Below are 109945 nucleotides of genomic sequence, written 5' to 3'. Positions count from 1 at the left end.
CGCCGGCGGCGCGATGCGCGCCGTGCTGGAAGCGGTCGGCGTCAAGAACGTGCTGGCCAAGGCCGTCGGTTCGCGCAACCCGATCAACCTGGTGCGCGCCACGCTGCGCGGCCTGGAAGACATGCAGTCGCCGTCGCGCATCGCGGCCAAGCGCGGCAAGAAGGTGGAGGAACTCAACCATGGCTAATGAGTCCAACAAGACGGTGAAGGTGCGCCTGGTGCGCGGCCTTCGTGGTACCCAGTCGCGTCACCGCCTGTCGGTGCGTGCGCTGGGCCTGAACAAGCTCAACGATGTGCGTGAACTGAAGGACAGCCCGCAGGTACGCGGCCTGATCAACAAGGTTCATTACCTCGTCCAGGTTGAGGAATAAGCGACCATGACTTTGCATCTGAATGATCTGAAGCCCGCCGAAGGCGCGCGTACCGAGCGCACCCGCGTCGGTCGCGGTATCGGTTCGGGCCTGGGCAAGACCTGCGGCCGCGGCCACAAGGGTTCGTTCGCGCGCAAGGGCGGCGGCAAGATCAAGGCCGGCTTCGAAGGCGGCCAGACCCCCATGCAGCGCCGTCTGCCGAAGATCGGCTTCCGTTCCAAGATGGCCAAGGACACCGCCGAAGTGCTGTCCTACCAGCTCGACAACCTGCCGGAAGGCGAGATCGATTTCGCCGCGCTGCGCGCTGCGAAGCTGGTCCCGAGCACCGCGAAGAAGGCCAAGGTCGTCCTCAAGGGCGAGCTGAGCAAGAAGTTCGTGCTCAAGGGCATCGCCGCGACCGCCGGTGCCAAGGCGGCAATCGAAGCTGCCGGCGGCAGCGTGCAGGAGTAACACGCAGATGGCGCAGGCTGGCATGGGTAACCTCGGCGGCGGGCTTGGCAAGTTCACGGAACTTCGCCAGCGCCTGTTGTTCGTTCTCGGCGCATTGATCGTCTACCGCATCGGCTGCTACGTGCCGGTGCCGGGCGTCAATCCCGAAGCCATGCTTGCGCTGATGCAGGCGCAGGGCGGCGGCATCGTGGACATGTTCAACATGTTCTCGGGCGGCGCCCTGCACCGTTTCAGCATTTTCGCGCTGAACGTGATGCCGTACATCTCGGCATCGATCGTGATCCAGTTGGCCACGCACATCTTCCCGTCGCTGAAGGCGATGCAGAAGGAAGGCGAATCCGGCCGACGCAAGATCACCCAGTATTCGCGCATCGGCGCGGTGCTTCTGGCGGTGGTGCAGGGCGGCAGTATCGCGCTGGCGCTGCAGAACCAGACTGCACCCGGCGGCGCACCGGTGGTGTACGCGCCGGGCATGGGCTTCGTGCTCACCGCGGTGATCGCGCTGACCGCCGGCACCATCTTCCTGATGTGGGTCGGCGAGCAGGTCACCGAGCGCGGCATCGGCAACGGCGTGTCGCTGATCATCTTCGCCGGCATCGTCGCCGGGCTGCCGGCCGCGTCGATCCAGACCGTGGAAGCCTACCGCGACGGCAACATGAGCTTCATATCGCTGTTGCTGATCGTGCTGACCATCCTCGCCTTCACCCTGTTCGTGGTGTTCGTCGAGCGCGGGCAACGGCGGATCACGGTGAACTACGCGCGGCGCCAAGGCGGCCGTAACGCGTACATGAACCAGACCTCGTTCCTGCCGCTGAAGCTGAACATGGCCGGCGTGATTCCGCCGATCTTCGCCTCGAGCATCCTCGCCTTCCCGGCGACGCTGTCGATGTGGTCGGGCCAGGCCGCCTCCAACAGCACCTTCGGCAGCTGGCTGCAGCGCATCGCCAATGCGCTTGGCCCGGGCGAGCCGGTGCACATGATCGTGTTCGCTGCGCTGATCATCGGCTTCGCCTTCTTCTATACCGCGCTGGTGTTCAACTCGCAGGAAACAGCGGACAACCTGAAGAAGTCCGGCGCGCTGATCCCGGGTATCCGTCCGGGCAAGGCCACCGCCGACTACGTCGACGGCGTGCTGACCCGGTTGACCGCTGCCGGCTCGCTGTATCTGGTGATCGTGTGTCTGTTGCCGGAAATCATGCGCGCGCAGCTCGGCACCTCGTTCCATTTCGGCGGCACCTCGCTGCTGATCGCGGTCGTGGTGGTGATGGACTTCATTGCGCAGATCCAGGCACACCTGATGTCGCACCAGTACGAAAGCCTGTTGAAAAAGGCCAACCTCAAGGGTGGCTCGCGCGGCGGCGGTTTCGCCCGCGGTTGATTGCTATAATTTGACTTCCTTCGGTGAAGGCGCCCCCGGTTCCCGGGCGCAGTCTTCCCACTTGAAGGGCGGCCCATGCAGCGGTCTCGTGCGTGGGTGCGACGTGGTGGTCCTGCGCTGGAGTAGCGCGGGCGGCCGAGGTGGATCCTCACCCTGGCCAACGACGTCCGGCGCCGGAGCATGGGCACACTCCCCATGCCGGGCTTGCGGAACCGAAAGGTTCCACGGGCTTCCATGTAACCCGAGACCTTGCTAGACTTACAAGTTCACTTTTTGATCCATCCTGCCGGATGGCGCCACAGTGCGCCGTCGGGCCATCACTCAGTTGGAGAACCGCGTCATGGCGCGTATTGCAGGCGTCAACCTGCCAGCCCAGAAGCACGTCTGGGTCGGGTTGCAAAGCATTTTCGGCATCGGCCGTACCCGTTCGAAGAAGGTCTGCGAAGCCGCAGGCGTGACCTCGACCACCAAGATCCGTGACCTGTCCGAACCGGAAATCGAGCGCCTGCGCCTCGAAGTCGGCAAGTACATCGTCGAAGGCGACCTGCGTCGCGAAGTGGGCATCGCCATCAAGCGTCTGATGGACCTGGGCTGCTACCGCGGCCTGCGTCATCGTCGTGGCCTGCCGCTGCGTGGTCAGCGCACCCGCACCAACGCCCGCACCCGCAAGGGCCCGCGCAAGGCGATCAGGAAGTAAGGGACAGACATGGCTAAGCCCGCAGCATCAAAAACCAAGAAGAAGATCAAGCGCGTCGTCACCGACGGCGTCGCCCACGTCCACGCTTCGTTCAACAACACCATCGTGACCATCACCGACCGTCAGGGCAATGCATTGTCCTGGGCGACCTCCGGTGGCGCTGGTTTCCGCGGTTCGCGCAAGTCCACGCCGTTCGCGGCGCAGGTTGCCGCCGAAAAGGCCGGGCGCGCTGCGCTCGACTACGGCGTGAAGTCGCTGGAAGTGCGCATCAAGGGCCCGGGTCCGGGTCGCGAGTCCGCCGTCCGTTCGTTGAACAACGTCGGATACAAGATCACCAACATCATCGACGTGACGCCCATCCCGCACAACGGGTGCCGTCCGCCGAAAAAGCGTCGCGTCTAAAGGAGCGATAAGAAATGGCTCGTTATATCGGTCCTACCTGTAAGCTCGCGCGCCGTGAAGGCGCCGATCTTTCCCTCAAGAGCCCGGCGCGTGCGCTGGACTCCAAGTGCAAGCTGGAGCAAAAGCCCGGCCAGCACGGCGCGACCGCCCGCAAGGGCAAGCTGTCCGACTACGCCACCCAGCTGCGCGAGAAGCAGAAGGTCAAGCGTATCTACGGTCTGCTGGAGCGTCAGTTCCGCAACTACTACAAGAAGGCCTCGACCAAGAAGGGCAACACCGGCGAGAACCTGCTGCAGCTGCTGGAAACCCGCCTGGACAACGTCGTCTACCGCATGGGCTTCGCCGTCACCCGCCCGGCCGCGCGCCAGCTGGTGTCGCACCGTGGCGTGCTGGTCAACGGCAAGTCGGTGAACCTGGCCTCGTACCAGGTCAAGGCCGGCGACGCGATCGCCCTGTCGGAAAAGGCGCAGAAGCAGCTTCGCGTGCAGGAAGCGCTGACCGTTGCCGAAACGCACGACCTGAACCCGTCCTGGGTCGAGGTCGATTCGAAGAAGTTCAGCGGCATCTTCAAGGCCGTGCCGGATCGTGCGGACCTGCCTGCTGACATCAACGAAGCGCTGATCGTCGAGTTGTATTCGAAGTAATCACATTGGAGAGCCTCCGGCAACGGAGGCTCGTCAGGAGAACCCGCAACATGACGGTTACCGCCAACCAGGTTCTGCGCCCCCGTGGGCCGCAGATCGAACGCCTTACCGACAACCGCGCCAAGGTCGTAATCGAGCCCTTGGAGCGCGGGTATGGGCACACGCTGGGCAATGCCCTGCGTCGCGTGCTGCTGTCCTCGATCCCCGGCTTCGCGATCACCGAAGTCGAGATCGACGGCGTGCTGCACGAGTACACCACGGTCGAAGGGCTGCAGGAGGACGTGTTGGATGTCCTGCTCAACCTCAAGGACGTGGCCATCCGCATACACACCGGCGACAGCGCCACGCTGTCGCTGTCCAAGCAGGGTCCGGGCACGGTCACTGCCGCCGACATCAAGACCGACCACAACGTCGAGATCCTCAACAACGACCACGTGATCTGCCACCTGACCAAGGATATGGCGATCAACATGCGTCTGAAGATCGAGCGTGGCTTCGGCTACCAGCCGGCCGCCGCGCGTCGCCGTCCGGACGAGGAGACCCGCACCATCGGTCGCCTGATCCTGGATGCGTCGTTCTCGCCCGTGCGTCGCGTCGCCTACGCGGTCGAATCCGCGCGCGTCGAGCAGCGCACCGACCTGGACAAGCTGGTCCTGGACATCGAGACCAATGGCACGATCGATGCCGAGGAAGCCGTGCGCACCGCCGCCGACATCCTCAGCGATCAGCTGTCGGTGTTCGGCGACTTCACCCATCGCGACCGTGGCGCGGCCAAGCCGGCCAGCAACGGCGTGGATCCGGTGCTGCTGCGTCCGATCGACGATCTGGAACTGACCGTGCGTTCGGCCAACTGCCTGAAGGCCGAGAGCATCTACTACATCGGCGATCTGATCCAGAAGACCGAAGTGGAGCTGCTCAAGACCCCGAACCTCGGCAAGAAGTCGCTGACCGAGATCAAGGAAGTGCTGGCCCAGCGCGGCCTGTCGCTCGGCATGAAGCTGGAGAACTGGCCGCCGGCCGGCGTCGCCCAGCACGGCATGCTCGGCTAAGCAGCCGCACCTGGCCGATGCCGCACCGGCATCGGCCACGGACGCTGCAGGTCCGGTCATGGATGGCCGGGCAGGACTCCTCGGAGTCCAGGTAAGACCGCCAGGGAGGGAAGCAGGGACGCCTTCGCGGCGCCTCGCGCCGCATCAGTTGCACAACTACGCCGACGGGTCTTCAAGCCCGCGGCGTTGTCCGGTCAGGGACGGCCGGCTCGGACCATCCGCAGTCCATTGTTCAACGCCAGGACGGCGACAGCGATCTCCAGCAGTTTCAACTTTCCATAGGAATCAAGACCATGCGTCACCAGAAATCCGGCCGCAAGTTCAACCGCACCAGCGCCCATCGCCAGGCGATGTTCTCCAACATGGCGGCCTCGCTGTTCAAGCACGAACTGATCAAGACCACCCTGCCGAAGGCCAAGGAACTGCGTCGCGTCGCCGAGCCGCTGATCACCATCGCCAAGGTCGATGGCGTCGCCAATCGCCGTCTGGCCTTCTCGCGCCTGCGCGACAAGGAAGCGGTGGGCAAGCTGTTCGTCGAGCTGGGCCCGCGTTACCAGTCGCGTCCGGGCGGCTACCTGCGCATCCTGAAGTGCGGCTTCCGCGCCGGCGACAATGCGCCGATGGCGTACGTCGAGCTGGTCGATCGTCCGACCGCGATCGCCGAGGAAGTGGCCGAGTAAATCCGGCCCGCACCGCGTCAGCAAGAAGCCCGGCATGTCCGGGCTTTTTTGCGTCTGGGGGGCGTCGGTTTGTGCCGCGCATGATTCGCCGCGTTCGCTGCACCCAGGGACGCACGGCACATGGTGGCGAGGCGGGCGATGGCGGATAATGCGCGCACCGTTCATGTGAGCCCGACCCGATGAACCCGTTACGCTGGAGTTTCCGCGCGCAGTTCCTGTTCGGCTTCCTGATCTGTGCCGGACTGCTGGGCTATGCGATCTACGTGCAGGTGCAACTCGGCATCGAGCCCTGTCCGCTGTGCATCTTCCAGCGCATCGCGTTCGCCGCGCTGGGCCTGCTGTTCCTGCTCGGTGCCTTGCACGGGCCGGCCCGCAGCGGCGGGCGCAAGGTGTATGGCGTGCTGGCGTTCCTGGCCGCGGCCATCGGCGCCGGCATCTCCACCAAGCACGTGTCGGTGCAGCTGTTTCCCGATCCGATGGCCTCCTGCGGGCCGCCGCTGAGCTTCCTGCGCGAGACGATGGGGCCGTTCGAAGTGCTGCGCCGGGTGCTGACCGGGACCGGCGACTGCGGCAATATCGACTGGCGCTTCCTCGGCCTGTCGATGCCGATGTGGTGCCTGATCTGTTTCGTAGCGCTGGCGCTGTACGCGCTGTATGCCGGGTTCAAGGCCCGGCGGCGTTCGCTGCACTGAGATTTTCGCGTGCTGCGCGCCTTGCCGTCGGCTGGGAGTGAGCGCCCTTGTAGGAGCGACTTCAGTCGCGACAGGCACTATCGGTATAAGACCCTGTCGCGGCTGAAGCCGCTCCTACACGGTGCTATAGGCGGTAAACGGATGGCGTGAATCCGCGGGCAGCGGCGGCGCAGCCCGCTGCGAACGTCGCTGCGCTACGCTCATCCATGGATGAATACATCCACGCATCCAGGCCGGCCCGACGCGGGCGCGGCCTGGCTGCGTGCCTGCCTCAGAAATCCTGCTGCAGGCTCAGGTAGACGCCGCGGCGCGGCGCCCATTGCGGGGCGAACACGCCGATGCCGCCGCCGTCGCGCAGTTGGTAGGCGCGATCGAGCACGTTGAGCACCGCCACTTGCGCGTGCAGCGGATGCGCGCTGAGCGCGAAGTCGTGGCCGGCGCTGAGGTTCAGCTGGAAGTACGACGGCAGCTCGCCGCCGTTGGGCACGGTGTCGGTATCGGTGCGCAGGCCGCTGCCGAACAGGTAGTTGGCACCGATCCGGCTGGCGTCGTCGATCGCGTAGCTGATGCCGCCGGACGAGGTGAACTTCTGGTCGTGGTCCAGGTGGATCCAGTTGTCGTAGGCGTAGGCCAGCGCGTCCGGATCGAAGTTGTACAGGCTGGTCATGACCCGCTTGCCCATCGCCTTGCTGTAGGCGACGTTGAAGTAGGCGGTGACCGGGCCGTTGCTGTAGTCGGCGCTGAACTCCGCGCCGCGGATGCGGCCGTAGCGGTAGTTGAACGTGGAATACACGTAGGCGGCGCCGAACTGGCCTTCGTCCTGCAGGCGGTCGGCCTTGCGATAGTAGGTGTCCAGGCCCAGGGTCAGGTGCTCGTTGACCACCTGCGAGATGCCCATGTCGTAGTAGTCGCTGCGCTCGCTCAGCGGCGTGGTCGCGCCGCCGGCGGTGGACTGCTGGTTGGTGGTGCCGTCGTACAGGGCGATGTCGCTGGTGGAGATCAGTTCGCTGGCCGGCGGGGTGAAGTAGCGCGCATAGCCGGCATGCACGGTGGTGTCGGCGCTGGCCTGCCAGACCACGCCCAGGCGCGGGCTGAGCTGGCCTTCGGTGGTACCGAACGCCTTGTAGCGGTCGCCGCGCACGCCATAATTCACGGTCCAGTCGTTGCCGATCTTCCATTCGTCCTGCAGGTAAACCGCGTAGGTGCTGGCGTGGAAGCGGCTGGCGTCGGGAATGAAGACCGGCGCGTTGCTGGTCTGGTTGCCGTCGGCATCGGCTGGGAACACATAGGAATTGTTGCTGGCGACGGCGTGCTCGAAGTTGCCGTACACGCCGTAGCGCAGCGTGTGCGCGTCGCCGAGCGGGGTGGAGAAGTCGGCCTGCACGGTGTTGGCGCGGTTGCTGCGGTCCACCTGCGAGGCGACGCCGTTGAAGATCAGGTCGCCGGCGACGTCGGGCGAGAACGCGACGCTGCTGTAGCGCTGACCGGCCGATAGCTGATAGCTGGTGGCGCCGAGCGAACCCTGCAGCACCAGGGTGCCGAAGCGGGTGTTCTCGCGCTGGTTCTCGTCGAGCTTGGACGAATCGAAGTCGGTGCTGCCCAGGTAATCGTAGGCAGGGGTCTGCCCGGGATTGTTCGGGATCTGGAAGCGGTTGTTGGCGTAGCCGACCAGCAGGCTGAGCCGGGTGTTCTCGTCGATCAGGTAGCTGAGGTCGGCGAAGCCTTTGCCCTGATGCGTCTTGTCGTGCTCGGGGTCGCGGCTGTTGACCGGATTCTCCAGGCCGAGCTTGTTCTGCTCGTAATCGCCGGTGACGAACCAGCTCCAGCGGCCGCTGCTGCCCCACCAGGAGGCGTTCGGGTTGAGCGTGCCGTAGGAGCCGCCGGTGATGCCGACGCTGCCGCCGTTGCCCAGTTCCACGCCGCTCTTGGTGGTGATGTCCACCACTGCCGCGGTGCGATCGCCGAACTGCGCCGGCAGCGCGCCGTCGAGCAGCTTGATGCTCTTGATCGTGCGCGGATCCAGGCTCTGGCCGAAGCCGGAGATGGACTCGGGGATCAGCACGCCATTGATGCGGTACTGCAGGTTGGCGTGGTCGCCGCGCACGTGGATGCCGCCGTAGGAATCCTGGACCACGCCCGGCGCCTGCAGCAGCACCTGGTTGAGCGGGGTGGAGGCGCCCAGCGGCAGCCGCTCGATGTCCTCGGCCGTGATCGAGTACTGGCTGCTGCCGATGTCCGGCGACAGCGCGTTGCGCGCCGCCTCCAGCTTGGCGGTGACGGTGACCGCATCCAGGTCGGTGGTGCGCTCGGGGCCGGTGTCGGCGCTGGTCGCATCGGTGGCGAGCGCGAAGCCGGGTGCGGCCAGCAGGACAAGGGCGATGGCGGTGGAGAGGGGGCGGGGCGTCATGGCGAGGGCGAGACCTGGAATGGAAGGGAAACGGGCTTGTTATGTAATAACATTCTACTTTCGTGACGGCGCTGGCGTAGGTCGGAAGTCATGGCTGGCGTGCGCGCTTTGCCTGGCGTTCATGTCCCGGCGCCGGTTGCGCCCACGGCTACGCAAGCGCGTCACGCAGTGCTTTGCGTCGCGGCCAGGCTCTGCGAACATCGCAGATTGCCAAGGAGTCCTTTCATGAACCTGTCCGTCCCCGCCGCCGCGCCCGAATCCGCTTCACCGTCGTGGGCGCCCGCAAGCTGGCGCGGCAAACCCGCGCTGCAGATGCCGGTGTATCCGGACGCGCAGGCGCTGGAAGCGACGCTGGGCGAATTGCGCCACCTGCCGCCGCTGGTCACCTCGTGGGAGATCTTCGCGCTGAAGAAGCAACTGGCCGAGGCGCAGGAAGGCAAGCGGTTCCTGCTGCAGGGCGGCGATTGCGCGGAGAACTTCAGCGATTGCGAGTCCGGCACGATCTCCAATCGGCTCAAGGTGCTGCTGCAGATGAGCCTGGTGCTGGTGCACGGCTTGCGCCTGCCGGTGGTGCGCGTAGGCCGCTACGCCGGCCAGTACGCCAAGCCGCGCTCGGCCGATACCGAAACCCGCGATGGCGTGACCCTGCCCAGCTACCGCGGCGACGTGGTCAACGGCCCGGAGTTCACCGCGCAGGCGCGCGTGCCCGATCCGCGGCGGATGATCACCGCGCACTCGCGTTCGGCGATGACGATGAACTTCGTGCGCGCGCTGATCGATGGCGGCTTCGCCGACCTGCACCATCCCGAGTACTGGAACCTGAGCTGGGTCGGCTATTCGCCGCTGGCCGAGGACTACCAGAAGATGGTGTCCTCGATCGGCGACGCGGTGCGTTTCATGGAGACGCTGTCCGGCGCGCAGCTGTACAACCTCAACCGGGTCGATTTCTACACCTCGCACGAAGCGCTGCTGCTGCCGTACGAGGAAGCGCTGACCCGCGAGGTGCCGCGGCAGTGGGGCTGGTTCAACCTCAGCACGCACTATCCGTGGATCGGCATGCGCACCGCCGCGCTGGACGGTGCGCACGTGGAGTATTTCCGCGGTATCCGCAACCCGATCGCGATCAAGGTCGGGCCGTCGGCGCAGCCGGACCAGTTGCTGCGCCTGATCGACGTGCTCAATCCCGAGGACGAACCGGGCCGGCTGACCTTCATCCACCGCATGGGCGCGGCGCAGATCGCGCAGAAGCTGCCGCCGCTGCTGGATGCGGTGAAGCGCGACGGCCGCCGCGTGCTGTGGGTGTGCGATGCGATGCACGGCAATACCGAGAGCACCAGCAACGGCTACAAGACGCGGCGCTACGACAACGTATTGGGCGAGGTGGAGCAGTCGTTCGACATCCACGCCGCGGCCGGCACGCGGCTGGGTGGCGTGCACTTGGAGCTGACCGGCGAAGACGTCACCGAATGCACCGGCGGCGCGCGCGAGCTGACCGAGCGCGACCTGGAGCGGGCCTATCGTTCCAGCGTGGATCCGCGCCTGAACTACGAGCAATCGCTGGAGATCGCGCTGGCCATCGTGCGCAAGCAGAACGGGCGCAGCGTACCGCTGACGACGGACTGACGGCGCGCTTCCGCGGTCACCGCGGCGCGCTTGCTGGTGCGCCGCGTGCGTCAGGCGCCGATGGTGTGGCGGTAGGTCTCGTTGATGCGCGTGAGTCGTCGATATCCGGCGCTACGCATGCAGCTGCCGTGCGCACGCATCGCGGCCTGCGATGCGGGACTGGTGGTGCTGGTTGGCGATGTCGGCGCATCGGGCCCTGGCAGGCGCAGTGTCTGCTGCATCCAGCTTCGTAACTGAAGACGCACCAATTGCGGCGACCGCTGCAGGCCGTTGGCGAGTTGCTTGTCACCGGGCAGGAACCCCGCACGATGCGACCGCGCATATCGGGCATGGACTGCGCCAGGAATGGGGCTCCACTCGCTCGCGATGAGCCTGTCGCGGATGCGCGCGATGCGCGCGCCTCGCGATGACGACGCGGTTCGTACCGGTCGCAGCGCTCGACACGATGCTTATCCTTGCTTTGTCACACTGTCGCGCCTCCTCCCCCCCCTTCAAGGAGCGCATCTTGAACCTGGATCTCGACTGGATCCCGTGGCGCGATTACACGTTGCCGATCGGCGCCGCGGTAGTGCTCGGCTTCCTCGCCTGGTGGCTGTTGCTGCGCATCGCGCAGCGCATGCGCGGGCGCGACTACCGGCGTGCGCGCATCGTGCGCGTGCTCAGCGTGCCGATGGCGTTCCTGCTGCCGATGCTGATGCTCAGCTTCGCGCTGGAATCCACGCCGCTGGACGAGCGCGCGCTGACCGACCTGCAGCACCTGCTGCATATCGGCATGATCGGCTGCGTGACCTGGCTGCTGGTGCGCGGCGCCGCCGCGCTGGAAAAGGCGATCCTGCGCAGCTACCCGATCGAAGTGGCCGACAATCTGACCGCGCGGCGCATCCAGACCCAGACCCGGGTGCTGGCCCGCGTGGCGATGGGCACGATCATCCTGCTCGGTACCTCGGTGGTGCTGCTGACCTTCCCGGCGGTGCGGCAGATCGGCACCACGCTGCTGGCCTCGGCCGGCATCATCGGCCTGGTCGCCGGTATCGCCGCCAAGCCGGTGTTCGGCAACCTGATCGCAGGCCTGCAGATCGCCTTGACCCAGCCGATCCGGCTCGACGACGTGGTCATCGTCGAAGGCGAGTGGGGCCGCATCGAGGAGATCGGCAGTTCCTACGTGGTGGTGCGGATCTGGGACGAGCGGCGCATGGTGGTGCCGTTGACCTGGTTCATCGAGAACCCGTTCCAGAACTGGACGCGCAGCAGCGCCGACCTGCTCGGCACCGCGTTCCTGTGGCTGGACTACCGCACGCCGATGCCGCAGCTGCGCGCCGAGCTGGAGCGGATCTGCAAGAGCGAGCCGCTGTGGGATGGCCGCGTCTGCGTGACCCAGGTGACCGAAACCAGCGAGAGCACGATTCAGGTGCGCCTGCTGGTCAGCGCGCGCAACTCCGGCGATGCGTTCGACCTGCGCTGCATCGTGCGCGAACGGATGATCGATTTCCTGACCCGCGAACATCCATATGCCTTGCCGAGGATGCGCGCGGAGATTTCCTCGGACACCGCGCGCGCGGCCCCGCGGCCGCCATCGACGACCAGCGACTCGGCGGCGATGCGCTCGCCCGGCGCCGAGGATGGCGCGCCGGCGGCGACAGTGGCGCAGGATCCGGACGCGCCGCGGCCGGATACGGCATAGCGTCGCGTTGCGTCGTGTCGTCGTTGCGGCAGGCGCCTGCAGTGTCCACGCGTTGTTGGTGACGCGTGGATTCTCAAACCTGTAGGAGCGGCTTCAGCCGCGACCGGCGCTTTCCTGGTAAGTCTCGGTCGCGGCTGAAGCCGCTCCTACAGGGGCGTTCTTCGCCAACCCCTGTCGATTGGGTGCGCCTTGGCGCCGTTGCGGCGCTATCCGCTTTACGGATGCTCCGTGGTCTGCGGCAGCATCGGCAAGAATGTCGGCGGCGTGCGTGCGCGGCTGCGCTGTTCGTAGGCGTAGCCCAGTTCGATCAGGCGCGGCTCGCTCCAGGCGCCGCCGATGAACACCAAGCCCAGCGGCAGGCCGTCGCTGGCGCCCATCGGCACCGTCAGGCTCGGATAGCCGGCCACTGCGGCCGCACCGTAGCTGGCGCCGGGAAAGTCGTCGCCGTGGAGCGGGTCGGTCTTCCAGGCGCGGCCGGTGGTCGGCGCGATCAGCGCATCCAGCCGCTGCGCGCGCAGCGCCGCATCGATGCCGTCCGCACCGGCCAGGCGCCTGGCTTTCGCCCGCGCTTCCAGGTAGGCCGGGTCGTCCACGCCGCGGGTGGCCTGCGCCTGTTCGAACAGGGCCTGGTCGAAGTGCGCCAACTCGCGCTCGGCATGCGCGCGGTTGAACGCGATCAGTTGCGCCAGGGTGCGCAGCGGCGCCTGGCGCGTGTCGAGGTAGCGTTCCAGCCCGGCCTTGAACTCGGTCAGCAACACGCTCAGTTCGGCGTCGTCCCATTGCCCGGCGGTGGGGATCCGCGCATCGACCACGGTGGCGCCGGCGGCGCGTAACGCGGCGACCGCGCGCGCCTGCGCCGCGGCGATGTCCGGGGTCTGGGTCAGCGGCGAGGGCAGCAGGCCGATACGCGCGCCGCGCAGCGCGTCGCGGCGCAGGTGCGCGGCGTAGTCGTAGCCGGAGGGGCGCGGTGCCGCGGCGGTGGCCGGGTCGGCAGCGTCGGGCGCGGCCAGCACGCTCAGCAGCGTCGCCGCATCGGCGACGCTGCGGGTCATCGGCCCGGCGGTGTCCTGGCTGGCGGAGATCGGGATGATGCCGTCGCGGCTGACCAGGCCCACGGTCGGTTTCAGTCCGACCAGGCCGTTCACCGCGGCCGGGCAGACGATGCTGCCGTCGGTCTCGGTGCCGATGCCGGCCGTGGCCAGATTGGCCGACACCGCCACGCCGGTGCCGGCGCTGGAGCCGCAGGGGTTGCGATCGAGCACGTACGGGTTGCGGGTCTGCCCGCCGCGCGCGCTCCAGCCCGAGCTGGATTTGCTGGAACGGAAGTTGGCCCACTCGCTGAGGTTGCTCTTGCCCAGGATCACCGCGCCCGCCTGGCGCAGGCGCTGCACCAGAAAGGCGTCGTGCGGCGGGTGGAAGTCGGCCAGGGCCAGCGAGCCGGCCGAGTTGGCCATCGGCCGCGCATCGATGTTGTCCTTCAACACCAGCGGGATGCCGTGCAGCGGGCCGCGCAGGTGCCCGGCGCGGCGTTCGGCGTCCAGTTGCCGGGCTTCGTCCAGGGCGTGCGGATTGAGCTCGATGAGCGCGTGCAGCGCCGGTCCTTGCCGGTCCAGCGCATCGATCCGCTGCAGGTAGGCCGCGGTCAGGCCGGCGCTGTCGAGCGTGCCGCGCGCCATCTGCGCCTGCAGCGTGGCGATGTCGGCTTCGGCATGGGCGAACGCGGCCGACGCGGGCGGCGGCGTGGCGACGGCGGTGTCGGGCAGGGCGGCGTGCCGGCAGCCGGCGAGGGCGCCGCACAGCAACAGGACGGGCAGCAGACGCATCGGCGCATTCCCCGGGAGTCGTTCTCCAGGAGGCTACGCAGCGTTATGGGGATTGGCAAACCGGTGCGGGCTGATGCCCGCCTGCGCTCAGTGCGCGGGACGCCGCCGGCGCCGGACCAGGTCGCGGGCCAGGATGCCGACCACGGCGAGGTTGATCGCCAGGACCGCCCACGCGGCCCAGCCGGGATGGCGCACGATCGCGTAGATGTCGAACGGCAGATAGATGGCGGCGGAGATGCAGCCCAGCATCGACGCCCAGGCCTTGGCGCGCCACAGGCCCCAGGCTTCGACGATGTGCAGCACGCCGTAGGCGAGCATGCCGGCGGCGGCAAGATGTACCGCGCCGGGATTGATCATGGTGAGCAGCGACGGCAGAGCGCCGTGCTCGGGGTCCAGGCTGAAGCGGACGATCAGCCGGCCCACCGCCGCGCGCAGCGGCAGCGGACCCATCAGTTCCAGACCCGTGGCCGCGAGCACCGCCAGCAGGCCTTTGCCGGCCTCCAGCAGTGCGATCAGGTGCAGGCCCGGATGCGCATGCGGATCCGGGTTGTACGCCTTCTTGCTGGCCACGGGAACTCGGCGATCAGCCGCCGCGACCGGCGCGCTTGCGATCGCTTTCGGTCAGGAACTTCTTGCGCAGGCGGATTTCCTTCGGGGTGACTTCGACCAGCTCGTCGTCCTCGATGAAGTCCAGCGCCTGCTCCAGCGTGTACTTGATCGCCGGGGTCAGCTTGATCGCATCGTCCTTGCCCGAGGCGCGCATGTTGGTCAGCGGCTTGGTCTTGATCGCGTTGACGGTCAGATCGTTGTCCTTGGAGTGGATACCGATCAGCTGGCCTTCGTACACGTTGTCGCCTTCGGCGGCGAACAGGCGGCCACGCTCTTCCAGCGGCCCCAGCGAGTAGGCGGGGGTGGCGCCGGCGGCGTTGGCGATCATCACGCCGTTCTGGCGCTTGGCGATGGCGCCCTGTTCCTTCGGGCCGTAATGGTCGAACACGTGGAACAGCAGGCCCGAACCCTGGGTCAGGGTGCGGAACTCGTTCTGGAAGCCGATCAGGCCACGCGCCGGGATCATGTAGTCCAGGCGCACGCGGCCCTTGCCGTCCGGCTCCATGTTCTTCAGCTGGCCCTTGCGCACGCCCAGCTTCTCCATCACGCCGCCCTGGTGCTGCTCTTCGATGTCCACCACCAGCTGCTCGACCGGCTCCATCAGCTTGCCGTCGATTTCCTTGACGATGACTTCCGGGCGCGACACCGCCAGCTCGAAGCCTTCGCGGCGCATGTTCTCGATCAGCACCGACAGGTGCAGCTCGCCGCGGCCGGAGACCAGGAACTTGTCCGGGTCCGAGCCTTCCTCGACCTTCAGCGCGACGTTGTGCAGCGTCTCGCGCTCCAGGCGCTCGCGGATCTGGCGGCTGGTGATGAACTTGCCGCCGCTGTGTTCCTTGCTGCCGGCGAACGGCGAGTTGTTGACCTGGAAGGTCATCGAGATGGTCGGTTCGTCCACGGTCAGCGCCGGCAGCGCTTCCGGGGTGTCCAGGGCGCAGATGGTGTCGGAGATGCTCATGTCGGCGACGCCGGAGATGGCGACGATGTCGCCGGCCTCGGCCTCTTCCACTTCCACCCGCTCCAGGCCCATGAAGCCCAGCACCTGCAGGATCTTGCCCTGGCGCTTCTTGCCTTCGCGGTCGACGATGCTGACCGGCATGTTCTTCTTGACCTTGCCGCGCTGGATGCGGCCGATGCCGATCAGGCCGACGAAGTTGTTGTAGTCCAGCTGGCTGATGCGCATCTGGAACGGACCGTCCGGGTCCACCTGCGGCGGCGCCACGTGCTTCATGATCGCTTCGTACAGCGGGGTCATGTCGCCTTCGCGGGCGCTGTCGTCCAGGCTCGCGTAGCCGTGCAGCGCCGAAGCGTAGACGATCGGGAAGTCGAGCTGCTCGTTGGTCGCGCCGAGCTTGTCGAACAGGTCGAACACCTGGTCGATCACCCAGTCAGGACGCGCGCCCGGACGGTCGATCTTGTTGACCACCACGATCGGCTTGAAGCCCATCGCGAAGGCCTTCTGGGTCACGAAGCGGGTCTGCGGCATCGGCCCGTCCATCGCGTCGACCAGGATCAGCACCGAGTCCACCATCGACAGCACACGTTCCACTTCGCCGCCGAAGTCGGCGTGTCCGGGGGTGTCGACGATGTTGATGCGGTTGCCCTGCCAGGTGATGGCCGTGTTCTTGGCCAGGATCGTGATGCCACGTTCCTTTTCCTGATCGTTGCTGTCCATCACGCGCTCGGCCAGCACCGTGCGCTCGGAGAGGGTGCCGGACTGCTTCAGCAGGCAGTCGACGAGAGTGGTCTTGCCATGATCGACGTGGGCGACGATGGCGATATTGCGAAGATTTTCGATGGACATGCGAAAGGGGGCCAACCGGCGCCAGAAAGGAAGGAGAGTAAGCCCGCTATTATACCTGTATCCGGACGCGCCTGCCGGTTCAGGATTCAGGCGGCGGCGATGGCGCTGCCGGCGGTGCCGGAAGCGGGCCAAACAGGCCGCCGTGTATCCTATGCGCCCCAAATGACGCCCCCGTTTCCAAGGAATCCCATGTCCCTGATCGCCCATTTCGACACCGCCCGCGGCCCGATCACGATCGAGCTGTACCCCGACAAGGCGCCGCTGACCGTGGCCAACTTCGTGAACCTGGCCAAGCGCGGCTTCTACGACGGGCTGAGCTTCCACCGCGTGATCGCCGATTTCATGATCCAGGGCGGCTGCCCGGAAGGCTCCGGCCGCGGCGGCCCGGGCTACCGGTTCGAGGACGAGACCGACAACGGCGTGCGCCACGAGCGCGGCGTGCTGTCGATGGCCAATGCCGGTCCCAGCACCAACGGCAGCCAGTTCTTCATCACCCACACCGCCACCCCGTGGCTGGACGGCAAGCACACCGTGTTCGGCAAGGTGACCCAGGGCCTGGACGTGGTCGACAGCGTCGCCCAGGGCGATGCGATCAACAAGATCACCATCGAAGGCGACACCGATGCGGTGCTGGCGGCCAAGGCCGACCGCGTCGCCGAGTGGAACCGCCTGCTCGACGCCTGAGTGCCGCCGCGACCGGCCCTGGCGGCCGGTCGCAGATGGCCTGCGTGCTAACATTTCCCGGTTGCTTGCCGCGCCCGACCCTCGATGACGATGCGTCCCCTTTTGCTGTGCATGGTGCTGCTTGCAATCGGTGGCGGCGTGCACGCGTGGTGGCGCAGTTCGGGGGCAACCCCGGCGCCGGCAGCGCTGGCGGCCGGCGATCCGCGGCGGCTCACCGGCGCGGACGGTATCGTCATGCTGGCCGCCGACTGGTGCGGCTACTGCCGCCGGCAACAGGCGGATTTCGAACGTGCCCAGGTCCGCTACCGCGTGCTCGACGTGGAGCAGGAGGAAGGCCGCCTGGCCGCCGCCGCCCTGGGCCGCGAAGGCGTGCCGATCACGGTGATCGGCCAGCACGTCATCGACGGCTACGACACCGCCGCCCTGGACGCGCACCTGCAGCCGCTCGGCTACCGCGTCTACTGATTCCCTTATCCCTTTTTTAGCAGAGGAACCCCCCATGAAGACACCCGTACGTGTTGCTGTGACCGGCGCTGCCGGCCAGATCGGCTATGCCCTGCTGTTCCGTATCGCCTCCGGCGAAATGCTGGGCAAGGACCAGCCGGTGATCCTGCAGCTGCTCGAGCTGCCGATGGAGAAGGCCCAGGCCGCGCTGAAGGGCGTGATGATGGAGCTGGAAGACTGCGCGTTCCCGCTGCTGGCCGGCATGGTCGGCACCGACGACGCCGAAGTGGCGTTCAAGGACGCCGACGTCGCCCTGCTGGTCGGTGCGCGTCCGCGCGGCCCGGGCATGGAGCGCAAGGACCTACTGCTGGAGAACGCCAAGATCTTCACCGCGCAGGGCGCGGCGCTGAACAAGGTCGCCAGCCGCAACGTCAAGGTGCTGGTGGTCGGCAACCCGGCCAACACCAACGCCTACATCGCGATGAAGTCGGCGCCGGACCTGAACCCGAAGAACTTCACCGCCATGCTGCGCCTGGACCACAACCGCGCGCTGAGCCAACTGGCCGGCAAGCTCGGCAAGCCGGTCGGCGGCATCGAGAAGCTGGTGGTGTGGGGCAACCACAGCCCGACCATGTACCCGGACTACCGCTTCGCCACCGTCGAGGGCGCGTCCATCGCCGATGCGATCAACGACCAGGAGTGGAACGCCGGCACCTTCATTCCGACCGTGGGCAAGCGCGGCGCGGCGATCATCGAGGCGCGCGGCTCGTCCTCGGCCGCCTCGGCCGCCAACGCCGCCATCGACCACGTGCGCGACTGGGTGCTGGGCAGCAACGGCAAGTGGGTGACCATGGGCGTGCCGTCCGACGGCTCCTACGGCATCCCGGAAGGCGTGATGTTCGGCTTCGCGGTGACCACCGAGAACGGCGAGTACACCCTGGTCAAGGATCTGCCGATCGACGACTTCAGCCAGAAGTACATCGACAAGACCCTGGCCGAGCTGGAAGAAGAGCGCAGCGGCGTGGCGCACCTGCTGGGCTGATCGCACCTGCGATCGCGGTACCGAAAACGCCGGGCTTGCCCGGCGTTTTTTTTGGTCGGCCGGTGGGCCGCCTCGCGGCGTGGGCGCATGCGCGATTGTTCCCAATGCGCAATCGGCAGCATTTAGAATGCGCGACTCGAAACGGGCATGGAAGGCACGAATGAACCAACGGATGTGGGGCTTGCTGCTGCTGCTGATGGCGGCGGGATTGGGATGGTCGGGATCGGCGAAGGCCTGGCAGTCCTGCCAGGACGTGGTGGTCGGCATGTACGCCAACAATCAGCCCGTGCTGCAAAGCCAGTGCGAGTGGTTGGCCGGCGCAGTCGCGCTGGATCCGGCGAGCCGGGCGATGGGGTCGGTGTGGAACTACAGCGACGCCGACCAAGCCAAGGCGGCTGCGCAACGCGACTGCGGACCGTCCTGCCTGGTGGTGAGTTTCTACGACGATTACTTCTACCTGGCCGCTTCCGACGACGACGCCATCGGCTACGCCGCGACGGCGGACGAGGCGTTGCGGCAATGCGTGCTGGCCAGGCCCGGTGCGCGCTGCGACGTCGTGGTCTCGGCCGGCAGCGGCGGCCGCGCGGTGTACTGGCCCTTCAGCGCGCTCGGCTACAACGGCAAGCAGCAGAAGGCCTACGCTGCGGCCGGCGGCACGCGCCGCCGCGATGCCCGGCAGGCCGTGCTGCAGCTGTGCGGTGGCGAGCCGGATTGCTTTGCCTATGTGCACCAGCTTGCCCATGCGGCGATGGCCCTCGGCGCAGACGGCGAGCTGTATGCCTCCGAAGGCAATAGCGCCGGACAGGCGCGTCGGGCCGCGAAAAAGTATTGCGCCGCCGAGCAGGGCGGCAAGGCCAAGTGCGAGATCGTGGCCGAGACCGGCAAAGCCGCGCACTAGGGCGCCGCGTCGGCGCTGCTCGCGGCGGTCCTGCGGCGCACCGTTGTGCTACGTTTCCTCGGTCATTCGCCAGGGGAACAACCTCATGCTCGTGCCGTATCGCTGGATCGGGGTGCTGGCCGTCGCCAGCCTGTTGCCGTTTGCCGCTGCGGCCGCCGACAGCGGTTACCGCCAGCCGCCCGAGCCGCTGTTGGGAGTCATGCGCGCGCCGCTGAATCCGTCGCCGCGCCTGGATCCCACCGGCAAGACCCTGCTGCTGGTGCAGCGCACCCAGTATCCGCCGATCGCGCGCGTCGCCGAGCCGTACCTGAAGCTGGCCGGCGTGCGCGTGGAGCCGCGCAGCCACAGCCGTCACGACATGTCCAACGGCTACGGCATCCGTGCCTGCCTGGAAGGCTTCAGCCTGGTCGATGTGGCCAGCGGCAAGCAGACCGCGGTGACCTTGCCGGCCGGTGCCTGTCCGGCGCTGCCGGTGTGGTCGCCGGACGGGCGCCGTTTCGCCTTCAACAACACCGCCGCCGACCGCGTCGAGCTGTGGCTGGGCGACGTCGCCACCGGCAACGTGCGCCGCATCGACGGCGTGCAGCTCAACCCGGTGCTGGGCGGCGAGATCCAGTGGCTGGGCGGCAGCGACACGCTGCTGCTGAAGACCGTGCCGCAGAACCTGGGCGCCGCGCCGCGCAAGGCCGCGGTGCCGCCGGGTCCGGAGGTCAAGGAAACCATCCAGGGCAAGGGCGAGAGCAGCACCTACGAGGCGCGCGATACGCTGTCCAGTCCCGAGGACGAGGCGCTGTTCGCGTACTACGCCATCTCGCAGTTGCTCACCGTCGATGCGGCCAGCGGCAAGCAGAGCAAGGTCGGCGCGCCGGCGGTCTATACCGCGGTCGATGGCGCGCCCGACGGCCGCCATGTGCGCGTGGAGCGGCTCAAGCGGCCGTATTCCTACGTCACCACCTATGCGCGTTTTGCCCACGATGTGGCGGTGCTGGATCTGTCCAATGGCGGCGAGCGTGTGCTGGCCGATCTGCCGGTCGCCGACCGGGTGCCGGTGCAGGGCGTGCCGACCGGCCCGCGTGCGTATTCCTGGCGGGCCAACCAGCCGGCCACGCTGGTCTGGGCCGAGGCGCTGGACGGCGGCGACTGGAAAGCCACCGTGCCCGCGCGCGACAAGCTGCTGACCCTGGCGGCGCCGTTCACCGCCAAGCCGCGCGAGCTGGCGCGGGTGACCCAGCGCTACGCCGGCCTGTCCTGGTTCGCCCAGGGCGGGCAGGCGCTGCTGGACGAATACGACGAAAACCGTCACTGGCGGCGCACCACGCTGCTCGACGCCGACCGCGCCGGCACGCCCGGGCGCGTGCTGTTCGACCTGTCCACCGACGATCTGTACGCCGATCCCGGCACCCCGGAACTGCGCGTGCTGGCCAACGGCGAAGCGGTGCTGCACGAGGATCGCGGCGCGCTGTTCCTGAGCGGGCAGGGCGCCACGCCGGCCGGCGACCGCGCGTTCCTGGACCGCTACGACCTGGCCAGCGGCAAGACCGAGCGCCTGTTCCGCAGCGATGCCAGCGTCGACGAGGTGTTCGCCGGGTTCGCCGGCGACGACACCACCCGGTTGCTGACCTGGCGCCAGTCGCCGACCGATCCGCCGAACGTGTACCTGCGCGCGCTGGGCCAGGCGCAGCCCGCTGCGGCGGCGGGCGAAGCGGTCTACGCATCGAGCGTCGCGCCGGTCACCCGTTTCCCCGATCCGACGCCGCTGGTGCGGCAGATCAAGAAGCGGCTGGTGACCTACAAGCGCAAGGACGGGGTGGAACTGTCGTTCACCCTGTACACGCCGCCGGGCTACAAGGAAGGCACGCGGGTGCCGGCGATCCTGTACGCCTATCCGCTGGACTACGCCGACCCGTCCAAGGCCGGCCAGGTCAGCGGCGCCAACGAGCGCGATTTCACCCGCCTGAGCTCCTACCAGCTGCTGTTGCTGGCCGGCTACGCGATCATCGACGACACCGCGTTCCCGATCGTCGGCGATCCCAAGACCGCCTACGACACCTATCTGCAGCAGCTGGTGGACAACGCCACCGCGGCGGTGGACAAGGCGGTGGAGCTGGGCGTGGTCGATCGCCAGCGGATCGGCGTCACCGGCCACAGCCACGGCGCGCTGATGGCGGCCAACCTGCTGGCGCATACCGACCTGTTCCGCGCCGGCGTGGCCACCAGCGGCAGCTACAACAAGACCCTGACCCCGTTCGGCTTCCAGAACGAGCGGCGTTCGTTCTGGGCGGCGCCGGAGGTGTACGCGCAGGCCTCGGCGTTCTTCCACGCCGACAAGATCGACGAGCCGCTGCTGATCGTGCACGGCATGGACGACGCCAATCCCGGCACCGAAACCACCCAGGCGCCGCGGCTGTTCCAGGCGATCCGCGGCAACGGCGGTACCGCGCGGCTGGTGCTGCTGCCGTTCGAGCCGCACTGGTATAGCGCGCGCGAGTCCAACGAGGACGTGGTGGCGGAGATGCTGGAGTGGTTCGACCGCTACGTGAAGCATGCGCCGCCGCGTGCGGAGGCGAAAGCGGCAGCGCAGAAGCGGTAGTCGGCCGTGCCATGGCTGTCCCTCGCTACCCCGGCACAGACATTCCCGTCCGCCGCGGCGACCTGGTCAAGTGGTTCGACGACGAAAGCCCATCCACAGTGCTCTTTGTGGTCAGCACCGGCGACTTTCCCCCGCAGGAAGACGCGGCCTCGAGGGAATGGTTTCGGTCGGAGTTCGGCCAAGGCGTCATGATCGACACTCCAAGCGCTGGTCGGGTGCTTGAGTCGGAAGACTGCGCGAACCTGACATTGGTGCGCTCGGTCGATGGGCACGCCTGACGATTGGTCCGGGCCGACGCCGCTTCGCAGCTCGGCTCGATTCAGGTATTCGGCCACCGGCGCCGTTCGACCAAGGTCGGACGACGCCACGCCGCGCAGGGACTATGCTCGGCGTGGGTGCATCGCCTTGGGAGGGGCCGCATGGACTACGCGACGCTGTACCGGCGCTCGATCGAGCAGCCGCAGGAGTTCTGGGCGGAGCAGGCCAAGGCGATCCACTGGCAGCGCCCGCCGCAGGCGATCCTCGAATACGACGACCCGCCGTTCCGGCGCTGGTTCGGCGGCGGCCTGACCAACCTGTGCTACAACGCGGTAGACCGTCACCTGCCCGAGCGCGCCGCGCAGCTGGCGCTGGTGGCGGTGTCCAGCGAGACCGGGCAGACCCGCGAATTCACCTATGCGCAGTTGCACGCCGAGGTCGTGGCCTTCGCCGCGGTGCTGCTGCGCCTGGACGTGCAACGCGGCGACCGCGTGGTCATCTACATGCCGAACATGGCCGAGGCGGTGTTCGCGATGCTGGCCTGCGCGCGCATCGGCGCGGTGCATTCGGTGGTGTTCGGCGGCTTCGCCGCGCACAACCTGGCGCTGCGCATCGACGATGCGGCGCCGAAGCTGCTGATCGCCGCCGATGCCGGCAGCCGCGGCGGCAAGATCATTCCATACAAGCCGCTGGTCGATGCCGCCTGCGCGGAAGCCAGCGCGCCGCCGCCGAAGGTGCTGATCGTCTCGCGCGGACTGGATCCGGCGCAGCCGCGCCGCGGCGGGCGCGACGTGGACTACGCCACTCTGCGCGCGCAGGTCGGCGATACGCAGGTGCCGGTGACCTGGCTGGAATCCAACGAAGCCAGCTACCTGCTGTATACCTCCGGCACCACCGGCAAGCCCAAGGGCGTGCAGCGCGACGTCGGCGGCTACGCGGTGGCGCTGGCGCTGTCGATGCGCACGGTGTTCGATTGCGCGCCCGGGCAGGCGATGTTCTCCACCTCCGATGTCGGCTGGGCGGTCGGCCATTCGTACAACGTGTACGGTCCGCTGATCGCCGGCTGCACCTCGCTGCTGTACGAAGGATTGCCGGTCAATCCGGATCCGGGCGTGTGGTGGGCGCTGTGCGAGAAATACCGGGTGCGCACCATGTTCTCCTCGCCGACCGCGATCCGCGTATTGAAGAAGCATCCGGTCAGCCACATCCGCGACCACGACCTGAGCGCGTTGCAGTACCTGTTCCTGGCCGGCGAGCCGCTGGACGAGCCGACCGCGCTGTGGATCGGCGAGGCGCTGGGCAAGCCGATCATCGACAACTACTGGCAGACCGAGACCGGCTGGCCGGCGCTGACCTTGCTGCCGGGATTGGAAATGAAGCCGGTCAAACCGGGTTCGCCGGGCTTTCCCAATCTCGGTTACAAGATGAAGATCGTCGACCCGCAAGGCATCGAGGTGCCGGCCGGGCGCAAGGGCGTGCTGGTGATCGAGCCGCCGCTGCCGCCGGGCTGCATGACCACGGTGTGGAACGACGACGCCCGTTTCCTGCGCAGCTATTTCAGCCATTTCGATGAACTGCTGTACAGCTCGCTGGACTGGGCGATCCGCGACGACGACGGCTATACCTTCATCCTTGGCCGCACCGACGACGTGATCAATGTCGCCGGCCATCGCCTGGGCACGCGCGAGATCGAAGAAGCCATCGCCGGCCATCCGCAGGTGGCCGAAGTGGCGGTGATCGGCATGCACGACGAACTGAAGGGCCAGGTGCCGGTGGTCTTCGCCACGCTGAAACAGCAGGCATCGGCCGATGCCGTCGCCTCCATCGCCGAACAGTTGCGGCAATGCGTGGTGGAGCGGCTCGGTGCGGTGGCGCGGCCGGCGCAGGTGTATCTGGTGCAGGCATTGCCGAAGACGCGCTCGGGCAAGCTGCTGCGGCGTTCGCTGCAGGCGCTGGCCGAGCAGCGCGATCCCGGTGACCTGTCGACGCTGGACGATCCGGGCGCGCTCGACGAGATCCGTCGGGTGCTGGCGCGCTGAGGCGCCACTGCATCGCGCGACAAGCGCGCCGGCTGCCGCTGACGCGCAACCACAGGGGAGGCGGTGAATGAGCGAGCGCTATGCCAAGACCGACGCCGGACGGCAGGAGATCGCGGACCGCGCGCGCCGGTTGCCGGCGCAACTGCGCTCGATCCTGCTGGTGGTGGATGGGCACAAGGACGACAGCGCGCTGCAGCAGATCGTCGCCGGCCTGCATGCGCCGCAAGACGCTCTGGCGCAGCTGCAGCAGATGGGCCTGATCGCCCGCGGCGGCGATGCGCCGGCCGCGCCTGCGCCTGCAACATCGCCATCGATATCGCCATCGGGCGCGCCGCCGGCCGCATCGGCGACGACGCTGGCCGACGCCATCCATTCGTCGGCCATTCCAGGCGACACGCCGGTATCGCACGAAGCGGCGCAGCGCTATTCGCATCTCTACGACGCGATGAGCGAAGCGGTGCGCAAGCATCTGGGGCTGAAGGGCTATTTCATGCAGTTGCGGATCGAGCGCTGCAGCGATGCCGCCGCGCTCGAAGCGCTGCTGCCGGAGTTCACCGCGGCACTGGGCAAGGCCAAGTCGCCAGCGCTGGCTGCGCGTTGGCTGCAGGATACGCTCGGCGGCGATCCGCAGTAGTCGAAGATCGAGCGCCGATGTCCATGTGCGATGGCGCAGAAGCGATGACCGCCGTTGTAGGAGCGGCTTCAGCCGCGACAGGTTCCATCGGATAAATCCTGTCGCGGCTGAAGCCGCTCCTACACGTTCGTTGCGTGCAAACCGAGCGATAGAACCGCGCTAACTGCGCCGCTTCAATTCAGGCCTTCGGCCTGCAGCGCCGCCTGTACTTGCGGATCGGCCGCCATGCGCGTGAAGAAGTCCTGCAGGTTGGCGCCCAGTTCGATCTTCAGCGCCTGCGCCCAGCGCAAGGTGACGAACAAATACGCATCTGCGATCGAACGCTGCGCGCCGGCGAGCCACGGCTGCGTCGCCAGTTGCGCGTCCACACGCGCGTACAGCGTGCGCAAGCGTTCGCGCGCATAGTCCTGCGTTCGCGCGATCACCGCCGCGTCCTCAAGGTAGCGCGTGCTGCCGAACAACGGATGGAAGGCGGGATGCAGGTCGGCGTTGAGGAAGGCGAGCCAGCGCTGCACTTCGGCGCGGCTGCGCGCGCTGCCATCGCCGGCCAGTTGTGCCGCCGGCGCGATATCGGCGATGTAGTTGAGGATCGCCGAGTTCTGGGTCAGCACCCAAGCGTCCACCTGCAGCGCGGGCACCGCGCCGGCGGGATTGATCGCCAGATAGGCCGGTGCCTTCATCGACGCGGCGTCGAGCACTTCCAGTTCGAACGGCAGTTGCGCCCAGCGCAGCGCGATATGGTCGGCCAGCGAGCAGGCACCGGGCTTGGCATACAGTTTCATTGCAGACTCCGCACGAACAAAGGGCCGGGAAGCGTACCCGGCCCTGCGTGCGCTTGGCGATAGCGCCGTGCAGCCGGTCAGGACGCGTTGCGCGGCCGCAGCTTCTGCACGCGGTAGAACGTGTGGTCGCCGATCGTCGCCACCTGGTAGGCGTTGCGCCAGCTCGGGCTGGCGATCGCATGCGCGGCGAAGTGGCTGGCGCCGGGCACGATCTCCTTGCGCTGGCCCTGCGGCAGCGCCCAGTTGCGCTCGGCGGCGAAGGCGACGTTGACCGCATCGGCCCAGGCGTCGTCGTTCTTCAGTTCGGTGCCGGGTTTCACCAGGCCCGGCGCGAACTGTTTGCGCGCGGTGACCACCTGGCACATCGAGTTGCCCCACAGGCCGCTGTCCAGACGCCGCAGCGCCACTTCGGCGACCGCCTGCTGGCCGCGCAGCGTCTGGTCGCGCGCTTCCAGATAGACGGTGGTGCTCAAACACAACGAATCGGCGGCGGGTTGCGGCAGCAGTTGCGACAGCCAGAGGATCCAGGCCAGTTTCATATAACTCCTTGCTCCGTATGGGCCGTCATCGGGGCTGCGCCGGGTGGCGCGGCAAGGCGATGCGGCTTGGCGTCATGGGGAGGCGGCCTGTCACGGGTCGCCCGGGTGCCGGCGCAATCTGGAGGCCGGCGGATCCACCAAGATGGGTGGATCGGAAGTGGCGCGCACAATAGGCGCCGCTTCCCCAATCGCAACTGAACCCCGATTGTTGACAGAGTTCACGATCCGTGTGGCGCGCGCGGCGCGTGGCGCCGCGCGCGGAGGTATCGAAGCGTGGTGGATCCGCTGCAACGAGACTCAGGGAAACTGACCGCGCTGCATCAGCATCGCGTAGACCTTCACCACCGGATCGCGATGTCCGGCCAATTGCGCGAGCCGTTGCGCGCGGTCGGGCCAGCGCTGCATCTGCGCGGCGACCACGTGCAGATCGCCGAACCAGGTGTCGTGGTCCTGCGCGTAGTAGGGACCGGACAGCAACGACGCCATCAGCGCGACGCCGCGATCGCGCGACGTACCGCTCGGCGCATATTCCAGATAGCGCAGCAGTTCGCGCAGCCGTGCACGCTGCACGCGGCCGCTGCCGTCGCCTGCCGCGGTTTGCTGCAGTACGCCATGGTCGAGCTGGTCGAGGAATTCGGCGGAGGCTTTTTCCAGCGCAGGGTCGTCCGCAGCGGCGTCGGGCAGCAGCAGTTGCGTGCGCATGTTGTAGCCAGCCTCGCGGATCAACGAGATCGCCTCGTCGTCGATCGATTCCTGCGCCACCGGCGGTGCCGGCGGGATGCGTTCGTCCGGCAGTTCGGCGACGAAACGCTGTTCGAGCAGCCAGTGGTTGCCGAGCAGGCTCGCCGGGCAACGCGCCTGCTCCAGATGCGCCGCGACATAAGTGCGATACGCCGCATGCAGCCGCTCGCGCAGCGCCGCGTCCTGCAGCCATTGCAGCAGCAGCGGCATGTCCGCGGCGACGCTCAGTTCGGTGGCGGTGAAGCCCGGATCGTTGCCGCGGATGCGCGCGAACATGCGCACCAGGCTGTCGGCGACCTGGGCCTGGCCGTTGCGCTCCAGCGTCGTGCTGGCGAGCACCATCTTCAGCGCCGGCGCCACGTCGGTTTCCCGTTGCGCCTTGTCCACGCGCTCGGCAAGCGACGCCGCCTGCGGCGCGGCCTGGGCGGGCTGCAGTGCGGTCGCCAGCGCGTAGGTGGGGCTGGGATCGTCGATCAGCTCGGCATCGCAGCCGGCGGCCTGCGGCGTCGGCAGCGCCGCGAACAACGCGGTCGCCTGTGCGGGAGACGTCGCGAGAATGCGCGCAGCGCGCGTTTGCAGCGACAGCCGGTCCAGGCCGGCGGTGTTGGTGTCGCGCAACTCGTTGTTGTGCTCTTCGCTGGCATAGCCGGCGCTGGCCAGGCCGGGCATGCGCCGCATCGCGCGTTCTGCCAGAACCGAGGCCTGTTGCGCCAGGCGCATCGCGGCGTCGCGGCGATCGCCGCCGGCCGTCGACGGCAGGTCCTTGGCGTCGGCGATGCGCAACAACGTATCGGCCTGGAAATCGGCCGGTAGCGCCTGCGCCGCGGCAATGACCTCGCGCGCCGATGGGCCGGGCACGGTGTCGGTGGAAGACGGTGATGCGGACGGCATGTCGGTCGCAGAGGCGGCGCGCTGCGCGGATGCCGGCGCGGCGGCTGGCGCCGTTGCGGCGCGGGCGCCTTCCGCGGTCGCTGCGCGTTGCAACAGGAGCCAGCTCACGCCGGCGACGAGCAGCAGGACAAACAGGTGACGGAGACGTAGACGGTGAACGGGACGCATAGCGGATGCTTCCTGGGTGGAGAGTGCAGCGGGAAGCCGGGGAGCGAACTCCCCGGCCGGATCATGCCGCGATCACTCGTAGCGCGAGGTGTTACGGAAAATGTGCGAACGGGTGATGCTGAGCGGGTCGTCGCTGATGATGCTGGTGAAGCCGGACAACGCCTGCAAGCCGAAGTCGGAGCGGTCGTCGGCGACTTCGTTGCCGAAGTACTTGGTGCGCGTCAGGTAGTCGCTCAACGCCGCGCAGCAGGTCCCGTTGCTGCGCACGTAGTGCTGGCCGTCGTGGCTGCCGAGGCGGTACTCGGGCACCGGCGAGAACGCACCGAGCGCGCGGTGATTGGCCTGCTCGCCGGCCAGCAGTTCGGCAGTCGGGTCGCTGCGGCGCGGTTGCTTGTTGCCGATTTCCAGCCAGGCGAAGCCTTTCTCGCCGCGGGCCTGGTCGATCCACGCATTGACGCGGCAGAACGGCGTGTTGGTGCTGGTCGTTCCGCATCGGCCGGTATAGCCGCCGTCGGCGAGCCTGTCCATGTCGCCAGCGTAGACGGTCGGTGCGAACGCCACGCCCTTGGTGTAACGGGTGATGTCGCTAGGCGTGCGCGGCAGCAGCGAGGCGCTGAACTTCAGTACCACCTGGTTCTGCATGCCCAAGTAGAGGGCCAGGTCTGCTGCACGCGACACCGCGTCCAGGGTCTTCAGGTCCAGCACCACGACCATGTGATTGGCGTAGTGGTGCACGGCATCCAATGCGTTGGCCAGCGGCAGCGGGCGGTAGTTGGTCTTGGCGAAGTCCTTGTCGCGCAGGAACGAATTGACCAACTCGTGGCTGGTCATGGTGCGGATGTCCGGATTCCAGCCGTTGCCCGGCTGGAAGATGTTGAAGGCAGGCGAATGCGCGATCACGCGGCCGGCGTTCTGGTCGTGGAACAACCACGGCTGCCCGTCGGAGGACTGCTTGACGTCCAGTTCGATCGCTTCGATGTTGTTGTTGTAGGTGTTGAGGATGGAGCAGGTGGAATTTTCCGGGCAGCCGTTGCCGACCAGGCCGCGATGCGCGATCACCGCGACGCTGGCGCGGCTGCCCTGGTAGGGGCTTTTCATGGTGTTGAGGATGTGGGCTGGATTCCAGTTCTCGGCCGCCGAGGCGAGGCCGGACAACACGGTCAGCGAGGCGCAGGCCAATACGAGCGATAAGGTCTTGAAGCGTTTCTTGGACGATTTCATGTGTTTCCCGTTGGGATTGGATGGATGTATGTGGAACAGGCGCAACGACGCCGACGGCGACCAACCGTGTGGGCTCGACCGTCGCGGCGAATCGCTCGGAACGACGGCTGCGCCGTCCATTGGCGCGATCCGGCTGCATGCCGACCGTCTGGGGCTTGGTTCCTCGCGACGCGTTGCGACTGTCGCTGCGCCGCGAGGATTGAGATCGACGACGGCTACCGGTGCATGTCCGATTCGCGCAAGTAGCGTTGCAATGCCAATGGCTCGTCGGTCTGGATCATGCTCACCCCATGCGCGCGCAGCGCGCCCCAGACGCTGGCCGGATCGCGCAGCGCGCGCTGGTCGGTGTAGTTCGCCGACAGCCGCATCGGCCGGCCGCTGGCGATGTCGTTGGTCATCGTGTTGACGAACAGGCGCGTGCTTGGCGCCAGTTCGCGTTGGGCGATATCCAGCACCGCCGGATCCTCGAACATCAACTGCACCACCGCCGGACGCAGCGCGGCGGCTTGGCGCAGCGCCTGTTGCGGCGACAGCGCGGTGTCGCGTTGCAGGTACAGCACCTGCAACGCGATGCCGGCCGCGTGCGCGCGTTGCAGCGCGGCCTGCGGCACGTCCAGCGGCACGTTCAACAGCACGTCGCGCTGCGCACCGGCCGCCTCGACCACGTCCATGACCTGGTCCAGCGCAGCGGCCTTGACGTCCAGGTTCACCAGTACCCGGCCGCGCGCCGCGGCCAGCGCCTGTGCCAGCGTCGGCGGGTGGCGCTCGGTCAGGGTGCTTCTGCGGCCGCCGCCGCGGCTGCGCACGCGCAACGCGGCGATCTGCGCCGCGTCCAGCTCGGCCACCGCGCCATGGCCGTCGGTGGTGCGATCCACGCGCTCGTCGTGCATCAGCACCAGCTTGCCGTCGCGGGTGGTGCGCACGTCGACCTCGACCATGTCCACGCCGTGTGCGATGCACGCGGCGATACCATCGAGGGTGTTCTCCGAGGCGAACTTCCAGCATGCGCGGTGCGACACCACCAGCGCATCGCCATGCGGATCGCGCAGGCGCTGCGGCAAATCCGTCGCCGTCGCGGTCATCAGCGGCAGCCAGATCGCCGCGCCCATCAGCAGTTTGCGGTAGCACATGCTCACCACCGCCAGGTCAGCGACGCGTTGTAGTTGCGGCCGAAGATCGGACGCGCATAGATCGCCTCGGCGGTGCCTTGCCCGGACAGCGTGTCCACCCGTGCGTTGCCTTCGGTCAGGCCGGCGCTGTTGTCGACGTTGGCCGCATGCAGCTGCAGTTCCAGGTTGTCGCTGAGGCGGGCGAACAGGCCCAGGTCGTAGGTGGTGTAGGCCGGCAGCGCGGTGGCGTTGGTGTAGTCGACGTAGCGCTGGCCCATGCGGTAGGCGGTAGCCGACAGTTCGAGCGGACGCCCGGCGATGTCGAAGTACAGGGTCGGGCTGAGCGAGGCCATGAACTTGGGGATGCGCGAGATCTGCTTGCCGTCCAGGTCGCCGTAGCTGGCGCCGGTGCTGGCGTTGCTCAGGCTGCGGGTTTGCGGATCCTGCAGCGTCACCGAGCCGGTCATGCCGAAGTAGGCAGACGGGCGCCAGGTGAACTCCGACTCCAGGCCGAAGGTCTGGGTCTGGCCGACCAGGGCCAGGGTCTGCACCGCCCCGGCGTCGTCGAGCACGATCGCGCTGATCGACAGATCGTTGAAGCGGCTCCAGAAACCGACGGTGGAGAACGAGAAGGTGTCGCCGAAGGCGCCGCGCAGGCCGGCCTCGGCCTGATCGATGTCGGTGACCGCCGCGTTCTGCGTCTGGTACACGTTCTGCAGCCGCGGCAGGCGCTGCGACTTGGTGTAGCGGGCGAAGGTCTGCAACTGCGTGGTCAGCGCGAACTCGGCGCCGAGCGTCCATTGCGTGGCATGGCGGCGGTCCTCGCGCGCGCTGAACGCGCCGCTGAGGCCGCCGGCGCTGTCGTCGGCCAGGGTGCCGGCATCGCCCAGGTTGCGTGTGGTGTTGGCGTACACGCCGCCGTCGGCGCTGTAGCGGGTGTAGCGCACGCCGGCGTCCACGCCGAAGCGGCCGAAGCGCACCGAATCCCACAGGTACGGCGACAGGTAGGTGCCATTGGCGAAGCCGCGGGTGACGCCGTTGCCGTAGCGCACGAAGCCGTTCTGGGTGACCGAGCCGACCACGTTGCCGGCCGCGTCGTAGGCCAGCACGTCCAGGCGCTGCGCATTGTTCTGCAACGTGGTCAGCACGGTGCTCTGCAGGCGGTCCTGGGCATATTCGAAGTGCTGCACGTTCACGCCGGCGGTGAGCGTGTGCTGGCCGAGCGCCGAGTCGCCGAACGCCTTGCTCAGGCGCAGATCGTCGGACAGCGTGCGCAGGTGGGTGCGCGCGTTCCACAGGCCGCTTTCCAGCACCAGCCCATCGGCGCCGGCCGGATCGTAGACGGCGCCGTCGCCGCTGCTGACGTAGCCGACGCGGGCCACGCGGTTGCCGAAGCCGGTGCGCGCGCGGCCGAGCTGGGTGGACAGGTAGGCGGCGGCATCGGCGGGCGCGGCGCCGGAGAACAGCGCGGTGTAGTCCACCTCGGCATCGACGAAGCGCATGCGATTGTTCAGGGTCAGGCCGTCGTCCAGGTTCCACTCCAGGTGGGTGCCGAGTTGCTTGACCTTGTTGTGGATGCCGTCGGCCAGATCCAGGTTGCGGGAAATGCGGCGGTTGCCGTCGAAGGTCGGCACCGTGGTCCGGCGCAGGTCGTTGGACAGCAGGGTGCCGTCCAGCGGGTCGAGCAGCGCCGACAGCGACTGCGACGGGTTGCGCGGGTCGTCCAGCGGGATCGGGTTGTAGAACGCGGTGCGGTCGTCGAGGTACTTGGCGTCCACGTCGAGGATCGCATCGCCCATCAGGAAGGTCAGGTTGCCGCGCACCTGGCCGCCCTTGTCGGCGGTGTAGCCGGTCTCGCGCAGGCCGTCGTCGCTGCGGTGGTAGCCGCCGATGCTGTACAGCACGTTCTCGCTCAGCGGGCCGGAGCTGTAGGCGTCCTCGCGGCGCAGGCCGTCGCTGCCGACGCTCATGCGTGCCGCGCCCTCGGGCGTGGCGGTGCCGTGGCGGGTGATGGCGTTGACCGTGCCGCCCGGCGCGTTGGTCGCGAACAGCGGCGAGGTGCCGCCGCGCACCACTTCCAGGCGCTCGGTCATCATGTCCAGGGAGAACAGCGTATCGACGTTGAAGAAGCTTTCCTGCGGCTCGTCGAACAGGGTCATGCCGTCTTCCTGGTACTGCACGTAGTACCAGCCGCCGGCGGGCAGGCCGCGCACGTACAGGTTCTGGCCGCCGCCCTGGCCGCCGGAGGGCTCGGCCGAGAAGCCGGGCACGGCGCGCAGCATGTCGACGCTGCTGCTCGGCGCCGCGCGATCCAGGCGTTGCTTCGACACCACGCTGATCGCGAACGGCGCGTCCTTCTGCGACTGGCCCTGCGGGGTGCCGGTGACGACGATCTGATCCAGCGTGGTGGTGGCGTCAGCGGCGGCGGGGGCCTGTGGCGGCTCCTGGGCCTTGGCTGCGCTGGCGGCAAGAACGGAAGACAGCGCCAGCGCGAGCAGGCTCTGGTGTGGATGGTTGGTACGCATGGAACTCCCCCAGTTAAAGTATGTGGGGGTAATACTATTTACCATGTATGAAACTTATGTGTCCACATGCTAGCGTTGCGGCACATCCACTTCTGGTCCGCGCCGTCCCATGCTCCATGCCGATTTCCCGCCGCGCGTCAGCGCCGGCGGCCGCCAGTTGCTCGACCGTGTGTTCAAGGCCGGGGTGCAGACCCAGGCGGTGCTGAGTCGCGAGCTGGGCCTGTCGCAGCCCACGGTCGCGCGCCTGCTGCAGGGCTTCGTGCAGGACAGGATGGTGCAGCTCAGCGCGCGCGCTGCCGGCGGGCGCGGCAACCCCAGCGTCGATGTGCGCCTGTCGCCGGACTACGCCTACGCGTTAGGCATCGGCCTGATGGGCGACGTGGTGGCGATGGCGCTGGTCGATTTCGCCGGCGCGGTGCGCGGCCAGCGCCGCGTCGGCCTGGCCGACATGCGGCGCGCCCCGGTGCTGGCGCAGTTGCTGCGGTTCCGCGAGGAACTGCTGGCCGAAACCGGCGTGGATCCGGCGCGGGTGGTCGGCGCGGGCATGGCGATCTCGGCCTTCTTCACCGGTCAGGGCCAGCAGATGGCCGGGCCGCCGGCGCTGGAAGACTGGACCCAGGTCGAGCTGGGGCCGATCCTGGAAGAGGCGCTGGGCTGCGCGGTCACGGTGGAGAACGACGGCGCGGCGGCGGCGGTGGCCGAGAGCCTGTACGGGGTCGGCCGCGACTGCCGCGACTTCGCCTATCTGCACCTGACCAACGGCTTCGGCGGCGGCATCATCGCCGACGGCAGGCTGTTCCGCGGCCATCGCGGCAACGCCGGCGAGTTCGGCGGCATCTGGACCGTCGCCGGCATGGCCTATCCGAACCTGGACGCCTTGCTGGCCCTGGTGCGCGCGGCCGGGCAGGGCTACGCCGGCGTCGAGCAGATGCTGGCCGACATCGGCCCGCACAGCCCGGGCGTGGACGCCTGGCTGGAGCTGGCCGCAGCGCCGTTCTCGCAGCTGTGCGCGTACCTGGCCTACACCCTGGATCCGCAGGCGATCGTCATCGGCGGACGCCTGCCGGCGCCGATCGGCGAACGCCTGATCGAACGCATCCGCATCCCGCGCGCACCCAACCGGCATGGGCTGGCGCCGCCGCTGCCGGAACTGCGCATCGCCGGTGCCGCCGGCGACGCGGTGACCCTGGGCGCGGCGCTCATGCCATTGCAGCGAGCTTTCTTCGTCTGAGCGGGCGGCGCCCGGCCAGCAGCGCCAACAGCAGGCACAGCGCGCCGCAGGCCAGTGGACCAGCCGCCATCGCCCAGCGCAGCAGCTGGCAATGGCTCTCGCGGTAATCCACCGCGCCCAGCAACAGACCGATCACGGCGATGCCGGCGGCCAGCGCCACCTGCGCGCTGGCCACCAGCGCGGCAAAGCACAGCGCGTGCTGGGCGACCCCGCGCTCGGCGGTCAGCTGCGCGTGCCAGGCCCAGACGAGCTGGCCGCTGCTGCCGCCGATCGCGCCGATCCATGCTGCCGCCAGCAGGCTCAGCTGCGGCCGTGCCGGCAGCGCCAGCGCGAACAGCGGCGCGCTCAGCAGCAGTGCCGTGCCGAGCCAGGCCAGCCGTTGTTGCGGCGAATGCCGCCGGCCCAACCGCGCCGCCAGCGGTTGCACCAGCACCGACCCCAGCGCATAGGCGATCAGCACCGCGCTGCCCCAGCCTGGCGACAGCAGGCCGTAGGCGGCCACGTACGGCGCCAGTTTGGTGAAGGCGGGCAGGGTCAACGAGATCGCGGCGATCAGCAGCAGCGGTTGCCAGGGAATCGCGCGCCAGTACGGCGCCGGCTCGGGGCACGTCGGCGCGCCGGGGGTGGCGCACGGAAGCGGCGCGCCACCTCGCGTTAGTACGCGTCGCAGCTGCCATGCGCACACCACAGCCACTGCGGCCAACAGGGCGCTGGCCTGCAGTGCGAAGGCCGCGCCGCCGGCGCCCCGCGCCAGCATCGCGCCAACCATCGCGCTGATCAGCAGCGCCGCGATGCCGCTGCCGGCCAGTCGCAACGCGCTGGCACCGTCGTGACCGCGCCATGGCCAACGCACCAGGCTCAGCAAGGTGTTCTGCGCTACGTCGCAGACGGCGTAGGCGATGCGGAACAGCAGGCTGAGCACCAGCACGTAGCCCAGCCGCAGCGGCGCCGGCAGCAGCGGCGCGGCGAACACCAGCAGCAGCGCCAGCGCCGCTGCGCTCAGGCCGAGCCATTGCAGGTGCCCGCTGCTGGTCACCTCGCGCAAGCGCCGGCGCAAGCTCCAGCCGGCGCCGAGACCGATCGCTGCGCTGACCAGCAGGCCCAGCGCCAGCACCAGTCCGGCGGCGGCCGCGCCCAGTCCGGTGTGTTCGGTCAACGAATAGATCAGCAGCAGTTCGCTGGCGTACCACAGCAGGCTCTTGCCGAAATGCGCGCAGGCATACGCCGCCAGCGCGGTGCGCGGCAGCGATGGCTGGGTCTGTAGCGGAGCGGGCGAGGTCCGTTGCATCCCCGGCGTTATAGCGTCGCGATGCGACAGCACCAAGTCGGCCGTGCCGAGCGCTGCCTGCCGGGATCGCTGCCGCCGCAGCGCGGCACGCTTGCCTACAACTGCGCCGCCAGGCGGCTGCCCTGGGCGATGGCGCGCTTGGCATCCAGTTCCGCGGCGATGTCGGCGCCGCCGATCAGGTGCGGCTTGCGGCCGGCCGCCTGCAGCGCAGCGTGCAGGTCGCGGCGCGGCTCCTGCCCGGCGCAGACCACCACGGTGCCGACCGGCAGCAACTGCTCGGCGCCGTCCACGCGGATGCGCAGGCCGGTATCGTCCATGCCCAGGTACTCGACACCGCCGAGCATGGTCACGCCCTTGGCCTTGAGCGTGGCGCGGTGGATCCAGCCGGTGGTCTTGCCCAGGCGCGCGCCGGGACGGCCGGCACTGCGCTGCAGCAACCACACCTTGCGTGCCGGCGCTTCCGGCTGCGGCTTGCGCAACGCGCCGCGCGCCTCGAACTGCGGATCCACGCCCCATTCGGCCATCCACCGCGCCGGGTCCAGCGCGGTCGAGACGCCGGCATGCACCAGGAACTCGCCGACGTCGAAACCGATGCCGCCGGCGCCGATGATCGCGACCGTGTCCGCCGCCTGCACCCGGCCCTGCAGCACATCGAGATAACTGACCACGTTGGGGTGATCGGCGCCGGGGAAATCCACCGCGCGCGGCACGATGCCGGTGGCCAGCACCACCTCGTCGAAATCGGCCAGCAGCGCCGCATCGGCCGTGATGTGCAGGCGCACCTCCACGCCGGTGGCCTCGAGCTGGTGGCGGAAATAGCGCAGCGTCTCGTGGAATTCTTCCTTGCCGGGAATGCGCTTGGCCACGTTGAACTGGCCCCCGATCTCCGCGGCGCTGTCGAACAGGGTGACGCGGTGGCCGCGTTCGGCGGCGACCGTGGCGCAGGCCAGTCCGGCCGGGCCGGCACCGACCACGGCGACGCGCTTGGGCGCCGTCGTGGGCAGGTAGTTCAGTTCGGTCTCGGCCGCGGCGCGCGGATTGACCAGGCAGCTGGCGGTCTTGTTCTCGAACACATGGTCCAGGCACGCCTGGTTGCAGGCGATGCAGGTGTTGATCGCCTGCGCCTGGCCGCGCCGCGCCTTGTTCGGCCATTGCGGATCGGCCAGCAGCGGACGCGCCAGCGACACCATGTCGGCGCCGCCGCCGGCGAGGATGCGCTCGGCCACGTCGGGCATGTTGATGCGGTTGGTGGCGATCAGCGGCACCCGCACGTACGGCTTGAGCTTGGCGGTGACGCCGGCGAACGCGGCGCGCGGCACCGAGGTGGCGATGGTCGGCACGCGCGCCTCGTGCCAGCCGATGCCGGAGTTGATCAGCGTCGCGCCGGCGGCTTCGATCGCCTGCGCCTGCGCCACGATCTCCTGCCAGTCGCTGCCGTCCTCGACCAAGTCCACCAGCGACAGCCGGTAGATGATGATGAAGTCCGGCCCGCAGGCCTCGCGGATCCGGCGCACGATCTCCACCGCGAAGCGCATGCGCTTGCTCGCGTCGCCGCCCCAGGCATCGTCGCGGCGATTGCTGCGCGGGGCCACGAATTCGTTGATCAGATAGCCTTCCGAGCCCATCACTTCGACGCCGTCGTAGCCGGCCTCACGCGCCAGCCGCGCGGCACGCGCATAGGCGCCAATCTGGCGCTCGACCCCGCGTGCGGACAGGGCGCGCGGCGTGAACGGGTTGATCGGCGCCTTCAGCTTCGACGGTGCCACCGACAGCGGGTGGTAGGCGTAGCGTCCGGCATGCAGCAGCTGCAGGCATATCTTGGCGCCGTGCGCATGCACCGCGGCGGTCACCTGCCGGTGCGGGCGCACTTCCCACGGCCAGGACAGCTTGCCGCCGAACGGCTTCAGCCAGCCGACCACGTTCGGGGCGAAGCCGCCGGTGACGATCAGTCCGGCGCCGCCTGCGGCGCGCTCGGCGAAGTACGCGGCCAGTTTGGGGAAGTCGCGCGCGCGATCCTCCAGGCCGGTGTGCATCGAGCCCATCAGTACCCGGTTGCGCAGCTGGGTGAAGCCCAGGTCGAGCGGGGCGAACAGGTGCGGGTAGGCGGGGGAGGACGGGTCGGGCTGGCCGGAGGCGGGCGACATGGTTTGGATACGCTGGCGTACGGAAGCGCGCAGGGTGACGTGAAACCTGGGCTACGGCAAGAGGGGCGTTGCCTTACCGTTACCTTTGTCGTTGTCGTTGTCGTTGTCTTGGTTCTGGCGCTGGGACTTTGAAGCTTTGAAGCAAGAACAAGAGCTTCCGCTGGCGCGGGTCACTTTTCTTTGCTTGTGCAAAGAAAAGTAACCAAAAGAAAGCACACCCCGCAGCGCGCCTTCCGCGCTGCGCGCTCCAGGTCCGCAGCCCCAACGGGCATTTTTCGATGGCACATCCATGTGCCAACGAAAAACGTCGCGCATCCTGCGCGCCGCCCTTCGGGTATTTGCCCGTCGGGGCTACCGCGCCGAGGGGGCCCGGTAGGTCAAAAGCAAAGCAAAGGCGAAAGCAACGGCAACAGCAGAAGCAACAGCGGAGCTGGCGCGCGTTCTATGGAGCGGCCAATACCGCCGCGCGCAAAGCAGGGCGGTCGCGCCCGTGCCCTGATCGAACTGCGGCTGCAGCTCAGCCCCAGCCGGCCAGCGCCAGCTTGCCGATGGTGCTGCCTGATTCCAGCCGCCGATGTGCCTCGCGCAGGTTGGCCGCGTCGATCGGTGCCAGGGTCTCGGTCAGGGTGGTGCGTAACGCGCCGGCGTCGATCAGGCTGGCGGTGCGCGCCAGGATGCGGTGCTGCTCGATCATGTCGGCGGTCTTGAAGCGCGCGCGCGCGAACATCATTTCCCAGTGGATACCGATGCACTTGGCCTTGTATGGATCGCCGATGCGCAGTGCGCCGGCCGGTTCCACGATCAGGCCGACGTGACCCTGCGGCGCGATCAGTTCGCCGAGCGCGTCCCAGTAGCGATCGGTGTCGGCCAGGTTCAGTGCCGCATCCACCTGTTCGATGCCCAGCGCCTGCAGCTGCGGCGCCAACGGCTGGCGATGGTCGATCACGTGCTGCGCGCCCAGTTGCAGGCACCAGTCGCGGGTCTGCTGGCGCGAGGCGGTGGCGATGACCTCGAAGCCGGCGTGCCGCGCCAGCTGGATCGCGATCGAGCCGACGCCGCCGGCGCCGCCGATCACCAACAGCCGGCGGCCGCGGTTGCGCTCGTCGTCGAAGTCGAACGGCATGCGCTGGAACAGCAGTTCCCAGGCGGTCAGCGTGGTCAGCGGCAGCGCCGCGGCCTGCGCGAAATCCAGCGTCGCCGGCTTGCGCGCGACGATGCGCGCGTCGACCAACTGGTACTGCGCATTGCTGCCGGAACGGGTGATGTCGCCGGCGTAATAGACTTCGTCGCCGGGTTCGAAGCCCTCGACATCGGCACCGACCGCCTCGACCACGCCGGCCGCGTCGTAGCCCAGCACCTTGGGCTGCGCTTCCACCTGCGGCTTGGGCGCGCGCACCTTGGTGTCGACCGGATTGACCGAAACGGCTTCCACCCGCACCAGCAGGTCGAAGCCGGTGGGGGTGGGCGGGGTGGGCAGGTCTGTATCGAACAGCGACTGCGGATCGTCGATCGGCAGGTAGCGGGTCAGGGCGACGGCTTTCATGGTGTCTCCAGGAGTGCGGAATCGATGGTCGGAGTGCGTGGCGGTTGCTGCGGCGTGCGGCGTGTTCGGCTCACACCGGCCGCGGATTGCGCTCGGCGAAGCCGCGCTGATGCCAGTACGGATACGGCGGCACCACCGCGCTGGCCGCGTCCAGCCGTTGCACCTGCGCGGCGTCGAGATTCCAGCCGACCGCGCCCAGGTTCTGCCGCAACTGTTCCTCGTTGCGCGCGCCGATGATGACGCTGCTCACCGTGGGCCGCTGCAGCAGCCAGTTCAGCGCGATCTGCGGCACGCTCTTGCCGGTCTCGGCGGCGATCGCGTCGAGTGCGTCGATCACCCGGTACAGGCGCTCGTCCTCCACCGGCGGGCCGGCCTCGGTGACCTTGCTGTTGTGCAGGCGGCTGCTGTCCGGCAGCGGCTGGCCGCGGCGGATCTTGCCGGTCAGCCGGCCCCAGCCCAACGGACTCCACACCACCGCGCCGACGCCCTGGTCCAGCCCCAGCGGCATCAGCTCTTCCTCGTAGTCGCGGCCGATCAGCGAGTAGTAGGTCTGATTGGCGACGTAGCGCGACCAGCCGTAGCGATCCGCCACCGCCAGCGACTTCATCAGGTGCCAGCCGGAGAAATTGGACACGCCCAGATAGCGGATCTTGCCGGCCCGGACCAGGTCGTCGAGCGTGGACAGGGTTTCTTCCACCGGTGTCTTCGCGTCGAAGCCGTGCAACTGGAACAGGTCGATGTAGTCGGTGTCCAGGCGCTTGAGCGCGGCGTCGACCGCGCGCAGCAGGTGGAAGCGCGAGGAGCCGGCGCTGTTCGGAGCGTCGGGGTCGAAGCGGAAGGTGGCCTTGGTCGAGATCAGCACCTGGTCGCGGCGGCCCTTGATCGCCGCGCCCAGCACCGATTCGGCGGCGCCGCCGGAATAGATGTCGGCGCTGTCGAACAGGTTGACCCCGGCCTCCAGGCAGATGTCGATCAGGCGCCGCGCCTGGTCCACGTCCGAATTGCCCCAGGCGGCGAAGAACTCGTTCGAGCCGGCGAAGGTGCCGGTGCCGAAGCTGAGCACGGGGACCTTGAAGCCGGAGGCGCCGAGATGACGGTATTCCATGGTGGAGATTCCTTTGCGGGGGAACGGAAGGGAGGGGCGGTCAGCGTGGCGAGGCGGCGGCGCGATGCGTGTCGGCCGTGTTGCCGAGCACGCGCGCGGCGGCCTCGGCCATGGCGGCATAACCGGCATCGCCGGGGTGCAGGTGATCGCCGGAATCGAACGCGGGCAGCATGCGGGTGGGGTGCGCGGGGTCGCGGAGCAGGGCGTCGAAATCGATGATCGCATCGAAACCGTTGCCATCGCGTATCCACGCGTTGACCTGCTGGCGCACACGCTCCTTGTCTACGCTGTAGTAGCCGCGGATCGGCGTGTCCGGCAATGCGCCCTCGAACGGGGTCAGCGTTGCGCCGATCACGCGCAGACCGCGCGCCTGCGCACGCTGCAGCAGTTGCCGGTAGCCGGCGATCAGCTCCTGCGCGGAGACCGGCGCATCGTCCGGCGCGAACGGCGTGGCGTACCAACTGATGTCGTTGATGCCGATCAGCAGCACCAGCGTGCGTACCCCGGGCTGCGCCAGCACGTCGCGATCCAGCCGCGCCAGCGCATTGCTGCCCATGCGGTCGCGCAGCACGCGGCCGCCGGAGATGCCGGCGTTGAGCACCGCCACCCGCTGCGCCGCCAGCCGCGTGGCCAACTGGTCCGGCCAGCGCCGGTCGCCGCCCGGGGTGGACGCGGCGCCGTCGGTGATCGAATCGCCGAGCGCCACCACCGCGCCGGCGGCATCGGCGCGGCGCACCTGGATGCCGCTGACGAACAGCCGCACCGGCAGTGCCGTGGCATCGTCCAGCGCCGCATCCGCGGTGCGCTCGCCTGCGGCCAGCCAGGCGCTCTGCAGGCCTTCCCAATGGAAGGTGGACGGCGCGGTCGGCTGCGGCAGGTACAGGCTGACGCTGAGCCGGGCCAGGTCCGGCACGCTCAGCGCGACCGGATCGCTGAGCACCGGCGCGCCCGGCGGGATGGTCACCGCGCGCTGTCCGCCGAAGCGCAGTTCACGGTCCGAGCCGGGCACGATCGCCGCGCCGTCGCCGGCCAGCGCCAGATGCGCGGCGCCGATCTGCAGCGGCTCGCGGCCGTAGGCGTTGGACAGTTCCACCCGCACCGTCTCGCCGCCCAGGCTGATCCGCGCCACCTGGCGCACGGTCTGCCGCCACAGGTTGAACGGGGTCTGGGTCGGGAACGGGAAGTCGGCGGCCCACAGCGGCTGCGGGCTCGCCTGCCAGGTCGCGATCCAGTCGCGCTCGGCGGCGCCGGCCGGCAACGCGAGCGCGCCCAACAAGGTCGTGGCCAGTGCGGCTTGCCGCAGATGCCGGCTCATGCCGCGCCGCCCGCGGCGCAGGCCGCCGCCGGCGCAGGTTCGGATGCGGGCGCCAGCCGCAGCGCCAGCAGCGCCACCGCCAGGCCGGCCGCGGTGACCAGCGCCGCCGCCCAGGGCAAGTGCGCCAGGCTGCCGCCGTGGCCGATCACCAGTCCTCCGAGCCAGGCGCCCAGCGCGTTGCCCAGGTTGAACGCGCCGATGTTCAGGCTCGACGCCAGATGCCGCCCGGCGTCGCCGGCCTTGCCCAGCACCCACAGTTGCAGCGGCGCCACCGTGGCGAACGCGGCCACCCCGAGCAGGCCGACCCCCAGCGTCATCGCCGGCGCCGAGCGCAGCGCGAAGGCCAGCGCCGCCAGCACCAGCGCCAACAGGCCCAGGGTGAGCGGCAAGGCCTGTCGCGGATGGCGATCGGCCAGGCGTCCGCCGAACACGTTGCCGACGATCATGCCCACCCCGAACACCAGCAGCAGCGGCGACACCGCGCTGTCGGCCAGGCCGGTGACCCGGGTCAGGAGCGGCTGGATGTAGGTGTAGACGGTGAACACGCCGGCATAGCCGAGCACGGTCGTCGCCAGCCCCAGCAGCACCGGCGCGCGGCCGACCGCGCGCAGTTCGTCGCGCAGCGGCAGGGTGGGAGCGGCGTCGTCGCTGGCCGGGACCAGCGCGGCGATCACCACGGTGGCCAGCAGGCCGATCGCCGCCACCGCCCAGAACGTCGCGCGCCAGCCGTACTGCAGGCCCAGCCAGGCGCCGGCCGGCACACCCAGCAGAGTGGCGACGGTGAGCCCGGTGAACATGGTGGCGATCGCCGAGGCCTTGCGCTGCGGCGCCACCAGGCCGGTGGCGACTACCGCGCCGACGCCGAAGAAGGTGCCGTGCGCCAGCGAGGTGACCACCCGCGCCGCCATCAGCGTGGCGTAGTCCGGCGCCAGCGCGCAGGCCAGGTTGCCGGCGGTGAACACCAGCATCAGCGCCACCAGCACCCGCTTGCGCGGCCAGCGCCGGCTGGCCACGGTCAGCAGCGGCGCGCCGACGAACACGCCCAGCGCATAGCCGGAGATCAGCAGCCCGGCGGCGGGGACGCTGACCTGCAGGTCGGCAGCGACCTGCAGCAGCAGGCCCATGATCACGAACTCGGTTGTGCCGATGCCGAATGCGCCGGCGGTCAGCGCGAACAGGGCGAGCGGTAGCCGCGGCGGCGCGGCGCCTGGCGGAGGTGCGGGAAGCGAGGCCATGACGGCTCCGGAAGACGGGACGGAGCACAGCCTAGATCCGCGATTTATCAGCACAAACTGGCAAGATATTGAGTGACTTTCAATGGAATCCATAAAATGGACCGGATCGGCGACATCGCGTTGTTCCTGCGCGTGCTCGACCTGGGCTCGATCAGCGCCGCGGCGCGCAGCCTTGACCTGTCGGTGGCGGTTGCCAGCCAGCGGCTGAAGCGGCTCGAGCGCGATCTCGGCGTGCGCCTGCTGCACCGGACCACGCGGCGCCTGCATCCCACGCCCGAAGGCCTGCAGCTGGCCGAACAGGGCCGCGCGCTGGTCGAGGACCTGGAGTCGCTGGCCGGCGGCCTGCGCGAAGCCGGCCGCAGCGCCGCCGGCACCTTGCGGGTGACCATGTCGGCCTCGTTCGGGCGCCAGTACGTGTCGCCGCTGCTGCCGCAGTTCATGGCCCTGTATCCGCAGATGCGGCTGAGCGTGCACCTGAGCGACAACGTGGTGGACCTGGTCAGCGAGGGCTTCGACCTGGCGATCCGGATCGGTGCGTTGCGCGATTCCACCCTGGTGGCGCGGCGCCTGGCCGGCAACCGCCGGGTGCTGTGCGCCGCTCCCGACTACCTGCGCCGCCACGGCGAACCGGCCACCCCGGCGGACCTGGCCGCGCACGCCTGCCTGCTGCTGACCGGCGCCGAAGGCCGCCAGGACACCTGGCACCTGCACGGCGCCGAGGGCGAGGTCGCGGTCAAGGTCGGCGGGCCGCTGGAATCCAACTTCGGCGAAGTGCTGCGCGATGCGGTACTCAATGGCCAGGGCATTTCCCTGCATTCGGTTTGGCATGTAGCCGAGGACCTGCGCCACGGGCGCCTGTGCCAGGTGCTGCCGCAGTACACGATCGCCGAGACCGGCATCTACGCGGTGATGCCGCAGCGCCGGCTGGTGCCGCCGCGGGTGCGCGCCTTCGTCGAGTTCATGCAGGTTCAGCTGGCGGATCCGCCGCCTTGGGAGCGCCTGGAGTGAGACGGCCGTACAAAACCGGCACGCTGTCTACACGCGCCGACAGGCCCCAAGCGCCGCATTGCATCATTTCATGAAGCTGTATACGGTGTATCCACGACCGCCGAGGGTCTGGTCGTGGGTTTCACATGTTACGTGCCTGTTAACGCGGTCTTCACCATGCCGAGCATAATGTGCGCGGCGATGGCGTGCGGAACGGCCGTCTGGATGTGACGAGACATCTGTACTGAACCATGCCCTATCGGTTTCTATATCCCCGAAACAAGGAGCTGTATTAATGAACAAGAAAATTCTCACCGCCGCGTTGCTGGGCGGTCTGGCCGTCGCCCAGGCAGCGTCCGCACAGGAATTCGACGACCGCTGGTACCTGACCGGTTCGGCCGGTTTCAACTTCCAGGACAACGACCGTCTGACCAACGACGCCCCGTTCGTCACCCTGGGTCTGGGCAAGTTCGTCAGCCCGAACTGGTCGATCGACGGTGAACTGAACTATCAGAACCCGAACTTCGACGCCAACCAGGACCTGAACTGGAGCCAGTACGGCATCTCGTTCGACCTGCGTCGCCACTTCATCCAGGAAGGCCGTGGCTGGAACCCGTACCTGCTGTTCGGTCTGGGCTACCAGCGTTCGGAAGAAGAGTTCGACACCGGCGGCGCCGTGTCCCCGGGCCAGCGCAAGGACGGCAACTTTGCCGCCAAGGCCGGCGTCGGTCTGCAGACCACCTTCGACAAGCGCGTTGCCGTGCGTGCCGAAGTGGCCTACCGCGCTGACTTCGACGACCAGAGCGTTGCCGCTCCGTCCGAGAACTGGTTCGGCGACGTGCTGGCTTCGGTCGGCGTCGTGATCCCGCTCGGCCCGCCGCCGTCGGCTCCGGTTGCCGCTCCTGCTCCGACCGCTGCCCCGAGCTGCGCGGACATGGACGACGACGGTGACGGCGTCAACAACTGCGACGACAAGTGCCCGGCTTCGCAGCCTGGCCAGACCATCGGTCCGGACGGTTGCCCGGTGCCTGTGTCGATCGACCTGAAGGGCGTCAACTTCGACTTCAACAAGTCGACCCTGCGTCCGGACGCGATCGCGATTCTGAGCGAAGCCACCGAGATCCTGAAGCGTTACCCCGACCTGAAGGTCGAGGTCGCCGGTCACACCGACTCGAAGGGTACCGACGCTTACAACCAGAAGCTGTCCGAGCGTCGTGCGACCACCGTGTATGACTACCTGACCAAGAACGGCGTGGACGCTTCGCGTCTGGTCGGTCCGATCGGTTACGGCGAGAGCCGCCCGATTGCGCCGAACACCAACCCGGATGGTTCGGACAACCCGGAAGGCCGTGCGAAGAACCGTCGTACCGAGCTGAACGTCCAGAACTAATCGGACGCTTCATGCTTCAAGCAAAGCCCGGCCTCGCGCCGGGCTTTGTTTTTGTGCGCCTGGAAAAACATCGCGCGCATCCGTTGTAGGAGCGGCTTCAGCCGCGACATGTCCTCTCCGGCAACGCAAATGTCGCGGCTGAAGCCGCTCCTACAGGGGGCAGCAAAAAGCCCTTCGCCAAGCTGAACTTTTTCAGCCTTCCCAATTATTTAGCGCATGCAGTGCCGGTATCGGTTGAAACTGCGCCTGGCCCTGCCTACACTCGCGGCGTCGTCTCGCCTGAATGGAAAAAAACCGATGCTGCGTATCGTTACGGCCGGCCTGCTTGGTCTTGCCTTGATTCCTGCCGCCCATGCCGCACCGGATTGCTCCGGCGACGTGCTGCCCAAGCCGTTGCCGCTGCCGGCCACGGTCGGTGCGCCGATCGCCTCGGAGCTGTACACGCGCAACCTGCAACTGGGCATGCCCAGCGGCGTGCTGGCGCAGTCCTACAGCAGCGACCAGTCGCTGGACCGGGTGCTGCTGCGGCTGCGCGCCGAAGGTTGCCAGAGCCTGGCCAACGCGATGCCGGCGGGCGCTGCGGTGAAGCCGAACGATCCGGCCGCCTACAAGCCGGCCACTGCGTTCGACAACACCCCATGGCGCTTCGACATGAGCCAGAACGGCAAGCGCATGACCGCCGAAGAGTTCGACGCGTGGATGAAGGCGCGCGGCGTGCGTGTGGTCAAGGCGCGTCCGGCACCGGCCGCCGTGCCCGCCGCCGCACCGGCGCCCGCCGCGGCCGCACCGGTCGACAAGCAGTAAGCGCTGCGCGCGGTCGCCGACCGCGCCTGCGTACGAAGCGCGAGCGGTGAAGCCTCCTTCGCGTTCCCGCCGCCCCGCGCCGCGCACCTCGGTGCCGGCGGCCAGCGCCCCGCGCTCGCCGCGCGCGGTTGCGGCCGGCGAGGCCCGCCACGGCCTGGCGCGCACGCTGTCCAAGCTCGGCCTGTGCTCGCGCACCGAAGCCGCGCGCTGGATCGCCGCCGGCCGCGTCGCGGTCGATGGCCACACCATCACCGATCCCGAATTCCCGATCCTGCGCGGCCGCCACCGGCTGGCGCTGGATGGCGCGCCGCTGGCCGCCACGCAGCGCCTGTACCTGATGCTCAACAAGCCGCGCGGCCTGGTCACCACCGCGCAGGACGAGCGCGGCCGCGACACCGTCTACCGCTGTTTCGACGGCGCCGGCTTGCCGTGGCTGGCGCCGGTCGGGCGCCTGGACAAGGCCAGCGAGGGCTTGCTGCTGTTCTGCAACGACCCGCAGTGGGCGGCGCGGGTCGCCGATCCGGCCAGCGGCCCGGACAAGACCTATCACGTGCAGGTCGATGCGCTGCCCGATGCGGCCCTATTGGCGCGCATGTGCGCCGGCGTCGTCGCCGACGGCGAGCCGCTGCGCGCCAAGCAGGCGCGGCTGTTGCGGCAAGGCGACAAGCACGCCTGGCTGGAAGTGGTGCTGGACGAGGGCCGCAACCGGCAGATCCGGCGCCTGCTGGCCGAACTCGATCTGGGCGTGCTGCGCCTGGTGCGGGTGGCGATCGGCGGGCTGGCGCTGGGCGAACTGGGCAAGGGCGCCTGGCGCGAACTCAGTGCCGCCGAGGTCAGTGCGCTGGCGCCGGCGGCGGCTGCCAGCGCGCCAGCCGCGCGCTGAGCAGGGCCGCGACCACTTCGTAGGCGCGCGCATCCTGCGGGCCTCGCGCATCGTGACGGCGGCCCTTGCCGTGGTTGCAGCCGGCACAGGCCAGCGCGAGATTGCGCGCATCGTTCGGATCGTCGCCGACCAAGGCGCACAGCGGCGCCGCCGCGCGGCGGCCGAACCAGGCCTGCGGCACCACGTGTTCCAGCGTGCTGTGCCCGAGCGGTTCGCCATCGCCGCGCAGGCGCAGACGCCGGCGGCAATGCAGGCAGCGCGTCTCCCAGCCGTCCTCCAGGGCTTGCGCGATTGCGTCGGTCCGCGCCGCCAGCAACAGCCGTTGGCGCAGCACCGTGCGCATGCTCAGGCGGGGATGACGTTCAACTCGCGGCCGATGCGGACGAAGGCGTCGATCGCCCGGTCCAGCTGTTCGCGGGTATGCGCGGCGCTGATCTGGGTGCGGATCCGCGCCTGGCCCTTGGGCACCACCGGGAAGAAGAAGCCGATCGCGTAGATGCCTTCCTCCAGCAGCCGTTCGGCGAAGCGCTGCGCCAGCGGCGCGTCGTACAGCATCACCGGGCAGATCGGATGGGTGCCGGGCTTGATGTCGAAGCCGGCCGCGGCCATGCGCTCGCGGAAGTGGCGGGTGTTCTCGACCAGCTGCGCGCGCAGGTCGGCGGCCGCGTCCAGCATCGCGAACGCCTTGATCCCGGCGGCGACCACGTGCGGCGGCAGCGAGTTGGAGAACAGGTAGGGACGCGAGCGCTGGCGCAGCAGTTCGATCACCTCGCGCCTGCCGGTGGTGAAGCCGCCGAGCGCGCCGCCCATGGCCTTGCCAAGGGTGCCGGTGAAGATGTCGATTCGATCCATCACGCCCTTGACCTCGGCCGAGCCGCGGCCCGTCGCGCCGAGGAAGCCGGTGGCGTGGCACTCGTCGATATGCACCAGCGCGCCGTACTTCTTCGCCAGCGCGGTGATCTCGTCGAGCGGGGCGATGAAGCCGTCCATCGAGAACACGCCGTCGCTGGTGATCAGCTTGGTCTTGCAGCCGGCGGCGTCGGCGGCCTGCAGTTGCGCTTCCAGGTCGGCCATGTCGCAGTTGGCGTAGCGGAAGCGCTTGGCCTTGCACAGGCGTACGCCATCGATGATCGAGGCATGGTTGAGCGCATCGGAAATGATCGCATCGGCTTCGCCGAGCAGCGGCTCGAACAGGCCGCCGTTGGCGTCGAAGCAGGCGGCGTAGAGGATGGTGTCCTCGGTGCCGAAGAACTCGGCGATGCGCGCTTCCAGTTGCTTGTGCAGGTCCTGGGTGCCGCAGATGAAGCGCACCGAGGCCATGCCGAAGCCGTGGGTGTCCAGCGCATCCTTGGCCGCGGCGATCAGCGCCGGGTGGTCGGCCAGGCCCAGGTAGTTGTTGGCGCAGAAGTTCAGCACGCGGCGGCCGTCGGCCAGTACGATCTCGGCCGCCTGCGGGCCGACGATGATGCGTTCGGACTTGAACAGGCCCTGCGCGCGGATCGCGTCCAGTTCGTCGGCGTAGTGCTGGGTGAGGCGGGAATCGGTCATGACGGGCACGCGCAGGCGGGAGAAGCGGAGATTTTAACGCGGCGTGTGCGAAGGTCGGCCGGCGTCATGCAAAAATGGCATAAGCATCGGCGGCGAAGTCATTTCACCGGACCAATGCGGCTGCGCAGCATGGCGCGCTGGCCGTGGTCGCATGGCCGGACCGCCAGTGCCCCCTGACCCTCTTCCGGAGTTCCGTCAATGCCCAGCTTCCTGCCGCGCCGATTCAGCCCGCTGCTCGCGCTCGCGCTGTGCGCGTTCGCCGGCACCGCCGCCGCGCGCGACGTGCAGTTGCTCAACGTGTCCTACGATCCCACGCGCGAGCTGTACCGCGACTACAACGCCGCCTTCGCCAAGCACTGGGAGCAGACCCACAGCGGCGACAAGGTCACCGTGGAGACCTCGCACGGCGGTTCCGGCAAGCAGGCGCGCTCGGTCATCGACGGGGTCGAGGCGGACGTGGTGACGCTGGCGCTGGCCTACGACGTGGACGCGATCGCCGACAAGGGCAAGCTGATCGATCCGGGCTGGGCCAAGCGCCTGCCCGACAACAGCGCGCCGTACACCTCCACCATCGTGTTCCTGGTGCGCAAGGGCAACCCGAAGAAGATCAAGGACTGGCCGGACCTGCTGCGCACCGGCGTATCGGTGATCACCCCGAACCCGAAGACCTCCGGCGGCGCGCGCTGGAACTACCTGGCCGCCTGGGCCTACGCCGACCATATCTTCAAGGGCGACCGCGAGCGCATCCTCGGCTACATGCGCGCGCTGTTCCGCAACGTGCCGGTGCTGGACACCGGCGCGCGCGGCGCCACCACCACCTTCGTCCAGCGCGGCATCGGCGACGTGCTGCTGGCCTGGGAGAACGAGGCGTTCCTGGCGCAGGAGGAACTGGGCAAGGACAAGTTCGAGATCGTGGTGCCGAAGCTTTCGATCCTGGCCGAGCCGTCGGTGGCGGTGGTCGACAAGAACGTGGACAAGCACGGCACCCGCGACGTCGCCGAGGAATACCTGAAATATCTGTATTCGCCGGAAGGGCAGAAGATCGCAGCCAAGCATTACTACCGCCCGCGCCATCCCGAGTACGCCGACCGCGCCGACATCGCGCGTCTGCCGAAGGTGCAACTGGTGACCATCGACCAGCAGTTCGGGTCCTGGGCCAAGGCCCAGGCCGAGCACTTCAACGACGGCGGCCTGTTCGACCAGATCCAGGCGAGCAAGTGACGCGATGGGAGTGAATGCCGTCGCCGCCACGCGCGCTCCGTCGCGGCGCAGGGTCATCCCCGGGCTCGGCCTGAGCCTGGGTATCACCCTGACCTGGCTGGGATTGGTGGTGCTGATCCCGCTGCTGGGCGTGGTGCTCAAGACCAGCGGCCTGGGCTGGCATGGCGTGTGGCAGGTGTGGAGCGAACCGCGGGTGCTGTCGGCGCTGCGGGTCAGCTTCGGCACCGCCTTCGTCGCCGCCGCGTTCAATGCGGTGATGGGCACCTGGGTGGCCTGGGTGTTCGTGCGCTACCGCTTCCCCGGCAAGCGCCTGTTCGACGCAATGATCGACCTGCCGTTCGCGCTGCCGACCGCGGTGGCCGGCATCGCGCTGACCGCGCTGTACGGCGGCAATGGCTGGGTCGGCCGCTGGTTGGAACCGCTGGGGCTGAAGATCGCCTACACCCAGCTCGGCATCGTGGTAGCGCTGGTGTTCGTCGGGCTGCCGTTCGTGGTGCGGATCGTGCAGCCGGTGCTGGCCGAGGCCGAGCGCGACGTGGAAGAGGCCGCCGCCACGCTCGGCGCCGGCCGCTGGCAGACCATCCGCCGGGTGGTGCTGCCGGCACTGTGGCCGGCGGTGCTGACCGGATTCGCGCTGGCCTTCGCGCGCGGCATCGGCGAATACGGCTCGGTGATCTTCATCGCCGGCAACCTGCCCAACGCGACCGAGATCGCGCCGCTGCTGATCACCATCCGCCTGGAGGAATTCGACTACGCCGGCGCGACCGCGATCGCCGCGGCGATGCTGCTGCTGTCGTTGCTGATGCTGCTGGTGGTCAACGGCGTGCAGGCGCGCTTCGCGCGGCGCGGCCTGGCGGCGCATTGAGATGAACGATACCGTGTCCAGCCTGACCCTCCCGTTTTCGGAGACTGCGTTGAGCGCATCGCCGCCTGTCGCCCGCCGCCGCGCCGCCGCGGTCACCACCGAGCCGTGGTGGGTGCAGGTGTTGCTGATCCTCGGCGCGCTGGGCTTCCTGCTGTCGTTCCTGTTGCTGCCGCTGCTGCTGGTGTTCGTCGAGGCGTTGCGCGGCGGGATCGGCGTGTTCTGGCGGGCGATCTCCGATCCCGATGCGCTCGCAGCGATCCGCCTGACCCTGCTGGTGACCGCGATCGTGGTGCCGTTGAACCTGGTGTTCGGCGTGGCCGCGGCGTGGGCGGTGAGCAAGCATCGCTTTCCCGGCAAGCGCCTGCTGGTAAGCCTGATCGACCTGCCGTTCTCGGTGTCGCCGGTGGTCGCCGGCCTGGTCTTCATCCTGATCTTCGGCCGCAGCGGCTGGGTGTGGCCGCTGATCGACGAAGGCTGGCGGCTGCACTTGCCGGTGTTCGGCGAGGTGCTGCTGCAACTGCCGCGGATCGTGTTCGCGCTGCCCGGCATCGTGCTGGCGACGACCTTCGTCACCTTCCCGTTCATCGCCCGCGAGCTGATGCCGCTGATGGAGCAGCAGGGCAGCGACGAGGAACTGGCTGCGTTGAGCCTGGGCGCCAACGGTTGGCAGATGTTCTGGCGGGTGACCATGCCCAACATCCGCTGGGGCCTGCTGTACGGCGTGCTGCTGTGCAGTGCGCGGGCGATGGGCGAGTTCGGCGCGGTGTCGGTGGTGTCCGGGCACATCCGCGGGCGCACCAACACGCTGCCGCTGCATGTGGAGATCCTCTACAACGAGTACGCCTACAGCGCCGCGTTCGCCTGCGCCAGCCTGCTGGCGCTGACCGCGCTGCTGACTCTGGCGCTGAAGTCCTATCTGGAATGGCGCCACGGCGAATCGCTGGCCGCCAATCACCGACACTGAGGTTGCGATGACCATCCGCGTACAGCACCTGGGCAAGCGTTTCGACGAATTCGTCGCGCTCGACGACGTCAGCCTGGATATCCGCCAGGGCGAGTTGCTGGCGCTGCTGGGGCCGTCCGGCTCCGGCAAGACCACGCTGCTGCGGGTGATCGCCGGGCTGGAGCATGCCGATGCCGGGCGCGTACTGATCGACGGCGAGGACGCGACCGGCCTGCCGGTGCAGTCGCGCCGGGTCGGCTTCGTGTTCCAGCACTACGCGCTGTTCCGGCACATGACCGTGCGCGACAACATCGCCTTCGGCCTGCGCGTGCGCCGCGGCGCCGAGCGCCTGGCCGAGGCGGCGATCCGTGCGCGGGTCAGCGAACTGCTCGCGCTGGTGCAACTGGACGGACTGGAGTCGCGCTACCCGACCCAGCTGTCCGGCGGCCAGCGCCAGCGCGTGGCCTTGGCGCGCGCGCTGGCGATCGAGCCGCGCGTGCTGCTGCTGGACGAACCATTCGGCGCGCTCGACGCGCAGGTGCGGCGCGACCTGCGGCGCTGGCTGCGCGAGCTGCACGACCGCACCGGGCTGACCACGGTGTTCGTCACCCACGACCAGGAAGAAGCGCTGGAACTGGCCGACCGCGTGGCGATCCTCAACCGCGGGCGCATCGAACAGCTCGGCAGTCCGGCCGACGTCTACGACCGCCCGGTGTCGCCGTTCGTGTACGGCTTCGTCGGTGCGGTCAACCGGCTGCCGGCGCAACTGCACGACGGCCAGTTGCAGGTCGCCGGACTGGCGCTGCCGGCGCCGGACACGCCGCTGTCCAGCGGCCCGGTCGATCTGTACGTGCGCCCGGAAGATCTGGCGCCCAGCGACAGCGGCTGGGCGGCGACGGTGCTGTCCTCGCAGCGCAGCGGCTCGCGCCTGCGCCTGCGCGCGCAGCTGGCGCATGGCCAGGACGAAGTGGAAGTGGAACTGCCGGCGGGCGAGGGCGCGACGCGCTATGCGCCCGGCCAGGTGCTGCAGCTGAGTGCGAGACGCTTCGGCTTGTTCGCGCAGCAGCGCGGCTAGCGGTATTCGGGGATACGACGCGCAGCGGCGATGCGGCGTTTCCGACCGCAATCTTCGCCGTCGGCGGCATTGCTATGGGAGCGACTTCAGTCGCGACGGGCGTTACCGGGAAGGCCCGTCGCGACTGAAGTCGCTCCCACAAGGTTTCTGCCGGTAGCAAATGAAAAGCCGCCATGCCCTGGACGCTGGGCTGGCCGCGGGCGCACCACGTAGACAAAGCCTGACCCGAAGCGCGCAGCCGCAAGGCCTGCGATGACTTGGTTTGTCTTGAAAGTGTTGCACTGCAAGAAAAAACCGGTTAAAAAAGTGTGAAGCCAGCATTGCAGCGCGCGCTGGAACCACCCCCCTCGTCAACTCGTAGGAGAATTACCGGTGAACAAGATCAAGCTTGGTGTCGCCCTGGCCGTGGCGCTGGCCGCCTCCCCGCTGAGTGCGTTGGCCCAGGACGAGGCCGCTGCCTCGCCGATTACCGGCTCCTATGGCGTGGTCAGCGACTACGTGTTCCGCGGCGTCTCGCAGACCAACGAAGGCCCTGCGTTCCAGGCCGGCGTCACCTACACCTCGCCGTTCGGCCTGTACGTCGGCACCTGGGGCTCCAACGTCGACTTCGGCGCCGGCGACCCGGATTGGGAAGTGGACGGCTTCATCGGCTACAACGTCGATTTCTCCCCGGACTGGAACTTCGACGTGATGGTCAACCGCTACGGCTATCCGGGCTCCGGCAAGTCGAACTACAACGAACTGATCACCAAGACCAAGTTCCTCAAGACCTACTCCTTGACCGTTGCGTATACCGACGACGTCTACAACCTGGACGAGGACAGCTTCTACTACGCGCTGGACGGGAACTGGAGCCTGCCGAACGACTTCAGCATCGGCGCGCACGTCGGCCGCACCACCTACGCCAGCGCGCTGACGCAGTACCAGGACTACACCGACTACAGCGTCAGCGTCGGCAAGATGCTCGGTCCGCTGGCGCTGAGCGTGGGCTACTACGACACCGACGACAAGGGCAACCAGAACTTCACCGAGAAGCTGGCCGACCACCGCTTCGCGGTCTCGGGCACGATCGCGTTCTGATCCGTGGCACCGTCGTGAACGAAGAAGGGCGCCTTGCGGCGCCCTTCTTTATTTGTGCGATCGCCAGGCCGATGACACCGGTCCTGGCCGCGCCGCGCGCGGCATCGCCGCCGCGCCGGACATCACCAGCTCAACACCACCTTGCCGGCCTTGCCTTCTTCCATCAGGTCGAAGCCCTTCTGGAATTCGTCGATGGTCAGCTGGTGGGTCAGCACCTTGCCGAGCGGGAAGCCGGACAGCACCAGCTGGGTCATCTTGTACCAGGTCTCGTACATCTTGCGGCCGTAGATGCCCTGCACGGTCAGGCCCTTGAAGATGATCTTGTCCCAGTCGCAGCCGGCGCCGCGCGGCATGATGCCGAGCATGGCGATCTTGCCGCCGTGGTACATGCAGTCGAGCATGTCGTTGAACGCGCGCGGGTTGCCGCTCATCTCCAGGCCCACGTCGAAGCCTTCCATGTGCAGGTCGGCCATCACCTCCTTCAGCGAGGTGTTGGCGACGTTGACCACGCGGGTGGCGCCCATGTCGGCGGCGAGCTTGAGGCGGAAGTCGTTGACGTCGGTGACCACCACGTTGCGCGCGCCGATGTGCTTGCAGATGCCGGCGGCGATGATGCCGATCGGGCCGGCGCCGGTGATCAGCACGTCCTCGCCGATCACGTCGAACTCCAGCGCGCAGTGCGCGGCGTTGCCGTACGGGTCGAAGAACGCGGCCAGCTCGGACGGGATCTGGTCCGGGATCGGCCACAGGTTGGAGGCCGGCATCACCATGTATTCGGCGAAGGCGCCGTTGACGTTGACGCCGATGCCGACCGTGTTCGGGCACAGGTGCGGACGCCCGCCGCGGCAGTTGCGGCAGTGCCCGCAGACGATGTGGCCTTCGGCCGAGACGCGCTGGCCGACCTGGTAGCCGCTGACCGCCGAGCCGAGCTCGGCGATGCGGCCGACGAACTCGTGGCCGATGGTCAGGCCCGGCTTGATCGTGCGCTGGCTCCACTCGTCCCACAGGTAGATATGCAGGTCGGTGCCGCAGATCGCGGTCTTCTCCAGCTTGATCAGCACCTCGTTGGGGCCGGGCACCGGCACCGGCACCTGTTCCAGCCAGATGCCCTTGGCTGCGTCGCGCTTGACCAGCGCCTTCATTGTTTGCGCCATGGCGGTGCAAGACTCGGGGTTGAGAGGGCGCGAAGTATAAGCCGCCCGCAGGCGCGGCCATGTTGCGGCGCGTGCGGGGTGCCGTTGGTCATGCTCGCCGCATCGGTTGCATTCGTTACAATCTAACGTCTATTTCATGCCTGTCGCGAAGGAATCCATTCGATGCGCTCGAATCTGCTGGCTGTCGCCGTCGTCGTCGCCCTGGCCTGTGCCCCGGCCGCCCATGCCGGCGAAGGCATGTGGGTCCCGCAGCAATTGCCGGATATCGCCGGCCAGCTGCAGCAGGCCGGGTTGAAGCTGTCGCCGCAGCAACTGGCCGACCTGACCGGCGATCCGATGGGCGCGGTGGTGTCACTGGGCGGCTGCACCGCCAGCTTCGTGTCGCCGCAGGGCCTGGTGGTAACCAATCACCATTGCGCCTACGGCGCGATCCAGCTCAATTCCACGCCGCAGAAGAACCTGATCCGCGACGGCTTCAGCGCGGCCAGCAACGGCGCCGAGCTCAGCGCCGGGCCGAACGCGCGCATCTACGTGCTCGACCGCATCAGCGATGTGACCGAGCAGGCCAAGACCGCGATGGCCGCAGCCGGCAGCGACGCGCTCAAGCGCACCCAGGCGCTGGAGGCGTTCGACAAGGCCCAGGTCGCGGCCTGCGAAGCCGAGGCCGGCTACCGCTGCGAGCTGTACAGCTTCGCCGGCGGCAATACCTACCGGCTGTTCCGCACCCTGGAAATCCGCGACGTGCGCCTGGCGTACGCGCCGCCGTCGGGCATCGGCAAGTTCGGCGGCGACGTCGACAACTGGATGTGGCCGCGCCACACCGGCGATTTCTCGTTCTACCGCGCCTATGTCGGCAAGGACGGCAAGCCGGCGGCCTACGCCAAGGACAATGTGCCGTACCAGCCCAAGCATTTCCTCAAGTTCGCCGACCAGCCGCTGGGCGCTGGCGACTTCGTGATGGTGGCCGGCTATCCGGGCCGCACCAACCGCTATGCGCTGGCCTCGGAATTCGACGCCACCGCCAGTTGGGCCTATCCCACCGCCGCGCGCCAGTACCGCGACCTGATCGCGCTGGTGGAGCAGGCCGGCAAGCAGGACCCGGACATCCAGGTGAAGTACGCGGCGACGATGGCCAGCTGGAACAACGTCGCCAAGAACTACGAAGGGCAGCTGGAAGGCTTCAAGCGCATCGACGCGGCCGCGCAGAAGCAGGCCGAGGAACGCGCGGTGCTGGCCTGGCTCAAGCGCCAGGGCCGCGACGGCCGCGCGGCGCTGCAGGCACATGCGCAGTTGCTGGCGCTGGACGAGCAGGCCAAAGCCACCCGCGACCGCGACCTGATCCTGCGCCAGCTGCGCCGCACCGGCGTGCTCGGCAGCGCGCTGTCGCTGTACCGCGTGTCGATCGAGCGGGCCAAGCCCGACGCCGAGCGCGAACCCGGCTACCAGGAACGCGACCTGCCGGAGATCGAGGGCGCGCAGAAGCAGATGGAACGTCGCTACGTCGCGTCGATGGACGGACAACTGCAGCGCTATTGGTTCGACCAGTACCTGAAGCTGCCGAAGGCGCAGCGCCTGCCGGCGCTGGACCAGTGGTTGGCCGGCGCCGATGCGCAGGCCGCCGCCGCGCGGCTGGCCGGCACCAAGCTGGGCAGCACCGAGGAGCGCCTGAAGTGGCTGCGCGCCGACCGCGCCGCGTTCGAATCCAGCGACGACCCGGCGCTGCGCTATGCGGTGGCGCTGATGCCGGCGCTGCTGCAGATCGAGCACGAGGAAAAGCGCCGCGAAGGCGAGGAACTGCTGGCCCGTCCGCGCTACCTGCAGGCCTTGGCCGACTACAAGAAGAGCCAGGGCGAGTCGGTCTATCCGGACGCCAACTCCTCGTTGCGCATCACCTTCGGCAACGTCAAGGGCTATGCGCCCAAGGACGGCGTGGCCTATACCCCGTTCACCACGCTGGAAGGCGTGCTGGCCAAGGACACCGGCGCCGATCCGTTCGATTCGCCCAAGGCCCTGCTCGACGCGGCCAAGGCCAAGCGCTACGGCGGGCTGGAGGACAAGCGGCTGGGTTCGGTGCCGGTCGATTTCCTGTCCGACCTGGACATCACCGGCGGCAACTCCGGCTCGCCGGTGCTCGACGCGCAGGGCAAGCTGGTCGGGCTGGCGTTCGACGGCAACTGGGAGTCGGTGAGTTCCAACTGGGTGTTCGACCCGGCCATGACCCGGATGATCGCGGTCGATTCGCGCTACCTGCACTGGATCATGCAGGAAGTGGCGCCGGCGCCGCGGCTGCTGAAGGAGTTGAATCTGAAGCAGTAACCTCGCCGGGCACGGTGGCGGCCTGCGCCGCCGCCGCGCAGCCTGCCCGGCGTTGAACGCGCGTCGCGGCGGCGGCGGAGCGGGATGCGGTTCGGGGGTTTCCGGCGACGGAGCAGGTATCATGCCGCTCCGTTTTCGTTCGCGAGACGGCAACCTCTCCCCAACGGAATTCCACCGCATGCGCATCCTGCTCGCTCGTCATGGCGAAACCCCGTGGAACGCCGAAGGCCGCTACCAGGGCCAGATCGACATCGCGTTGTCGCCGGTCGGCGAGGCGCAGGCACAGGCGCTCGGCGCGCGCCTGCGCGAGGTGCCGCTGACCCGCGCGGTGGCCTCGCCGCTGTCGCGCGCGCAGAGCACCGCCCGCTACGCGCTTGGCGCGGAGCGCGAGGCGATGCTGCTGACCGATCCCGACTTGCAGGAGATCGCCCACGGCGAATGGGAAGGGCTGCTAGCCAGCGAGATCAACGACAAGGATCCGGCGCGGCTGCGCGCCTGGCGCGAGGAGCCGGACACGGTGCTGATGCCGGGCGGCGAGTCGCTGCGCCAGGTGCTGGACCGTTCCTGGCGCGGTCTGACCCGCGCCGCCGAGGGCCTGGGCGAGTACGACACCTTGCTGGTGGTGGCGCACGATGCGGTCAACCGGGTGATCCTGTGCCGGGTGCTGGGCCTGCCGATCGCCAAGCTGTGGAGCTTCCGCCAGGCACCGACTACGCTGAACCTGCTGGAAGGCCCGGACGTGGAACATCTGGAAGTGGTGCGGCTGAACGATTGCGCGCACCACACGCCGTTCTTCGGCGAGGCCAAGCACCGGGCGTTGTAGGGCTCTGTTTCAAGTTTTCGCATCATGGCTCGTTGGCGCGACGCAAAAACATGAGCAAATGCTTTCGCGCTTGGCGCGAGTCACTTTTCTTTGCTTGTGCAAAGAAAAGTAACCAAAAGAAAGCACACCCGGGCGGCACGCCCTCCGCGCTGCGCGCTCCGGGTGCGCAAGCCGACCGGACATTTTTCGGCGGCACATCCATGTGCCGTCGAAAAACGGCGCGTGTCGTGCGCGCCGCCCCTTCGGGGTTTTCGTCCGATCGGCTTGCCGTGCCTCACGGGGCCGGGAACAGCCAAAGCAAATGCAAAGCACAACCCCGGCGATTCAAGCGCTGTCGGCGCATCAGTCGAGTCCAGTCGAACGTATGAAAACCCTCCCCGAATGGCTCGCCTACATCGAGCAGCAGCACCCGCAGGACATCGCGATGGGCCTGGAGCGCGTGCGCGCGGTGGCCGAGCGCATGCGCCTGGCGCGGCCGGCGAAGAAAGTCATCACCGTCGGCGGCACCAACGGCAAGGGCTCGACCGTGGCCTTCGTCGAGGCGATCGCGCGCGCCGGCGGCTGGACCGTCGGCAGCTACACCTCGCCGCACCTGCTGCGCTACAACGAGCGCGTCCGCATCGGCGGCGACGAGGCCAGCGACGCGCAGCTGGTGGCCGCCTTTGAGGCGGTGGAGGCCGCGCGCGGCGACACTCCGCTGACCTATTTCGAATACGGCACGCTGGCCGCGCTGTGGCTGTTCCAGCAGGCCGAGCTGGACCTGGCGGTGCTGGAAGTGGGCCTGGGCGGGCGCCTGGACGCGGTGAACCTGGTCGATGCCGACGTGGCGGTGATCACCACCGTCGACATCGACCACACCGACTGGCTGGGCGCGGACCGCGAGGCGATCGGCGCTGAGAAGGCCGGCATCGCGCGGCCGTGGAAACCGCTGGTGCTGGGCGAGATCGATCCGCCGTCGAGCGTGCTGCGCCGCGCCTATGCGATCGGCGCCAACGCGATCCGCGCCGGCAGCGATTTCTTCCATGAGCCGATCGATGCCGCGCAATGGCGCTGGCGCGACGTCGGCACCGAGCTGGAGTTGCCGTCGCCGCAGCTGCGCGCGCCGGTGCAGCGCGCCAATGCCGCCACCGCCATCGCCGCCTTGCGCGCGCTGCGCAAGGCCTTGCCGCGCACCGCCTATGCCGAGGGCATCGCCGCCGCGCAGTTGCGCGGTCGCCTGCAGCCGTTCGTGCGCGACGGCGTCGAGGTGCTGGTCGATGTCGGCCACAACCCGCAGGCCGCGCGCGAACTGGCCGCGGCGCTGCAGGCGCAGCCCTGCACCGGCGCCACCCGCGCGGTGTTCGCCGCCCTGGCCGACAAGGACGCGGCCGGCGTGGTGCAGGCGCTGGCCGGGCAGGTCGCTGTCTGGCATCTGGCCGGGCTGTCCGGCGCGCGCGGCCAGAGCGGCGCGCAGTTGCAGGCGCGCCTGGCCGGTACCGACGCCGCCGCTGCCAGCCTCGCCGACAGCGTGGCGCAGGCGCTGCAGCAGGCTCTGGCGCAGGCGCGGCCGGGCGATCGGGTGCTGGTATTCGGCTCGTTCCACACCGCGGCCGACGCCTTGCACTGGCTGCATTCAGCCGGCTAACCCCGCCGGCAGCCGGCCCGACCTTATAATCGCTGCGGCACTCCGCCATGCCGCCCCCTCAAGCTTTCCGTGGATACCGTCCTGAAACAGCGACTGATTGGCGCCCTTGTCCTGGTGGCGCTCGCCGTGATCTTCCTGCCGATGCTGGTCAAGGGCCCTGCGCCCGACAGCGGCGTCGCCAATGTTCCGCTGAAGGCTCCGGACGCTCCGGCCGACGGCCAGTTCCAGACCCGCGAATTGCCGCTGGTGACGCCGGGCGACGCGCCCAGCGGCGGCGCGGTGGGCATGGCCAGCGCGCCGGCCGCGACGCCGGCGCCGGTGCAGGACAACCCCGACGCCGCCGACCTGGCCACGCCGGCCGCGGCCAGCGGCGCCGCGCAGGCGTTGCCGCCGACCGTGGCCGCCGGCAACTACGCGGTCAATTTCGGCGCCTATTCCACCCAGGCCGACGCCGATGCGGTGATCGCGCGGCTCAAGCAGGCGCAGCTGCCGGGCTTCCGCGAGGCGGCCACGATCGGCGGGCGCCAGGCCTGGCGCGTGCGCATCGGCCCGTATGCCGACCGCGCCCAGGCCGAGTCGGTGCGGCTGCAGGCGGTGAAGGTGCGCAACGACGTCAACGCCCAGGTGGTGACCCTGGACGCGCCGAGCGCATCCTCGGTGGCCACCGCCGCGACCCCGGCCGCGAGCGCGGCGCCGGCCAAGACCGAAACCCTGCCGCCGGAGCCGGCCAAGCCGGTGGCCGCGGCCAAGCCGCCGGTCGCCGCGGCGCCCAAGCCTGAACCGGCCAAGCCCGAGCCGGCCAAGCCGGCGACGCCGGCTCCGGTCGCGGCGTCCAAGCCCGCCCCAAGCGTGCCGAGCGTACCGGCCGCGTCCGGCACCGGCTTCGCCGTGCAACTGGGCGCGTTCGGCAAGGCCGAGGATGCCAACGCGTTGCGCGACAAGGTCCGCGCCGCCGGGTTCAGCGCCTTCGTCGAACAGGTGCGTACCGACAAGGGCGCCTTGAACCGGGTGCGGGTCGGCCCGGTCGCCAATCGCGCCGATGCCGAACAGCTGCGCGCGCAGGTCGCATCCAAGGTCGGCATCAGCGGTATGGTACGTCCACACCCTTGAACCGGGCGTCGGCCCACGGAGTCGCAAGCATGTACCAGGGAAGGGACCCGCGGCGTTGTGCCGCCATGGCGCGGTGCGGCCGCGGGAGGCGCGCATGATCGATATGGTGCTGCTGGCGGTGATCCTGGTCTCGGCGCTGCTGGGCGCGCTGCGCGGCTTCGTCGGCATCGTGGTCGGCACGCTGTCGTGGCTGCTGGCCGGCTGGGCCACCTTCCAGTTCGGCGGCGATGCCGGGCGCTGGCTGGCCGACGGCGCGCATCCGAGCATGACCTACTATCTGGGCGGCTACGCGCTGACCTTCGTGGTGACGATGGCGGTAGTGGGCATCACCGGCATGGTGATCCGCAGCGCGGTGCGCGCCACCGCGCTGTCCGGCACCGACCGCGCGCTGGGCTTCGGCCTGGGCACGCTGCGCGGCGGGTTCTTCGCCGCGGTGCTGGTGCTGCTGATGAGCTTCACCCCGCTGACCCGCGAGCCGGCCTGGCGCCAGTCGGTGGTGCTGCCGGTGCTCAGCCCCGGCGTGCACTGGATGCGCGCGCAGCTGCCGGACTGGCGCATGCCGCAGATGCCGCAACTGAACATGTCGCAGATGAACCTGCAACAGATGAACATGCCTCAGATGGATTTGGGCAAGTTGCCCCTGGCAGGCGATAATGCCGCCCTGGGCAACGCCCTGTCGGCCAGTGGCCTGCAGGAGGTGATGTCCAAGGCCCTGGGGCGTCCGGGGGCCCAATCCGCGCAGCCCGGCGGCGATCCGAACCAGGTCCTGCCTGCGAACATCGATCCGGCGCAGGCGCGTCCGGCAGCAAACGACCCGGCACGGGTCGAATCCAACGGCCAGGCACGGCCACCTTCCCAATAGCGGCGCAGTCGCCGCGGAGAGCGTTCAAATGTGTGGCATCGTCGGAATCGTCGGCAATCAGAATGTCGCAGCGCAACTGTATGACGGCCTGGCCGTGCTGCAGCATCGCGGGCAGGATGCCGCAGGCATCGCCACCGCCGACGGCACCCGTCTGCGCGTGCAGAAGGCCAACGGCCTGGTCCGCGACGTCTTCGACGAGAAGCGCATGGCGGTGCTGGAAGGCCGGGTCGGCATCGCCCATTGCCGCTATCCCACCGCCGGCTCGGAAGGCATGGACGAGGCGCAGCCGTTCTACGTCAATTCGCCCTACGGCATCGCGCTGGCGCACAACGGCAACCTGATCAACACCGAGGCGCTGCGCCAGCAGGTGTTCGAGGCCGACCGGCGCAACATCAACACCGATTCGGACAGCGAAGTGCTGCTGAACGTGTTCGCCTACGAGCTGGACGCGCAGCGCATGCTGACCCCGGAAGCGGCGATCCGCGCGGTGGCCGGCGTGCACCGCCGCTGCAAGGGCGGCTACGCGGTGGTCAGCGTGGTGCTGGGCCTGGGCCTGGTGGCGTTCCGCGACCCGCACGGCATCCGTCCGCTGGTGCTGGGCAAGCGCGAGGGCGTGGAAGGCGACGAATACATCGTCGCTTCCGAGTCCTCGGCGCTGGACATCCTCGGCTTCACCCGCCTGCGCGACGTGCGCCCCGGCGAAGCGCTGGTGATCACCGGCCGCGGCGAGCTGTTCTCCGAAGTCTGCGCCTCGCCCACCGACCACACCCCGTGCATCTTCGAGTACGTGTACTTCGCGCGCCCGGACTCGATGATCGACAACGTCTCGGTGCACAAGGCGCGCATGCGCATGGGCATGAAGCTGGGCGAGAAGATCCTGCGCCTGCGCCCGGACCACGACATCGACACCATCATCCCGATCCCGGACACCTCGCGCGACGCCGCGCTGGAGATGTCCAACGTGCTCGGGGTGAAGTACCGCGAGGGCTTCGTCAAGAACCGCTACGTCGGCCGCACCTTCATCATGCCGGGGCAGGTCGAGCGGGTGAAGTCGGTGCGCCGCAAGCTCAATCCGATTCACCTGGAATTCCGCAACCGCGTGGTGCTGCTGGTCGACGATTCGATCGTGCGCGGCACCACCAGCCGGCAGATCGTGCAGATGGCGCGCGAGGCCGGGGCGCGCAAGGTGTACCTGGCCAGCGCCGCGCCGCCGGTGCGCTACCCGAACATCTACGGCATCGACATGCCGGCCGCCGACGAGCTGATCGCGCATGGCCGCAGCGAGCAGGAAATCCAGGAATTCCTCGGCTGCGACTGGCTGATCTATCAGGATCTGGAAGACCTGGAAACCGCGGTGCGCGAGGGCAACCCGGAACTGAAGACCTTCGATTCCTCGTGCTTCAACGGCGAGTACACCACCGGCATCGAGCCGGGCTACTTCGAGCGCATCATGCAGCTGCGTTCGGACGAAGCGAAGAAGAAGCGCCGCGCCTGACGCGGCCTGGCGTGGCGCACGGATGCACGACGCGCAAGCCGGCGGGGATCTGCTGCACGCGGCGCGGCTGTGCCTGGCCGCCAGCGCGCCCGAGGACAAGGTCGCCCTGACCCAGCGCTACGCCGCCGCGTTCGCCGCCGGCGATCTGCACGTGCCGGCGGACGCCGGCGAGCCCGAACCGATCCGCATGCCGGGGCGTCCGCCGCGGCCGCTGCTGGTGCATCCGCGCGAACTGCCGCGGCGCGGCCTGGGCAGCGCCGAAGGCCGTGCCGCCTTCATCCATGCGATCGCGCACATCGAACTCAACGCGATCGACCTGGCATGGGACGCGGTGTACCGCTTTCGCGGGTTGCCCGACGCGTTCTATGCCGACTGGGTGGCGGTGGCCGCCGACGAATCGCGCCATTTCGCGCTGCTGCGCGAGCGGCTGCGTGCGCTGGGCCACGATTACGGCGATTTCGCCGCGCACAACGGGCTGTGGGAGATGTGCGAGAAGACCGCGCACGACGGCCTGGCGCGCATGGCCTTGGTGCCGCGGGTGCTGGAGGCGCGCGGGCTGGACGTGACCCCGGGCATGATCGTGAAGCTGCGCGCGCTCGGCGACGCCGCCACGGTCGAGATCCTGGAACTGATCCTGCGCGAAGAAGTGGCGCACGTCGCCGCCGGCTCGCGCTGGTACCGCTGGTATTGCGCGCGTGCCGGCATCGAGCCGCGCGCCCGCTTCGCCGAGCTGCTGCGCGAATACGCAGGCGGCTACCTGCACGGCCCGTTCAACCTGCCGGCGCGGCTGCTGGCCGGTTTCGACGAGGACGAGTTGCTCGCCTTGCAGCGCCAGGCCGGCTGAGGCGGCGCGCTGCCGCGCGGCGAGGCGGCCTGCGTTACCCGGCGGACCGGCAGACGGTTTCCGAACGATCGCCGCTGGCTTGCGTCGACACCCCATGAGAGCGTCGCGCGCTGTAAAGGGCAGTGCGTGGATGCCGATCACGGTGCTACTGGAATGGCGATCTCTGAGCGGGAACGCGATCGACTTTGTTGCTTGCACTGAACATTGGCTGAGCGGCTAATCGGAATCCCCCGTGCGCTGTGCCCGACGCCTGCTGCGCGAGGGACGACGCTCCGTCTCTTCTCACCACCCCTGGGAGTACGACATGAAGTCGATGTGCTGCCTTACCGCGATGCTTGCCCTGTGTGTCGCCGGTTCCGCCTCCGCGGCCGGAAAACCCCTGTTCCAGAGCAGTCAGTACATTTCCAAGGCCATCCCCGGCGAGCCCGCGTTGAGCCGGGTGCTGGCCAATCCCGCCACCGGCGCGGTGCAGAGCGTGCGCGTGGACGCCGCCGCGGTGGACGCCACGCAGGCGCAGCTGGAACTGGACCTGCTGGGCCAGCGCGTCACCGCCACGCAGACCAAAACCGAACGGTTGGAAGGCGGCAACAGCATCTGGTACGGCAACCTGGGCAACGCCGCCGCGGCCAAGGCGCGCGCACGCTCCGGCCTGGATCCGCTGAACTCGGCGATCCTGGTGCGCAGCGGCGCCACCGTCACCGGCAGCATCCGCAGCAACGGCACGCTGTTCCACCTGCGCCCGATCAGCGGCGGCGGCCACGTGCTGGTCGAGGTCGACGAAAGCCGCATGCCGGCCGAGCATCCGGCCGAGTACGCGCTGCTGCCGACCATCCAGATGCCGCAGTCCGTGGTCGACGACCGCGCCACCACCGCCGCCGCCTCGTCCGGCTCGCCGGCGACCATCCGCGTGCTGGTGGTGGCCACCAACCAGGCGGTGACCAGCTATGGCGGCAACATGCAGTCGCTGGTGCAACTGGCGGTGGCCGAGTCCAACCAGGGCTACACCAACAGCAACGTCGGCATCACCATGCAACTGGCCGGCTACCAGACCACCAGCTACACCGAGTCCGGCGACTTCACCACCGACCTGAGCCGCTTCCGCGGCACCAGCGACGGCTACATGGACAGCATTCACACCACGCGCAACAGCGTGGCCGCCGACGTCGGCGTGCTGATCATCGACAACAGCAGCTATTGCGGGCTGGCCTCGGGCATCGGCTCGACCGCGGCCACCGCGTTCGCCGCGGTGTACTGGGATTGCGCCACCGGCTACTACAGTTTCGCCCACGAGATCGGCCATCTGCAGAGCGCGCGCCACGATATCGCCACCGATTCGAGCACCTCGCCGTACGCCTACGGCCATGGCTACCGCTACGGCAACAACTGGCGCACGATCATGGCCTACAACTGCACGGTCAGCTGCCCGCGCCTGAACTACTGGTCCAACCCGAACATTTCCTACGGCGGCGTGCCGATGGGCAATGCCAGTACTGCGGACAACCAGCGCGTGCTGGTCAATACCAAGGCGGCGGTCGCCGCGTTCCGCTGAGACAGCGCGTTCAAGGGGCGCTCCGATGCAGGCCGCGCCAGGCCTGTGTCGGGGCGCTCCGCTTGCCGATCCTGCAGGCTGGCCGGACGCCGTGGCGTCCGGCTTCGGCTATGCTGAGCGACGACGTGTCCGGCAGCGCCGGGCGCGCACCGCTCATTACTCATGGAATCGGCAATGATGTTGAAGAGCATTGGCCTGCCGGCGGCCTTGGCGCTGGCGATGTTGAGCATGGGCTGCGGCCCGGCGGATCCACCGGCCGCACCGCCGCAAGCGCCGGCGACCGCGTCGGCCCCCGCGAACGCGCCGGCCACGGGCCAAGCGCCCGCGGCAGCGTTCGACGAAACCCGCGCGGTGGACATGCTGGAGACGCGTCTGGCGGCCGACCATGTCTATGCCGATGCGCAGTGCCTGCAATACTTTGCCGAGACCGACGCCGAACCCGCGGTCGCTGATAGCGCTGCATCGCCGTCGGCGACCGCCGAACCCGCCGCCAGCGCATCATCCGTCGCGATCGATGTCGCGGTGCGCGAGAAGCACGGCGACGGTTGTCCGGGCGATCCGCAGACCGCACCGGTCAGGGATCGCTACCGGGTCGAACGCTCCGGCGCGATCCTGTGGTACGACGTGGCCGAGGGCGATTTCGTCGGCTATGCGCAGCGTGCGCGCGCCAACGCCGGCGGCATGCTGTAACGCTCGCGGGTTCTGTGCGTGCGTTTCTGACCGCTGCCGATTACAGCTGCTGCAGCCGGCAGCCCTGCGCATCCACGCGCAGCACCGAACCCTGTTCGTACCAGTCGCCGAGCACGATGCGGGTGCAGCTGCGGCCGTTGGCGTCCAGCGTGTGCACCGCGGGGCGGTGGGTATGGCCGTGGATCATCCGCGCCACGCCGTAGCGCGCGAAGCTGGCCGCGACCTCGTCCGGCGCCACGTCGGTGACGGTTTCGAACTGCGCGCGATCACCTTGCTTCATTTCCGCTTGCCGCGCCTGGCTGGCGGCACGGGCCTGCTGCGCATAGGCGATGCGCGCGGCCAGCGGCTGCGCCAGGAATTGCTGCTGGAACGCCGGGTCGCGGGTCTGCGCGCGGAATGCCTGGTAGGCGGTGTCGTCGGTGCACAGCAGGTCGCCGTGCAGCAGCAGCGTCGGCTCGGCGTACAGATCGATCACGCACGGATCCGGCAGCAGGCGCATGCCGGCGCGGCGCGCGTAGTCGGCGCCGAGCAGGAAATCGCGGTTGCCGTGCATGAAGAACACCGGCACGCCGGCATCGCTCAGCGCGCGCAGTTCGAGCGCCACCGCGTCGGCCGTCTCCGACGGCGTGTCGTCGCCGATCCAGGCTTCGAACAGGTCGCCGAGGATGTACAGCGCCTCGGCACCGCGCGCTTCGCCGCGCAGGAAGTCCAGAAACAGCTCGGTGATCGCCGGCCGGGCCGGATCCAGGTGCAGGTCGGAAATGAACAGCGTGGTCATTTCTGCATTGTAATGGAGCCGGGATTGGAGATTGGGGATTCGGGATTGGCAAGGTCCAGCGTGCTGCGTCCGCTCCCGCTTCTACGAATCCCCAATCCCGAATGCCCAATCCCCGCTACAAGACCACCCACAGCGACACCCCGGCCAGCAGTGCGCCGATGCCGGTGGCGGCGAGCACGTCGCTGGGATAGTGCAGGCCCAGCACCACCCGCGACAGCGCCACGCAGGCGATGAAGGGGATCAGCAGCGGTGCCAGCCACGGGTAGTAGGCCAGGGCGACGATGCCGAACGACACCGCGTGCAAGGTGTGCCCGGACGGGAAGCTGAACTCGTCCAGCGGCGCCACCCAGGCGCGGATGCGCAGGTCGGCCGCGTACGGGCGCGGGCGCCGGGTCCAGCGCTTGAGGCCCTTGTACAGGCTCAGCGCGACCACGCCGGTGGCGGCCATGTGCGCGGAAGCGAACACGCCGCCCATGCCGTCGCAGACCACCAGCAAGGTCATCAGCGCATACCAGAACACGCCGTCGCCGAGGCGGCTGATCAGCGCGAAGAAGCGCCGCACCGAGCGCCGCCGGCACCAGTGGTTGGCTTGCCGGCACCAGCGGGTTTCGTGCCCGCGCAGAATCTCAAGCCGCGTCGACATGGGACCTCCTGCTGTATGCCAGTTCGCCGAGAAGGGCCTCAAAATCGGCCACGACCTGTTCCGGGCGCAGCTGCTGCATCGCCGCGCAGGCGGCCTCGCCCAGTTGCCTGCGCAGGGCGTCGTCGCCGGCCAGGCGTACCGCCGCGGCGATGAAGCCCTCGTCGTCGGCCACCGCCGCACCGTTGACGCCGTCGCGCAGGTATTCGCGCGCCGCGCCGTAGTCGAAGGCGACCGTGGCCACGCCGCTGGCCATCGCTTCCAGGGTCACGTTGCCGAAGGTCTCGCTGCGGCTGGGAAACAGGAACAGGTCGCCGCTGGCGAAGTGCCGCGCCAGCGCATCGCCGCGCTGCACGCCGCAGAAGATGAAGTCGGGGTTTTCCTGCGCCAGGCGTTCGCGCATCGGGCCGTCGCCGACCCAGACGAAGCGCGCCTCCGGCCGCACCCGCTGCAGTTGGCGGAACGCGCGCACCGCCAGCGGCAGGTTCTTTTCCGAGGCGATGCGGCCGACGTACAGGGCCGCGCAGCCATCGTCGTCCAGGCCCCATTCGCGGCGCAGCTGCGCATCGCGGCGCTGCGGTTCGAACTGGCGGTTGTCCACCGCGCGCGCCAGCAGGCGTGCGCGCTCGAAGCCTTGCCCGGCGAGGAAGCCCAGCAGCTCGCGGGTCGGCACCAGGGTCGCGTCGGCTTGATTGTGGAAGCGCCGCATCCAGCGCAGCGCGGTCGACTGCAGCCAGGCGGCGCCGTACTGCGGCAGGTATTCGTCGAAGCGGGTGTGCAGGCCGGTGGCGATCGGGATGCCCAGGCGCCGCGCGGTGCGCAGCGCCGACCAGCCCAGCGGGCCTTCGGTGGCGATGTAGACCGCGTCCGGCGGCGCAGCCTGCCATAGCCGGGCCAGGCGCCGCGGCGCGGGCAGGCCGAACTTCAGGCCGGGGTAGCGCGGCAGCGCCGCACCGCGCACCAGCAGCGCATCGTCGTCGTGGTCGCCCACCTGGCGCGGCCGCACCACGTCGACCTGATGGCCGAGCGCACGCAATCCCAGTTCCAACCCCTGCACGGTCAGCGCGACGCCGTTGACCTCAGGGGGGTACGTCTCGGTGACGATCGCGTAGCGCATGCTTCAGGCTCCGGTTTGCCAAAGCATCGCGCGAGGCGGTGAAGCGAACATGTCCGCCGCATGTAGGAATCATGACGCCGGCCCAGGACGTTTAGCCGCGCGCCAGTTAGAGGACGCTACGACTCCCCAATCCCGAATCCCCAATCCCGGCCTTCAAGCCACAAAAGGCCGGAAATTGATCCCCAATCCCGCCATGCCCTCGACCTCGCCGATCAGGTCGGCGCGCTGCAGCGGCCGCGATTCGATCCACGGCTGCGACAGGATCAGGTGCAGGTCGTCGCCGTTGGCCTTCAGGTCCAGCGACGGGATCGGCTCGGATTCGTGCGCGCGGTGCAGCAGCACCGCCAGCCGCAGCAGCGCGGCCTTGCGTTTGGCGCTGAGCAGCAGGCGGTCGGGCAGGGCGTCGAACGCGGTCTTGGGCACGTTGCGGCGGTGGGTGCGCACCAGCGTCGCCAGCACCTGCTGCTCCTGCCGCGAGAAGCCGGCGATGTCGGAGTGCTCGAGCACGTAGGCGCCATGCACGTGGTACTGGCTGTGCGCGATGGCCTGGCCGAGCTCGTGCAGGCGCGCGGCCCAGCCGAGCATGCGCTCGTCGTCGGCATCCAGCGCCCAATCGCTGGCGACCTGCGCGAACAGCGCCATCGCGGTGGCTTCCACGCGCGCGGCCTGCGCCTCGTCGATGCCGTAGCGCTGGGTGAGCGCGGCGATGGCGGTTTCGCGCGGGTCGTTCTCGCCGCCGCGGCCGAGCATGTCGTACAGGATGCCCTCGCGCATGGCCGCCTTGCTCACCATCAGGCGCTGCAGGCCCAGCGCCTGGAACGCGGCCTCCAGTACCAGCACGCCGCCGGCGATGATCGGCCGGCGGTCGGCGGACAGGCCGGGCAGGTCGATGTCCTCGATACGCTTGGCCAGCAGCAGGCGTTCGCGCAGCTGCGGCAGCGCCTCGGCGGTGATCGCGCCCTTGGTCAGCTTCATCGCCGCGCAGATCTCGCCGATCGCCTTGTGCGTGCCCGACGAACCCAGCGCCTCGTCCCAGCCCAGCGTGCGGTACAGCCCGGCGAACTGCTGGAACTCGGCGCCGATCTCGGTCAGCGCGTCCTTCCATTTCTTCTTCGACAGCTTGCCGCCGGGGAAGAAGCGCCGCGTGCTGGCGATGCAGCCGGCCTGCAGGCTTTCGCGTTCCAGGGTCTGGAAACCGCGGCCGATGATGAATTCGGTGGAGCCGCCGCCGATGTCGATCACCAGCCGGCGCTGGTCCGGCTTGGGCGGTTGCGCATGCGCCACGCCCAGGTAGATCAGGCGCGCTTCCTCGCGGCCGCTGACCACTTCGATCGGATGGCCGAGCGCGGTTTCGCCGGGGATCAGGAAGGCTTGCGGCGAGCGCAGCTGGCGCACGGTGTTGGTGGCCAGCGCGCGCACGTGCAGCGACGGCACGTCGCGGATGCGCTGGCCGAAGCGCGCCAGGCACTCCAACGCGCGCTGCCGCGCCTCGGCCGACAGCCCGCCCTTGTTGTCCAGGCCGTCGGCCATGCGCACGGTCTCGCGCAGGCGGTCCACCACCCGCAGCTGCCCGAGCTGATACCGCGCCACGACCATGTGGAAACTGTTGGAACCCAGGTCGATGGCGGCCAGCAGGTCGCCATCGCGCAACGGCGTGTACGGGGAGATGGAAGGCATGGGCGGAATGGTAGCCGATGCACGGCAGGTGCCGTCCATCGGCGCGCAGGTGGCGTGGCTCAGAGTCCGTCGAGCAGGGTCAGCTGCGCCGAATGCGGCGGCTGGTCCTGGCCCGGCGCCAGCTTGCGGTAGGCGCCGCTGGCGTCCAGTTCCCACGCATTGAGATTGTCGGCCAGATAGTTCTGCAACACCTCGCGATGGATGCGCTTGACCAGGTCCGGATCCAGGATCGGGAAGCAGGTCTCCACGCGCCGCAGCAGGTTGCGTTCCAGCCAGTCGGCGCTGGCGCAGAACAGTTCCGGCGCGCCGTCGTTGCCGAACCAGTAGATGCGGCTGTGCTCGAGGAAGCGGCCGACGATCGAACGCACCCGGATGTTGTCCGACACGCCCGGCACGCCGGGGCGCAGCGTGCACGCGCCGCGCACGATCAGGTCGATCTTGACCCCGGCCTGCGAGGCCGCGTACAGCGCGCGGATCACCTGCGGCTCGTTGAGCGCGTTCATCTTGGCGATGATGCGGCCCGGGCGCCCGGCCAGGGCCAGCTTGGTCTCGCGCTCGATCCGGTGCAGCACGCCCGGGTGCAGGGTGAACGGCGATTGCAGCAGGCGCTTGAGGCGGATCTTCGGCGCCAGCCCGGACAGCTGCTGGAACAGCAGATGCACGTCGTTGCAGATGTCCGCATCGGCGGTGATCAGGCTCAGGTCGGTGTAGGCGCGCGCGGTGCCGCTGTGGTAGTTGCCGGTGCCCAGGTGCACGTAGCGGCGCAGCTTGCGGCCTTCGCGGCGCACGATCAGCAGCATCTTGGCGTGGGTCTTGTAGCCGACCACGCCGTACACCACCTGCACGCCGGCTTCCTGCAGGCGATCGGCCAGGCCCAGGTTGGCTTCCTCGTCGAAGCGCGCGCGCAGCTCGACCACCACGGTCACATCCTTGCCGTTGCGCGCGGCCAGCACCAGCGCATCGACGATGCCCGAGTCCTTGCCGGTGCGGTACAGGGTCTGCTTGATCGCCAGCACCTGCGGGTCGACCGCGGCCTGCTTGATCAGGTCCAGCACCGCGGTGAACGCGTCGAACGGGTGGTGCAGCAGCACGTCGTCGGCGGCGACGATGGCGAAGATGCCGTCGCTGTCGCGCAGCGTGCGCGGATTCATCGGCGAATACTTCAGCTCCGGGCGCTGCACCAGGTCGTAGACCTGGTTGACCCGGCTCAGATTGACCGGGCCGTTGATGCGGTACACCGCGTTTTCCGGCAACTCGAAGTTCTGCAGCAGGGTGCGCACGATCGGCTTCGGGCAGTCCTCGGCGATCTCCAGGCGCACCGCCGGCCGGTAGCCGCGATTGACCAGTTCGTCACGCAGCGCCAGCGCCAGGTTCTCCACTTCCTCTTCGTCCACCACCAGCTCGGAATTGCGGGTCACGCGGAACTGGTAGGACCCCATCACCTCCATGCCCGGGAACAGTTCGTCGACGAAGGTGGACAGCACCGAGGACAGGAACACGAAACTCTGCCCGCCTTCGGACAGACTTTCCGGCAGCTGGATGATGCGCGGCAGCGAGCGCGGCGCGCGCACGATCGCCAGGTGGCCGACGCGGCCGAACGCGTCGGTGCCCTTCAGCACCACCACGATGTTCAGCGACTTGTTGAGGATCTTCGGGAACGGATGCGCCGGGTCCAGGCCCAGCGGCGACAGCACCGGCATGATCTCGTTGCGGAAATAGGCGCGCAGCCAGCGCTTCTGCCGCGCGTTCCAGCTGTTGCGGCCGAGCACGCCGATGCCGGCGTCCTTCAGGGCCGGCCGCAGCACTTCGTTCCAGCAGCGGTACTGGTGGTCGACCAGCTGCGCGGCACGGTCGTGGATGGTATTGAGCACCGCGCTCGAACTGAGCCCGTCCGGCGCCGGCGGCAAGCCGAATTCCAGCGCGTGGCGCACGGTGGCGGCGCGGATCTCGAAGAACTCGTCGAGGTTGGTGCAGGAGATGCACAGGAAGCGCAGCCGCTCCAGCAATGGCACGCTCGGATCCTGCGCCTGCGCCAGCACGCGGAAATTGAAATCCAGTTGCGACAGTTCGCGGTTGAGATACAGCGACGGGTCGCGCAGCGGGTCGCTGGGAACCTCCGGTGGTGGCGTGGGCGGCAAAGCGGCGGCGCGTGGCATGGCGTTACTCGTTAGGCGGAGGTCAGGGTGGCACGGTCGTGCCGCGGATGCACGCGTCCGGCGCCGAAGTGACAGGAAAACGTGCTGCCCTTGCCGACTTCGCTTTCGATGTCCAGCCGCGCCTGGTGCAGGCCCAGCACATGCTTGACGATCGACAGCCCCAGCCCGGTGCCGCCGCTTTCGCGCGAACGGCTGCTGGACACGCGGTAGAAGCGCTCGGTGATGCGCGGCAGGTGGTGCGACGGGATGCCGTAGCCGCTGTCGCGCACCGACAGCACCGCGCCGTCGCCTTCGCGGGCGAAGGTGATGCTGACCGCGCCGCCGGCAGGGGTGTAGCGCACGGCGTTGGTGACCAGGTTGGAGAACGCGCTGTGCAATTCCTTGTTGGAGCCGACCAGGTCCAGATCGGCCTCGTCGTGCACCTCGATGCGGTGCCGGCCCTGGCTATGCGCTTCGGCCTCGCGGCGCAGCGTGGCCAGCATCGGCGCCATCGCGATGCTCTCTTCGTTGGCGTGTTCCTGCGATTCCAGCCGCGACAGGGTCAGCAGGTCTTCGACCAGTTGGGTCATGCGCTGCGACTGCTTGCGCATCTCGGCGATCATCGGCCCGGAATCGGGGAAATCCTCCGGATCGAGCATGTCCAGGTAACCGTGCACCACGGTCAGCGGCGTGCGCAGTTCGTGCGAGACGTTGGCGACGAAATCGCGGCGCACCTGCTCCAGCTGCAATAGCTTGCTGACGTCGCGCGCGACCAGCAGCCAGTAGTCGTCGGAGTAGGGGATCAGGCGCAGGTTCAGGCGCAGCCGATCGTCCAGCGGCGAGGGCGTGTCCAGCATCGGTTCGGCGTTGCGGCCGCCGGCCAGCCAGTGCGCCAGCGGCATCGGCTGCAGGCGTTCCACCACCGGCACGTTGAGGTCGCCGGGATGGCGCAGGCCGAGCAGGGTGCCGGCGGCTTCGTTGAACCACTGGATGCGCTGGCTGTTGCGGTCCACCACCACCACCGCGTCGGGCAGCGCCGCGGCGGCGGCGCGGTAGGCGCGCAGCATGTCCAGCAGGCGCCGCTTGCGCGTGCGCATTTCCGCCTGGCTGCGGTACAGCAGGCGGTCCAGCTCGTTCCAGACGCCGGTGCCGGCCGGCGGTTCCCAGCGCTGGCGCGCGGTCAGCCGGCCCAGCACGCGGCGCAGGCGCCAGTAGTGCCAGCCCATCACCGCCAGCGAAGTCAGGGTCAGCGCCATCCACACGTGGCCGCCGACCCAGCCGGCCAGCACCGCCAGCAACAGCAGTGCGGCGAGAGTGCCGAGGGTCTTGAGCCAGGCGTAACGCATGTGGCGGGGCATCGGGAGCGCGCTCTGTCGCGATGGATCGTATTTGTCGTCCGCCGGTTATAGCAGGCGACGGCGACAGTCAGATGGACGAGGAGAAGCGGTAGCCGGAGCCGCGCACCGTCTGCACCATGTTCTCCACCGCGAACGGCTCCAGGGTCTTGCGCAGCCGGCGGATGTGCACGTCGATGGTGCGCTCCTCGACGTAGACGCTGCCGCCCCACACGTGGTCGAGCAGTTGCGCGCGGCTGTAGACGCGCTCGGGATGGGTCATGAAGAAGTGCAGCAGGCGGTATTCGGTGGGGCCGATCGGCACCGGCGCGTCGCCTGCGAACACGCGGTGCGCGGCGCCATCGATGCGCAGGCTGCCGACCGAGACGCTGCCGTCTTCGTCGTCGTCGCGGGTACGCCGCATCACCGCGCGGATCCGCGCCAGCAGTTCGCGGGCGGAGAACGGCTTGACCACATAGTCGTCGACGCCGGCTTCCAGGCCGCCGACGCGGTCGTTTTCCTCGCCGCGAGCGGTGAGCATGATGATCGGCACCTCGCGGGTCATCGCATCCTTGCGCCAGCGCCGGGCCAGTTCCAGGCCGCTGGTGCCGGGCAGCATCCAGTCCAGCAGGATCAGGTCGGGGACGCGGTCGGCGATGGAGGTCTGCGCTTCCCGCGCGTCGCCGGCATGGACCGGTTCGAAGTCGCCCTTGCGCAGGGCGAACGCCACCATGTCGCGGATGGCGGGTTCGTCGTCGACGATCAGGATGCGTTTCTGCACGACGGCACCGTGGGGCTGGGAGGAGAGGTCGCCAGTAGACTACGGTTTTATTACTATTCGATGACCGCCGCCACAGTGCGTTTCAGCGCTGTTTCACATCCGGATCCTGTACGCCCTGCCGGCGCAGTTCCAGCACCGTGGGCGTGATCGCGGCAATCCGCGCATCGATGCGCGCGCGCGCCACGTAATCGAGGTCGTCGCGCTTCTTCAGATTGTTCAACTGGATCAGCGCCTGCTCGGGGCGGCCGTTCAGGTAGGCGGCCTCGGCATAGGCTTCGCCGGCGCGGTTGCCGTCGCCGGCGAGCTCGCAGGCGCGGGCGAAGGTGCGCTGGAACACCGGATCGTCGGCGGCCGCGCTCAGCAGCGGGCGCAGCACCGCCTGCGCGCGCTGCCCGGCGGTACGGCCGCCTTGCTCGTTCAGCGCCGTGGCATAGGTGAGCGCCACCGCGCGGTTGCTCGGCAGGCGCTTGAGCAGGGCGTCGAAGCGCGGGTTGGCCTGCTGGCTGTGGCCGTTGCGCGACTCCGCCTCGGCCACCGCCAGGCTCAGCCACCAGCTGTCCGGATGTGCCTTCAGCAGGTCTTCCAGGGTCTGCATGCCGTCCTGCGGGCTGCCGCCGCCGCGCAGCCGGGCCAGTGCCAGGCCGTAGCGCTGGGCGTCGCTGAGGCCCTGCTTGCTGCCCTGGCGCAGGCCTTCGTACTCGCGGACCGCATCGGCCGGGGTATTGGCGCTGAGCACGCGCAGGCGCTCGCGGGCCCACTCGAACTGGCCGCTGGCGCCGCGCGAATAGGTCTCGAACGGCAATTGCAGGCGCCCGGGCAGCAGCGGATTGCTGGGCGCGCCCAGCGGCTGGCTCAGCGACACGTCGTTGGGATCGACCCGCTCCCGCAAGGTGCCGCCGGGCACGCTGGTGGTCACGGTCACCGTGTTCTTCTTCATCTGTTCGGCGCGCTGCCGCGCCTCGCTGATGCGGGTGGTGGTGACCGGGTGGGTCATCAGGTAGTCGGGGGTGCTGTAGCCGCCCTGATTGCCGCGCATCGCCAGCGACATGCGCTCGAAGAAGCCGGCCATCGCGTCCACGTCGTAGCCGCTGCGCGCCAGGGTGCGGATGCCCAGGCGGTCGGCCTCCGATTCGTTGGAGCGGGTGTAGTCGATCTGGCGCTGCTGCATCAGCCCCAGGCCGCTGGCGATCGCCGCCTGGGTGGCGTCGCCGCTGGAGCGGCCGCCGGCCTGCTGCGCGGCGACTACCGCGGCGAGCATGCCGAGCAGGATCGGTACCTGGTCGCGCTGCGCCCGCTCCACCCCGCGCAGCACGTGCTGCTGGGTGATGTGCGCGATCTCGTGCGACAGCACCGCGGCGACCTCGTCCTCGCGCTCGGCGGTCAGCACCAGCCCGGCGTTGACCGCGACATAGCCGCCCAGCGTGGCGAAGGCATTGATCTGGCGGTCGCGCAGCATGAAGAACGTGTACTTCTGCTGCGGCTGGTCGCTGTTGGCGCCGAGCCGGGTGCCCATGGTCTGCAGCCAGTCGTCGATCAGCGGATCTTCGAGCACGTAGTCGTAGTTGCGCAGCTCGGCCAGCATCATCTTGCCGTACTCGGCCTGGCGCGCCGGGGTCAGCAGCTCGCCGGCCGAGGAGCCGATGTCCGGCAGCTTGTTCTCCTGCGCCGGCGCGATGGCGGCGGCGGTAGCCAGGGTGATCGCGAAGGCGAGCGGCAGCGGGCGCAAGTGAGGCTCCAGGGCAGGGCGGGGTGCCGCGGCGGCGGCGGGTGAATCCAGGGTGGTTGAACCTGTGTGATCTGCAGTGTTGCGGCAGCGGACTCGAAAATCCACCAGGCCGCTACCATAGTGGCTTGGACCCCATTTCTCGCCCGGAGTTTCCCGTGGACACCCAAGCTACCGATGACGGCCAGGCCGGCGGCCCGCCGATCACCCTGTATTCCACCGCGATCTGCCCGTACTGCGTGGCGGCCAAAAACTTCCTGAAGAGCAAGGGCCGCAGCTGGACCGAGGTGCGCATCGACCTGGACCCGGCCGAGCGCGAGAAGATGGTGGCCCTGGCGCGCCGTACCAGCGTGCCGCAGATCTTCGTCGGCGACACCCATGTCGGCGGCTACGACGACATGATGGCGCTGCACCGCGCCGGCAAGCTGCAGCCGCTGCTCGACGGCCAGGCGCCCGAGGCGCAGGCATGAGCGCTGCGCAGGCGGGCGGCGAGGGCGGCGACGGCCAGGACCGGCTGCGCGAGTTCAACGAGTTCCGCCAGCGCATGAACCAGCGCATCCTGGCCGAGCCGAACCAGGTGGTGCGCCGCTTCTTCGCGCTCGACACCCAGACCTACCAGGCCGGCGCGCTGGACGTGAAGACCAAGGAACTGCTCGGCCTGGTCGCCTCGCTGGTACTGCGCTGCGACGACTGCATCAGCTACCACGTGGCCCAGTGCAAGGAGGCCGGCGTGCAGCGCGACGAGTTCTTCGAGACCTTCTCGGTGGGGCTGGTGGTCGGCGGCTCGATCGTGATTCCGCACCTGCGCCGGGCGGTGGATTTCCTCGACAAGCTCGAGGAAGGCGCCGCCGCTGCGCCGGCGGAACACGCGCACGGCTGAGCAGCGCCGGATCGGCCTGGCACGCGCCGCCTGCGGGCGGCGCGCTGCGTTTTGCGCCTGCCTGGTTTTGGGGACCTTCACCGGCTTCGGGCATAATTACCGGTGAAACCTCCTTGCGCCTGCAGCCCGGGCTTCCGGTCGGCGCGTTCCCCCTCTGTACGGAAACCCCAATCCTATGACGCAGACAATCACGGTCATTCGTGGCGATGGCATCGGCCCCGAGATCATGGACGCCACGCTGTTCGTGCTCGACGCGCTGAACGCCGGCCTCACCTACGAATACGCCGACGCCGGCCTGGTCGCCCTGGAGAAGCACGGCGATCTGCTGCCGGCCGCCACCCTGGACTCGATCCGCAAGAACAGGATCGCGCTGAAGAGCCCGCTGACCACGCCGGTCGGCGAGGGCTTCAGCTCGATCAACGTGGCCATGCGCCGCCAGTTCGACCTGTACGCCAACGTGCGTCCGGCCAAGTCGTTCCCGAACACCAAGTCGCGCTTCGGCGCCGGTGTGGACCTGATCACCGTGCGCGAGAACACCGAAGGCGCCTACCTGAGCGAAGGCCAGGAAGTGTCGGCCGACGGCGAGACCGCGGTGTCGATGGCCAAGGTCACCCGCAAGGGCTCCGAGCGCATCGTCCGCTACGCCTTCGACCTGGCGCGGGCGACCGGCCGCAAGAAGGTCACCGCGGTGCACAAGGCCAACATCATCAAGTCCACCTCGGGCCTGTTCCTGAAGGTGGCGCGCGAAGTGGCGGCGAACTACCCGGAGATCGAGTTCCAGGAAATGATCGTCGACAACGCCTGCATGCAGTTGGTGATGCGTCCGGAGCAGTTCGACATCATCGTCACCACCAACCTGTTCGGCGACATCCTGTCGGACCTGTGCGCCGGCCTGGTCGGCGGCCTGGGCCTGGCACCGGGCGCCAACATCGGCGTCGACGCGGCGATCTTCGAGGCCGTGCACGGCTCGGCCCCGGACATCGCCGGGCAGGGCAAGGCCAATCCGTGCGCGCTGCTGCTGGGCGCGGCGCAGCTACTGGACCATGTCGGCCAGCCGCAGAACGCCGAACGCCTGCGCAGCGCCATCGTCGCCACGCTGGAAGCCAAGGACGGGCTGACCCCGGACCTGGGCGGCAGCGGCAACACCATGGGCTTCGCCAAGGCCATCGCCAGCCGCCTCTGAGCGCGCCGGAAGATCGCACAAAAAGAAAGGGCGCCTCGCGGCGCCTTTTCTTTTGCTCGGAAGTTTGTCTGAAGCCACTTCCGCTATCGATCACAGGGGAGCCGCTCTTGCGAATCCCCAATCCCGATTCCCGACTCCCGGCTTAATTGCGCGACTGCAACTTCGACAGCAACCGCAGGAACTCGATGTACAGCCACACCAGGGTGACCATCAGCCCGAACGCGCCGTACCACTCCATGTACTTCGGTGCGCCCTGTTCCACGCCGGTTTCGATGAAGTCGAAATCCAGTACCAGGTTCAGCGCCGCCACCACCACCACGAACAGGCTGAACAGGATGCCGACCGTGCCGGAAGCGTGGATGTAGGGAATCTGGATGTTGAACAGGCCGAGCACGATGGTCGCCAGGTATACCAGCGCAATGCCGCCGGTGGCCGCCACCACGCCCAGCTTGAAGTTCTCGGTGGCCTTGATCATCCCGCTGCGGTAGGCGAACAGCAGTGCGAACAGGGTGCCGAAGGTCAGCAGCACCGCCTGCAGCACGATGCCGTTGAAGCGGTGTTCGTACAGCGCCGAGATCGAGCCGAGGAAGAAGCCTTCCACCAGCGCGTACAGCGGCGCGGTGATCGGCGCCCAGGTCTTCTTGAAGGTAGTGATCATGGCCAGGATGAAGCCGCCGATGGCGCCGCCCAGCACGTAACCGATGATGCCCGGCGCGATCACTTCGTTGCCGGCGCCATCGACCGAGATCGACTGGCTCCAGGCGAACACGGCGGTCAGCACGGTCAGCAGCAGCAAGGCGCCGGTCTTGTGGATGGTGCCGTTCAGCGTCATCGCCTCGCCGTCGCGCGAAACGACCGCGCCGCTGCCGAGGTCGAGGAAGGTGGATTCCTTCAAGGCGGGGTTGCCGCTGCGGATCATGCTGTTTCTCCCTGTAAAAAAGACGATTGGCCCGTATCGGCCGCAAGTGGCGAGGATAGCGCAGGCGGTGCGAATGCGATGTGCCGTTGACACCGGGCCGCGAGGTTCCCACAATAGCCGACCTTTCCGGCCTCGGCCGCGAGGGTGTTCCGCCGGGGTATAGCGCAGTCTGGTAGCGCGCCTGCTTTGGGAGCAGGATGTCGGGGGTTCGAATCCCTCTACCCCGACCAATCCGATGTCCAAACGGCGGAGAGGAATGCGACAATCCGGCCCGGGCGCCCGTAGCTCAACCGGATAGAGCACCGGCCTTCTAAGCCGGCGGTTACAGGTTCGATTCCTGTCGGGCGCGCCACACCGGTGCCGGACAGGGTGTTGCAAGAGTTCAATGGTGGCTGTAGCTCAGCTGGTTAGAGTACTGGATTGTGATTCCAGATGTCGGGGGTTCGAGTCCCCTCAGCCACCCCATTGATCGTGTGACCCGCTGCTTCGCGGGGTGTTGCAACGAAGCAAAAAAGCGCATAAGATGCGCGACTCAGTTTCAGGGCCGTTAGCTCAGTTGGTAGAGCAGTTGACTCTTAATCAATAGGTCCAAGGTTCGAATCCTTGACGGCCCACCAAATCAAGCAGCCACTTAGCGCAAGCCAAGTGGCTGTTTTTTTGTGCGTCGAACGTGCGCAAGTGCATGCCGGCCATGGCGTCGCTTCCGCGCGACGCGGTCAGCGTTTCGCCGCCGCGATCGCCAGCGCCGCGTCCACCATCGCGTCGGGATGCAACGGATCGTCGTCGATGCCGATGTCCGGCGTCAGCCACAGTGGCGTCGCTGCGTCCGAAGGCCGCACCAGCAGCAGGCGCGGCGCCCACAGCACCAGTCCCGTCTGCGGCAGCGCGATCTTCTGCACGCCGCCGGTCTGCGTGCTCCTGACGCTGGCGCCTTCGCCCAGCAGCGTTCCGAAGCCGAAGTCCTGCATCGTGTCGGCGAACAGCACCGCCGAGGAATAGGTGCCGCGGCCGATCAGCACGTAGACCTTGCCGTCGAAGTGCAGCGGATCGTCGGTGCGCGGAGCGCTCCAGGTGTCCACGGTTCCGCTCAGCACCTGGCCCTGCCGTTCGTGTTTCGCAGGGTCGTCGCGGAGCACTTTCTTGGTGTAGCGCGACGCCCATCGATAGGGTTGGTCGGCGATGTAGGGCAGCAGCCCTTGCAGCCACATCGCATCGTTGCCGCCGCCGTTCTGCCGCACGTCGATGATCAGCGTGCGCGTGCCGCTTGCCTGCATCTGCTGGAACGCGCGGCGGGTGAACTCCTCGAATGGCGCCTGCTCAGGCCACGAAAAGGTCCGAATGGTCATGACCGCGGCGGCGCCCGGGCGCAGTTCGAAGGCGAATTGCCTGTCGAAATCGTCCTCGCCGACCAGGATCGAAGGGTGTGCGCGACTTGCGGGCCTGCGCAGCCGCGCCTGCGCAGGCCCGGCGAGCGTCAGTTCGAACGACGCGGGCGCGCCGTACACTTTCCAGTAGAAGAACCACCAGCGCCGCGACAGCAAGTCGGCGCGGAAACGCGCGCTGTCGCCGTGCACATGCGCGAGCAGTGCGCGCGCGACGTCGCCTGCCGGAATGCCATTGATGGTCTCGACCGAGCTGCCGGAAAGCGCCGTCGCAGCGCCGCCCAGCTCGGAGAGGATTCGCACCCGCCCTTGCGCATCGACCGTGATCTCGAAGGGAAACAGGGCGCCTCCGTCGCGCAGATGCTGTTCCGTCTCTGCGCGCCAGTCGGCGTAGCCGACGAAGAAGTGGCCGTCCGCAAGCAGCGGATTGAGCGTGGAGAAGTCCCGCCAGGCCGCATCGCGGTCCAGCCCGGTCGAGGCCCGTTGCCGCAAGGCATCAATGGCAAGCTGGAGCTGTGCCGGATCGACCGAATGCGACGGATGCGGATGGGTCGCGGCGATTCCCGCTTGCAGAGCGTCGATGTCGGCACGCAATTGCTGGGGACTGTAGCGTTCGGCCGCCTGGCCGGGCGCTACGCCCAGGATTGGCGTGGCGGCGAGGAGGAACAGGAATGCTCGGAGCAGTTGCGGGCTTCGCATCAGGGTGTCTCTGGAAGAGTGTTGAAAAAATACCATATAATTTCAAAATGACGAAAAAAGCCCAACACCCGCTCGACACCGCCGCGATCCGCGATCCGGCGCATATCCGTCTCCTGGCCTCGCCGGTACGGCAGGAACTGGTCGATACGCTGGCCTCGCTGGGTGGAGAGGCCAGCGTCGCGGAGCTGTCGGAACAGTTGGGCCGGCCGGCGGACGGGCTCTACTACCATCTGCAACTGCTCGCCGAGAGCGAACTGGTGCGCGAAGGCGAGGGCGCGGCGGGAGAGCGGGTGTTCCGGCTCGCGGGCAGCGCCGGCGTCCCGCTGCGCCTGTCCTACGACCTGGCCAACGCAGAGGCGGTCGCGGCCCTGGCCGCCTATGCCAAGGGCCTGGCGCAGGTCGCCGAGCGCGACTTCCAGGCGGCCCTGAAGCAGCCTGGTGTCGAGGTCGACGGCCCTGGCCGGCAACTGTGGGCGGCGCGCAACAAGGGCTGGCTCAACGAGGCGGAACTGGCCGAGGCCAATGCGCTGCTGGAGCGGCTGTGCGAGTTGCTGAGCCGCCCGCGCGATCCGTCGCGCGATCGGCCGATGTCGCTGGCCTTCGTGCTGGCGCCGGCCGCAGTGCGCGGGCGGCGCCGGGTGCCCAAGGGCTGAGGACAAGGCTGCCTGGCACCTTGCCATCGGCGGGATCGCGGAAACGGCATGTGTGCTCCGCGCCGCCATTCCGACGCTCGATCTTCGCAGCGAGGCGGCCTAATGCATTGATTGCAAAGCCCTGCGGCACTGCATCCCAATCGACGGGCGCGCGCCTGGCATCCCCGGCTGCCGGCCGGGCCGGGCGCCCTCCATTGCGTCGGGCGCCTTTTTCTTTGCCGGCAGGCCTGCAACAATGCACAGGCGCGCGCTCAGGCGCCGCAGCGCGAAAGTGGCGGAATTGGTAGACGCCCTGGTTTTAGGTACCAGTGCCGCAAGGCGTAGGGGTTCGAGTCCCCTCTTTCGCACCATCCCGGCACCGCTCGCGCGGCCCGCCGCACCCCGTGCCCCCCGTCCGCACCCCCGCCGCGCCAGGCCTGCAGCGGCGCCGACCGACCGGGTGCGCTGGCAGGCACCGCGGGAATAGGCGAAACTATCCGGCTGCGGCGGCCGTCCCGTGCCCGCGTCAACCCGTCTTTCTACATCGTGCCGAGAGCCGTGGGCTCCCGGTGGCAGGAGTCCACATGCAAGCTTCGATCGAAACCACCGGTACCTTGGAACGGCGTCTGACCTTCACCCTGCCGGAGGAGCGCCTGGAGACCCATATCGGCGGCCGCCTGCGCGAAGTCGCGCGCACCGCGCGGATCAAGGGCTTCCGTCCCGGCAAGATCCCGCCGAAGGTGATCGAGCAGCGCTTCGGGCCGCAGATCCGCGCCGAGGCGCTGGACGGCCTGCTGCGCGAGACCTTCGACTCGGCGGTGCGCGAGCACGAACTGCGCCTGGCCGGCAATCCGCGCATCGACCGCGCCGGCGACAACGAACTGCAGTTCGTGGCCACCTTCGAAGTGGTGCCCGACTTTGGCGACATCGACGTGGCCAAGCTGGAAGTGATCCGCCACACCGCCGAAGTCACCGACGCCGACATCGAGCAGATGATCGAGAACCTGCGCCTGCAGCGCCGCACCTGGGAGCCCGCCGGGCGTCCGGCGCAGGACGGCGACCTGGTGACCCTGGAAACCTGGTCGCAGGCCGGCGACGAGCGCCTGCCCGCCGAGGGCGTGGAGAAGGGCAGCAGCGTGATCGGCTCGGGCGTCATGTTCCCGGCGATTGAGCAGGGCCTGGTCGGCCTGTCCAAGGACGAGGAAAAGACCCTGACGGTCGATTTCCCGGCCGACTGGCGCGTGCCGCAGTTCGCCGGCAAGCAGGTCCAGGTGCACGTGAAGGCGGTCGAAGTCGCCGCGCCGGTGCTGCCGGAGGTGGACAAGGAGTTCATCAAGAGCTTCGGCGTGAAGAGCGGCGATGCCGAGCAGTTCCGCAAGGACATCCGCATCAACCTGGAGCGCGAGCTCAAGGGCGCGCTGATGAACCGGCTGCGCCGCGAGGTCGGCGAGCAGCTGATCGCCGCCTACGCGTCGGTGGAAATGCCGCCGCGGCTGGTCGAGAACGAAGCGCGTTCGATGCTGGCGCAGCAGGTGGAGCAGATGCGCCGCTCCGGCCGCGATCCGGGCCAGGTGCCGGACGACGCGCACCAGGGCTTCGTGGACGCGGCGCGCAAGCGCGTGCTGGTCGGCCTGCTGGTCGGCGAGGTCGCGCGCCGCAACGAGCTGCGCCTGGACCCGAAGCGGGTCTCGGAAACCCTGCGCCTGATCGCCTCGACCTACGAAGAGCCGGAACAGGTCATTGAGATGTACCGCAACGATCCCCAATTGATGGGTGGACTGCAGAGCCGTGTGATGGAAGAGCAGGTGATCGACTGGATCGCCGAGCGCGCCAAGCACACCGAGCAGGCGATGACGTTCCAGGAAGCGATCCGCCAGTAAGGCGACGCTTCGCGGCGGCCCGCATGTTGCATGCGGGTTGGAGACGCAATCCAAGCCCTCGCAGCCGTGGGGGCGCGACAAGATGCGAAGCCCTGCACATCCCCGTGCAGGGACGACACAGAGCAGGAGTTCCCGCGTGGACAATGTGACCAAGGCCTTGAATCTGGTTCCGATGGTGGTCGAGCAGACCAGCCGCGGCGAGCGTGCCTACGACATCTATTCGCGCCTGCTGAAGGAGCGGCTGATCTTCCTGGTCGGCCCGATCGACGACCACATGGCCAACGTGATCGTGGCGCAGATGCTGTTCCTGGAAGCGGACAACCCGGAAAAGGACATCAACATCTACATCAACTCGCCGGGTGGCGTGGTCACCGCCGGCATGGCGATCTACGACACCATGCAGTACATCAAGCCGGACGTGAGCACCATCTGCATCGGCCAGGCCGCCTCGATGGGCGCGCTGCTGCTGGCCTCGGGCGCGGCCGGCAAGCGTTACGCGCTGCCGAATTCGCGGGTGATGATCCACCAGCCGCTGGGCGGCTTCCAGGGCCAGGCCACCGACATCGACATTCACGCGCGCGAGATCCTGACGCTGCGTTCGCGGCTGAACGAAATCCTGGCCAAGCACACCGGCCAGTCGCTGGAAACCATCGCCCGCGATACCGAGCGCGACAACTTCAAGAGCGCCGCCGACGCGCAGGCTTACGGGCTGGTCGACCAGGTGCTGGAGCGCCGTCCGGAAGAGTCGATCCAGCCGGCATAAGGCTTGCATGTACTGCAAAACGCAGCGTATTCCGCAGGGCCGGGGCCGGGCTAGCGTCCTCCCGGCCCTGTGTTATTCTCGAAATCGAACCCCCGTTCATCGGGTGGGGTAACTGGGTAAGCGAAGCAATGAGCGAAGACCGGCAAGGCCGTTCCGGCGACAGCAACAAGATTCTGTACTGCTCGTTCTGCGGCAAGAGTCAACACGAGGTCCGTAAGCTGATCGCCGGGCCGAGCGTGTTCATCTGCGACGAATGCGTCGAGCTGTGCAACGACATCATCCGCGAGGAGCTCGAGGAGAAGGCGCAGTCCGCACGCAGCAGCCTGCCCAAGCCCAAGGAAATCCTCGAGGTGCTGGACCAGTACGTGATCGGGCAGCTGCGCGCCAAGCGCACGCTCGCCGTGGCCGTGTACAACCACTACAAGCGCATCGAGAGCCGGCAGAAGAACGACGAAGTCGAGCTGGCCAAGTCCAACATCCTGCTGGTCGGTCCGACCGGTTCGGGCAAGACGCTGCTGGCCGAAACGCTGGCGCGCCTGCTCAACGTGCCGTTCACGATCGCCGATGCGACCACGCTGACCGAAGCCGGCTATGTCGGCGAGGACGTGGAGAACATCATCCAGAAGCTGCTGCAGAAGTGCGACTACGACGTCGACAAGGCGCAGCAGGGCATCGTCTACATCGACGAAATCGACAAGATCTCGCGCAAGAGCGAGAACCCGTCGATCACCCGCGACGTGTCTGGCGAAGGCGTGCAGCAGGCGCTGCTGAAGCTGATCGAAGGCACCGTGGCGTCGGTGCCGCCGCAGGGCGGGCGCAAGCATCCGCAGCAGGAATTCCTGCAGGTGGACACCAAGAACATCCTGTTCATCTGCGGCGGCGCGTTCGCCGGCCTGGACAAGGTGATCCAGCAGCGCTCCAACGACGTCGGCGGCATCGGCTTCGGCGCCAAGGTGAAGAGTTCCGAGCGCAAGCGCGAAGTCGGCAAGATCCTGGCGGAAGTGGAGCCGGAAGACCTGATCAAGTTCGGCCTGATTCCCGAGTTCGTCGGCCGCCTGCCGGTGGTCGCCACGCTCGAGGAACTGGACGAGCCGGCGCTGATCCGGATCCTGACCGAGCCGAAGAACGCGATCACCAAGCAGTTCAAGAAGCTGTTCGAGATGGAAGGCGTGGAGCTGGAATTCCGGCCCGACGCGCTGCTGGCCATCGCCAAGAAGGCGCTCAAGCGCAAGACCGGCGCGCGTGGCCTGCGCACCATCGTCGAGTCGGTGCTGCTGGACACGATGTACGAGCTGCCGTCGCAGGAAAACGTCAGCAAGGTGGTGGTGGACGAGTCGGTGATCGAGCACAAGTCCGAGCCGTACCTGATTTATCAGACCCCACCGCCGGCGCCGAAGGTGGCCTCGGCCGAGTGAGTGCCGGGTGAAGCCGCGGCGCTGTCCTGCTGCGGCCTTCGCGACTGGCTAAACGATTGAAAGAAAAGGGGCTTTTTCGCTGCCCTTGCATCGTCCAGCCGATGGCCCCATAACGGGGCCATCGGCATTTTTATGCCCGCCTTTTCCGCATTCCCGCACCCCACATCGGAACCCTCATGGCCCAGTCCAAATCCGAAGTCCTCGACCTGCCGGTCCTGCCGTTGCGCGACGTCGTGGTCTTCCCGCATATGGTCATCCCGCTGTTCGTCGGCCGCGACAAATCGATGCGCGCGCTCGAGCACGCGATGGAGGCCGACAAGCGCATCCTGCTGGTCGCGCAGAAATCCGCCGAGACCGACGATCCGGTGGCCGCCGACCTGTACAACGTCGGCACTCTGGCGCAGGTGCTGCAATTGCTGAAGCTGCCCGACGGCACCATCAAGGTGCTGGTCGAGGGGCTGTCGCGGGTCAGCGTCGACAAGGTGGTCGAACGCGACGGCGCGCTACAGGGCGAAGGCGTCGAGATCGACGCTGCCGAGTCGCGCGAGGAGCGCGAGGTCGAGGCGATCGCGCGTTCGCTGATGTCGCTGTTCGAGCAGTACGTCAAGACCAACCGCAAGCTGCCGCCGGAGCTGCTGCAGACGCTGTCGGGCATCGACGAGCCGGGCCGCCTGGCCGACACCATCGCCGCGCACATCGGCGTGCGTCTGGCCGACAAGCAGCGCCTGCTGGAAACGCTGGAAGTGGGCGAGCGGCTGGAGATGCTGGTCGGCCTGGTCGACGGCGAGATCGACGTGCAGCAGCTGGAGAAGCGCATCCGCGGCCGGGTCAAGTCGCAGATGGAGAAGAGCCAGCGCGAGTACTACCTCAACGAGCAGATGAAGGCGATCCAGAAGGAACTGGGCGACCTGGATGACGCGCCCGGCGAACTGGAAGAACTGGCGCGCAAGATCGCCGAGGCGGGCATGCCCAAGCCGGTGGAAACCAAGGCCAAGGCCGAACTCAACAAGCTCAAGCAGATGTCGCCGATGTCGGCCGAAGCCGCGGTCGTGCGCAACTATCTCGACTGGCTGCTGGGCGTGCCGTGGAAGAAGCGCAGCAAGGTACGCAAGGACCTGAAGGTTGCGCAGGAAACGCTGGACGCCGATCACTACGGCCTGGAGAAGGTCAAGGACCGCATCCTCGAATATCTGGCGGTGCAGTCGCGGGTGAAGCAGATGAAGGGCCCGATCCTGTGCCTGGTCGGCCCGCCCGGCGTCGGCAAGACCTCGCTCGGCCAGTCCATCGCCAAGGCCACCAACCGCAAGTTCGTGCGCATGTCGCTCGGCGGCGTGCGCGACGAGGCGGAGATCCGCGGGCATCGGCGTACCTACGTCGGCTCGATGCCGGGCCGCATCGTGCAGAACCTCAACAAGGTCAGCAGCAAGAACCCGCTGTTCGTGCTCGACGAGATCGACAAGATGTCGATGGACTTCCGCGGCGATCCGTCCTCGGCGCTGCTGGAAGTGCTCGATCCCGAGCAGAACAACGCCTTCAACGACCACTACCTGGAAGTGGACCTGGACCTGTCCGAAGTGATGTTCGTGGCGACCTCCAATTCGCTGAACATCCCGGGCCCGCTGCTCGACCGCATGGAGGTGATCCGCATCCCCGGCTACACCGAGGACGAGAAGCTGGCCATCGCCATGCGCTACCTGGTGCCCAAGCAGCTGAAGGCCAACGGCCTGAAGGGCGACGAGCTGGAGATCGCCGCCGACGCGATCCGCGACATCGTGCGCTACTACACGCGCGAATCCGGCGTGCGCAACCTCGAGCGTGAAGTCGCCAAGATCTGCCGCAAGGTGGTCAAGGAAATCGCGCTGGCCGGTCCGCAGCCTGCGGTAGCCAAGAAGGCGCCGGCGAAGAAGGGCGCGGCGGTCCGCAAGGACAAGGCGCGGGTCAGCGTCGGCTCCAAGAACCTGGACAAGTACCTGGGCGTGCGCCGCTTCGATTTCGGCCGCGCCGAGGAGCAGAACGAAGTCGGCTTGGTCACCGGCCTGGCCTGGACCGAAGTCGGCGGCGATCTGCTGCAGATCGAATCGACCCTGGTTCCGGGCAAGGGCGCGGTGATCCTGACCGGCCAGCTCGGCGACGTGATGAAGGAATCGGCCTCGGCGGCGCTGTCGGTGGTGCGTTCGCGCGCCGAGCGGCTCGGCATCGAGGTCGACTTCCTGCAGAAGCACGACGTGCATCTGCACGTGCCCGATGGTGCCACGCCGAAGGACGGCCCCAGCGCCGGCATCGCGATGGTGACCTCGCTGGTGTCGATGCTGACCAAGGTGCCGGTCAAGGCCGATGTGGCGATGACCGGCGAGATCACCTTGCGCGGTCGCGTCTCGGCGATCGGCGGACTCAAGGAGAAGCTGCTGGCGGCGCTGCGCGGCGGCATCCACACGGTGATCATCCCGGAGGAGAACCGCAAGGATCTGGCCGACATTCCGGAGAACGTCACCCGCGACCTGAAGATCGTGCCGGTCAAGTGGATCGACGAGGTGCTCGACCTGGCGCTGGAGACGCCGCTGAAGCCGAAGGTCGCGGCCGCCGCCGAGGGCGAACCGGTGCGGCGCAAGCCCAAGCCGAAAGCATCCTCGAACGCCCGCGTCAAGCACTGAAGAGCGCTGAACCGCGCCCGCCCAAGTGGCTCAAACCCGCGCCGTTGCTGGCTTTTCGGCTTGCGCGGGTGGGAGGCCGCTGGTATAAATGCACGACTTGCGAGCACTGCCAACGCGCGTGCTTGGTAGTGAAAACATCAATCGGGGCCTCGTCGCTGACGAGGCAGGCCACGCCGACACCCGATCCTCAATTCCGCGGTTTTCTGCCGCACATGGAGTCATCAAGAAATGAATAAAGCCGAACTGAACGACGCTATCGCCGCCGCTGCGGATATCTCCAAGGCCGAAGCCGGTCGCGCCGTCGACGCCTTCGTGTCCGAAGTCACCAAGGCGCTCAAGAAGGGCGACAGCGTGACCCTCGTTGGCTTCGGCACCTTCCAGGTGCGCGACCGTGCCGAGCGCACCGGCCGCAACCCGAAGACCGGCGACTCGATCAAGATCGCCGCGTCGAAGAATCCGACCTTCAAGGCTGGCAAAGCGCTGAAGGATGCCGTAAACTAATCGACTCGCTAGGGTGCTTAGCTCAGCGGTAGAGCGTCTCCTTTACACGGAGAGGGTCGGGGGTTCGAAACCCTCAGCACCCACCAGAGCACCGAGCGGCAAGTTTCAAAAGCGGAGTGGTAGTTCAGTCGGTTAGAATGCTGGCCTGTCACGCCGGAGGTCGCGGGTTCGAGTCCCGTCCACTCCGCCAGTTGCACCGAAGCCCCTGAGAAATCGGGGGTTTCGTTTCTCGAAGCATCCGCCGCGCCTTGCGCTGCGCAGATACCTAGAGATTGCGGGCCTCGTGCCTGCCTCCGTTCAAAAAGCGGAGTGGTAGTTCAGTCGGTTAGAATGCTGGCCTGTCACGCCGGAGGTCGCGGGTTCGAGTCCCGTCCACTCCGCCAGTTTTGTACGCGAAACCCCCGAGCGATCGGGGGTTTCTTTTTTTCCGGAATGCCTTGCCGGCGACCGCCATGCGGGCCGCGGATTTCATGCGGGCGCACGCGCCGCGGCACGCCATTCCGCCGCAGGGCGTGAAGCGGGTTAAACTGCGCGGCTCGCCAACAGGCTCGGTTCCCAACCAATGCTGCAGAAACTCCGCGAAAAGACCTCGGGCTGGATCGCCACCGCGATCATCGGCCTGTTGATGATTCCGTTCCTGTTCGTCATCGACAGCAGCTACCTCGGTGGCGTCGGTGCCAACAACGTCGCCAAGGTGCAGGCGCCGCCGTCGTGGTGGTCGTCGGCGCCGTCGTGGTGGCCGGTGTCGTTCCTGTGGCAGCACCACGAGGTGAGCACCGAGCAGTTCCGTGCGCGCTTCGAGGAAGCGCGGATGCAGGCGCGCGAGCAGCAGGGCGAGAACTTCGATCCGCGCGAGTTCGAGAGCGCCGACAACAAGCGCAAGGTGCTCGACCAGTTGATCGACGAGCAGGTGGTGAAGCTGGCCGCCGAGCAGGCGCACGTGGTGGTCGGCGATGCCGCGGTCCGCGACTACATCGCCACCATTCCGGCGTTCCAGAAAGACGGCAAGTTCGATCCGGAACGCTACCGCCTGGCGCTGGCCTCGGGCACCCCGCCGCGGACGCCGGCGATGTTCGACCAGTTGGTGCGCGATGGTTTGCAGCAGTCGTTGATTCCGTCCGCGCTGATGGAATCGGCGTTCGCGACCAAGCAGGAATCCGAGCGTCTGCTGAAGATGCTCGGCGAAACCCGCGATGTCGACCTGGCGCTGTTGCCGGAACAGCCGGCCGACACCACCCCGGTCAGCGACGCGCAGGTGCAGCAGTGGTACGACGCGCACCAGGCCGACTTCAAACAGCCTGAGCGGGTGTCGATCGAATACGTCGAGCTGGACGCGAGCAAGCTGCCGCCGGCCAAGCCGGCCGACGAGGCGGCGCTGCGCAAGCGCTACGAGGACGAGAAGGCCCGCTTCGTCGAGCCCGACCAGCGCCTGACCTCGCACATCCTGATCAGTGCCGGCAAGGATCCGGCGGCGCAGAAGGCCGCCGAGGCCAAGGCCGCCAAGCTCGCGGCCGAGGCCAAGCAGCCCGGCGCCGATTTCGCCGCGCTGGCCCGCGCCAATTCCGAGGACCCGGGTTCCAAGAACGCCGGTGGCGACCTGGGTTGGGTCGAGCGGGGGGTGATGATCAAGCCTTTCGAGGACGCCTTGTTCGCGATGAAGGCCGGCGACATCGTCGGCCCGGTGAAGAGCGAGTTCGGCTACCACGTGATCCAGCTGCGCGAGATCAAAGGCGGCCAGGGCAAGAGCTTCGAGCAGGTGCGCGACCAGCTGGCCGGCGAGCAGCTGCAGGCCGACAACGAGAAGGTCTACAGCGATCTGAGCGGCAAGCTGGTCGACCTGGTGCTGAAGAACCCGACCGCGCTGGCGCCGGCGGCCAAGGAAGTGGGCTTGCCGGTGCAGACCCTGGGGCCGTTCTCGCGCGCCGACGGCAGCGGCATCGCCGCGCAGCCTGCGGTGCTGCGTGCGGCGTTCTCCGACACGCTGGTGCAGGACGGCACGGTCAGCGATCCGATCACCCTGGGCCCGAACCACAGCGTGCTGATTCGCGTCACCCAGCACCTGCCCGAGCAGACCCAGCCGCTGGCCAAGGTGCGCGAGCAAGTGGTGGCCGCGGTGCATGCCGATCGCACGGCCAAGGCGGCCGCGGCGAAGGCCGACGCGCTGCTGGAGAAGCTGCGCAAGGGCGAGACGCTGCAGGCGCTGGCCGGCCCGGAGAAGCTGCAGATCAACCCGATGCCTGGGCTGCCGCGCACCGTGCCGATGCCGAGTCCGGAAGCCAACCGCGCGATCTTCAGCGCGCCGCTGCCGGCCGCGGGCAAGCCGTCCGTGGGCAAGGTCGAGCTGTCGGCGAACGGCGTGCCGGGCGGTGCCAAGCGCTACGCGCTGTTCGTGCTCAACAAGGTGAACCCGGGCGACCTGAGCAAGGTGCCGGCGGAACAGCAGGCGACGCTGAAGCAGCAGTTGGGCCAGATCGAAGGCGCTGCCGCGTCGAAGGCCTACATCGACGCGATGCGCAAGCGCTACAAGGTCAGCGTGCAGGAAGCGAATCTGTAATCGCTGTTTGCGCTGAGAGTGATGCGAACAAGCCCGGTCCTGCCGGGCTTGTTCGTTTTTGGGGTGATTTGGACGTATCGGAGCGCTCGGGCACATAGCAGCATGCTGCCCGAGCGCATGACTGTGATGCATGCGGTCACCGGGATACGGCCAGGAAGACGTTGTAACTAAAATGCGCGGCCGGCTAGATCGGCGATAAGGTACATGCATTGCGTCACTTGGCCGATGCACTCGCCGCCCTGCGACGATGCATATGCGCTTGGGCCATGAAGCGCCCTTCTCGGATACCCCATTGCGCTTAGCGCGAGAGGCCGGCAGGCTATGTCTTCGTGAAACGAAGGATCGTTATGGCCGATGCAAATTACTGTCTGTGGATATTTGGCGGCCCGTGCCTCAAGCCCGAAGTGTGGGCTGCATGGGCGCAAGCCGTCTTTGCTGGAGTGGCAATTTTCGCAGTCGGTTTCATACCAGCCTTCCAGCAGAAAGCTCGTGATCGAAAGACTCGCGCCGATTACGCGCGATTGCTTGAAATAGCTAGTGCTGCAACCCAAAAGCACATGGCCGAGCTTTCGCGCAACAAGTACGATGCGAGTGGCAATCGATACGCGGAGGAATTGAGCGGTTTTAGCCCAGGCATAGTTTCTGCTTTCAAGTTTGTCCGATTCGATCAACTGCCTGACTACGCGTTACTCGAACCACTCTCCGACGCGCTGCACGCGGTTGAAAATTTCGAGTCCGCGTGGAGGCAAATGAAATCGGATTCGCAATGTCGGACGCTCGCTCAAGTGTCGCATGACCGGTACTTTTCTTCTCTTGAGCGCGCGCGCGATGTGTTGCAATACTGCGCGGTCAAGATTCAATCTTTCCGGTAGCAGCCGCCTTCAAAGGCAGCAGAAAAAATTCCGTTGGCCAGATAACGCGTATTGGCGACAGCCAGTGCCATCGATATTTCATACTTCATGCTTGGACTTGCCTACATACCTGTAGGTTGTGTTGCCCAGAGCTGACGTACTGCGGTCCCGCCGCAGCGGAACTCGCCTATTCCTCGTAGCTCAGCACCATCCCAGGACGCAGCACGCTGCGCGCGGACAGGCCGTTCTTCGCCAGCAGCGTCTGCACGGTGATGCCGTAGCGCTTGGCGATGGTCCAGGCGGTGTCGCCGTCGCGGACGGTGTGGGTGCGCCGCGCCGCGGGCGTGCGCTGGCGCATGCGTGGCGGCGTGGGCTCGGCGATGCTGGCGACGGCGCGCGTCGCCGGTGCTTCTTCGGCCTGCTGCGGTTGTGCCGCCAACGCCATGGCATCGGCAGCGGCCGTGGCGGCGCTGCCGCCGTTGCCGACCGGCGCCAGCACCGGCAGCGCGCGCTTTTTGTTGCGCACGCTGCCCAGCGCCGGATTCAGCCGTGCGACCTGGTTGCCCTGCAACGCCTGCTGCCGTGCCCATTCGTCCAGCGCCATGCCGGCGGGCAGGGTGCGCGCCTGCAGGATTGGCACCTCGCGGTCCAGCGAGGCCATCCACTCGTCGCGGGTCTGCGCCTGTTCCAGCACGCACGCCAGCGCGTGCAGCTTCTCGACATAGGCATAGGTGATCGGCGACAGCCCCGGCAACTTGGCCGGCTGCGCGTTCTGCGCGTTCATGCCGGCGCGGCGCATCGACTGCAGCACGCGGTACTCGCCGGCGTTGTAGGCCATGATCGCCAGGCGCCAATCGCCGCCGAACATGCCGTGCAAGGTCTTCAGGTAACGCACCGCGGCGCGGGTGGAATCCACCGCGGACAGGCGGCCGTCGTAGCCGCCTTCGACCGGCACGTCGTGGTTGCGGGCGGTGTCGGCGATGAACTGCCACAGTCCGGCGGGACCACTGCTGTTGCGCGCGGCGGGGCGGTAGCCGCTCTCCACGAACGGGATCAGCGCGAATTCGGTGGGCAGGTCAGCAGCGCGCAGTTCGTCCACCACGTAGCCGAACAGCGGCAGCACGTCCTCGTCTTCGTTGGCCAGCCGCGCCGGCGCGCGCGCGAACTGCTGCTTCCAGCGCGCGTCGGTGGCGCCGCCGTCGCATTGCGCGTCGGCCAGGCCGTCGCGGAAGCTGGCGAGGATGGTGTGGCCGTTACGCGTGGTCGCCGGCGGCAGCGCCGCGGCGTCCATCGGCAACACGTTCAGTCCGGCGACGGTCTGCTCCAGCGCCGCACCGATGGGTGCCGCCGCGCTCGCGGAGGAGGTTGCCGAGGCGATCGCCAGCGTCAGCGCCGCCGTCAAAAGCAGTGACCTCATGCGCGAAAATCGTCTTTCCAGCGCCTTAATTCGGCGAATACTTCCACTTCGTCGCGTGCGCCGCGGCCGAGCCGGGCGCCGACCGCCTGCTGGATCGCCGCCGAGGCGGTGCGCAGGAACGGATTGGTCGCCACTTCGCTGGCGAGACTGACGGGAACAGTGGGACGGGCAGCATGACGCATGGCCTGGACTTCCTGATGGCGCTGCCGCAAGGCAGCGTTGGTGGGATCGACCGTGACGGCGAATGCCGCATTGGCCAGGGTGTATTCGTGTCCGCAACACAGCAGCGTGGCGCCCGGGAGGGCAGCCAGCCGTTGCAGCGAACCCAACATCTGGGAGGGCGTACCTTCGAACATGCGCCCACAGCCTAGGCTGAACAGCGTATCCCCGCTGAACAGGTGGCCTTCGCCGACATAGGCCACGTGCGAACGGGTATGCCCCGGCACGAAAAGGGTCTGGAACTCCCATCCCAGCACCTGGACCGCATCGCCGTCGCCGACGCGCTGGCTGGCGAACGGGACCCGCGGCTCGTCCGCCGGGGCATACACAGGCAGGTCCGGCCAGCGCTCGCGCAGGGCCGCCACGCCGCCGATGTGGTCGTCGTGATGGTGGGTCAGCAGCACCGCGGCCGGTTGCAGTCCTTGCGCGGCGGCTTCGAACACCGGCTCGGCCTGACCGGGGTCGACCAGCACGGCGCGGCCATCCGCGGCGGCGATCGCCCAGATGTAATTATCCTGGAATGCGGGCAGGGCGATCAGTCGCATAGAATTGGCACCATGCCTGCCACCCCGTTCCCCCGTCAAGCCGCCGTCTCATCCTGGTTTGATACGGTTGTGGCGCAACAGCTGCTCCAGGCCGAGCAGCCGTTGATCCTGGACGCCTTGCTCGCACGTCCCGCGCAGCCATGGTTGTGGCTGGCGCCGGTGCCGTTCGCGCCGCTGGCGCGCGAGCTGCCGGGGCGTGGCGTGCGCCTGCACCGCACCACGCGCGGCTACTCCGGCGACCTGGTGTGCACGCTGCCGTTGCCGCTGCCCTCGGAGAGCGTCAACGCGATCGTGCTGCAGCACGTGCTTGGCGCCGATGCCGCGGCGCTGCTGGAAGAATGCGAGCGGGTGCTGCTGCCGGGCGGCCGGGTCTGGCTGTTCGCGCTCAACGCGGTCAGCCCGTACCGGCTGCGCTGGCGCCGGCAGGGCCTGGTGGCACGGCCGCCGGGAAGCTGGCGCGGGCTGCTGGGGCAGGCCGGGCTGCCATGCACCGAGCCGCTGCGCTACCTCGGGCCGGTCTGGCCGACCCGCGGCGGCGTCGGCTCGGCAACCTCCGGCGCGCCGCTGCGCGCGGTGTGCCTGCTGCAGGCGGAAAAGCGCACCGCCGCCGGCATCGGCCCCATTCCGCTGCGCGCGCCGGTACGCTGGCGCGGTTCGGCCGCCTCCATTTGATTCCTGGACGACCATGAAGACTGTTGATATCCACACCGACGGCGCCTGCCTCGGCAATCCCGGCCCCGGCGGCTGGGCCGCGCTGTTGCGCTACAAGGGCCTGGAGCGCGAAGTCGCCGGCGCCGAGGCGCACACCACCAACAACCGCATGGAGCTGATGGCCGCGATCATGGCGCTGGAAACGCTCAGCGAGCCGTGCCAGATCGTGCTGCATACCGATTCGCAGTACGTGCGCCAGGGCATCACCGAGTGGATGCCGGGCTGGGTGCGGCGGCAGTGGAAGACCGCCGGCGGCGATCCAGTCAAGAACCGCGACCTGTGGGAGCGGCTGCATGCTGCCGCGCAGCGGCACAGCATCGATTGGCGCTGGGTCAAGGGCCACAGCGGCGATCCGGATAACGAGCGGGTCGACGTGCTGGCGCGCAACCAGGCGCTGCGGGTGCGCGCCGGCGGCGCCGCGGTCGCGTCCTGATCCTTTCCACGCCTCATCCTGCAGCGAGCCACATGCGTCAGATCATCCTCGATACCGAAACCACCGGCCTGGAATGGAAGAAGGGCAACCGCGTCGTCGAAATCGGCGCGGTGGAACTGCTCGAACGCCGCCCCAGCGGGCGCAACTTCCACCGCTATCTGCGCCCGGACTGCGACTTCGAACCCGGCGCGCAGGAAGTCACCGGGCTGACCCTGGAATTCCTCGCCGACAAGCCGGAATTCCATGAGGTAGTGGACGAGTTCCTGGCGTTCATCGACGGCGCCGAACTGATCATCCACAACGCCTCGTTCGATCTGGGCTTCCTCGACAACGAACTGTCGCGTCTGGGCACGTCCTACGGGCGCATCCTCGACCGTGCCACGGTCATCGACACGCTGTTGCTGGCGCGCGAGCGCTTCCCGGGCCAGCGCAATTCGCTGGACGCGCTGTGCAAGCGCCTGGGCGTGGACAACTCGCACCGTCAGTTGCACGGCGCGCTGCTCGATGCGCAGATCCTCAGCGACGTCTACATCGCGCTGACCTCGGGGCAGGAGGAGATCGGCTTCGCTCTAACCGACGAGCGCGGCAACCACGCCGACGGTCAACGCGCGGCGTTCGATATGGCGACGCTGCTGCCGCGGCCGCGGGTGCTGCCGACCGCCTCGGAGCTGGAGGCGCACCAGGCGCGGCTGGAAAAGCTGCGCAAGAAGGCCGGGCGCGCGCTGTGGGACGCCGACGAGCCTGTGCTGGTCGAAGCCGTGGCTGGCTGAGCCGCCGCGGCGCTGGGCGCTGGCATTTGTCGGCGTGCGTCGGCGGGGATTCGCCATGCTGGTGCCGGAGCCGGTCTGCGCGGCAATGGCACGGGCGGCGGCGCGGCCATCCAGGCACGCGCCGGAGCAGCGGTGGCATGGCCGGGTATGGGCGTGCGTGCTAGCGCAGCGTTAGCGCGGTCTCTTGTGACGGCACACGCTGCGGCATCGATGTTGCCAACCAGCTAACGCCGCGTTCGCGGTCGGCGCCATAGTCGGCACCGGTCGCGCGCCTGCCTGCGCTCAGTGGCAGCGCACCAGGATCGCGGTGATGTTGTCCGAGCCGCCGCCGTCCAGCGCGGCCGCCACCAGCGTATCCACGCATTCCTGCGCGCTGCAGTCGTCGTGGCCGAGCGTGGCGGCGATGCCGGGGTCGTCCACTTCTTCGGTCAGCCCGTCGCTGCACAGCAGCAGTTGCATGCCCGGGCGCAGTTCGCCAGTCATCGTGGCCACGTTGAGGTGCAGCGGATCGGTGACGCCCAGCGCCTGGGTGACCACGTTGCGGTGCGGATGCGCGCGCGCCTGCTCGGCGGTCAGCGCGCCCTGCGCGATCAGTTCCTGCACATAGCTGTGGTCCTGGCTGAGCTGCGCCAGTTTGCCGTCGCGCCACAGGTAGGCGCGGCTGTCGCCGACCCAGGCCACTTCGAAGCGGTTGCCCTGCACGCGCGCGGCGACCACGGTGGTGCCCATCGGCAAGGTGTCGTTGCGCCGGCGCGAGGCGCGGATGATCTCTTCGTCGGCGATGCGGATCGCCTGCGCCAGCGGCGTGCCGCCGCGCACCTCGCGGACGATGGCCTCGCGCGCCAGGGCGCTGGCCACCTCGCCGCAGGCATGGCCGCCCATGCCGTCGGCGACCAGCCACAGGCCGAGCTCGTTGTCGCCGTAATAGGTGTCCTCGTTGAGTTCGCGGCGCAGGCCGACGTGGGTGAGATGTCCGAATTCGATCATTGCGCGCCCACGGCCGGCCCGGCTTCCTGTCATTCAAACGGCATCATCGCGGCCAAGCGGACATCAGGCAATCGCTGGCCGCGCCGCGGGGCAGGCGGGGTTCATGGCAGTGCGGGGGTGGGGACCGCGCTGCCGTGCGACGCGGCGCTTGTCCGCGCGCGGCGGGGACCGTATGATGCACGCCCCCGGTCCGCCGGGGACCACCCGGGAAGGTGGCAGAGCGGTTGAATGTACCTGACTCGAAATCAGGCAGGCGTTTATAGCGCCTCGGGGGTTCGAATCCCCCCCTTCCCGCCAGTTTCGCGGCAGCAGTATCGCCCGTGTGCAGAAGGCCCCGTCAGGGGCCTTTTGTTTTTGACGGCCGCGACCACGCTGCGCCGACATGGCTTTAAGGCCTGCTGGTTACACTTCCTCTCAACTCTCGCCTGGGTGTGCCCATGTCCGAAATCCTCGTCCCCGTGTCCTTCGGCGAACTGCTCGACAAGATCGCCATCCTGCAGATCAAGTCCGAGCGCATCGGCGATGCGGCCAAGCTGGCCAACGTGCGCGCGGAGTTGTCGGCGCTGGAAAAGACCTGGATGGCGCATCCGGCCGCCAGCGGCGACGTCGCCCGCCTGCGCCTGGAGCTGAAGGCGGTCAACGAGCGCCTGTGGGTGATCGAGGACGAGATCCGGATCAAGGAGAAGGCGCAGGCCTTCGACGAGGAATTCATCAAGCTCGCACGCAGCGTGTACTACGAGAACGACGAGCGCGCGCGGATCAAGAAGGAGATCAACCTGGCACTGGGTTCCAGCTACGTCGAAGAGAAGTCCTACCAGGACTACCGCGGCGCGGCGTCCTGAGCGAAGCATCCGGGAGGCGTCGCCGCCTCCCGGTGTGGCCCCTGTAGGCCAGGGATGGGCGGATCAGGCGCGGGCGACCAGGATTCCGGTGAGCCGGCGCACCAGCGGCAACGCCAGCAGCAGGGTGGGGAAGGCGCAGCCACGCCGCCGCCCGGCGCCCAGCCATAGCGAGTACACGCCCGGCGCCTGACCGACCGTACGCCGTGCACTGATCATCGAGACGACGTACGGCCACGCTCGGCCCGCGCACAAGCCGGCTTACATGCCCTGGTCGGCGCGGTAGCGCTCGAACGCGGCGATCGCGTCGTCCACGCCGATCAGCGCCATCACCGCGTCGAATTCGATCTTGCTGCCCCATTTCAGCTGCTCGGCCGGCTTGCCGAGGAACTTGCGCGCCGCCGCATCGTACTTGTCCACGCAGTAGCGGATGTCCGAATACGGGCCGCTGCGGCGCGGGTTGCTGGCCGCGTGCAGGCCCAGCACCTTGCTGCCCACGGCATTGGCGATGTGCATCGGGCCCGAGTCGGGGGTCATCACCAGCGCGGCGCGCTGCAGCAGCGCCGGCAGTTGCTTGAGCGTGTCGCGGCCGACCAAGTCCAGCGCCGGCGCGCGCATCGCCGCGACGATGGCGTCGGCCGTGCTGCGCTCCAGTGCGCTGCGCCCGCCGCACAGCACCACCCGCCAGCCCTGCGCGGCGGCGTGGTCGGCGACCGCGGCGTAGCGGTCGGCGTACCAGTTGCGGCGCACGTGGCTGGAACAGGGCGAGATCAGCAGCGCCGGGCGGCCGTCCTCGGGCCATTGCGCCTGCGCCCAGGCGTGCGCGTCGTCGGGAATCGGCAGGTCCCAGCGCACCTGCGTCTGGCGCAGGCCCAGCGGTTCGCAGAAGCTGCCGATCGCGTCGAGCACGTGGATGCCGGGGCGGTCGGGGATGCGTTCGTTGACGAACAGGCCGTGCAGGTCCTTGGAGCGGCTGCGGTCGTAGCCGATGCGGCGGCGCGCGCGTACGAACGCGGACAGTACGTTGGCGCGCAGCGCCACCTGCATCTGCAGCAGCGCGTCGAAGCCCTGCGCCGGCAGTTCGCGGCGCAGCGCGCGCATGCCGGCCAGGCCGCTGCGCTTGTCGTAGTCGTGGAAGATCACCCCGGGCAGGCCGTCGAGCAGCCTGTGCCCGCCTTTGTCGATGATCCAGTGCAGCGGCGGCGCGGCGGGCCAGGCGCGCTGCAGGGTGCGTACCAGCGGCACCACATGGGTCACGTCCCCCAGCGCCGACAGGCGCAACAGGCACAGCGAAGGGAGCGTTGCTGCCATGGTGTTGTTAGACTCGCTGAATGGTTGCATTCGACGCCACCGAAGCGCTGACGCCGTACCGCGAGGGCCGCGGCTATGGCGCCATTCTGTTCGACCGCCAACGGCTGCGGCAAGCCGAGCCGGCGCTGTTCTCGGCCGCGTACTGGGCCGAGCGCGCGCGCCCGGTGGACGAGGGCGGCCGCGGCGGCGCCTGGTTCGTCGATGCCCCGTTCGGCGCCAGCGTGCTGCGCCAGTACCGGCGCGGCGGCCTGGTCGCCAAGCTCAGCCGCGATCGCTACCTGTGGTCCGGCGCCGACCGCACCCGCAGCTTCGCCGAGTTCCGGCTGATGCGCGCGTTGATCGCACGCAAGCTGCCGGTGCCGCAGCCGCTGGCCGCCTGCTATCTGCGCCAGGGGCTGCGCTACCGTGCCGCGATCCTGATGGAGCGGCTGGAAGGGGTGCGCTCGCTGGCCGATCGCGCGCATGTCGCCGGCCGCGGCGCGCCGTGGGAGGAGACCGGGCGGCTGGTCGCGCGCTTCCACCGCGCCGGGCTGGACCACGCCGATCTCAACGCGCACAACATCCTGTTCGACGGCAACGGCCGCGGCTGGATGATCGATTTCGACCGCGGCGTGCTGCGCATCCCGGCCACGCGCTGGCGCGAGCGCAACCTCAAGCGCCTGCACCGCTCGCTGCTGAAGCTGCGCGGCGAGCGCAGCGTGGACGAGGTCAACAAGGACTACGCGCGCCTGCGCCGCGCCTACGACCTGGCCTGGAACCGGGGCTACTGATGACCTGGGCGCTGCGCTTTCAGGGCGTCGGCAATGCGTCGGCGGTGGAGCTGGGCTCGCCGATGGCCACGATCGAGCGCGACGCTGCGCCATGGCTGAGCATCGATTGCGGCGGCGAGGGTCTGAGCGCCTACCAGGCGCACTACGCGGCGATGCCGCAGGCGCTGTTCGTGACCCATGTGCATCTGGACCATGTGGCCGGCTTCGAACGGCTGTTCGTGGACGCCTATTTCTCGGCGCGGCGCGGCAAGGTGCGGGTGTACGTGCCGGCGCCGCTGGTGCCGCTGCTGCATCGCCGGATCGGCGACTACCCGAACGTGCTGGCCGAGGGCGGCGCCAATTTCTGGGACGCGTTCCAGCTGATCGCGGTGGGCGATGCGTTCTGGCACGACGGGGTGCGGCTGGAGGTGTTTCCGGTCCGCCACCACTGGCCGGACACCGCCTTCGGGCTGCGCCTGCAGGGCGCGCTGGTCTGGAGCGGCGATACCCGGCCGATCCCGGAAATGCTGAGCCGTTATGCCGGCGACGGCGAACTGGTGGCGCATGACTGCGGTCTTCACGGCAACCCGTCGCATACTGGGGTCGATGACCTGGAACGGGAATATCCCGCCGAGTTGCTGCAACGCATGATGCTGTACCACTACGCCAGCGCCGAGGATGCCGAAGCCCTGCGCGCGCGCGGCCACCGCGTCGCGCGGCCGGGCGAGTGCGTGGCGCTGGAAACGCCGCGCGCGCCGCAGGTGCCGGCGCCATGAGCGCCGTGTTGCGCCCGCCGCTGCCGCTCGCGCCCATCGCGCCGCTGGATCGGTTGGGGCGGCCATTGCGCGACCTGCGCCTGTCGGTGATCGAGGCCTGCAATTTCCGCTGCGGCTACTGCATGCCGGCCGACAAGGTGCCCGACGACTACGGCTTCGATGCGGCCTCGCGATTGTCGTTCGAACAGATCGAGACGCTGGTGCGCGGCTTCGTGCGCAACGGCGTCAGCAAGCTGCGCCTGACCGGCGGCGAGCCGCTGCTGCGCCGCGACCTGTCCGAACTGGTGCGACGCCTGGCGCGCATTCCCGGCCTCGACGACCTGGCCATGACCACCAATGGTTCGCTGCTGGCGCGGCACGCGCAGGCCCTGCGCGACGCCGGGTTGCGCCGAGTCACGGTGAGCCTGGACGCGATCGACGCGGCGACCTTCCGGCGCATGTCCGGCGACCGCGGCGAGGTGGCGCAGGTATTGGCCGGCATCGAAGCGGCCGTGGCAGCCGGGCTGGGGCCGGTGAAGATCAATTGCGTGGTCCAGCGCGGCATCAACGACGACCAGGTGCTGCCGCTGCTGGCGCACTTCCGCGGCAGCGGCCACGTGCTGCGCTTCATCGAATACATGGACGTTGGCACCTGCAATGCCTGGCGCCGCGAGCGGGTGGTGCCTTCGGCCGAATTGCACGCGCGCATCGCCGCGCGCTGGCCGTTGCGCGCGCTGGACCCGCATTACGCCGGCGAAGTGGCCGCGCGCCATGCCTTCGTCGATGGCGGCGGCGAGATCGGCTTCGTCAGTTCGGTCAGCGCGCCGTTCTGCGGCGATTGCCATCGCGCGCGGGTGTCGGCCGACGGCCAGCTCTATACCTGCCTGTTCGCCGCCGCCGGCACCGACCTCAAGCCGGCCCTGGCCGGCGGCGAGGACGAGTTGGCCGCGCGCGTGCAGGCGCTGTGGGGCCAGCGCGGCGATCGCTACAGCGAACTGCGCGGCGATGCACGCGCGGCGCGCGGCAAGCACGTCGAGATGTTCCTGATCGGCGGATGAGCACAATGGACGCGTCGCTGAAGCAGCGGTTGTTCGCGCTGGAACTGGAATTGCTGGAGCCGGCGACGCGCGCCTCGATGGCGCGGTTGTCGGCGCTGCTCGACGAGGCGTTCGTCGAATTCGGTGCGTCTGGGCGCTGCATCGACAGGCAGGCGCTGCTGCAGGAACTGCCGGCAGAGGCCGGCGCGGTCCGCTATCGCGCGTTCGATTTGCAGGCGTGGTTGCCGGCGCCGGATCTGGCACAGCTACGCTATCGCAGCGAGCGCCACGATGGCGACGGCGCGCCGGTGCGGCATGCGCTGCGCAGTTCGCTGTGGCGCTGCCGCGATGGCGAATGGCGCATGCTGTTCCACCAGGGCACGCCGATTCCCGGCGCCGCCTGAGCAGGGTGCCGTGGGAGCGGCAGCGCAGCCTATGAGCGAAGAAAAGGCCAAATACGCCGTCGCGGCGAGCAAAACCCTGACCCATCTGGACCCGCAGGGGCTGCCGACGATGGTAGACGTCTCGGCCAAGGCCGTCACCGCGCGCGTCGCCGTGGCCGAGTCGCGGGTGCGCTTTCCCGCCGCGGTGGCCGCGCAATTGCGTGCCGACGCGCTGCGCAGCGCCAAGGGCGGCATCGTCGACACGGCGGTGATCGCCGGCACCATGGCGGTCAAGCGCACCCACGAACTGATCCCGTTCTGCCATCCGCTGCCGATCGACGGCTGCCGCTTCGCGATCGACTGGGCCTCGCCGCAGGTGCTGCGCATCGAGTGTACGGTGCGCACCGTGCACCGCACTGGCGTGGAGATGGAGGCGCTGACCGGCGCCAGCATCGCCGCGCTGACCGTCTACGACATGTGCAAGGCACTGTCCCACGCGATGACGATCGGCCCGGTACGGCTGCTCGGCAAGCGCGGCGGCAAGCGCGACGTCGGGAGCGCGGCATGAGCGTGACCGTGACCGTGCTGTATTTCGCCAGCCTGCGCGAGGCGGCGGGGATCGAGCGCGAACAGGTGCAGACCGCAGCCGCCGACCTGCGCGCGCTGTACGCCGAACTCGACGCGCGGCACGGCCTGCGCTGGCCGTCGCAGCGCCTGCGCGTGGCCGTGGACGGCGCCTTCGTGGGCTGGGACGACGCGCTGCGCGAGGGCAGCGAAGTGGTGTTCATTCCGCCGGTCTCGGGAGGCTGAACGATGTCCGACACGCACCGCTTCCATCTTGCCGACAGCGCCCTGGACATCGCCGCGCTGCGCGCGCCGCTGGCGCATGCGCAGGCCGGCGCCTACGCCAGTTTCGAAGGCTGGGTACGCGACCACAACGACGGCCGCGCGGTCGATGGCCTGCGCTACGAGGCCTATGCGGCGCTGGCAGAGGCCGAAGGCCGGCGCATCGCCGACGAAGCCCTGGCCCGCTTCGGCATCCTCGACCTGCGCTGCGTGCACCGCATCGGCGACCTGGCGATCGGCGACCTGGCGGTGTGGGTCGGCGTGGTCGCGGCGCACCGCGGCGCGGCGTTCGACGCGTGCCGCTACGTCATCGACGAGGTCAAGGCGCGGGTGCCGATCTGGAAGCACGAGCGCTATCACGAAGGCGGCGCCGGCTGGTTGCATCCGGAGGCGTAGGGCCGGCCCGGGATGCCAGACCATCGGCAGGGACGCCGATGTCGCGTCGACGATGACGTGAGGACAGCAAGGCACGCTCGTGCGATGGGCACCCGGATCGGCCGCTGTAGCGTTCTTCAAGAGATTAGGGTGGCGACCCCGCCGGCTGACCTCGGCGCCCGCGTCGATCGATACGCGCCGTGGGAATGCTGCCGTTGCGGGGATGGTTGCGCCGTCGCCACGGCCGGTGCCAACGACTGGCCAGGATCGACGCTTGCAGCACTGCGCGGGACACAGCCGCAGCTTGCCAGCACCCATCCGGTCGAAGTGACCGCATTTGCCTGGCGGATGTGTTTTCAGGAAAAGGGTGGCGACCCCGCCGGCTGACCTCGGCGCCCGCGTCGATCGATACGCGCCGTGGGAATGCTGCCGTTGCGGGGATGGTTGCGCCGTCGCCACGGCCGGTGCCAACGACTGGCCAGGATCGACGCTTGCGGCACTGCGCGAGACACAGCCGCAGCTTGCTAGCACCCATCCGGTCGAAGTGACTGCATTTGCCTGGCGGATGTGTTTTCAGGAAAAGGGTGGCGACCCCGCCGGCTGACCTCGGCGCCCGCGTCGATCGATACCGTTGCTGCCTTCCGGCCCTGGCGGAGTTTTCGACCTAGCGTCGCGAGGGGCCGACGGGGCCACCATAGAGACGAAACCGCGCCAGTGGCACGGTCTTTCCCTTTGAACGCTTTCGCCAGCGGCGAGGCAATTCTGCGAGGGAAGCGCAATTCGAATCTGGCGGAGAGAGGGGGATTCACTCGGCATCTTTCGATGCCTCGCCCTACGGGCGGCTTCGCCGTGCAGGTGGCGATGCCACCTGTCGAACCCGGGGGTTCTCACCCCCTCCCAGGCGCCGGCGAAACTCACGCGACTGGGCTATCTCAACACTTTCAATCTGGCGGAGAGAGGGGGATTCGAACCCCCGAAGCGCGGTTTAGACGCTTACACACTTTCCAGGCGTGCTCCTTCAACCACTCGGACACCTCTCCGTGCCTGCCGGCGCGACTAGCCGACGGCAGGGGCGGGATTCTAGCCGTCGCGGGCGCCGTTAACAAGGAGAACGCTCTGCGCGGGCCGGGACCTGCCGCCGGGTCCGGCGCCGATAGCAAAAAAAGCGCCGGCCTGCCGCCGTCCAGGCCCGTGGCGCCGGTCCGGCCGCCACTGCCGCTGAACGATCGACGCGGCGCGGCGTGGCACAATGGCGGTTCAGATGAAGACGGTTGCCTGATGTCCTATCTCGTTCTCGCCCGCAAGTGGCGCCCCAAGCGTTTTGCCGAGTTGGTGGGGCAGGAACACGTGGTCCGCGCGCTCACCAATGCGCTGGACAGCGGGCGCGTGCACCACGCGTTCCTGTTCACCGGCACCCGCGGCGTCGGCAAGACCACCATCGCGCGGATCTTCGCCAAGTCGCTGAACTGCGAGCAGGGCACCAGCGCCGATCCGTGCGGGCAATGCCCGGCGTGCCTGGACATCGACGCTGGCCGCTACATCGACCTGCTGGAGATCGACGCCGCATCCAATACCGGCGTGGACGACGTGCGCGAGGTGATCGAGAACGCGCAGTACATGCCCTCGCGCGGCAAGTACAAGGTCTACCTGATCGACGAGGTGCACATGCTGTCCAAGGCGGCGTTCAACGCGCTGCTGAAGACGCTGGAAGAGCCGCCGGAGCACGTCAAGTTCCTGCTGGCGACCACCGACCCGCAGAAGCTGCCGGTGACGGTGCTGTCGCGCTGCCTGCAGTTCAACCTCAAGCGCCTGGACGAGGAGCAGATCCAGGGGCAGATGACCAGGATCCTGGCCGCCGAGCAGATCGAGGTCGATGCCTCGGCGATCGTGCAGCTGGCCAAGGCCGCCGACGGCAGCCTGCGCGACGGCCTGTCGCTGCTCGACCAGGCCATCGCCTATGCCGGCGGCGCGCTGCGCGACGACGTGGTGCGGGCGATGCTGGGTACGGTCGACCGCACCCAGGTCGGGGCGATGCTCGAGGCGCTGGCCGATGGCGACGGGCAGCGGCTGCTGCAGGTGGTCGCCACGCTGGCCGAGTTCTCGCCGGACTGGGGCGGGGTGCTGGAGGCGCTGGCCGAGGCGCTGCACCGGATCCAGGTGCGGCAGCTGGTGCCGGGCGCGGCGGTGGCCGGCCTGGACGGGCTGGACCCGGCGCCATTCGCCGAGCGCCTGCGCCCGGAAATCGTGCAGCTGTGGTACCAGATGGCCTTGAACGGCCGCCGCGACCTGTACCTGGCGCCGAGTCCGCGCGCCGGGTTCGAGATGGCGGTGCTGCGCATGCTGGCGTTCCGTCCGGCGGGCGCGGCGCCGTTGCCGGCCGCGTCCGGATCGGGTACGACGACGGAAGGCCGTGCGCCTGCAGCGCCCGTGGCTGCGGCACCTGCTGCCGCTGCGGCCAGCGTCGCCGCGCCGCCCGTCGCCGCGATGCCCGCGCCCGCCGCACCGATGATGGCGCCAGCGCCGGCAGCGGCTGCGGTCGCAGACAAGCCGACACCGGCGCCCGCACCGGTCGCCGCGCCCGCCGTGCTCGACCCGCTGTGGGAAACCGCGGCACCTGCGCCGGCAACGCCGCCGGCGGCGACCAAGGCGCCGCTCGCGCCGGCAGCCACCGCCGCGGCCGAGCCGGAAATGGCGATGGTGCCGCCGCTGGCCATCGCTGAGCGCACGCCCCCCGAATACGCCACGCCGCGCGTGCTGCACGCGGCCGAGGACTGGCTGGAACTGGTCGCCGATTGCGGCCTGACCGGGCCGTCGCGGCAGCTCGCCGCCAACTCGGCCTTCGTCAGCCACGCCGACGGCGTGCTGCGGCTGTCGCTGTCGCCGGGCTTCGAATACCTGCAGTCCGAGCGCTCGCTCGGCGAACTGGCCGCGGCGCTGGCCGACGCGCTGGGCAGCCGGCCGAAGATCGTGATCGAAAGCGGCATTGCGGTCGATGCCGAAACCCTGCACGAGCGCTCGCACCGGCAACGCGGCGAGCGCCAGAGCGCGGCCGAGACCGCGTTCCTGCAAGACCCGGCGGTGCAAGCGCTGATCCAGCAGCAAGGCGCGCGGGTCGTGCCCGATTCCATCCGCCCCTACCAAGAGTAATCAAGCATGCGTGGGAACATCGCCCAATTGATGCAGCAGGCGCAGAAGATGCAGGAAAACCTGCAGCGCGCCCAGGAAGAACTGGCCCAACTGGAAGTCACCGGCAGTGCCGGCGGCGGCATGGTCAGCGTGACCCTGACCGGCGCCAAGGAGTGCCGCAAGGTGCGGATCGATCCGAGCATCCTCTCCGACCAGGAGATGGCCGAGGATCTGATCGCCGCCGCCTTCAACGATGCCTCCAACAAGATCGACGCCGAGTCCAAGTCGCGGATGGGCGCGGCCACGGCCGGCATGCCGATTCCGCCGGGCATGAAGCTGCCGTTCTGAGGGGCCGGGATTCGGGAGTGGGGAGTGGGGATTCGCGAAGGCAAGCGCGAAGCCGCTGCTTCCCGATCCCGGAGCCCGACGTCCGAATCCCGAATTCATGTCTTCCCTGCTCGAACAACTGATCGAGGCCTTCCGGATCCTGCCGGGCGTGGGCCAGAAGTCGGCGCAGCGCATGGCCTATCACGTGCTCGAGCGCGAGCGCGACGGCGGGCTGCGCCTGGCCAACGTGCTGGCCGAGGCGGTGGAGAAGGTCGGCCACTGCACGCAGTGCCGCGATTTCAGCGAGACCGAGCTGTGCGCGATTTGCGCCAGCGCAGGCCGCGATCGCCAGCAGCTGTGCGCGGTGGAGTCGCCCGCCGACCGCCTGGCGATCGAGCACGCCACCGGCTACCGCGGGCTGTATTTCATCCTGCAGGGGCGGCTGTCGCCGCTGGACGGCGTCGGGCCGCGCGAACTCGGCCTGGACCGGCTCGGCACGCGGCTGGCGCAGGGCGAGATCACCGAGCTGATCATCGCCACCAATTCCACCGTCGAGGGCGAGGCCACCGCGCATTATCTGGCGCAGCTGGCGCGTCGGCATGGCGTGCGTCCTAGCCGGCTGGCGCAGGGCCTGCCGCTGGGCGGGGAGCTGGAGTACGTGGATCGCGGCACGCTGTCGCATGCGTTCGGCAGCCGCAACGAGGTCCCGCGCGGCGGCGCAGGCGAGTAGCGGCACGTCTGGCGATGGCTGCGTGTCGCCGAATTCGGCTATAACGACTGCCCCTTTCCGCTGTGCGAGCCGGCCCATGGACACCATCTTCGGCAAGATCATCCGCCGCGAAATTCCCGCGAGCATCGTATACGAGAACGACGACGTGCTCGGCTTCAAGGACATCGCGCCGCAGGCGCCGGTGCACGTGCTGTTCATTCCCAAGCAGGTGGAGATTCCCACCCTCGACGACCTGGCGCCGGAGCAGGCTACGCTGGTCGGCAAGCTGGTGCTGGCCGCGGCCGCCTACGCGCGCGAGCAGGGCCTGGCCGAGGACGGCTACCGGGTGGTGATGAATTGCCGCGAGCATGCCGGGCAGACCGTGTTCCATCTGCACCTGCACCTGCTGGCAGGTGCGCCGCTGGGCCGCTTCGGCACGCCCTGAGCGGCCGCCGCGGCGCGACTTGCCGCAGCCCTGCCGGCCAAACAGAAAACGCCGCTTTTCAGCGGCGTTTTCTTCTCCATCATGACACAGCGCGTGGCGCCGGGCGGCTTACCACCAGCCGCGGCCCCAGCCCCAGCGCGGACCCCACGGATCCCACGGGCCCCAGGGACCGTACGGGTAGGCGGGGACCACGTCGACCTGGCGCACCACCGGCCACAGGTAGACCACGTCGGCATCGATCTTCGGCAGGCGGTAGTCGTACTCGCCGATGCGCGTGCTCTCGTAGCCGGCGACGTGGCCGATGAAGGTCACCTCGCGGCCGGGTTCGAACACTGCCGGGTCGTAGAAGCCGGAGCGGCAGGCGACGAAGCGGCCGTCGCTGGCGTCGGCCGAGTCGCTGTCCGGACGGCCGCTGGCGCTCAACGGCCGCGACAGCATCTGGAAGCAGGTCTGGCCCTGGCCGGGCTTGGTCTGGATGATCTTGCCGCCCCAACGCACCGAGGTACCGACCTGCTGGCCGGCGACCGAGTCGCGCGGGGTGACGGTGGCGAATTGGCCTTGCAGCGGCTTGGGCGCGGTCGCGCAGGCACCCAGGGCGAGAACGGCCAGGACGGGGAACAGCAATCGGATCTTCATCGAAATGCTCCGGTATGCGGACGGTGCCTGCGCAGGTCGCGCAACAATGAAGCCCTGTCCGAATCCGCGCCAGCGTAGCGCGAATCGGCGAAACGTTGGCTGAGCGAAAGCAACGCGTTTGCCTCCATCACCTGGTGTACACGCGATGCCCACAGCAGCGCCGGTTCGTGCGCTTCGCGGCCCAGGCCGAGCCGGGCGTAGCGCCGGCCCAGCCGGCGCCAGGCGCGCAGCAGCGGGTCGCGCTCGCGTTCGCCGCGCGCCAGCAGCCAGGCCATCCAGCCCAGCAGCAGGGCGGCGAAGCCGGCGAACAGGGCGACCAGTTGCGCCGGCTCCAGCTTGGCGATGCCCAGGTTGCTCAACAGCTGCTGTTGGCGGTTGGCGTCGAAGGACAGCACCAGGTCGTTCCAGCCGCGGCGCAGCCAGTCGCCGACGTCGCGCAACTGCCAGTCGGCGTTGCCGCCCTGGGCGCCGGCATCGCCGCCGAGGCGGTCTTCCAAGGTGTCGTAGATGCGTTCCGGGGCGACCGCGGCGGTCGGGTCCACGCGCACCCAGCCGCGCTGCGGCAGCCACACTTCGGCCCAGGCGTGGGCGTCCATGCGCCGCACCACCCAATAGCCGCCGAACGGATTGCGGGTGCCGCCGGCATAGCCGGTGACCACGCGCGCGGGGATGCCGGCGCCGCGCATCAGCACTACGAAGGCGGAACTGAAGTGCTGGCAGAACCCGGCCTTCTGCTGGAACAGGAATTCGTCCACGCCGTCGCGGCCGGGCAGCGGCGTCTCCAGCGTGTAGGCGAAGTCGCGGCGGATCCATTGCAGCGCGCGCGCCACG

Annotated in this window: 102 protein-coding genes, 10 tRNA genes and 1 other RNA gene (2 of these 113 only partly in view); 74 read left to right on the top strand and 39 right to left on the bottom strand. The window is 68.5% G+C overall.

Annotation, left to right across the window (positions count from 1 at the left end):
• From rpsE to HEP75_RS16560, 10 genes are all read left to right on the top strand, one after another.
• Nucleotides 1–187: the final stretch of a 30S ribosomal protein S5 gene (gene rpsE / locus HEP75_RS16605; protein WP_104557639.1), read on the top strand. 359 nt of this gene lie to the left of the window's left edge; the window shows 187 of its 546 coding nt (coding positions 360–546); its start codon lies off the left edge, out of view; it ends in the stop codon at nucleotides 185–187.
• On the top strand, nucleotides 180–371 hold the full coding sequence (rpmD, locus tag HEP75_RS16600) for a 50S ribosomal protein L30 (protein ID WP_057649282.1): 192 nt from the start codon (nucleotides 180–182) through the stop codon (nucleotides 369–371). Before rpsE ends, rpmD begins: the two co-directional genes overlap by 8 nt.
• Nucleotides 372–377: 6 nt before the next feature.
• Entirely contained in the window at nucleotides 378–821 is a 444-nt protein-coding gene (gene rplO, locus HEP75_RS16595; protein ID WP_003470637.1) for a 50S ribosomal protein L15, read from the top strand.
• 7 nt (nucleotides 822–828) lie between these two features.
• Nucleotides 829–2199, top strand: coding sequence for a preprotein translocase subunit SecY (gene secY, locus HEP75_RS16590; protein ID WP_179570575.1), 1371 nt, complete (start codon nucleotides 829–831; stop codon nucleotides 2197–2199).
• Between the two features lie 340 nt (nucleotides 2200–2539).
• A complete protein-coding gene (gene rpsM, locus HEP75_RS16585) occupies nucleotides 2540–2896 on the top strand; it encodes a 30S ribosomal protein S13 (protein WP_145701687.1) in 357 nt (118 codons plus the stop codon).
• Nucleotides 2897–2905: 9 nt separating this feature from the next.
• A complete protein-coding gene (gene rpsK, locus HEP75_RS16580; RefSeq protein ID WP_179570576.1) occupies nucleotides 2906–3298 on the top strand; it encodes a 30S ribosomal protein S11 in 393 nt (130 codons plus the stop codon).
• Nucleotides 3299–3312: 14 nt separating this feature from the next.
• Nucleotides 3313–3942, top strand: coding sequence for a 30S ribosomal protein S4 (gene rpsD, locus HEP75_RS16575; RefSeq protein WP_010340454.1), 630 nt, complete (start codon nucleotides 3313–3315; stop codon nucleotides 3940–3942).
• 50 nt (nucleotides 3943–3992) lie between these two features.
• Nucleotides 3993–4991: a DNA-directed RNA polymerase subunit alpha gene (gene rpoA, locus HEP75_RS16570; protein WP_003470629.1), complete on the top strand. Its 999-nt coding sequence runs from the start codon at nucleotides 3993–3995 to the stop codon at nucleotides 4989–4991.
• 293 nt (nucleotides 4992–5284) lie between these two features.
• Entirely contained in the window at nucleotides 5285–5671 is a 387-nt protein-coding gene (gene rplQ, locus HEP75_RS16565; protein ID WP_003470628.1) for a 50S ribosomal protein L17, read from the top strand.
• Nucleotides 5672–5850: 179 nt separating this feature from the next.
• On the top strand, nucleotides 5851–6363 hold the full coding sequence (locus tag HEP75_RS16560) for a disulfide bond formation protein B (protein ID WP_185824259.1): 513 nt from the start codon (nucleotides 5851–5853) through the stop codon (nucleotides 6361–6363).
• 271 nt (nucleotides 6364–6634) lie between these two features.
• Here HEP75_RS16560 and HEP75_RS16555 read toward each other — a convergent pair whose 3' ends face one another.
• Nucleotides 6635–8770, bottom strand: a complete 2136-nt coding sequence (locus tag HEP75_RS16555; RefSeq protein ID WP_185824258.1) for a TonB-dependent receptor — start codon at nucleotides 8768–8770, stop codon at nucleotides 6635–6637.
• A gap of 225 nt (nucleotides 8771–8995) precedes the next feature.
• On the opposite strand from HEP75_RS16555, the gene HEP75_RS16550 reads away from it, so the two are divergent.
• The gene (locus HEP75_RS16550; protein ID WP_185813731.1) at nucleotides 8996–10393 is read left to right on the top strand and encodes a 3-deoxy-7-phosphoheptulonate synthase class II; all 1398 of its coding nucleotides are present in this window, start codon (nucleotides 8996–8998) and stop codon (nucleotides 10391–10393) included.
• 50 nt (nucleotides 10394–10443) lie between these two features.
• Here the strand turns inward: HEP75_RS16550 and HEP75_RS22175 are convergent, their stop codons facing one another.
• A complete protein-coding gene (locus tag HEP75_RS22175; protein ID WP_221899274.1) occupies nucleotides 10444–10614 on the bottom strand; it encodes a hypothetical protein in 171 nt (56 codons plus the stop codon).
• Between the two features lie 290 nt (nucleotides 10615–10904).
• Here HEP75_RS22175 and HEP75_RS16545 point away from each other — a divergent pair, with 290 nt between their 5' ends.
• The gene (locus HEP75_RS16545; RefSeq protein WP_185816667.1) at nucleotides 10905–12074 is read left to right on the top strand and encodes a mechanosensitive ion channel family protein; all 1170 of its coding nucleotides are present in this window, start codon (nucleotides 10905–10907) and stop codon (nucleotides 12072–12074) included.
• 215 nt (nucleotides 12075–12289) lie between these two features.
• Here HEP75_RS16545 and HEP75_RS16540 read toward each other — a convergent pair whose 3' ends face one another.
• The 3 genes from HEP75_RS16540 to typA form a co-directional block, all read right to left on the bottom strand.
• Nucleotides 12290–13897, bottom strand: a complete 1608-nt coding sequence (locus HEP75_RS16540) for an amidase (protein WP_185824257.1) — start codon at nucleotides 13895–13897, stop codon at nucleotides 12290–12292.
• Nucleotides 13898–13984: 87 nt separating this feature from the next.
• Nucleotides 13985–14467 (bottom strand): DUF2127 domain-containing protein, encoded by a 483-nt coding sequence (locus tag HEP75_RS16535; RefSeq protein ID WP_185813729.1) that lies wholly within the window; start codon nucleotides 14465–14467, stop codon nucleotides 13985–13987.
• Between the two features lie 13 nt (nucleotides 14468–14480).
• On the bottom strand, nucleotides 14481–16310 hold the full coding sequence (gene typA, locus HEP75_RS16530; protein WP_003470617.1) for a translational GTPase TypA: 1830 nt from the start codon (nucleotides 16308–16310) through the stop codon (nucleotides 14481–14483).
• Between the two features lie 189 nt (nucleotides 16311–16499).
• Here typA and HEP75_RS16525 point away from each other — a divergent pair, with 189 nt between their 5' ends.
• The 8 genes from HEP75_RS16525 (at nucleotide 16500) to HEP75_RS16490 (ending at nucleotide 24899) form a co-directional block, all read left to right on the top strand.
• Entirely contained in the window at nucleotides 16500–16994 is a 495-nt protein-coding gene (locus HEP75_RS16525; protein ID WP_185813728.1) for a peptidylprolyl isomerase, read from the top strand.
• A 90-nt stretch (nucleotides 16995–17084) separates the two neighbouring features.
• Nucleotides 17085–17459: a glutaredoxin family protein gene (locus HEP75_RS16520; RefSeq protein ID WP_255423887.1), complete on the top strand. Its 375-nt coding sequence runs from the start codon at nucleotides 17085–17087 to the stop codon at nucleotides 17457–17459.
• Between the two features lie 34 nt (nucleotides 17460–17493).
• Complete coding sequence (locus HEP75_RS16515) at nucleotides 17494–18480, top strand: malate dehydrogenase (RefSeq protein ID WP_185813726.1); 987 nt, start codon at nucleotides 17494–17496, stop codon at nucleotides 18478–18480.
• A gap of 181 nt (nucleotides 18481–18661) precedes the next feature.
• Nucleotides 18662–19378 carry a DUF4189 domain-containing protein gene (locus HEP75_RS16510; RefSeq protein ID WP_185824255.1) on the top strand — a complete coding sequence of 239 codons (717 nt, stop codon included), beginning with the start codon at nucleotides 18662–18664 and terminating at the stop codon, nucleotides 19376–19378.
• An 85-nt stretch (nucleotides 19379–19463) separates the two neighbouring features.
• Nucleotides 19464–21968 carry a prolyl oligopeptidase family serine peptidase gene (locus tag HEP75_RS16505; protein ID WP_185824254.1) on the top strand — a complete coding sequence of 835 codons (2505 nt, stop codon included), beginning with the start codon at nucleotides 19464–19466 and terminating at the stop codon, nucleotides 21966–21968.
• Nucleotides 21969–21979: 11 nt separating this feature from the next.
• The gene (locus tag HEP75_RS16500; RefSeq protein ID WP_185824253.1) at nucleotides 21980–22246 is read left to right on the top strand and encodes a hypothetical protein; all 267 of its coding nucleotides are present in this window, start codon (nucleotides 21980–21982) and stop codon (nucleotides 22244–22246) included.
• 141 nt (nucleotides 22247–22387) lie between these two features.
• The gene (gene prpE, locus HEP75_RS16495) at nucleotides 22388–24265 is read left to right on the top strand and encodes a propionate--CoA ligase (protein WP_185824252.1); all 1878 of its coding nucleotides are present in this window, start codon (nucleotides 22388–22390) and stop codon (nucleotides 24263–24265) included.
• 67 nt (nucleotides 24266–24332) lie between these two features.
• Entirely contained in the window at nucleotides 24333–24899 is a 567-nt protein-coding gene (locus HEP75_RS16490; RefSeq protein WP_185824251.1) for a hypothetical protein, read from the top strand.
• A 173-nt stretch (nucleotides 24900–25072) separates the two neighbouring features.
• On the opposite strand, the gene HEP75_RS16485 is transcribed toward HEP75_RS16490, so the two are convergent.
• From HEP75_RS16485 to HEP75_RS16460, 6 genes are all read right to left on the bottom strand, one after another.
• Nucleotides 25073–25681, bottom strand: a complete 609-nt coding sequence (locus tag HEP75_RS16485; RefSeq protein WP_185824250.1) for a glutathione binding-like protein — start codon at nucleotides 25679–25681, stop codon at nucleotides 25073–25075.
• Between the two features lie 77 nt (nucleotides 25682–25758).
• Nucleotides 25759–26220: a cell wall hydrolase gene (locus HEP75_RS16480; RefSeq protein ID WP_145701667.1), complete on the bottom strand. Its 462-nt coding sequence runs from the start codon at nucleotides 26218–26220 to the stop codon at nucleotides 25759–25761.
• Between the two features lie 297 nt (nucleotides 26221–26517).
• Entirely contained in the window at nucleotides 26518–27852 is a 1335-nt protein-coding gene (locus HEP75_RS16475; protein WP_255423886.1) for a hypothetical protein, read from the bottom strand.
• Nucleotides 27853–28092: 240 nt separating this feature from the next.
• A complete protein-coding gene (locus tag HEP75_RS16470; RefSeq protein WP_185824248.1) occupies nucleotides 28093–29241 on the bottom strand; it encodes a glycerophosphodiester phosphodiesterase family protein in 1149 nt (382 codons plus the stop codon).
• Between the two features lie 215 nt (nucleotides 29242–29456).
• Nucleotides 29457–30371 carry a glycerophosphodiester phosphodiesterase family protein gene (locus HEP75_RS16465; RefSeq protein WP_185824247.1) on the bottom strand — a complete coding sequence of 305 codons (915 nt, stop codon included), beginning with the start codon at nucleotides 30369–30371 and terminating at the stop codon, nucleotides 29457–29459.
• A 2-nt stretch (nucleotides 30372–30373) separates the two neighbouring features.
• Complete coding sequence (locus HEP75_RS16460; protein ID WP_185824246.1) at nucleotides 30374–32875, bottom strand: TonB-dependent receptor; 2502 nt, start codon at nucleotides 32873–32875, stop codon at nucleotides 30374–30376.
• A 109-nt stretch (nucleotides 32876–32984) separates the two neighbouring features.
• Between HEP75_RS16460 and HEP75_RS16455 the strand changes: the two genes are divergently transcribed.
• Nucleotides 32985–34106 (top strand): ROK family transcriptional regulator, encoded by a 1122-nt coding sequence (locus HEP75_RS16455; protein WP_185824245.1) that lies wholly within the window; start codon nucleotides 32985–32987, stop codon nucleotides 34104–34106.
• Here HEP75_RS16455 and HEP75_RS16450 read toward each other — a convergent pair.
• From HEP75_RS16450 to HEP75_RS16425, 6 genes are all read right to left on the bottom strand, one after another.
• A complete protein-coding gene (locus HEP75_RS16450; RefSeq protein WP_185824244.1) occupies nucleotides 34075–35394 on the bottom strand; it encodes an MFS transporter in 1320 nt (439 codons plus the stop codon). The genes HEP75_RS16455 and HEP75_RS16450 overlap by 32 nt on opposite strands.
• Before the next feature lie 95 nt (nucleotides 35395–35489).
• Complete coding sequence (locus HEP75_RS16445; RefSeq protein WP_185824243.1) at nucleotides 35490–37538, bottom strand: NADPH-dependent 2,4-dienoyl-CoA reductase; 2049 nt, start codon at nucleotides 37536–37538, stop codon at nucleotides 35490–35492.
• 517 nt (nucleotides 37539–38055) lie between these two features.
• Entirely contained in the window at nucleotides 38056–39081 is a 1026-nt protein-coding gene (locus HEP75_RS16440; protein WP_185824242.1) for a zinc-binding alcohol dehydrogenase family protein, read from the bottom strand.
• Between the two features lie 70 nt (nucleotides 39082–39151).
• Complete coding sequence (locus HEP75_RS16435; protein WP_185813711.1) at nucleotides 39152–40186, bottom strand: aldo/keto reductase; 1035 nt, start codon at nucleotides 40184–40186, stop codon at nucleotides 39152–39154.
• 40 nt (nucleotides 40187–40226) lie between these two features.
• Complete coding sequence (locus HEP75_RS16430) at nucleotides 40227–41501, bottom strand: SGNH/GDSL hydrolase family protein (RefSeq protein WP_185824241.1); 1275 nt, start codon at nucleotides 41499–41501, stop codon at nucleotides 40227–40229.
• The gene (locus HEP75_RS16425) at nucleotides 41498–42736 is read right to left on the bottom strand and encodes an MFS transporter (RefSeq protein WP_185824240.1); all 1239 of its coding nucleotides are present in this window, start codon (nucleotides 42734–42736) and stop codon (nucleotides 41498–41500) included. Before HEP75_RS16425 ends, HEP75_RS16430 begins: the two co-directional genes overlap by 4 nt.
• Before the next feature lie 96 nt (nucleotides 42737–42832).
• Between HEP75_RS16425 and HEP75_RS16420 the strand changes: the two genes are divergently transcribed.
• The 4 genes from HEP75_RS16420 (at nucleotide 42833) to HEP75_RS16405 (ending at nucleotide 46800) form a co-directional block, all read left to right on the top strand.
• The gene (locus HEP75_RS16420) at nucleotides 42833–43744 is read left to right on the top strand and encodes a LysR family transcriptional regulator (protein WP_185824239.1); all 912 of its coding nucleotides are present in this window, start codon (nucleotides 42833–42835) and stop codon (nucleotides 43742–43744) included.
• Nucleotides 43745–44018: 274 nt separating this feature from the next.
• Nucleotides 44019–45113 (top strand): OmpA family protein, encoded by a 1095-nt coding sequence (locus HEP75_RS16415; RefSeq protein ID WP_185813707.1) that lies wholly within the window; start codon nucleotides 44019–44021, stop codon nucleotides 45111–45113.
• Between the two features lie 297 nt (nucleotides 45114–45410).
• Nucleotides 45411–45917: a hypothetical protein gene (locus HEP75_RS16410; protein ID WP_185824238.1), complete on the top strand. Its 507-nt coding sequence runs from the start codon at nucleotides 45411–45413 to the stop codon at nucleotides 45915–45917.
• 91 nt (nucleotides 45918–46008) lie between these two features.
• Nucleotides 46009–46800 (top strand): pseudouridine synthase, encoded by a 792-nt coding sequence (locus tag HEP75_RS16405; RefSeq protein WP_185826636.1) that lies wholly within the window; start codon nucleotides 46009–46011, stop codon nucleotides 46798–46800.
• On the opposite strand, the gene HEP75_RS16400 is transcribed toward HEP75_RS16405, so the two are convergent.
• Both HEP75_RS16400 and kbl read right to left on the bottom strand, forming a co-directional pair.
• Nucleotides 46751–47143 carry an HNH endonuclease gene (locus HEP75_RS16400; RefSeq protein ID WP_185824237.1) on the bottom strand — a complete coding sequence of 131 codons (393 nt, stop codon included), beginning with the start codon at nucleotides 47141–47143 and terminating at the stop codon, nucleotides 46751–46753. The genes HEP75_RS16405 and HEP75_RS16400 overlap by 50 nt on opposite strands.
• 2 nt (nucleotides 47144–47145) lie before the next feature.
• A complete protein-coding gene (kbl, locus tag HEP75_RS16395; RefSeq protein WP_185820845.1) occupies nucleotides 47146–48348 on the bottom strand; it encodes a glycine C-acetyltransferase in 1203 nt (400 codons plus the stop codon).
• 198 nt (nucleotides 48349–48546) lie between these two features.
• Between kbl and HEP75_RS16390 the strand changes: the two genes are divergently transcribed.
• The 5 genes from HEP75_RS16390 to HEP75_RS16370 all read left to right on the top strand — a co-directional run bounded on the left by HEP75_RS16390 (nucleotide 48547) and on the right by HEP75_RS16370 (nucleotide 53532).
• Nucleotides 48547–49569, top strand: a complete 1023-nt coding sequence (locus HEP75_RS16390) for a sulfate ABC transporter substrate-binding protein (protein WP_255423885.1) — start codon at nucleotides 48547–48549, stop codon at nucleotides 49567–49569.
• Between the two features lie 4 nt (nucleotides 49570–49573).
• Entirely contained in the window at nucleotides 49574–50434 is an 861-nt protein-coding gene (gene cysT, locus HEP75_RS16385; RefSeq protein WP_053840530.1) for a sulfate ABC transporter permease subunit CysT, read from the top strand.
• A gap of 1 nt (nucleotide 50435) precedes the next feature.
• Complete coding sequence (gene cysW, locus HEP75_RS16380; protein WP_185824236.1) at nucleotides 50436–51398, top strand: sulfate ABC transporter permease subunit CysW; 963 nt, start codon at nucleotides 50436–50438, stop codon at nucleotides 51396–51398.
• 7 nt (nucleotides 51399–51405) lie between these two features.
• Complete coding sequence (locus HEP75_RS16375; protein WP_185824235.1) at nucleotides 51406–52452, top strand: sulfate/molybdate ABC transporter ATP-binding protein; 1047 nt, start codon at nucleotides 51406–51408, stop codon at nucleotides 52450–52452.
• Nucleotides 52453–52824: 372 nt separating this feature from the next.
• Entirely contained in the window at nucleotides 52825–53532 is a 708-nt protein-coding gene (locus tag HEP75_RS16370) for a TorF family putative porin (RefSeq protein WP_185824234.1), read from the top strand.
• 122 nt (nucleotides 53533–53654) lie between these two features.
• Here HEP75_RS16370 and tdh read toward each other — a convergent pair whose 3' ends face one another.
• Nucleotides 53655–54686 carry an L-threonine 3-dehydrogenase gene (gene tdh, locus HEP75_RS16365; protein ID WP_179570610.1) on the bottom strand — a complete coding sequence of 344 codons (1032 nt, stop codon included), beginning with the start codon at nucleotides 54684–54686 and terminating at the stop codon, nucleotides 53655–53657.
• Nucleotides 54687–54848: 162 nt separating this feature from the next.
• Here tdh and HEP75_RS16360 point away from each other — a divergent pair, with 162 nt between their 5' ends.
• The 9 genes from HEP75_RS16360 to HEP75_RS16320 all read left to right on the top strand — a co-directional run bounded on the left by HEP75_RS16360 (nucleotide 54849) and on the right by HEP75_RS16320 (nucleotide 65999).
• Nucleotides 54849–57002 (top strand): S46 family peptidase, encoded by a 2154-nt coding sequence (locus tag HEP75_RS16360; RefSeq protein ID WP_185824233.1) that lies wholly within the window; start codon nucleotides 54849–54851, stop codon nucleotides 57000–57002.
• A 178-nt stretch (nucleotides 57003–57180) separates the two neighbouring features.
• Nucleotides 57181–57825, top strand: a complete 645-nt coding sequence (locus HEP75_RS16355; protein ID WP_003470559.1) for a histidine phosphatase family protein — start codon at nucleotides 57181–57183, stop codon at nucleotides 57823–57825.
• A gap of 364 nt (nucleotides 57826–58189) precedes the next feature.
• On the top strand, nucleotides 58190–59449 hold the full coding sequence (gene folC / locus HEP75_RS16350) for a bifunctional tetrahydrofolate synthase/dihydrofolate synthase (protein ID WP_185824232.1): 1260 nt from the start codon (nucleotides 58190–58192) through the stop codon (nucleotides 59447–59449).
• Nucleotides 59450–59518: 69 nt separating this feature from the next.
• On the top strand, nucleotides 59519–60559 hold the full coding sequence (locus tag HEP75_RS16345; RefSeq protein ID WP_185824231.1) for an SPOR domain-containing protein: 1041 nt from the start codon (nucleotides 59519–59521) through the stop codon (nucleotides 60557–60559).
• A 94-nt stretch (nucleotides 60560–60653) separates the two neighbouring features.
• Complete coding sequence (locus HEP75_RS16340; RefSeq protein WP_185813697.1) at nucleotides 60654–61421, top strand: CvpA family protein; 768 nt, start codon at nucleotides 60654–60656, stop codon at nucleotides 61419–61421.
• 28 nt (nucleotides 61422–61449) lie between these two features.
• A complete protein-coding gene (gene purF, locus HEP75_RS16335) occupies nucleotides 61450–62916 on the top strand; it encodes an amidophosphoribosyltransferase (protein WP_179570616.1) in 1467 nt (488 codons plus the stop codon).
• 22 nt (nucleotides 62917–62938) lie between these two features.
• Entirely contained in the window at nucleotides 62939–63760 is an 822-nt protein-coding gene (locus HEP75_RS16330; protein ID WP_185824230.1) for a ferritin-like domain-containing protein, read from the top strand.
• A gap of 304 nt (nucleotides 63761–64064) precedes the next feature.
• Nucleotides 64065–65309, top strand: a complete 1245-nt coding sequence (locus HEP75_RS16325; protein WP_185824229.1) for a zinc-dependent metalloprotease — start codon at nucleotides 64065–64067, stop codon at nucleotides 65307–65309.
• Between the two features lie 177 nt (nucleotides 65310–65486).
• Nucleotides 65487–65999, top strand: coding sequence for a hypothetical protein (locus HEP75_RS16320; protein ID WP_345776766.1), 513 nt, complete (start codon nucleotides 65487–65489; stop codon nucleotides 65997–65999).
• A gap of 40 nt (nucleotides 66000–66039) precedes the next feature.
• Here HEP75_RS16320 and lpxH read toward each other — a convergent pair whose 3' ends face one another.
• From lpxH to HEP75_RS16280, 8 genes are all read right to left on the bottom strand, one after another.
• Nucleotides 66040–66777 (bottom strand): UDP-2,3-diacylglucosamine diphosphatase, encoded by a 738-nt coding sequence (gene lpxH, locus HEP75_RS16315; protein WP_185824227.1) that lies wholly within the window; start codon nucleotides 66775–66777, stop codon nucleotides 66040–66042.
• Between the two features lie 115 nt (nucleotides 66778–66892).
• Nucleotides 66893–67420, bottom strand: a complete 528-nt coding sequence (locus HEP75_RS16310; protein WP_185820832.1) for a phosphatase PAP2 family protein — start codon at nucleotides 67418–67420, stop codon at nucleotides 66893–66895.
• Nucleotides 67404–68534, bottom strand: coding sequence for a glycosyltransferase family 1 protein (locus HEP75_RS16305; RefSeq protein WP_185824226.1), 1131 nt, complete (start codon nucleotides 68532–68534; stop codon nucleotides 67404–67406). The genes HEP75_RS16310 and HEP75_RS16305 overlap by 17 nt, the downstream gene beginning before the upstream one ends.
• A 153-nt stretch (nucleotides 68535–68687) precedes the next feature.
• Entirely contained in the window at nucleotides 68688–70211 is a 1524-nt protein-coding gene (ppx, locus tag HEP75_RS16300; RefSeq protein ID WP_185824225.1) for an exopolyphosphatase, read from the bottom strand.
• 59 nt (nucleotides 70212–70270) lie between these two features.
• Nucleotides 70271–72367: a polyphosphate kinase 1 gene (gene ppk1 / locus HEP75_RS16295; protein WP_185820829.1), complete on the bottom strand. Its 2097-nt coding sequence runs from the start codon at nucleotides 72365–72367 to the stop codon at nucleotides 70271–70273.
• Between the two features lie 11 nt (nucleotides 72368–72378).
• Nucleotides 72379–73704, bottom strand: a complete 1326-nt coding sequence (gene phoR / locus HEP75_RS16290) for a phosphate regulon sensor histidine kinase PhoR (RefSeq protein ID WP_185813688.1) — start codon at nucleotides 73702–73704, stop codon at nucleotides 72379–72381.
• 67 nt (nucleotides 73705–73771) lie between these two features.
• Nucleotides 73772–74461: a phosphate regulon transcriptional regulator PhoB gene (gene phoB, locus HEP75_RS16285; RefSeq protein ID WP_003468516.1), complete on the bottom strand. Its 690-nt coding sequence runs from the start codon at nucleotides 74459–74461 to the stop codon at nucleotides 73772–73774.
• An 82-nt stretch (nucleotides 74462–74543) separates the two neighbouring features.
• Nucleotides 74544–76187, bottom strand: a complete 1644-nt coding sequence (locus tag HEP75_RS16280; RefSeq protein WP_185824224.1) for a M48 family metalloprotease — start codon at nucleotides 76185–76187, stop codon at nucleotides 74544–74546.
• 155 nt (nucleotides 76188–76342) lie between these two features.
• Here HEP75_RS16280 and grxC point away from each other — a divergent pair, with 155 nt between their 5' ends.
• The 3 genes from grxC to HEP75_RS16265 all read left to right on the top strand — a co-directional run bounded on the left by grxC (nucleotide 76343) and on the right by HEP75_RS16265 (nucleotide 78247).
• Nucleotides 76343–76654, top strand: a complete 312-nt coding sequence (grxC, locus tag HEP75_RS16275) for a glutaredoxin 3 (protein WP_179570627.1) — start codon at nucleotides 76343–76345, stop codon at nucleotides 76652–76654.
• A complete protein-coding gene (locus HEP75_RS16270; protein ID WP_185824223.1) occupies nucleotides 76651–77064 on the top strand; it encodes a carboxymuconolactone decarboxylase family protein in 414 nt (137 codons plus the stop codon). The genes grxC and HEP75_RS16270 overlap by 4 nt, the downstream gene beginning before the upstream one ends.
• 175 nt (nucleotides 77065–77239) lie before the next feature.
• On the top strand, nucleotides 77240–78247 hold the full coding sequence (locus HEP75_RS16265) for an isocitrate dehydrogenase (protein WP_185813685.1): 1008 nt from the start codon (nucleotides 77240–77242) through the stop codon (nucleotides 78245–78247).
• 142 nt (nucleotides 78248–78389) lie between these two features.
• Here the strand turns inward: HEP75_RS16265 and HEP75_RS16260 are convergent, their stop codons facing one another.
• Nucleotides 78390–79166, bottom strand: coding sequence for a Bax inhibitor-1/YccA family protein (locus HEP75_RS16260; RefSeq protein ID WP_185824222.1), 777 nt, complete (start codon nucleotides 79164–79166; stop codon nucleotides 78390–78392).
• A 153-nt stretch (nucleotides 79167–79319) separates the two neighbouring features.
• Between HEP75_RS16260 and HEP75_RS16255 the strand changes: the two genes are divergently transcribed.
• The 4 genes from HEP75_RS16255 (at nucleotide 79320) to HEP75_RS16240 (ending at nucleotide 79783) form a co-directional block, all read left to right on the top strand.
• Nucleotides 79320–79396: transfer RNA gene (locus HEP75_RS16255), tRNA-Pro, on the top strand.
• A 45-nt stretch (nucleotides 79397–79441) separates the two neighbouring features.
• Nucleotides 79442–79518: transfer RNA gene (locus tag HEP75_RS16250), tRNA-Arg, on the top strand.
• Nucleotides 79519–79554: 36 nt separating this feature from the next.
• Nucleotides 79555–79631: transfer RNA gene (locus HEP75_RS16245), tRNA-His, on the top strand.
• Between the two features lie 76 nt (nucleotides 79632–79707).
• Nucleotides 79708–79783: transfer RNA gene (locus tag HEP75_RS16240), tRNA-Lys, on the top strand.
• Nucleotides 79784–79882: 99 nt separating this feature from the next.
• Here the strand turns inward: HEP75_RS16240 and HEP75_RS16235 are convergent.
• A complete protein-coding gene (locus tag HEP75_RS16235) occupies nucleotides 79883–81247 on the bottom strand; it encodes a S41 family peptidase (protein WP_185824221.1) in 1365 nt (454 codons plus the stop codon).
• Between the two features lie 47 nt (nucleotides 81248–81294).
• Here HEP75_RS16235 and HEP75_RS16230 point away from each other — a divergent pair, with 47 nt between their 5' ends.
• The 12 genes from HEP75_RS16230 (at nucleotide 81295) to HEP75_RS16175 (ending at nucleotide 92515) form a co-directional block, all read left to right on the top strand.
• Complete coding sequence (locus HEP75_RS16230) at nucleotides 81295–81900, top strand: helix-turn-helix domain-containing protein (RefSeq protein ID WP_185824220.1); 606 nt, start codon at nucleotides 81295–81297, stop codon at nucleotides 81898–81900.
• A 265-nt stretch (nucleotides 81901–82165) separates the two neighbouring features.
• Nucleotides 82166–82250 (top strand) — tRNA-Leu (locus tag HEP75_RS16225).
• A gap of 213 nt (nucleotides 82251–82463) precedes the next feature.
• Nucleotides 82464–83759 (top strand): trigger factor, encoded by a 1296-nt coding sequence (gene tig, locus HEP75_RS16220; protein ID WP_185813681.1) that lies wholly within the window; start codon nucleotides 82464–82466, stop codon nucleotides 83757–83759.
• A gap of 136 nt (nucleotides 83760–83895) precedes the next feature.
• Nucleotides 83896–84522, top strand: a complete 627-nt coding sequence (gene clpP / locus HEP75_RS16215; RefSeq protein WP_185813680.1) for an ATP-dependent Clp endopeptidase proteolytic subunit ClpP — start codon at nucleotides 83896–83898, stop codon at nucleotides 84520–84522.
• A gap of 128 nt (nucleotides 84523–84650) precedes the next feature.
• On the top strand, nucleotides 84651–85937 hold the full coding sequence (clpX, locus tag HEP75_RS16210) for an ATP-dependent Clp protease ATP-binding subunit ClpX (RefSeq protein WP_003468538.1): 1287 nt from the start codon (nucleotides 84651–84653) through the stop codon (nucleotides 85935–85937).
• Nucleotides 85938–86113: 176 nt separating this feature from the next.
• The gene (lon, locus tag HEP75_RS16205; RefSeq protein ID WP_185824219.1) at nucleotides 86114–88588 is read left to right on the top strand and encodes an endopeptidase La; all 2475 of its coding nucleotides are present in this window, start codon (nucleotides 86114–86116) and stop codon (nucleotides 88586–88588) included.
• Nucleotides 88589–88816: 228 nt separating this feature from the next.
• Nucleotides 88817–89089, top strand: a complete 273-nt coding sequence (locus HEP75_RS16200; protein ID WP_009607753.1) for an HU family DNA-binding protein — start codon at nucleotides 88817–88819, stop codon at nucleotides 89087–89089.
• An 11-nt stretch (nucleotides 89090–89100) separates the two neighbouring features.
• A tRNA-Val gene (locus tag HEP75_RS16195) sits at nucleotides 89101–89175 on the top strand.
• Between the two features lie 27 nt (nucleotides 89176–89202).
• Nucleotides 89203–89279, top strand: a tRNA-Asp gene (locus HEP75_RS16190).
• A gap of 116 nt (nucleotides 89280–89395) precedes the next feature.
• Nucleotides 89396–89472, top strand: a tRNA-Asp gene (locus HEP75_RS16185).
• A gap of 179 nt (nucleotides 89473–89651) precedes the next feature.
• A complete protein-coding gene (locus HEP75_RS16180; RefSeq protein ID WP_185813678.1) occupies nucleotides 89652–91643 on the top strand; it encodes a peptidylprolyl isomerase in 1992 nt (663 codons plus the stop codon).
• A 347-nt stretch (nucleotides 91644–91990) separates the two neighbouring features.
• Nucleotides 91991–92515 carry a hypothetical protein gene (locus tag HEP75_RS16175; protein ID WP_185824218.1) on the top strand — a complete coding sequence of 175 codons (525 nt, stop codon included), beginning with the start codon at nucleotides 91991–91993 and terminating at the stop codon, nucleotides 92513–92515.
• A gap of 166 nt (nucleotides 92516–92681) precedes the next feature.
• On the opposite strand, the gene HEP75_RS16170 is transcribed toward HEP75_RS16175, so the two are convergent.
• Together HEP75_RS16170 and gloB are read right to left on the bottom strand one after the other, a co-directional pair.
• Nucleotides 92682–93911 (bottom strand): lytic transglycosylase domain-containing protein, encoded by a 1230-nt coding sequence (locus HEP75_RS16170; RefSeq protein WP_185824217.1) that lies wholly within the window; start codon nucleotides 93909–93911, stop codon nucleotides 92682–92684.
• Nucleotides 93908–94675: a hydroxyacylglutathione hydrolase gene (gloB, locus tag HEP75_RS16165; protein ID WP_185820820.1), complete on the bottom strand. Its 768-nt coding sequence runs from the start codon at nucleotides 94673–94675 to the stop codon at nucleotides 93908–93910. The genes HEP75_RS16170 and gloB overlap by 4 nt, the downstream gene beginning before the upstream one ends.
• A gap of 12 nt (nucleotides 94676–94687) precedes the next feature.
• On the opposite strand from gloB, the gene HEP75_RS16160 reads away from it, so the two are divergent.
• The 3 genes from HEP75_RS16160 to dnaQ are packed head-to-tail and all read left to right on the top strand — an operon-like array spanning nucleotide 94688 to nucleotide 96589.
• On the top strand, nucleotides 94688–95347 hold the full coding sequence (locus HEP75_RS16160) for a hypothetical protein (protein WP_185820819.1): 660 nt from the start codon (nucleotides 94688–94690) through the stop codon (nucleotides 95345–95347).
• A gap of 13 nt (nucleotides 95348–95360) precedes the next feature.
• Entirely contained in the window at nucleotides 95361–95819 is a 459-nt protein-coding gene (gene rnhA, locus HEP75_RS16155) for a ribonuclease HI (protein ID WP_185813674.1), read from the top strand.
• 32 nt (nucleotides 95820–95851) lie between these two features.
• Entirely contained in the window at nucleotides 95852–96589 is a 738-nt protein-coding gene (gene dnaQ / locus HEP75_RS16150; RefSeq protein ID WP_185824216.1) for a DNA polymerase III subunit epsilon, read from the top strand.
• A gap of 282 nt (nucleotides 96590–96871) precedes the next feature.
• Here dnaQ and HEP75_RS16145 read toward each other — a convergent pair whose 3' ends face one another.
• On the bottom strand, nucleotides 96872–97576 hold the full coding sequence (locus tag HEP75_RS16145; RefSeq protein ID WP_145701570.1) for a PP2C family serine/threonine-protein phosphatase: 705 nt from the start codon (nucleotides 97574–97576) through the stop codon (nucleotides 96872–96874).
• A 206-nt stretch (nucleotides 97577–97782) separates the two neighbouring features.
• Between HEP75_RS16145 and HEP75_RS16140 the strand changes: the two genes are divergently transcribed.
• Both HEP75_RS16140 and HEP75_RS16135 read left to right on the top strand, forming a co-directional pair.
• Nucleotides 97783–97873 (top strand) — tRNA-Ser (locus tag HEP75_RS16140).
• 140 nt (nucleotides 97874–98013) lie between these two features.
• A complete protein-coding gene (locus tag HEP75_RS16135; RefSeq protein WP_179570641.1) occupies nucleotides 98014–98418 on the top strand; it encodes a DUF6165 family protein in 405 nt (134 codons plus the stop codon).
• Between the two features lie 63 nt (nucleotides 98419–98481).
• On the opposite strand, the gene HEP75_RS16130 is transcribed toward HEP75_RS16135, so the two are convergent.
• Together HEP75_RS16130 and HEP75_RS16125 are read right to left on the bottom strand one after the other, a co-directional pair.
• Nucleotides 98482–98634, bottom strand: a complete 153-nt coding sequence (locus HEP75_RS16130) for a hypothetical protein (RefSeq protein WP_185824215.1) — start codon at nucleotides 98632–98634, stop codon at nucleotides 98482–98484.
• Nucleotides 98635–98676: 42 nt separating this feature from the next.
• Nucleotides 98677–99726, bottom strand: coding sequence for a glycosyltransferase family 9 protein (locus HEP75_RS16125; protein WP_185824214.1), 1050 nt, complete (start codon nucleotides 99724–99726; stop codon nucleotides 98677–98679).
• A 20-nt stretch (nucleotides 99727–99746) separates the two neighbouring features.
• Between HEP75_RS16125 and HEP75_RS16120 the strand changes: the two genes are divergently transcribed.
• The 7 genes from HEP75_RS16120 to HEP75_RS16090 are packed head-to-tail and all read left to right on the top strand — an operon-like array spanning nucleotide 99747 to nucleotide 103892.
• Nucleotides 99747–100496, top strand: coding sequence for a 3-deoxy-D-manno-octulosonic acid kinase (locus HEP75_RS16120; protein ID WP_185824213.1), 750 nt, complete (start codon nucleotides 99747–99749; stop codon nucleotides 100494–100496).
• Nucleotides 100496–101251: an MBL fold metallo-hydrolase gene (locus tag HEP75_RS16115; protein WP_185824212.1), complete on the top strand. Its 756-nt coding sequence runs from the start codon at nucleotides 100496–100498 to the stop codon at nucleotides 101249–101251. The genes HEP75_RS16120 and HEP75_RS16115 overlap by 1 nt, the downstream gene beginning before the upstream one ends.
• The gene (gene moaA, locus HEP75_RS16110; RefSeq protein ID WP_185824211.1) at nucleotides 101248–102288 is read left to right on the top strand and encodes a GTP 3',8-cyclase MoaA; all 1041 of its coding nucleotides are present in this window, start codon (nucleotides 101248–101250) and stop codon (nucleotides 102286–102288) included. The genes HEP75_RS16115 and moaA overlap by 4 nt, the downstream gene beginning before the upstream one ends.
• A gap of 5 nt (nucleotides 102289–102293) precedes the next feature.
• Nucleotides 102294–102671 carry a nuclear transport factor 2 family protein gene (locus HEP75_RS16105; protein WP_185824210.1) on the top strand — a complete coding sequence of 126 codons (378 nt, stop codon included), beginning with the start codon at nucleotides 102294–102296 and terminating at the stop codon, nucleotides 102669–102671.
• A 31-nt stretch (nucleotides 102672–102702) separates the two neighbouring features.
• Entirely contained in the window at nucleotides 102703–103218 is a 516-nt protein-coding gene (gene moaC / locus HEP75_RS16100) for a cyclic pyranopterin monophosphate synthase MoaC (protein ID WP_185820811.1), read from the top strand.
• On the top strand, nucleotides 103215–103460 hold the full coding sequence (locus HEP75_RS16095) for a MoaD/ThiS family protein (protein ID WP_185820810.1): 246 nt from the start codon (nucleotides 103215–103217) through the stop codon (nucleotides 103458–103460). The genes moaC and HEP75_RS16095 overlap by 4 nt, the downstream gene beginning before the upstream one ends.
• A 3-nt stretch (nucleotides 103461–103463) precedes the next feature.
• Nucleotides 103464–103892: a molybdenum cofactor biosynthesis protein MoaE gene (locus HEP75_RS16090; protein WP_185820809.1), complete on the top strand. Its 429-nt coding sequence runs from the start codon at nucleotides 103464–103466 to the stop codon at nucleotides 103890–103892.
• A gap of 569 nt (nucleotides 103893–104461) precedes the next feature.
• Here the strand turns inward: HEP75_RS16090 and ffs are convergent.
• Nucleotides 104462–104558: signal recognition particle sRNA small type (ffs, locus tag HEP75_RS16085), an RNA gene on the bottom strand.
• Nucleotides 104559–104818: 260 nt separating this feature from the next.
• Nucleotides 104819–104911: transfer RNA gene (locus tag HEP75_RS16080), tRNA-Ser, on the bottom strand.
• Between the two features lie 238 nt (nucleotides 104912–105149).
• Here HEP75_RS16080 and dnaX point away from each other — a divergent pair.
• From dnaX to HEP75_RS16060, 4 genes are all read left to right on the top strand, one after another.
• The gene (gene dnaX / locus HEP75_RS16075) at nucleotides 105150–107018 is read left to right on the top strand and encodes a DNA polymerase III subunit gamma/tau (RefSeq protein WP_185824209.1); all 1869 of its coding nucleotides are present in this window, start codon (nucleotides 105150–105152) and stop codon (nucleotides 107016–107018) included.
• A gap of 6 nt (nucleotides 107019–107024) precedes the next feature.
• Complete coding sequence (locus HEP75_RS16070; RefSeq protein WP_003479775.1) at nucleotides 107025–107345, top strand: YbaB/EbfC family nucleoid-associated protein; 321 nt, start codon at nucleotides 107025–107027, stop codon at nucleotides 107343–107345.
• 97 nt (nucleotides 107346–107442) lie between these two features.
• On the top strand, nucleotides 107443–108054 hold the full coding sequence (gene recR / locus HEP75_RS16065; RefSeq protein WP_185813662.1) for a recombination mediator RecR: 612 nt from the start codon (nucleotides 107443–107445) through the stop codon (nucleotides 108052–108054).
• A gap of 76 nt (nucleotides 108055–108130) precedes the next feature.
• On the top strand, nucleotides 108131–108478 hold the full coding sequence (locus tag HEP75_RS16060) for a histidine triad nucleotide-binding protein (protein ID WP_185813661.1): 348 nt from the start codon (nucleotides 108131–108133) through the stop codon (nucleotides 108476–108478).
• Nucleotides 108479–108586: 108 nt separating this feature from the next.
• Here HEP75_RS16060 and HEP75_RS16055 read toward each other — a convergent pair whose 3' ends face one another.
• Together HEP75_RS16055 and HEP75_RS16050 are read right to left on the bottom strand one after the other, a co-directional pair.
• On the bottom strand, nucleotides 108587–109114 hold the full coding sequence (locus HEP75_RS16055; RefSeq protein ID WP_185824208.1) for a Slp family lipoprotein: 528 nt from the start codon (nucleotides 109112–109114) through the stop codon (nucleotides 108587–108589).
• Nucleotides 109111–109945, bottom strand: the final stretch of a protein-coding gene (locus HEP75_RS16050; protein ID WP_185824207.1) for a DUF3488 and transglutaminase-like domain-containing protein. 1115 nt of this gene lie beyond the right edge of the window; the window shows 835 of its 1950 coding nt (coding positions 1116–1950); its start codon lies beyond the right edge, outside the window; its stop codon occupies nucleotides 109111–109113. The genes HEP75_RS16055 and HEP75_RS16050 overlap by 4 nt, the downstream gene beginning before the upstream one ends.

Origin of the sequence: Xanthomonas sp. SI, from assembly GCF_014236855.1 — a bacterium.
GTDB lineage: Bacteria > Pseudomonadota > Gammaproteobacteria > Xanthomonadales > Xanthomonadaceae > Xanthomonas_A.
This window is presented reverse-complemented; position numbering and strand designations above follow the sequence as displayed.

What these genes read in the sequence shown, in the direction of transcription:
- HEP75_RS16330 (WP_185824230.1), top strand. Translation starts at nt 62,939, where the DNA reads ATGCACGACGCGCAAGCCGGCGGGGATCTGCTGCACGCGGCGCGGCTG.
- HEP75_RS16400 (WP_185824237.1), bottom strand. Translation starts at nt 47,143, where the DNA reads ATGCGCACGGTGCTGCGCCAACGGCTGTTGCTGGCGGCGCGGACCGAC.
- HEP75_RS16520 (WP_255423887.1), top strand. Translation starts at nt 17,085, where the DNA reads ATGCGTCCCCTTTTGCTGTGCATGGTGCTGCTTGCAATCGGTGGCGGC.
- HEP75_RS16230 (WP_185824220.1), top strand. Translation starts at nt 81,295, where the DNA reads ATGACGAAAAAAGCCCAACACCCGCTCGACACCGCCGCGATCCGCGAT.
- HEP75_RS16450 (WP_185824244.1), bottom strand. Translation starts at nt 35,394, where the DNA reads ATGCAACGGACCTCGCCCGCTCCGCTACAGACCCAGCCATCGCTGCCG.
- HEP75_RS16125 (WP_185824214.1), bottom strand. Translation starts at nt 99,726, where the DNA reads ATGGCAGCAACGCTCCCTTCGCTGTGCCTGTTGCGCCTGTCGGCGCTG.
- cysW (WP_185824236.1), top strand. Translation starts at nt 50,436, where the DNA reads ATGAACGATACCGTGTCCAGCCTGACCCTCCCGTTTTCGGAGACTGCG.
- rplO (WP_003470637.1), top strand. Translation starts at nt 378, where the DNA reads ATGACTTTGCATCTGAATGATCTGAAGCCCGCCGAAGGCGCGCGTACC.
- HEP75_RS16515 (WP_185813726.1), top strand. Translation starts at nt 17,494, where the DNA reads ATGAAGACACCCGTACGTGTTGCTGTGACCGGCGCTGCCGGCCAGATC.
- HEP75_RS16420 (WP_185824239.1), top strand. Translation starts at nt 42,833, where the DNA reads ATGGACCGGATCGGCGACATCGCGTTGTTCCTGCGCGTGCTCGACCTG.
- HEP75_RS16480 (WP_145701667.1), bottom strand. Translation starts at nt 26,220, where the DNA reads ATGAAACTGGCCTGGATCCTCTGGCTGTCGCAACTGCTGCCGCAACCC.
- phoR (WP_185813688.1), bottom strand. Translation starts at nt 73,704, where the DNA reads ATGCCCCGCCACATGCGTTACGCCTGGCTCAAGACCCTCGGCACTCTC.
- HEP75_RS16540 (WP_185824257.1), bottom strand. Translation starts at nt 13,897, where the DNA reads ATGCGTCTGCTGCCCGTCCTGTTGCTGTGCGGCGCCCTCGCCGGCTGC.
- rpsD (WP_010340454.1), top strand. Translation starts at nt 3,313, where the DNA reads ATGGCTCGTTATATCGGTCCTACCTGTAAGCTCGCGCGCCGTGAAGGC.
- HEP75_RS16525 (WP_185813728.1), top strand. Translation starts at nt 16,500, where the DNA reads ATGTCCCTGATCGCCCATTTCGACACCGCCCGCGGCCCGATCACGATC.
- typA (WP_003470617.1), bottom strand. Translation starts at nt 16,310, where the DNA reads ATGTCCATCGAAAATCTTCGCAATATCGCCATCGTCGCCCACGTCGAT.
- HEP75_RS16460 (WP_185824246.1), bottom strand. Translation starts at nt 32,875, where the DNA reads ATGCGTACCAACCATCCACACCAGAGCCTGCTCGCGCTGGCGCTGTCT.
- HEP75_RS16135 (WP_179570641.1), top strand. Translation starts at nt 98,014, where the DNA reads ATGTCCGAAATCCTCGTCCCCGTGTCCTTCGGCGAACTGCTCGACAAG.
- tdh (WP_179570610.1), bottom strand. Translation starts at nt 54,686, where the DNA reads ATGGCGCAAACAATGAAGGCGCTGGTCAAGCGCGACGCAGCCAAGGGC.
- HEP75_RS16465 (WP_185824247.1), bottom strand. Translation starts at nt 30,371, where the DNA reads ATGTGCTACCGCAAACTGCTGATGGGCGCGGCGATCTGGCTGCCGCTG.
- HEP75_RS16160 (WP_185820819.1), top strand. Translation starts at nt 94,688, where the DNA reads ATGCCTGCCACCCCGTTCCCCCGTCAAGCCGCCGTCTCATCCTGGTTT.
- HEP75_RS16425 (WP_185824240.1), bottom strand. Translation starts at nt 42,736, where the DNA reads ATGGCCTCGCTTCCCGCACCTCCGCCAGGCGCCGCGCCGCCGCGGCTA.
- moaA (WP_185824211.1), top strand. Translation starts at nt 101,248, where the DNA reads ATGAGCGCCGTGTTGCGCCCGCCGCTGCCGCTCGCGCCCATCGCGCCG.
- HEP75_RS16105 (WP_185824210.1), top strand. Translation starts at nt 102,294, where the DNA reads ATGGACGCGTCGCTGAAGCAGCGGTTGTTCGCGCTGGAACTGGAATTG.
- HEP75_RS16055 (WP_185824208.1), bottom strand. Translation starts at nt 109,114, where the DNA reads ATGAAGATCCGATTGCTGTTCCCCGTCCTGGCCGTTCTCGCCCTGGGT.
- HEP75_RS16485 (WP_185824250.1), bottom strand. Translation starts at nt 25,681, where the DNA reads ATGAAACTGTATGCCAAGCCCGGTGCCTGCTCGCTGGCCGACCATATC.
- ppx (WP_185824225.1), bottom strand. Translation starts at nt 70,211, where the DNA reads ATGCCTTCCATCTCCCCGTACACGCCGTTGCGCGATGGCGACCTGCTG.
- HEP75_RS16270 (WP_185824223.1), top strand. Translation starts at nt 76,651, where the DNA reads ATGAGCGCTGCGCAGGCGGGCGGCGAGGGCGGCGACGGCCAGGACCGG.
- HEP75_RS16130 (WP_185824215.1), bottom strand. Translation starts at nt 98,634, where the DNA reads ATGATCAGTGCACGGCGTACGGTCGGTCAGGCGCCGGGCGTGTACTCG.
- tig (WP_185813681.1), top strand. Translation starts at nt 82,464, where the DNA reads ATGCAAGCTTCGATCGAAACCACCGGTACCTTGGAACGGCGTCTGACC.
- rpoA (WP_003470629.1), top strand. Translation starts at nt 3,993, where the DNA reads ATGACGGTTACCGCCAACCAGGTTCTGCGCCCCCGTGGGCCGCAGATC.
- cysT (WP_053840530.1), top strand. Translation starts at nt 49,574, where the DNA reads ATGGGAGTGAATGCCGTCGCCGCCACGCGCGCTCCGTCGCGGCGCAGG.
- HEP75_RS16310 (WP_185820832.1), bottom strand. Translation starts at nt 67,420, where the DNA reads ATGTCGACGCGGCTTGAGATTCTGCGCGGGCACGAAACCCGCTGGTGC.
- HEP75_RS16435 (WP_185813711.1), bottom strand. Translation starts at nt 40,186, where the DNA reads ATGGAATACCGTCATCTCGGCGCCTCCGGCTTCAAGGTCCCCGTGCTC.
- HEP75_RS16265 (WP_185813685.1), top strand. Translation starts at nt 77,240, where the DNA reads ATGACGCAGACAATCACGGTCATTCGTGGCGATGGCATCGGCCCCGAG.
- purF (WP_179570616.1), top strand. Translation starts at nt 61,450, where the DNA reads ATGTGTGGCATCGTCGGAATCGTCGGCAATCAGAATGTCGCAGCGCAA.
- HEP75_RS16475 (WP_255423886.1), bottom strand. Translation starts at nt 27,852, where the DNA reads ATGCCGTCCGCATCACCGTCTTCCACCGACACCGTGCCCGGCCCATCG.
- lon (WP_185824219.1), top strand. Translation starts at nt 86,114, where the DNA reads ATGGCCCAGTCCAAATCCGAAGTCCTCGACCTGCCGGTCCTGCCGTTG.
- HEP75_RS16175 (WP_185824218.1), top strand. Translation starts at nt 91,991, where the DNA reads ATGGCCGATGCAAATTACTGTCTGTGGATATTTGGCGGCCCGTGCCTC.
- HEP75_RS16375 (WP_185824235.1), top strand. Translation starts at nt 51,406, where the DNA reads ATGACCATCCGCGTACAGCACCTGGGCAAGCGTTTCGACGAATTCGTC.
- HEP75_RS16500 (WP_185824253.1), top strand. Translation starts at nt 21,980, where the DNA reads ATGGCTGTCCCTCGCTACCCCGGCACAGACATTCCCGTCCGCCGCGGC.
- HEP75_RS16470 (WP_185824248.1), bottom strand. Translation starts at nt 29,241, where the DNA reads ATGAAATCGTCCAAGAAACGCTTCAAGACCTTATCGCTCGTATTGGCC.
- HEP75_RS16560 (WP_185824259.1), top strand. Translation starts at nt 5,851, where the DNA reads ATGAACCCGTTACGCTGGAGTTTCCGCGCGCAGTTCCTGTTCGGCTTC.
- HEP75_RS16360 (WP_185824233.1), top strand. Translation starts at nt 54,849, where the DNA reads ATGCGCTCGAATCTGCTGGCTGTCGCCGTCGTCGTCGCCCTGGCCTGT.
- HEP75_RS16200 (WP_009607753.1), top strand. Translation starts at nt 88,817, where the DNA reads ATGAATAAAGCCGAACTGAACGACGCTATCGCCGCCGCTGCGGATATC.
- moaC (WP_185820811.1), top strand. Translation starts at nt 102,703, where the DNA reads ATGAGCGAAGAAAAGGCCAAATACGCCGTCGCGGCGAGCAAAACCCTG.
- HEP75_RS16060 (WP_185813661.1), top strand. Translation starts at nt 108,131, where the DNA reads ATGGACACCATCTTCGGCAAGATCATCCGCCGCGAAATTCCCGCGAGC.
- HEP75_RS16440 (WP_185824242.1), bottom strand. Translation starts at nt 39,081, where the DNA reads ATGAAAGCCGTCGCCCTGACCCGCTACCTGCCGATCGACGATCCGCAG.
- prpE (WP_185824252.1), top strand. Translation starts at nt 22,388, where the DNA reads ATGGACTACGCGACGCTGTACCGGCGCTCGATCGAGCAGCCGCAGGAG.
- HEP75_RS16325 (WP_185824229.1), top strand. Translation starts at nt 64,065, where the DNA reads ATGAAGTCGATGTGCTGCCTTACCGCGATGCTTGCCCTGTGTGTCGCC.
- HEP75_RS16235 (WP_185824221.1), bottom strand. Translation starts at nt 81,247, where the DNA reads ATGCGAAGCCCGCAACTGCTCCGAGCATTCCTGTTCCTCCTCGCCGCC.
- dnaX (WP_185824209.1), top strand. Translation starts at nt 105,150, where the DNA reads ATGTCCTATCTCGTTCTCGCCCGCAAGTGGCGCCCCAAGCGTTTTGCC.
- rnhA (WP_185813674.1), top strand. Translation starts at nt 95,361, where the DNA reads ATGAAGACTGTTGATATCCACACCGACGGCGCCTGCCTCGGCAATCCC.
- HEP75_RS16490 (WP_185824251.1), top strand. Translation starts at nt 24,333, where the DNA reads ATGAGCGAGCGCTATGCCAAGACCGACGCCGGACGGCAGGAGATCGCG.
- secY (WP_179570575.1), top strand. Translation starts at nt 829, where the DNA reads ATGGCGCAGGCTGGCATGGGTAACCTCGGCGGCGGGCTTGGCAAGTTC.
- HEP75_RS16070 (WP_003479775.1), top strand. Translation starts at nt 107,025, where the DNA reads ATGCGTGGGAACATCGCCCAATTGATGCAGCAGGCGCAGAAGATGCAG.
- HEP75_RS16260 (WP_185824222.1), bottom strand. Translation starts at nt 79,166, where the DNA reads ATGATCCGCAGCGGCAACCCCGCCTTGAAGGAATCCACCTTCCTCGAC.
- HEP75_RS22175 (WP_221899274.1), bottom strand. Translation starts at nt 10,614, where the DNA reads ATGCAGCAGACACTGCGCCTGCCAGGGCCCGATGCGCCGACATCGCCA.
- HEP75_RS16170 (WP_185824217.1), bottom strand. Translation starts at nt 93,911, where the DNA reads ATGAGGTCACTGCTTTTGACGGCGGCGCTGACGCTGGCGATCGCCTCG.
- HEP75_RS16120 (WP_185824213.1), top strand. Translation starts at nt 99,747, where the DNA reads ATGGTTGCATTCGACGCCACCGAAGCGCTGACGCCGTACCGCGAGGGC.
- folC (WP_185824232.1), top strand. Translation starts at nt 58,190, where the DNA reads ATGAAAACCCTCCCCGAATGGCTCGCCTACATCGAGCAGCAGCACCCG.
- rpsK (WP_179570576.1), top strand. Translation starts at nt 2,906, where the DNA reads ATGGCTAAGCCCGCAGCATCAAAAACCAAGAAGAAGATCAAGCGCGTC.
- HEP75_RS16340 (WP_185813697.1), top strand. Translation starts at nt 60,654, where the DNA reads ATGATCGATATGGTGCTGCTGGCGGTGATCCTGGTCTCGGCGCTGCTG.
- lpxH (WP_185824227.1), bottom strand. Translation starts at nt 66,777, where the DNA reads ATGACCACGCTGTTCATTTCCGACCTGCACCTGGATCCGGCCCGGCCG.
- recR (WP_185813662.1), top strand. Translation starts at nt 107,443, where the DNA reads ATGTCTTCCCTGCTCGAACAACTGATCGAGGCCTTCCGGATCCTGCCG.
- HEP75_RS16430 (WP_185824241.1), bottom strand. Translation starts at nt 41,501, where the DNA reads ATGAGCCGGCATCTGCGGCAAGCCGCACTGGCCACGACCTTGTTGGGC.
- HEP75_RS16390 (WP_255423885.1), top strand. Translation starts at nt 48,547, where the DNA reads ATGCCCAGCTTCCTGCCGCGCCGATTCAGCCCGCTGCTCGCGCTCGCG.
- HEP75_RS16095 (WP_185820810.1), top strand. Translation starts at nt 103,215, where the DNA reads ATGAGCGTGACCGTGACCGTGCTGTATTTCGCCAGCCTGCGCGAGGCG.
- HEP75_RS16090 (WP_185820809.1), top strand. Translation starts at nt 103,464, where the DNA reads ATGTCCGACACGCACCGCTTCCATCTTGCCGACAGCGCCCTGGACATC.
- HEP75_RS16445 (WP_185824243.1), bottom strand. Translation starts at nt 37,538, where the DNA reads ATGTCGCCCGCCTCCGGCCAGCCCGACCCGTCCTCCCCCGCCTACCCG.
- HEP75_RS16145 (WP_145701570.1), bottom strand. Translation starts at nt 97,576, where the DNA reads ATGATCGAATTCGGACATCTCACCCACGTCGGCCTGCGCCGCGAACTC.
- rpsM (WP_145701687.1), top strand. Translation starts at nt 2,540, where the DNA reads ATGGCGCGTATTGCAGGCGTCAACCTGCCAGCCCAGAAGCACGTCTGG.
- clpX (WP_003468538.1), top strand. Translation starts at nt 84,651, where the DNA reads ATGAGCGAAGACCGGCAAGGCCGTTCCGGCGACAGCAACAAGATTCTG.
- HEP75_RS16180 (WP_185813678.1), top strand. Translation starts at nt 89,652, where the DNA reads ATGCTGCAGAAACTCCGCGAAAAGACCTCGGGCTGGATCGCCACCGCG.
- HEP75_RS16555 (WP_185824258.1), bottom strand. Translation starts at nt 8,770, where the DNA reads ATGACGCCCCGCCCCCTCTCCACCGCCATCGCCCTTGTCCTGCTGGCC.
- ppk1 (WP_185820829.1), bottom strand. Translation starts at nt 72,367, where the DNA reads ATGCCACGCGCCGCCGCTTTGCCGCCCACGCCACCACCGGAGGTTCCC.
- HEP75_RS16305 (WP_185824226.1), bottom strand. Translation starts at nt 68,534, where the DNA reads ATGCGCTACGCGATCGTCACCGAGACGTACCCCCCTGAGGTCAACGGC.
- rpmD (WP_057649282.1), top strand. Translation starts at nt 180, where the DNA reads ATGGCTAATGAGTCCAACAAGACGGTGAAGGTGCGCCTGGTGCGCGGC.
- kbl (WP_185820845.1), bottom strand. Translation starts at nt 48,348, where the DNA reads ATGACCGATTCCCGCCTCACCCAGCACTACGCCGACGAACTGGACGCG.
- rplQ (WP_003470628.1), top strand. Translation starts at nt 5,285, where the DNA reads ATGCGTCACCAGAAATCCGGCCGCAAGTTCAACCGCACCAGCGCCCAT.
- HEP75_RS16505 (WP_185824254.1), top strand. Translation starts at nt 19,464, where the DNA reads ATGCTCGTGCCGTATCGCTGGATCGGGGTGCTGGCCGTCGCCAGCCTG.
- HEP75_RS16550 (WP_185813731.1), top strand. Translation starts at nt 8,996, where the DNA reads ATGAACCTGTCCGTCCCCGCCGCCGCGCCCGAATCCGCTTCACCGTCG.
- HEP75_RS16455 (WP_185824245.1), top strand. Translation starts at nt 32,985, where the DNA reads ATGCTCCATGCCGATTTCCCGCCGCGCGTCAGCGCCGGCGGCCGCCAG.
- HEP75_RS16410 (WP_185824238.1), top strand. Translation starts at nt 45,411, where the DNA reads ATGCTGCGTATCGTTACGGCCGGCCTGCTTGGTCTTGCCTTGATTCCT.
- HEP75_RS16320 (WP_345776766.1), top strand. Translation starts at nt 65,487, where the DNA reads ATGTTGAAGAGCATTGGCCTGCCGGCGGCCTTGGCGCTGGCGATGTTG.
- dnaQ (WP_185824216.1), top strand. Translation starts at nt 95,852, where the DNA reads ATGCGTCAGATCATCCTCGATACCGAAACCACCGGCCTGGAATGGAAG.
- gloB (WP_185820820.1), bottom strand. Translation starts at nt 94,675, where the DNA reads ATGCGACTGATCGCCCTGCCCGCATTCCAGGATAATTACATCTGGGCG.
- HEP75_RS16115 (WP_185824212.1), top strand. Translation starts at nt 100,496, where the DNA reads ATGACCTGGGCGCTGCGCTTTCAGGGCGTCGGCAATGCGTCGGCGGTG.
- HEP75_RS16415 (WP_185813707.1), top strand. Translation starts at nt 44,019, where the DNA reads ATGAACAAGAAAATTCTCACCGCCGCGTTGCTGGGCGGTCTGGCCGTC.
- HEP75_RS16355 (WP_003470559.1), top strand. Translation starts at nt 57,181, where the DNA reads ATGCGCATCCTGCTCGCTCGTCATGGCGAAACCCCGTGGAACGCCGAA.